The 115343-nt window shown below is 70.9% G+C and carries 96 protein-coding genes (2 of these 96 only partly in view); 53 read left to right on the forward strand and 43 right to left on the reverse strand.

Annotation, left to right across the window (positions count from 1 at the left end):
• The 7 genes from DSC45_RS12915 to DSC45_RS12945 all read right to left on the reverse strand — a co-directional run.
• A protein-coding gene (locus tag DSC45_RS12915; protein WP_119290304.1) for an SPFH domain-containing protein crosses the window boundary here: on the reverse strand, positions 1–384 show its 5' portion. It extends 954 nt beyond the left edge of the window; only the first 384 of its 1338 coding nucleotides appear in the window; its start codon is at positions 382–384; the stop codon falls past the left edge of the window.
• Positions 381–2126 (reverse strand): SPFH domain-containing protein, encoded by a 1746-nt coding sequence (locus DSC45_RS12920; RefSeq protein ID WP_119290306.1) that lies wholly within the window; start codon positions 2124–2126, stop codon positions 381–383. Before DSC45_RS12920 ends, DSC45_RS12915 begins: the two co-directional genes overlap by 4 nt.
• A 323-nt stretch (positions 2127–2449) precedes the next feature.
• Positions 2450–3370 carry an LLM class F420-dependent oxidoreductase gene (locus DSC45_RS12925; RefSeq protein ID WP_119290308.1) on the reverse strand — a complete coding sequence of 307 codons (921 nt, stop codon included), beginning with the start codon at positions 3368–3370 and terminating at the stop codon, positions 2450–2452.
• Positions 3371–3397: 27 nt separating this feature from the next.
• A complete protein-coding gene (locus DSC45_RS12930; RefSeq protein WP_119290310.1) occupies positions 3398–3880 on the reverse strand; it encodes a DUF6099 family protein in 483 nt (160 codons plus the stop codon).
• 218 nt (positions 3881–4098) lie between these two features.
• Positions 4099–4455: a nucleotide pyrophosphohydrolase gene (locus tag DSC45_RS12935; RefSeq protein WP_240434607.1), complete on the reverse strand. Its 357-nt coding sequence runs from the start codon at positions 4453–4455 to the stop codon at positions 4099–4101.
• Entirely contained in the window at positions 4418–5719 is a 1302-nt protein-coding gene (locus DSC45_RS12940) for an AAA family ATPase (RefSeq protein WP_240434608.1), read from the reverse strand. The genes DSC45_RS12935 and DSC45_RS12940 overlap by 38 nt, the downstream gene beginning before the upstream one ends.
• Before the next feature lie 57 nt (positions 5720–5776).
• Positions 5777–6166, reverse strand: coding sequence for a cell division protein SepF (locus tag DSC45_RS12945; protein ID WP_119290314.1), 390 nt, complete (start codon positions 6164–6166; stop codon positions 5777–5779).
• Positions 6167–6379: 213 nt separating this feature from the next.
• On the opposite strand from DSC45_RS12945, the gene DSC45_RS12950 reads away from it, so the two are divergent.
• The 3 genes from DSC45_RS12950 (at position 6380) to DSC45_RS12960 (ending at position 12400) form a co-directional block, all read left to right on the forward strand.
• Positions 6380–9046 (forward strand): discoidin domain-containing protein, encoded by a 2667-nt coding sequence (locus DSC45_RS12950; RefSeq protein ID WP_119290316.1) that lies wholly within the window; start codon positions 6380–6382, stop codon positions 9044–9046.
• An 83-nt stretch (positions 9047–9129) separates the two neighbouring features.
• Positions 9130–10815 (forward strand): PucR family transcriptional regulator, encoded by a 1686-nt coding sequence (locus DSC45_RS12955; RefSeq protein WP_119290318.1) that lies wholly within the window; start codon positions 9130–9132, stop codon positions 10813–10815.
• 184 nt (positions 10816–10999) lie between these two features.
• Entirely contained in the window at positions 11000–12400 is a 1401-nt protein-coding gene (locus DSC45_RS12960; protein ID WP_162929208.1) for a type III PLP-dependent enzyme domain-containing protein, read from the forward strand.
• A 12-nt stretch (positions 12401–12412) separates the two neighbouring features.
• On the opposite strand, the gene DSC45_RS12965 is transcribed toward DSC45_RS12960, so the two are convergent.
• Complete coding sequence (locus DSC45_RS12965; protein ID WP_119290320.1) at positions 12413–13384, reverse strand: TauD/TfdA dioxygenase family protein; 972 nt, start codon at positions 13382–13384, stop codon at positions 12413–12415.
• A gap of 458 nt (positions 13385–13842) precedes the next feature.
• On the opposite strand from DSC45_RS12965, the gene DSC45_RS12970 reads away from it, so the two are divergent.
• The 10 genes from DSC45_RS12970 to DSC45_RS36095 all read left to right on the forward strand — a co-directional run bounded on the left by DSC45_RS12970 (position 13843) and on the right by DSC45_RS36095 (position 25183).
• Complete coding sequence (locus DSC45_RS12970; protein ID WP_119290322.1) at positions 13843–15093, forward strand: ROK family transcriptional regulator; 1251 nt, start codon at positions 13843–13845, stop codon at positions 15091–15093.
• Between the two features lie 415 nt (positions 15094–15508).
• Positions 15509–17107: an ABC transporter substrate-binding protein gene (locus DSC45_RS12975; RefSeq protein ID WP_119290324.1), complete on the forward strand. Its 1599-nt coding sequence runs from the start codon at positions 15509–15511 to the stop codon at positions 17105–17107.
• 2 nt (positions 17108–17109) lie between these two features.
• The gene (locus DSC45_RS12980) at positions 17110–18054 is read left to right on the forward strand and encodes an ABC transporter permease (RefSeq protein WP_119290325.1); all 945 of its coding nucleotides are present in this window, start codon (positions 17110–17112) and stop codon (positions 18052–18054) included.
• Positions 18055–18062: 8 nt separating this feature from the next.
• Positions 18063–18923, forward strand: coding sequence for an ABC transporter permease (locus tag DSC45_RS12985; protein WP_119290581.1), 861 nt, complete (start codon positions 18063–18065; stop codon positions 18921–18923).
• On the forward strand, positions 18920–20818 hold the full coding sequence (locus DSC45_RS12990; protein WP_119290327.1) for a dipeptide ABC transporter ATP-binding protein: 1899 nt from the start codon (positions 18920–18922) through the stop codon (positions 20816–20818). The genes DSC45_RS12985 and DSC45_RS12990 overlap by 4 nt, the downstream gene beginning before the upstream one ends.
• Positions 20819–21706: 888 nt before the next feature.
• The gene (locus DSC45_RS36090) at positions 21707–22036 is read left to right on the forward strand and encodes a hypothetical protein (RefSeq protein WP_205571318.1); all 330 of its coding nucleotides are present in this window, start codon (positions 21707–21709) and stop codon (positions 22034–22036) included.
• A gap of 125 nt (positions 22037–22161) precedes the next feature.
• Complete coding sequence (locus tag DSC45_RS13005) at positions 22162–22878, forward strand: ABC transporter ATP-binding protein (protein ID WP_162929210.1); 717 nt, start codon at positions 22162–22164, stop codon at positions 22876–22878.
• Positions 22875–24407 carry a hypothetical protein gene (locus DSC45_RS13010; RefSeq protein ID WP_119290332.1) on the forward strand — a complete coding sequence of 511 codons (1533 nt, stop codon included), beginning with the start codon at positions 22875–22877 and terminating at the stop codon, positions 24405–24407. Before DSC45_RS13005 ends, DSC45_RS13010 begins: the two co-directional genes overlap by 4 nt.
• Positions 24364–24621, forward strand: a complete 258-nt coding sequence (locus tag DSC45_RS13015; protein ID WP_119290334.1) for a hypothetical protein — start codon at positions 24364–24366, stop codon at positions 24619–24621. The genes DSC45_RS13010 and DSC45_RS13015 overlap by 44 nt, the downstream gene beginning before the upstream one ends.
• 28 nt (positions 24622–24649) lie before the next feature.
• Positions 24650–25183, forward strand: a complete 534-nt coding sequence (locus tag DSC45_RS36095) for a hypothetical protein (RefSeq protein WP_205571319.1) — start codon at positions 24650–24652, stop codon at positions 25181–25183.
• A gap of 9 nt (positions 25184–25192) precedes the next feature.
• Here DSC45_RS36095 and DSC45_RS13025 read toward each other — a convergent pair whose 3' ends face one another.
• Together DSC45_RS13025 and DSC45_RS13030 are read right to left on the reverse strand one after the other, a co-directional pair.
• Positions 25193–25540: a VOC family protein gene (locus tag DSC45_RS13025; RefSeq protein ID WP_119290336.1), complete on the reverse strand. Its 348-nt coding sequence runs from the start codon at positions 25538–25540 to the stop codon at positions 25193–25195.
• Positions 25541–25650: 110 nt separating this feature from the next.
• Positions 25651–29034 carry a glycosylhydrolase-like jelly roll fold domain-containing protein gene (locus DSC45_RS13030; RefSeq protein ID WP_205571320.1) on the reverse strand — a complete coding sequence of 1128 codons (3384 nt, stop codon included), beginning with the start codon at positions 29032–29034 and terminating at the stop codon, positions 25651–25653.
• Between the two features lie 446 nt (positions 29035–29480).
• Here DSC45_RS13030 and DSC45_RS13035 point away from each other — a divergent pair, with 446 nt between their 5' ends.
• The 3 genes from DSC45_RS13035 to DSC45_RS13050 all read left to right on the forward strand — a co-directional run bounded on the left by DSC45_RS13035 (position 29481) and on the right by DSC45_RS13050 (position 34084).
• On the forward strand, positions 29481–30614 hold the full coding sequence (locus DSC45_RS13035) for a LacI family DNA-binding transcriptional regulator (RefSeq protein ID WP_346426658.1): 1134 nt from the start codon (positions 29481–29483) through the stop codon (positions 30612–30614).
• A 531-nt stretch (positions 30615–31145) separates the two neighbouring features.
• The gene (locus tag DSC45_RS13045; protein ID WP_119290338.1) at positions 31146–32483 is read left to right on the forward strand and encodes an MFS transporter; all 1338 of its coding nucleotides are present in this window, start codon (positions 31146–31148) and stop codon (positions 32481–32483) included.
• 149 nt (positions 32484–32632) lie between these two features.
• Positions 32633–34084, forward strand: coding sequence for an L-fucose/L-arabinose isomerase family protein (locus DSC45_RS13050; RefSeq protein WP_119290340.1), 1452 nt, complete (start codon positions 32633–32635; stop codon positions 34082–34084).
• Between the two features lie 97 nt (positions 34085–34181).
• Here the strand turns inward: DSC45_RS13050 and DSC45_RS13055 are convergent, their stop codons facing one another.
• A complete protein-coding gene (locus DSC45_RS13055; protein ID WP_119290342.1) occupies positions 34182–35117 on the reverse strand; it encodes an SDR family oxidoreductase in 936 nt (311 codons plus the stop codon).
• Between the two features lie 175 nt (positions 35118–35292).
• On the opposite strand from DSC45_RS13055, the gene DSC45_RS13060 reads away from it, so the two are divergent.
• From DSC45_RS13060 to DSC45_RS13075, 4 genes are read left to right on the forward strand one after another with little or no spacing between them, the layout of a single operon-like run.
• Complete coding sequence (locus DSC45_RS13060) at positions 35293–36114, forward strand: enoyl-CoA hydratase family protein (RefSeq protein ID WP_119290344.1); 822 nt, start codon at positions 35293–35295, stop codon at positions 36112–36114.
• Positions 36115–36137: 23 nt separating this feature from the next.
• On the forward strand, positions 36138–37007 hold the full coding sequence (locus DSC45_RS13065) for a CoA transferase subunit A (protein WP_119290593.1): 870 nt from the start codon (positions 36138–36140) through the stop codon (positions 37005–37007).
• Positions 37004–37798 carry a CoA-transferase subunit beta gene (locus DSC45_RS13070; RefSeq protein WP_119290346.1) on the forward strand — a complete coding sequence of 265 codons (795 nt, stop codon included), beginning with the start codon at positions 37004–37006 and terminating at the stop codon, positions 37796–37798. The genes DSC45_RS13065 and DSC45_RS13070 overlap by 4 nt, the downstream gene beginning before the upstream one ends.
• A 17-nt stretch (positions 37799–37815) precedes the next feature.
• A complete protein-coding gene (locus DSC45_RS13075; RefSeq protein ID WP_240434624.1) occupies positions 37816–38859 on the forward strand; it encodes an NAD(P)H-dependent flavin oxidoreductase in 1044 nt (347 codons plus the stop codon).
• A 66-nt stretch (positions 38860–38925) separates the two neighbouring features.
• Here DSC45_RS13075 and DSC45_RS13080 read toward each other — a convergent pair whose 3' ends face one another.
• The 4 genes from DSC45_RS13080 to DSC45_RS13095 all read right to left on the reverse strand — a co-directional run bounded on the left by DSC45_RS13080 (position 38926) and on the right by DSC45_RS13095 (position 42729).
• Entirely contained in the window at positions 38926–40083 is a 1158-nt protein-coding gene (locus tag DSC45_RS13080) for an acetyl-CoA C-acetyltransferase (RefSeq protein ID WP_119290349.1), read from the reverse strand.
• A 76-nt stretch (positions 40084–40159) separates the two neighbouring features.
• A complete protein-coding gene (locus DSC45_RS13085; RefSeq protein WP_119290352.1) occupies positions 40160–40747 on the reverse strand; it encodes a TetR/AcrR family transcriptional regulator in 588 nt (195 codons plus the stop codon).
• A gap of 15 nt (positions 40748–40762) precedes the next feature.
• Entirely contained in the window at positions 40763–41551 is a 789-nt protein-coding gene (locus tag DSC45_RS13090) for an SDR family oxidoreductase (RefSeq protein ID WP_119290354.1), read from the reverse strand.
• Complete coding sequence (locus tag DSC45_RS13095) at positions 41548–42729, reverse strand: acyl-CoA dehydrogenase family protein (protein ID WP_119290356.1); 1182 nt, start codon at positions 42727–42729, stop codon at positions 41548–41550. Before DSC45_RS13095 ends, DSC45_RS13090 begins: the two co-directional genes overlap by 4 nt.
• Positions 42730–42960: 231 nt before the next feature.
• On the opposite strand from DSC45_RS13095, the gene DSC45_RS13100 reads away from it, so the two are divergent.
• The 5 genes from DSC45_RS13100 (at position 42961) to DSC45_RS13120 (ending at position 47808) form a co-directional block, all read left to right on the forward strand.
• Positions 42961–44148, forward strand: a complete 1188-nt coding sequence (locus DSC45_RS13100; protein WP_119290358.1) for an acyl-CoA dehydrogenase family protein — start codon at positions 42961–42963, stop codon at positions 44146–44148.
• Positions 44148–45209 (forward strand): acyl-CoA dehydrogenase family protein, encoded by a 1062-nt coding sequence (locus DSC45_RS13105; RefSeq protein ID WP_119290360.1) that lies wholly within the window; start codon positions 44148–44150, stop codon positions 45207–45209. Before DSC45_RS13100 ends, DSC45_RS13105 begins: the two co-directional genes overlap by 1 nt.
• Complete coding sequence (locus DSC45_RS13110; RefSeq protein ID WP_205571321.1) at positions 45206–46342, forward strand: acyl-CoA dehydrogenase family protein; 1137 nt, start codon at positions 45206–45208, stop codon at positions 46340–46342. The genes DSC45_RS13105 and DSC45_RS13110 overlap by 4 nt, the downstream gene beginning before the upstream one ends.
• 106 nt (positions 46343–46448) lie before the next feature.
• Positions 46449–47240 (forward strand): SDR family oxidoreductase, encoded by a 792-nt coding sequence (locus DSC45_RS13115; protein ID WP_119290364.1) that lies wholly within the window; start codon positions 46449–46451, stop codon positions 47238–47240.
• 118 nt (positions 47241–47358) lie between these two features.
• Positions 47359–47808 (forward strand): DUF3592 domain-containing protein, encoded by a 450-nt coding sequence (locus DSC45_RS13120; protein ID WP_119290365.1) that lies wholly within the window; start codon positions 47359–47361, stop codon positions 47806–47808.
• Between the two features lie 200 nt (positions 47809–48008).
• Here the strand turns inward: DSC45_RS13120 and DSC45_RS13125 are convergent, their stop codons facing one another.
• Entirely contained in the window at positions 48009–48548 is a 540-nt protein-coding gene (locus tag DSC45_RS13125) for a DUF4303 domain-containing protein (RefSeq protein ID WP_119290367.1), read from the reverse strand.
• 203 nt (positions 48549–48751) lie between these two features.
• Between DSC45_RS13125 and DSC45_RS13130 the strand changes: the two genes are divergently transcribed.
• The 6 genes from DSC45_RS13130 (at position 48752) to DSC45_RS13155 (ending at position 54362) form a co-directional block, all read left to right on the forward strand.
• Positions 48752–49531 carry a FadR/GntR family transcriptional regulator gene (locus tag DSC45_RS13130; protein WP_119290369.1) on the forward strand — a complete coding sequence of 260 codons (780 nt, stop codon included), beginning with the start codon at positions 48752–48754 and terminating at the stop codon, positions 49529–49531.
• A gap of 88 nt (positions 49532–49619) precedes the next feature.
• Positions 49620–50111 (forward strand): nitroreductase family deazaflavin-dependent oxidoreductase, encoded by a 492-nt coding sequence (locus tag DSC45_RS13135; protein WP_119290370.1) that lies wholly within the window; start codon positions 49620–49622, stop codon positions 50109–50111.
• Positions 50112–50187: 76 nt separating this feature from the next.
• Positions 50188–51024, forward strand: coding sequence for a MerR family transcriptional regulator (locus DSC45_RS13140; protein WP_119290372.1), 837 nt, complete (start codon positions 50188–50190; stop codon positions 51022–51024).
• A gap of 262 nt (positions 51025–51286) precedes the next feature.
• A complete protein-coding gene (locus tag DSC45_RS13145; protein ID WP_119290374.1) occupies positions 51287–52054 on the forward strand; it encodes a (Fe-S)-binding protein in 768 nt (255 codons plus the stop codon).
• The gene (locus DSC45_RS13150; protein ID WP_119290376.1) at positions 52051–53718 is read left to right on the forward strand and encodes a LutB/LldF family L-lactate oxidation iron-sulfur protein; all 1668 of its coding nucleotides are present in this window, start codon (positions 52051–52053) and stop codon (positions 53716–53718) included. The genes DSC45_RS13145 and DSC45_RS13150 overlap by 4 nt, the downstream gene beginning before the upstream one ends.
• Positions 53715–54362 carry a LutC/YkgG family protein gene (locus DSC45_RS13155; RefSeq protein ID WP_119290378.1) on the forward strand — a complete coding sequence of 216 codons (648 nt, stop codon included), beginning with the start codon at positions 53715–53717 and terminating at the stop codon, positions 54360–54362. The genes DSC45_RS13150 and DSC45_RS13155 overlap by 4 nt, the downstream gene beginning before the upstream one ends.
• An 8-nt stretch (positions 54363–54370) precedes the next feature.
• On the opposite strand, the gene DSC45_RS13160 is transcribed toward DSC45_RS13155, so the two are convergent.
• Positions 54371–55282 (reverse strand): LysR family transcriptional regulator, encoded by a 912-nt coding sequence (locus DSC45_RS13160; protein ID WP_119290380.1) that lies wholly within the window; start codon positions 55280–55282, stop codon positions 54371–54373.
• 108 nt (positions 55283–55390) lie between these two features.
• Between DSC45_RS13160 and DSC45_RS13165 the strand changes: the two genes are divergently transcribed.
• Both DSC45_RS13165 and DSC45_RS13170 read left to right on the forward strand, forming a co-directional pair.
• A complete protein-coding gene (locus DSC45_RS13165; RefSeq protein ID WP_119290382.1) occupies positions 55391–56290 on the forward strand; it encodes an alpha/beta fold hydrolase in 900 nt (299 codons plus the stop codon).
• A 112-nt stretch (positions 56291–56402) separates the two neighbouring features.
• Entirely contained in the window at positions 56403–57848 is a 1446-nt protein-coding gene (locus tag DSC45_RS13170; protein ID WP_119290384.1) for a glyceraldehyde-3-phosphate dehydrogenase, read from the forward strand.
• 140 nt (positions 57849–57988) lie between these two features.
• Here DSC45_RS13170 and DSC45_RS13175 read toward each other — a convergent pair whose 3' ends face one another.
• A complete protein-coding gene (locus tag DSC45_RS13175) occupies positions 57989–58621 on the reverse strand; it encodes a TetR/AcrR family transcriptional regulator (RefSeq protein WP_119290595.1) in 633 nt (210 codons plus the stop codon).
• Positions 58622–58741: 120 nt separating this feature from the next.
• On the opposite strand from DSC45_RS13175, the gene DSC45_RS13180 reads away from it, so the two are divergent.
• The 5 genes from DSC45_RS13180 (at position 58742) to DSC45_RS36320 (ending at position 62735) form a co-directional block, all read left to right on the forward strand.
• The gene (locus DSC45_RS13180; protein ID WP_119290385.1) at positions 58742–59686 is read left to right on the forward strand and encodes an alpha/beta fold hydrolase; all 945 of its coding nucleotides are present in this window, start codon (positions 58742–58744) and stop codon (positions 59684–59686) included.
• Positions 59687–59725: 39 nt separating this feature from the next.
• Entirely contained in the window at positions 59726–59872 is a 147-nt protein-coding gene (locus DSC45_RS35710) for a hypothetical protein (RefSeq protein WP_162929211.1), read from the forward strand.
• A 73-nt stretch (positions 59873–59945) separates the two neighbouring features.
• Positions 59946–60539 (forward strand): ArsR/SmtB family transcription factor, encoded by a 594-nt coding sequence (locus DSC45_RS13185; protein WP_119290387.1) that lies wholly within the window; start codon positions 59946–59948, stop codon positions 60537–60539.
• Positions 60540–60554: 15 nt separating this feature from the next.
• Positions 60555–61844, forward strand: a complete 1290-nt coding sequence (locus DSC45_RS13190; RefSeq protein ID WP_119290388.1) for an MFS transporter — start codon at positions 60555–60557, stop codon at positions 61842–61844.
• Between the two features lie 600 nt (positions 61845–62444).
• Entirely contained in the window at positions 62445–62735 is a 291-nt protein-coding gene (locus DSC45_RS36320) for a hypothetical protein (protein ID WP_240434609.1), read from the forward strand.
• 267 nt (positions 62736–63002) lie between these two features.
• Here DSC45_RS36320 and DSC45_RS13200 read toward each other — a convergent pair whose 3' ends face one another.
• The gene (locus DSC45_RS13200) at positions 63003–64037 is read right to left on the reverse strand and encodes a LacI family DNA-binding transcriptional regulator (RefSeq protein ID WP_119290597.1); all 1035 of its coding nucleotides are present in this window, start codon (positions 64035–64037) and stop codon (positions 63003–63005) included.
• Positions 64038–64460: 423 nt separating this feature from the next.
• On the opposite strand from DSC45_RS13200, the gene DSC45_RS13205 reads away from it, so the two are divergent.
• The 5 genes from DSC45_RS13205 to DSC45_RS13225 all read left to right on the forward strand — a co-directional run bounded on the left by DSC45_RS13205 (position 64461) and on the right by DSC45_RS13225 (position 70644).
• The gene (locus tag DSC45_RS13205) at positions 64461–65786 is read left to right on the forward strand and encodes an ABC transporter substrate-binding protein (protein ID WP_119290390.1); all 1326 of its coding nucleotides are present in this window, start codon (positions 64461–64463) and stop codon (positions 65784–65786) included.
• A gap of 87 nt (positions 65787–65873) precedes the next feature.
• On the forward strand, positions 65874–66872 hold the full coding sequence (locus DSC45_RS13210) for a carbohydrate ABC transporter permease (protein ID WP_119290392.1): 999 nt from the start codon (positions 65874–65876) through the stop codon (positions 66870–66872).
• 12 nt (positions 66873–66884) lie between these two features.
• A complete protein-coding gene (locus tag DSC45_RS13215; RefSeq protein ID WP_119290394.1) occupies positions 66885–67805 on the forward strand; it encodes a carbohydrate ABC transporter permease in 921 nt (306 codons plus the stop codon).
• 42 nt (positions 67806–67847) lie between these two features.
• The gene (locus DSC45_RS13220; RefSeq protein WP_119290396.1) at positions 67848–69290 is read left to right on the forward strand and encodes a GH1 family beta-glucosidase; all 1443 of its coding nucleotides are present in this window, start codon (positions 67848–67850) and stop codon (positions 69288–69290) included.
• A gap of 253 nt (positions 69291–69543) precedes the next feature.
• Positions 69544–70644 carry a PLP-dependent cysteine synthase family protein gene (locus DSC45_RS13225; protein ID WP_119290398.1) on the forward strand — a complete coding sequence of 367 codons (1101 nt, stop codon included), beginning with the start codon at positions 69544–69546 and terminating at the stop codon, positions 70642–70644.
• Positions 70645–70650: 6 nt separating this feature from the next.
• Here DSC45_RS13225 and DSC45_RS13230 read toward each other — a convergent pair whose 3' ends face one another.
• The 5 genes from DSC45_RS13230 to DSC45_RS13250 form a co-directional block, all read right to left on the reverse strand.
• Positions 70651–71433, reverse strand: a complete 783-nt coding sequence (locus DSC45_RS13230; RefSeq protein ID WP_119290400.1) for a thioesterase family protein — start codon at positions 71431–71433, stop codon at positions 70651–70653.
• A gap of 143 nt (positions 71434–71576) precedes the next feature.
• Positions 71577–72983, reverse strand: coding sequence for an FAD-dependent oxidoreductase (locus DSC45_RS13235; protein ID WP_240434625.1), 1407 nt, complete (start codon positions 72981–72983; stop codon positions 71577–71579).
• Positions 72984–73190: 207 nt separating this feature from the next.
• Complete coding sequence (locus DSC45_RS13240; RefSeq protein WP_119290401.1) at positions 73191–73988, reverse strand: family 1 encapsulin nanocompartment shell protein; 798 nt, start codon at positions 73986–73988, stop codon at positions 73191–73193.
• Complete coding sequence (locus tag DSC45_RS13245; protein ID WP_119290402.1) at positions 73985–75121, reverse strand: Dyp-type peroxidase; 1137 nt, start codon at positions 75119–75121, stop codon at positions 73985–73987. The genes DSC45_RS13240 and DSC45_RS13245 overlap by 4 nt, the downstream gene beginning before the upstream one ends.
• 111 nt (positions 75122–75232) lie before the next feature.
• Complete coding sequence (locus DSC45_RS13250) at positions 75233–77503, reverse strand: FdhF/YdeP family oxidoreductase (RefSeq protein WP_240434627.1); 2271 nt, start codon at positions 77501–77503, stop codon at positions 75233–75235.
• 423 nt (positions 77504–77926) lie between these two features.
• On the opposite strand from DSC45_RS13250, the gene DSC45_RS13255 reads away from it, so the two are divergent.
• Genes DSC45_RS13255 through DSC45_RS13265 form a run of 3 tightly spaced genes read left to right on the forward strand, consistent with a single transcriptional unit; the run spans position 77927 to position 83408 of the window.
• Positions 77927–78802 carry a hypothetical protein gene (locus DSC45_RS13255; protein ID WP_119290403.1) on the forward strand — a complete coding sequence of 292 codons (876 nt, stop codon included), beginning with the start codon at positions 77927–77929 and terminating at the stop codon, positions 78800–78802.
• Positions 78799–81012: a bifunctional serine/threonine-protein kinase/ABC transporter substrate-binding protein gene (locus DSC45_RS13260; protein ID WP_119290404.1), complete on the forward strand. Its 2214-nt coding sequence runs from the start codon at positions 78799–78801 to the stop codon at positions 81010–81012. Before DSC45_RS13255 ends, DSC45_RS13260 begins: the two co-directional genes overlap by 4 nt.
• Positions 81009–83408 (forward strand): bifunctional serine/threonine-protein kinase/ABC transporter substrate-binding protein, encoded by a 2400-nt coding sequence (locus tag DSC45_RS13265; RefSeq protein ID WP_240434610.1) that lies wholly within the window; start codon positions 81009–81011, stop codon positions 83406–83408. Before DSC45_RS13260 ends, DSC45_RS13265 begins: the two co-directional genes overlap by 4 nt.
• Before the next feature lie 49 nt (positions 83409–83457).
• Here the strand turns inward: DSC45_RS13265 and DSC45_RS13270 are convergent, their stop codons facing one another.
• Positions 83458–84525 carry an alpha/beta hydrolase gene (locus DSC45_RS13270; RefSeq protein ID WP_240434611.1) on the reverse strand — a complete coding sequence of 356 codons (1068 nt, stop codon included), beginning with the start codon at positions 84523–84525 and terminating at the stop codon, positions 83458–83460.
• 1024 nt (positions 84526–85549) lie between these two features.
• Here DSC45_RS13270 and DSC45_RS13280 point away from each other — a divergent pair.
• A complete protein-coding gene (locus DSC45_RS13280) occupies positions 85550–86368 on the forward strand; it encodes an SAM-dependent methyltransferase (protein ID WP_119290406.1) in 819 nt (272 codons plus the stop codon).
• A gap of 8 nt (positions 86369–86376) precedes the next feature.
• Here DSC45_RS13280 and DSC45_RS13285 read toward each other — a convergent pair whose 3' ends face one another.
• Positions 86377–86829, reverse strand: coding sequence for an ATP-binding protein (locus DSC45_RS13285; protein ID WP_240434628.1), 453 nt, complete (start codon positions 86827–86829; stop codon positions 86377–86379).
• A 296-nt stretch (positions 86830–87125) separates the two neighbouring features.
• Between DSC45_RS13285 and DSC45_RS13290 the strand changes: the two genes are divergently transcribed.
• Both DSC45_RS13290 and DSC45_RS13295 read left to right on the forward strand, forming a co-directional pair.
• Positions 87126–88019 (forward strand): helix-turn-helix domain-containing protein, encoded by an 894-nt coding sequence (locus DSC45_RS13290; RefSeq protein ID WP_119290407.1) that lies wholly within the window; start codon positions 87126–87128, stop codon positions 88017–88019.
• Entirely contained in the window at positions 88016–88231 is a 216-nt protein-coding gene (locus DSC45_RS13295) for a DUF397 domain-containing protein (RefSeq protein WP_119290408.1), read from the forward strand. Before DSC45_RS13290 ends, DSC45_RS13295 begins: the two co-directional genes overlap by 4 nt.
• Positions 88232–88282: 51 nt before the next feature.
• On the opposite strand, the gene DSC45_RS13300 is transcribed toward DSC45_RS13295, so the two are convergent.
• The 5 genes from DSC45_RS13300 to DSC45_RS13320 are packed head-to-tail and all read right to left on the reverse strand — an operon-like array spanning position 88283 to position 93716.
• On the reverse strand, positions 88283–89689 hold the full coding sequence (locus DSC45_RS13300) for an MFS transporter (protein ID WP_119290409.1): 1407 nt from the start codon (positions 89687–89689) through the stop codon (positions 88283–88285).
• Between the two features lie 58 nt (positions 89690–89747).
• Complete coding sequence (locus DSC45_RS13305; protein WP_119290411.1) at positions 89748–90689, reverse strand: amidohydrolase family protein; 942 nt, start codon at positions 90687–90689, stop codon at positions 89748–89750.
• A 19-nt stretch (positions 90690–90708) separates the two neighbouring features.
• Positions 90709–91392: a 4-carboxy-4-hydroxy-2-oxoadipate aldolase/oxaloacetate decarboxylase gene (gene ligK, locus DSC45_RS13310; protein WP_119290413.1), complete on the reverse strand. Its 684-nt coding sequence runs from the start codon at positions 91390–91392 to the stop codon at positions 90709–90711.
• 48 nt (positions 91393–91440) lie between these two features.
• Positions 91441–92466 (reverse strand): amidohydrolase family protein, encoded by a 1026-nt coding sequence (locus DSC45_RS13315; RefSeq protein WP_119290415.1) that lies wholly within the window; start codon positions 92464–92466, stop codon positions 91441–91443.
• Positions 92463–93716, reverse strand: a complete 1254-nt coding sequence (locus DSC45_RS13320; protein ID WP_119290417.1) for a 4-oxalomesaconate tautomerase — start codon at positions 93714–93716, stop codon at positions 92463–92465. The genes DSC45_RS13315 and DSC45_RS13320 overlap by 4 nt, the downstream gene beginning before the upstream one ends.
• 297 nt (positions 93717–94013) lie before the next feature.
• On the opposite strand from DSC45_RS13320, the gene DSC45_RS13325 reads away from it, so the two are divergent.
• The gene (locus DSC45_RS13325) at positions 94014–94700 is read left to right on the forward strand and encodes a GntR family transcriptional regulator (RefSeq protein ID WP_119290419.1); all 687 of its coding nucleotides are present in this window, start codon (positions 94014–94016) and stop codon (positions 94698–94700) included.
• A 40-nt stretch (positions 94701–94740) separates the two neighbouring features.
• Here the strand turns inward: DSC45_RS13325 and DSC45_RS13330 are convergent, their stop codons facing one another.
• Positions 94741–95106 carry a hypothetical protein gene (locus tag DSC45_RS13330; protein ID WP_119290421.1) on the reverse strand — a complete coding sequence of 122 codons (366 nt, stop codon included), beginning with the start codon at positions 95104–95106 and terminating at the stop codon, positions 94741–94743.
• Positions 95107–95702: 596 nt separating this feature from the next.
• On the opposite strand from DSC45_RS13330, the gene DSC45_RS13340 reads away from it, so the two are divergent.
• Complete coding sequence (locus DSC45_RS13340; protein ID WP_119290608.1) at positions 95703–96881, forward strand: Cmx/CmrA family chloramphenicol efflux MFS transporter; 1179 nt, start codon at positions 95703–95705, stop codon at positions 96879–96881.
• A 41-nt stretch (positions 96882–96922) separates the two neighbouring features.
• Here the strand turns inward: DSC45_RS13340 and DSC45_RS13345 are convergent, their stop codons facing one another.
• The gene (locus tag DSC45_RS13345) at positions 96923–98887 is read right to left on the reverse strand and encodes a family 20 glycosylhydrolase (protein ID WP_119290423.1); all 1965 of its coding nucleotides are present in this window, start codon (positions 98885–98887) and stop codon (positions 96923–96925) included.
• Positions 98888–99144: 257 nt separating this feature from the next.
• On the opposite strand from DSC45_RS13345, the gene DSC45_RS13350 reads away from it, so the two are divergent.
• Both DSC45_RS13350 and DSC45_RS13355 read left to right on the forward strand, forming a co-directional pair.
• Positions 99145–101145: a glycoside hydrolase family 84 protein gene (locus tag DSC45_RS13350; protein ID WP_119290425.1), complete on the forward strand. Its 2001-nt coding sequence runs from the start codon at positions 99145–99147 to the stop codon at positions 101143–101145.
• 459 nt (positions 101146–101604) lie between these two features.
• Positions 101605–102399 carry a GH25 family lysozyme gene (locus DSC45_RS13355; RefSeq protein ID WP_240434629.1) on the forward strand — a complete coding sequence of 265 codons (795 nt, stop codon included), beginning with the start codon at positions 101605–101607 and terminating at the stop codon, positions 102397–102399.
• 59 nt (positions 102400–102458) lie between these two features.
• On the opposite strand, the gene DSC45_RS13360 is transcribed toward DSC45_RS13355, so the two are convergent.
• The 10 genes from DSC45_RS13360 to DSC45_RS13405 all read right to left on the reverse strand — a co-directional run.
• Entirely contained in the window at positions 102459–103412 is a 954-nt protein-coding gene (locus tag DSC45_RS13360) for a formylglycine-generating enzyme family protein (protein WP_119290427.1), read from the reverse strand.
• 87 nt (positions 103413–103499) lie between these two features.
• Positions 103500–105299, reverse strand: coding sequence for a sulfatase (locus DSC45_RS13365; RefSeq protein WP_119290429.1), 1800 nt, complete (start codon positions 105297–105299; stop codon positions 103500–103502).
• Positions 105300–105313: 14 nt separating this feature from the next.
• Positions 105314–107137: a fumarylacetoacetate hydrolase family protein gene (locus DSC45_RS13370; protein ID WP_119290431.1), complete on the reverse strand. Its 1824-nt coding sequence runs from the start codon at positions 107135–107137 to the stop codon at positions 105314–105316.
• A gap of 21 nt (positions 107138–107158) precedes the next feature.
• Positions 107159–109018 (reverse strand): glycosyl hydrolase family 28-related protein, encoded by a 1860-nt coding sequence (locus DSC45_RS13375; protein ID WP_162929212.1) that lies wholly within the window; start codon positions 109016–109018, stop codon positions 107159–107161.
• Positions 109019–109022: 4 nt separating this feature from the next.
• On the reverse strand, positions 109023–109946 hold the full coding sequence (locus DSC45_RS13380) for a dihydrodipicolinate synthase family protein (RefSeq protein WP_119290435.1): 924 nt from the start codon (positions 109944–109946) through the stop codon (positions 109023–109025).
• Complete coding sequence (locus DSC45_RS13385; protein ID WP_119290612.1) at positions 109946–111541, reverse strand: FAD-dependent oxidoreductase; 1596 nt, start codon at positions 111539–111541, stop codon at positions 109946–109948. The genes DSC45_RS13380 and DSC45_RS13385 overlap by 1 nt, the downstream gene beginning before the upstream one ends.
• Before the next feature lie 14 nt (positions 111542–111555).
• Entirely contained in the window at positions 111556–112443 is an 888-nt protein-coding gene (locus DSC45_RS13390; protein WP_119290437.1) for an ATP-binding cassette domain-containing protein, read from the reverse strand.
• Positions 112440–113471, reverse strand: a complete 1032-nt coding sequence (locus DSC45_RS13395; RefSeq protein WP_119290439.1) for an ABC transporter ATP-binding protein — start codon at positions 113469–113471, stop codon at positions 112440–112442. Before DSC45_RS13395 ends, DSC45_RS13390 begins: the two co-directional genes overlap by 4 nt.
• Complete coding sequence (locus tag DSC45_RS13400) at positions 113464–114978, reverse strand: ABC transporter substrate-binding protein (protein WP_162929213.1); 1515 nt, start codon at positions 114976–114978, stop codon at positions 113464–113466. Before DSC45_RS13400 ends, DSC45_RS13395 begins: the two co-directional genes overlap by 8 nt.
• 92 nt (positions 114979–115070) lie before the next feature.
• Positions 115071–115343: the end of an ABC transporter permease gene (locus DSC45_RS13405; RefSeq protein WP_119290443.1), read on the reverse strand. Its footprint extends 609 nt past the window's final position; only the last 273 of its 882 coding nucleotides appear in the window; its start codon lies off the right edge, out of view; it ends in the stop codon at positions 115071–115073.

A 115343-nucleotide genomic window follows, 5' to 3' on the forward strand; every position in this document is an offset into this window, starting at 1 on the left:
GAGCGTGCGCGTGACCGCGCCGTACCGGGTCAGAACGCCGTTGGTGCCCTGCTCGATCTCGACGATCGAGGAGCGCCACCACCAGAGCGCTCCGATGATCAGGAGCAGGGCTCCGCCGGCGTAGGAGAGGCCGGCGAGTGTGCCGTAGGCGACGTCGGCCGCGCCGTCGGCGTCGGATTCCTTGATCGTCAGCATCACGCCCATGAGCAGGGTGAACAGGCCGAGCCACAGCGGGAGCATCCACCACAGACGGCGGCTGTTGCGCGGGATGATGACCGGGATCAGGGTGCCGGCCTCGCCGCCGCGGAGCAGCTGGGCGATATTGCTCCAGGGCGCCACGGCCTCGGAGATGACCGACCTGCGGTCAGTACGTGCGGCGCTCATTCTCCGGCCTCCTCAGTGTGGTCCTGGCCCTCGGTCAGCCGCTCGCCCGGGAAGGCCACGGATGCGGGCCCGGTCTCGTACGAGCCATCGGGGACGGTCGGTGCGGCCCCGTCGGGCGCCACCACGGGGACTCCCCCGGGTTCGGCGTCCGGGGTGGCGGGCACGGTGGGGCGCTCCGCCTCGCGCAGCTCCTCGATCTCGCCCTGCCGCTCGGCGATCCGCGCGGCCACCTCGTCGAGGCGCGACCGCATGGTGGCCATGTCGGACTCGGTGAACAGCTCGTCGCCGCGCTCGCCCACCAACTCCCGTGCCAGCTGCAGGAAGTCGACACCGGCAGCGCCGCTGCCGTCCGCTCCGCCGATCCGGACCAGCCGCGGCAGGTGGTCGGCGACCTGCTCGAGGGTGTCGAGGATCTGCTGCTGGTAGCGGTACTCGAGGATCTCCGGGGCCTCGGCCGCCGTGACCGCCCGGATGTCCAGCGCCTGCGCCTCGAGCAGCGCCGCGTTGGCCTTCGCCTCCGACTCGGCCTGTACATACCGCTGACGGGCCAGCGCCTGGGCGCGGTTGGTCTCGCGCTCCACCGCGGTGTCCATCTGCGCCTGGTACTGGGCGATGTCGGCCTGGATCGCGGAGAGCGTCTCGTGGCTGGTGGCCAGTTCCTTGCTCAGGTCACCCTCGTCCTGCTCCTTGCGGAGCATGAGCGCGTACTCGTGGGTGTACGCCTCCTTGGCCATCCGCACCATCTCGGGTGCGGCGAGGTCCATGCGGTAGGCGCGGTCGGCGGGCTCCGCGTGCGTGATGTTGGCGTTGGTCAGTTCGACGGCGGGGCGGAACTGCTGGTTCAGCTGCTCCAGGAGCCGGCTGGTGTCCTCGCCGACCATGTCGTAGATGCCGGCGGCCTCCTGCTCGTAGATCAGGCTGCGGATGGTCTCGCTGACCGCGTTGCTCAGCTTCTCCTCGAAGCCGCGGACGGCGCCGAGGGTGTAGACGAACTCGGTCGGGTCGCTGATCCGGAACTGGATGAACAGATCGATCGACGCCTTCACGCCGCCCTTGGTCGGAGCCTCGCGCACGGGGGCGTTGAAGGGGTACTCACGCGTGGTGTTGACGATGTAGGAGACCCGCTTCCACGGGCTGATCAAGGTGACCCTGCCGGGCCCGACGACCTTCTCCAGCTTGCCGAAGCGGGTGATCAGGGCCTGGCAGCCGTCCGGCACCATCACCATGCCCTGGCGCCACCAGATGAAGGCGACGGCGAGCACGGCGATGACCCAGTAGTGGATACCGAAGAGCGGGTTGGTGAGCGGGGAGTCGTCGGCGGCCGAGACCACCGCGGTGCCCACGGCTCCGATGACGAGCAGGCAGAGCACCGGCAGCATGCTGATGAAGGAGCGGCCCTTGGGCAGCACCATGGGGCAGATCGCGTGGACCTTCTCGCCGTCCTCACGCTTCTGCTCACTGCGGTTGAGCGCCTCGCCCGCCTCGTCGAGCGAGACGGTCTTCTGCGCCATCACCGTGGCGATGGAGCCGCCCTGTTCACGGGCCGCCGGGAAGTCGGCGGGGTCCATGCCTTCTTCCCGCGGCTCGTACGACTCCGAGTCGTCGTCACCCATGCCCCGCGACCGTCCGGCCGCATCTCCGGCGCGCCGCCGGACCTCTTCCTCCGCCGCCTGCCGCGGGTCGGACCCGGAGGCTACTGCTCCGACCACCCTGCGCACGCTCTGCGCCTTCGCTCGCGCCACTGCGTCCCCCTTATTCGTTTCCGTCGTTCTGTTGCACCGGACGGCTGCTGCGCCGGGCGCGCGCACCATCTCATCACTGTGGGCGGATCGCGCAGGATAGCGGGGGAACGATCGTGACCACTCCGGTGCCGCAGCAGGCTCACTCACCCCGTCCCGCACGGGCCGCTACCCGCCGGCCGCCCCGTCACACTCCCGAGGCGGTGGCCGTCGACGAAGCCGCCGCCCCTGAAGCGTTGCGGTCCTGTCGTTCGGACCAGCGTGGAAAGGCCCCGGTAGGCGCGACCCCACGCCGGCCGGGAGAGCTGACCGGACCGAGGGGCCTCCTACCCCAACTGTCCGCCCACCTCGTTCGCGATGAGCTCCAGGTGGTCGAGGTCGTCCAGGTCGAGGATCTGGAAGTAGATCCGTTCGGCGCCGATCTCCGCGTATCGGCTGATCCTGTCGACGACCTCGGCGGGCGAGCCGGCGAGGCCGTTGGCCTTCAGTTCGTCCACGTCCCGGCCGATCACCGCCGCCCTGCGGGCCACCTCCGCGTCGTCCTTGCCCACGCAGGCCACCAGGGCGTTGGAATACACCAGTTCCCCGGCGCGGCCCGCGGCCTCGGCAGCCTGCCGCACCCGGCCGAACTGACGCTCACTGTCCTCGATGGACGCGAACGGCATGTTGAACTCGTCCGCGTATCGTGCCGCCAGGCGTGGGGTGCGCTTCGCGCCGTGGCCGCCGATCAGGACGGGCGGCTTCGCCTGCGCGGGCTTGGGCAGCGCGGGCGAATCGGACAGCTGGTAGTGGTTCCCGTCGTAGTCGAAGGTCTTGCCGCTCTCGGTGGCCCACAGGCCCGTGACGATCGCGAGCTGCTCCTCGAGCCGGGGGAATTTCTCCTTCGGGAAGGGGATGCCGTACGCCGTGTGCTCCTGCTCGAACCAGCCTGTTCCGAGGCCGAGTTCGACCCGCCCGCCCGACATCTGGTCGACCTGCGCGACCTGGATCGCCAGTACTCCCGGGAGTCGGAAGGTGCCGGCCGTCATCAGGGTGCCCAGGCGGATCCGGCTGGTCTCCCGGGCCAGGCCGGCCAGGGTGATCCAGGCATCGGTCGGGCCGGGCAGACCGTCCCCGTCGCCCATGCGCAGATAGTGGTCGGAGCGGAAGAAGGCGTCGAAGCCGAGGTCCTCGGTGGCCTTGGCGACGGTGAGCAGTGTGTCGTACGAGGCCCCCTGCTGGGGCTCGGTGAAGATGCGAAGATCCATGTCCTCCATCCTGCACGCTTGGGCCGGTCACGGCGGGCCGGCCAGCGGGTCGGGCGCGACGAGTCCCTGCTCCCGGGTGGCGAGGCGGCGCAGCATCTCGAGCACTCGGTCCCTGGATTCGTCGGCAGCGTCGATCGACTCGATGCACTGCCAGTAGTAGAGGTCGGCGTCCGCGGAACAGGCCACTGCGACCAGGGCGATGCCGACCTCGCCGAGCAGGGTCCCGAGACCGGTCAGCGCCTCGCGGATGTCGGCGACCCGGGAGAGCCGGGCCGCCCGTATCTCCCCGCCGCCTGGAGGCCGGGCGTCGAGCGTGCCGCAGCCGCGACCGCTGACCTCGCTCAGTCCGAGGGCGTCGCCGCGCAGTTCGGGCGGGCCGGTGACCGCGAGTCTGCCGCCCACCGCCTGGGCGAGGGCCTGTGCCTGCCAGGCCTCACTCATGATGCCCGGCACCTGCTGGCTCGCGGCCAGCGCGCTCCTGCACTCCCTGATCAACCGCACCGCGTCCATCACGACTCCCCCGTCCGTCCCGGCGGCACACTCGCCGCCGCACCCGCCCGGCTCACACCGGCTTCTTCAACTCCACTACCCAGAGTGAGTGTTGAGAGACCGAAAGGCCAGAGGAATACGGAAATCTGTGGACAGAAGTTCGACTGTGGACAAGTCCGCCACTCCAGAGAGTGACGATCATGCGTCTATTGACGCCCTCGGCGTGCCCGACGACCGCTTCAGGGCACCGACGGAGGCCGATGCTTGCCGATGACCGGGGCACCGGCCGCGCGGTCCGAACTCACCGGAAACCGCGCCTCGTTACGCTCGATCTTCGCCGCCAGCGCGTCCAGTGGATCGATGCCGAGCACCTCGCAGAACTGCAGCAGGTACGCCAGCACATCGGCGACTTCATCGCGCACCCGGTGCGCTGAGTCCGGCTCGCCCATCACCCGGGCCGACTGCTCGGGCGTCAGCCACTGAAAGATCTCGACGAGTTCGGCCGCCTCGACACTGAGCGCGGCGGCCAGATTCTTCGGCGTGTGGTACTGCCCCCAGTCACGCGCCACCGCGAACTCGGCGAGTCTGCGCTGCAACGCCGCGAGATCCTGCTCCTGCTTCCGGTCCTGCTGCGGGTCCTGCTGCGGCTCCCGCTCCCTGCCCTGTTCCTGTCCGAATTCCGTCACGCTCCAGGTCTACCACCGTCAACCCCTCCACTCCGTCCGCCCAGGAGGCGTCCCCGACGGTGGCCACCAGTCCGATGTGCCCGCGCTGTTCGGCGACACCGGCCGCGAGCCCGGCGAGGAGGCGGGCCTGGCGGCGGTCCAGGCTGCGGTCGAAGCCGTCGGCCAGCACCGTGAGCGTCTGGAACGCGCCGGGCACCTCGGCGACCGGATCGACCTGCAGCACGCCCGGCCCGGTGAGCAGCACGAGCGCGAGCGCGACAAACCTCAACTCCCCGTCGCCGAGCCGCTCCAGCGGAGTACACGCACCACGCGGATCCGAAGTCTCCGCCGACGCCGCACGGTCCAGCACGGCCCGCACCGTCCCGTCACGCAGCACCTCCGCCCGCAGGTCCGCCACCGACCCCGCACAGCCCCTGCCCACCGCGCCGACGAGCGCCGCGTGCCGCCGGCCGCATTCGGTACTGGTACGCCTGAGCACCTCCGCCAGGTTGTCGCAGCCGCGCAGCAGCCGCCCCTCGGCCACCGGCACCGGTGCCCGCATCACGGAGGGCCGCGGGTCGCAGCCGAAGACGGAGCGCAGCGCGACCACGACCTGCTCGGCCGCCGCCAGGACCAGGCGTTCGCCGTCCGTGCGGCCGGCCACCCGTAGCGGAAGCAGCGCGGTGCCGAGCCGGTCGTCGGGCAGCGGCCCCTTGGTGACCTGGGCAGTTCCGCCGGTGTGCCAGGCGGCGTCGACCGTACGGCGGGCCGGATCACGCAGCGCCGAGGCGAGCAGCACCTGCCCGCCCACGGTCAACCGCTCGCCGACGAGCCGCAGTTCAGGTTCGGCCTGCACGGCCAGGTCGAGCCGGACCGGCCCGGCCCCGCCGTCCACCGTGCAGCCGATACGGAAGCCGCGCCGCCGCTGCCGGTCGGGACGCGCGCTCTCCGGGACGCAGTCGTCCACGTCGGGGAACACCTCGTCGAGCGTGCCGCCGGCCGCGAGCCCGGCCAGCGCCTCGTAGGCCCGCAGAGCGGTCGTCTTACCGCTGCCGCTCGGGCCGCACACCAGGGTGCACGGCCCGAGCGCGAGGACCGTTCCCCGGTGCGACGCGAAGGCGGAGAGCCGCAGTTCGCTGAGTGCGGGTCCGGCCGGGCGTACGTCGGCCGCGGGGGCCTCGCAGTGGGCTGTCATGCCTCAGGACGCTATGCGGCCCGCCGACCGGCGAACCGTTTTGCCCCGGTGACCTTCCTACGATCGAGGGATCGTCGTCCCCTCCACGAGCCCTTGCACCTCGGTGCCGGACGGTGCCAGGAGGAAGACGTTCCGGTCGACCCGGTGCATCGCGCAGCCGCGGCCGAGTACGACGCCGCTGCTGAAGTCCAGGACCCTCCTGGCCACTTCGGTCTCGGCGCCCGACAGGTCGAGCAGTACGGGCGTACCGGTCATCAGCGTCTGGGCGACCTCGCGGGCGTCGGCGAACACGTTGACCCGCAGCACCACGAAGCGCCGCCTGGTCTCTGTCTCGGCATCGGGCAGAGCCCGGTGCCCGGGCCACGAGGGCCATTCGTTGCGGCTGCGCAGTGGTACGACCTGGGCGAGCCCCTCCCACTGTTCGTCGGTGACGTCGTGGCTGTTCAAGGCCCCACCCCGTCCGGGTTCGCACTGTCGGTCTGCACGGCTCAATTCTTACGCCATTCACCCGATCGGCCCAACCTCGACACGGCCTTTGCTCGCGCACCGCCCGTATCGCGCCGGCACGGATTACTTCTGTCGCACCTGTAGACCGATCGACAGTCCTCTGCAACTCTGCAACAAATCACTGCAAAATCTGAATAGGAGTGTGGAGAGGTCATGAGACTCCATCGTTGGAGAGGGCGCGCGGGAGCGGCCCTGGTCGCGGGGACGCTGTTGCCACTCGCCATGTCCGCCCCGTCCGCATCGGCCGGCACCCCGGCCCAACTCGCGGACGGACAGCCCGCGTCGGCGAGTTCCGCACGGGACGGACACGGTGCCGCCGAGGTCACCGACGGCGACTCGGGCACGTACTGGGAAAGCACGGCGAAGGCCACCGACGGCGCCCCGCAGTGGATACGCACCGACCTCGGCGCGACGGTCCGCGTCGGCAAGGTGGTCCTGGCCCTCCCGGGCGGCGACAAGGCGCAGAAGCAGACTCTGAAGCTCCAAGGCAGCACCAACGGCCGGGACTTCACCGATCTCACCGACGCGAAGGCCAGGACCTTCCGCGATACGGGCAAGGGCACCGACGCCGAGCGGACGTACACGGCCGACCTCGGTGGCGCCGCCACGCGTCACGTCCGGGTGCTGATCACCGCGGGGCCGGGCAACAAGACCGCGCGTCTGTCCGGCCTCGAGGTGTACGCCGACCGGCACGGCGACGCCACCGCCCCCACCACTCCCGAGAACCTGAAGCAGTCGGCGTCCGAGTCCGGCACCGCCCTCGACTGGACGGCGGCACAGGACGCGAAGGGCGTCACCGCCTACGACGTCTTCGCGGACGGACGGCTGCGCACCAGTGTCGCCGGTGACGTGACCTCGTACACCGACCCGCAGCGGAGCGACGAGCCGGTCAGCTACACCGTGCGGGCCCGCGACGCCATGGGGAACCAGTCGCCGGACAGCAACTCCGTGACCCGTAAGCCGGCGGGCCCCTTCCGCACGTCCGACGCCGCCTCCACGCCGAGCGCGGCCCGTGCGGACCGTGCACCCGTCGCCGCGAAGGGACCCGGCGCCCCCTCTGCGCCGGGCACGTCCGCGGCGGACGACGCGGTGGCCGAGGAGAAGGAGCGGCAGAAGAAGTCCGGCAAGGCGGCGGCCGGTGAGGGCGCCACCATGCCCTACTCGCAGCTCGAGGCGGAGGACGGCGAACTGGGCGGCGAGGCCGCGGTGGTCGGCCCCAACCGGACCATCGGCGACGTCGCCGGTGAGGCCTCCGGCCGCCGCGCGGTCACGCTCGAAGCCACCGGCGATTCCGTGGAGTTCACCACCGACCGGGCCACCAACACCCTCGTCACCCGCTTCTCCGTCCCCGATGCCGAGGGCGGCGGCGGCATCGACACGACACTGAACGTCTACGTCGACGGCGAACTGCACAAGGCGATCGACCTCACCTCCAAGTACGCCTGGCTGTACGGCGCGGAGGCGAGCCCGGGCAACTCGCCCGGCGAGGGCGACCCGCGGCACATCTACGACGAGGCGCAGCTGACGCTCGACGAGACGGTGCCGGCCGGCAGCACGGTCAAGCTGCAGAAGGATGCCGACAACTCCTCCGAGTACGCCATCGACTTCGTGGGCTTCGAGGAGGCCGAGGAGGTCGCCAACCCGGACCCGGACGCGTACGCGGTCCCCGGCGGATTCACCCACCAGGACGTCCAGGACGCCCTGGACGAGGTGCGGATGGACACCACGGGCAAGCTGGTGGGCGTCTACCTGCCGGCCGGTGACTACGAGACGTCCAGCAAGTTCCAGGTGTACGGCGGGGCCGTCGAGGTGGTCGGCGCCGGCCCCTGGTTCACCCGCTTCCACGCGCCCGACGGGCAGGAGAACACCGACATCGGGTTCCGTGCGGACGCGACCGCGCAGGGCTCGTCGTTCACGGACTTCGCCTACTTCGGCAACTACACCTCGCGCATCGACGGCCCCGGCAAGGTCTTCGATTTCGCCTACGTCTCCGACATCACGATCGACAACATCTGGAACGAGCACATGGTGTGCCTCTACTGGGGCGCGAACACCGACAACATCACCATCAAGAACTCCCGGATCCGCAACATGTTCGCCGACGGCATCAACATGACGAACGGCAGCACCGACAACCTGGTGAGCAACAACGAGGCGCGCGCCACCGGCGACGACAGCTTCGCGCTGTTCTCGGCGATCGACGCCGGCGGCGCGGACATGAAGAACAACGTCTACGAGAACCTGACCTCGATCCTCACCTGGCGCGCGGCGGGCCTGGCCGTCTACGGCGGCTACGACAACACCTTCAGCAACATCCGGATCGCCGACACCCTGGTCTACTCCGGGATCACCGTCAGCTCGCTGGACTTCGGCTACCCGATGAACGGCTTCGGGCCCGGGCCGACCACGCTGGAGGACATCAGCATCGAGCGGGCCGGCGGTCATTTCTGGAACGGCCAGACCTTCCCGGGGATCTGGATGTTCTCCGCGTCGAAGGTGTTCCAGAACATCCGCGTCACAGGCGTCGACATCGTCGACCCGACGTACAGCGGCATCATGTTCCAGACCAACTACGTCGGCGGACAGGCCCAGTTCCCGGTCGCGGACACGGTTCTCACCGACGTGAGCATCACCGGTGCGAAGAAGAGCGGTGACGAGTACGACGACAAGTCCGGCTTCGGACTGTGGGCGAACGAGATGCCGGAGCCGGGCCAGGGCCCTGCGGTCGGCGACGTCACCTTCCGCAATCTGCGGATGAGCGGCAACGCGGAGGACATCCGCAACACGACCGACACGTTCACGATCAACGTGGAGGAGTGAGCGCCCCGCACCGATCGGGCAGCAAGCAGCGCTGAGCGGGCGGGTTCCGTACCTCGGAACCCGCCCGTGGTCATGATGGGCGTATGCCCTCGCACGCTCCCGGCCGATCCCGGCCCACCGCAGGCGGACCCGCCCTCGAGCACCTGCTGGCCCTCGTGCCGCCCGGCGTCCTCGATGTCGTGGCGGCGCCCGCGGGACTCGGCGCACCCGTGGCCGACGTGGTGCTGCACGACCCAGGTGAAGCTCCCGGTCCGGACGCGGCCCATCTGGTGCTGCTCGCCATCGGTATGGACACCGCGTCACCGGACGCGGCGGACGTGGTCCGCGGTGCGGGCCGTGCGGGTGCGGCTGCCGTGGTGGTGCGGCACGGCGGCCCGGATACGGATCCGGGGCTGCTCGCCGCGGCCGGCGAGAGCGGTGTGGTGGTGCTCGGGCGCCGGGCCGGCCAGGGCTGGACGGAGACGCTGGGGCAGCTGCGGACGGCGCTCGCCTACAGCGGTTCGTCGGGGCTCGCGGCGGTGGACGGGCTGCGGCTCGGCGATCTGCCGGGACTGGCGAACACGGTGGCCGATCTGGTCGGCGGCGCGATCACCGTCGAGGACCCGCAGTCACGGGTGCTCGCGTACTCCCGGATGGACCATGAGCCGGACGCGCTGCGGAGGCTGACGATCCTGGGGCAGCAGGTGCCGCGTTGGCGGGTGGCCGAGCTGCGGGAGAGCGGATTTCTGCAGGAGTTGTGGAACAGCGGCGACGTGGTGCGGCTGCCCGCGGACGACCGGTTCGCCGAGCGGCTGGCGATCGCGGTGCGGCTCGGGTCCGAGGTGCTCGGCTCGCTGTGGGCGGCCGGTGACGGGCAGCCGCTCGCCGAGGAGGCGGTGGCGGCGCTGCACACCGCGGCGCGGGCGGCCGTCCCGCATCTCGCGCACCACCAGATGTGGGGACGGGCGGCTGCGCGGGCACGGGAGGCAGCGGTGCGTGCGGTGCTCGAAGGCGGTGCGGATGCGGCGCGGTCCGCGCAGGAGGTGGGTGTCGAACCGGACCGGCCGTACACGGTGCTGGTCGTGGAGGCCTACGACGGCCGGAGTTTCGGCGGCGATCCCGGCACCGGCGCCGGGCGGCCGGGGCTGGTGGGGGCCACCGAGCACCGGGTACTGGATGTGCTCGCGCTGCAGGCGACCGCCTACCGGCCGGGTGCGGTCACCGCTCGTTCCGGCCGTCGCCTGCACGTGCTGGTTCCGGGGGCGGCGGACGACGGTGAGCTCGCGCGCCGGCTGGTCGCGACGGCCGGTTCGGTGCCCCGCAGCGTCGTCTTCGCCGGCGCCGGGCCCGCTGCTCCCGATCTGGCGGGTCTGCCCGCGTCCCGCGAGGAGGCGGAACTGGTCGTACGGGTGCTGCGCGAGCGGGCCGCGGCCCGGCCCGCCGGAGAACCGGAGTCCGCGGCGGCGACCTGTTCCGAGGTGACCGCGCCGACCGCGGCGCTGCGGATGCTCGACCTGCTGGCCCCACTGCGGGACTCGCTGCCCGGTCCGGTACACGCTCTGGTCGAGCACGACCGGGCGCACGGTTCCGGCTACGGGGCGTCGGTGGCCGCCTATCTGGACGCCTTCGGCGACGCGAGCCAGGCCGCGGAGCGGCTCGGCGTACACCCCAACACCCTGCGTTACCGGCTGCGACGGGCCCGCGAGCTGTTCGGCGTCGATCTCTCGGACCCCACGATGCGGCTGCTCGCGGACATCGGGCTACGGCTGGCCGGCCGGCGGGCCGACTGACCGTCCGCCTCGACCCGGGGCTCCTCGTCACCCGCCCTGAAGATCGTTTACGTGTCGGGGTGCACAACAGGGCGGGTCAGGCCTGGTCGGGGGCGGAGAAGACACCGCTCACGTACGCCGCGGAGACTGGAGAGGTGGCCGCGTACCCGCACGAACCACGTGCCCGCAGCCGCGACGGAGAGTGATGCAGGTGTCTTCCGGCCGATCATCCGGACAACGCGCCGAGGCCCGCGAGGCCGCGCTCGCGCAGGCTGTCCGACGGGGCCTCCTCGGACCGCAGCACCCGCTGATCGGCCTGCTCGACGTCGACGGAGTGCTGGATGCGGTCGAAGCGCTGAACTCCGCGTTCGACGGACCGGCGACCGTGCAGCACACCTTCGCCGCGAAGGCGTGCGGGCTGGTCCCGGTGCTGAGCCTGCTGGCCGATGCGGGCATGGGCTGTGAGGTCGCCTCGCCCGGCGAGCTGGAGCAGGCGCTCGCGGCCGGGTTCACGCACGACCGGCTGGTTTTCGACAGCCCCGCCAAGACCGTCGAGGAGCTGGAGTACGCCCTCGCCCACGGTGTCGCGTTCAATATCGACAACTTCCAGGAACTCGCCCGCGTCGACGGCCTCCTGGCCGGCAGGCGGCCCGCAGGTCCCGTCGGAATCCGGGTGAACCCACAGGTCGGCGCGGGCGCGATCGGTGCGATGAGTACCGCGACGGACACCTCCAAGTTCGGTGTCGCGCTCCGTGATCCGGGCGCCGAGGAAGCCGTCGTCGAAGCGTTCGCGAGCCGTCCCTGGCTGAACAGGCTGCACGCACACGTGGGTTCGCAGGGCTGCCCGCTGCCGCTGATCGCCGAGGGCATCCGCGTCGCCTACGACCTGGCCGAGCGGATCAACGCCGAGGCCGGCCGGCAGCAGATCACCGGGCTCGACATCGGCGGCGGGCTGCCGGTCAATTTCGACGACGAGGACGACCGTCCGACGTATGCCGACCATGTGGCCGAACTCCGTTCCGCCGCACCCGGGTTGTTCGACGGCCGCTACACCCTGGTCACCGAATTCGGCCGTTCGCTCCTCGCCAAGAGCGGCACCGTGGCCTCCCTGGTGGAGTACACCAAGTCCGCCGGCGGGCGGCGGATCGCCGTCACCCATGCGGGCGCGCAGGTCGCCACGCGTACGGTCTTCATGCCGGATGCCTGGCCGCTGCGGGTCGGCGTCCTCGACGCGAAGGGCCGTCCGAAGAGCGGCCCCACGGAAGTGACCGACGTCGCGGGACCCTGCTGCTTCGCCGGCGACCTCACCGCGCAGGCCCGCGAGCTGCCGCCCGTCGAGCCCGGCGATGTGGTGGCCCTCTACGACACCGGCGCCTACTACTTCTCCTCCCACTTCTCGTACAACTCCCTGCCACGGCCCGCGATCTACGGGTACCGCACGGACACGGCGGGCCGGGTGCGGTTCGCGCTCGTACGTACGGCGCAGACGATCCGTGAGGTGGTCGAGGAGAGCGGACTCGAACTGGCCGGTGCGCTGGTGCAGTTGCGTTCCGGCACCGCCGCGGGCGCCGCCGGAGGGGCCGCGGCAGACCCTTCCGACGGCTGAGGAGTCAGGCCCTTACGCGGCCTCGGCGACGTCCCCGTCCGTGGAGGCGCCGGAGGCGATGCCGTGGCTCGGCTCCGGGACCGACTCGGGTGAGAGCAGCACCGAGCGCCGGCCGTCGACACCCACCGGCACGTCGCCGTCGATGGTGACCCGGCGCAGGGTGCGCTCGTGGTCGTCGGAGTCGTCGACGCCGTAGTGCTGGGTGGCGCGGTTGTCCCAGATGGCGACGTCGCCCGCGCGCCACTGCCAGCGGACGGTGTTCTCGGGGCGCTCCACGTTCGACTGGAGCAGGTCGATCAGGGCACGCGAGTCGGCGGCTCGGAAACCGGCCAGCTTCTGCACGAAGTTGCCCAGGACCAGGGTGCGTTCACCGGTCTCGGGGTGGACGCGCACCACCGGGTGCTCGGTCTGGAACTTGGTGGACGTGAAGACCTTGCGGTGCTGCTCGAGGGCCGCGGGGCGAGCCTCGGGGCGGGCGGCCGCGTAGTCGTAGTCGTTGGTGTGGACGCCACGCAGGCTGTCGGCGAGGACCCGCAGCGGCTCGGGGAGCGAGGCGTAGACGGCGGCCGTGTTGGACCAGAGGGTGTTGCCGCCGTACGGCGGGATGACCTCGGCGCGGAGGATGGAGAACGCGGGGTAGGCGGGGACGAAGGTGACGTCGGTGTGCCACTGGTTGGCGCGGCCGCCGTGGTCGTTGTCGATGCCGAAGGCGTAACGGCCGTCCACGGAGGGCACGGTGGGGTGCGCGACGGGTGTGCCGAGCAGCCGGCCGAACGCCTCGTGGCTGTCCGCGTCGAGGTGCGACTGGTCGCGGAAGAAGACGACCTTGTGCTCCAGGATCGCGGCACGGACGGCGGCCAGGGTGTCGGCGTCGAGGTCACCGCCGAGACGGACGCCCTCGATGACCGCGCCCACGCGGCCACCGACCTTGTGGACGGTGATGGCTTCGGTGGGTGCGGTCTCGGTGACGGGTGCGGAGGTCATGAGGAGTCCCTTCGGTGGGGCGTTGGGTTGTTTTCTCTCGGAGCGGAAAGAAATACGGGCAGGTGAGAGCGTTCCTGTCGCGGCCGTCAGGATCCGGGCGCGATCGCGGAGGCGGCCCTCGGCAGAAGGTGGCGGTCAGAGCGCGGGTCGGGAGCGGCGATCGGGGGCCCGCCCGGCGAGAGCGCGCAGGCGGTGGGGCGGCGGCGTGGCGTCAGCCCGCGGCGCCCGGACACGCCGCCGAGGAGAGGCGGCCGAGATCGAGGTGGCGCCGCTCGACGAGAGAAGTCGCGGTCATGTCCAGGAGCATGTCCGCGCATCCGGCGACGGGTCAAGGCCGACCGCCCCGGCTTCACGACCCTGCAATGCGCCCGACACCCGAGACGTGGCGCAGGCCACAGGCGGTCGCCAAATCCCGTACGGGCAAGGCATGTTGAATGCCCACTCCGGAAGGGACCACGATGCCGCACCTCGCCCCGCCGACCGCCCCACCCGGCTCTCACCCCGGCTCCAGCTCGGGCGACGGCCGCCGCGGCGCGAACGCCGCCGCCGTGCTCCGGGCCGTGCTCGACCACGGACCGGTGGCCCGCAGCCGCATCGCGCGGCTGTCCGGTCTGAGCCCGGCCGCGGTCTCGAGGCAGTGCACCGACCTGACCCGTATCGGCCTGCTGCGGGAGATGCCGGAGCTCGTCGCGTCCGGTTCCGTCGGCAGACCGCAGATCCCGGTCGATCTGCATCCCGGCGCCGCGGGCGGACCGCTGACGGCCGGGGTGCACATCGGGGTGCCGCAGTCCACGTTCTGCGTGGCGGACCTGCGCGGGCGGCTGCTCGCCCGCGGCCGGTTCCTGCACGACGGCATCCCGGCGGTGGCACTGCCCGGCCAAGTGGCGCGCTCGCTGGCCGAGTTCGTCGCCGAGCACACCGCGGGCCGGCGAGTGCTCGGGGTGGGTGCGGCGCTCGGCGGATGGGTGGATCCGGGCAGCGCCACCGTCGTGCGGCACGACGCGCTCGACTGGCACAGGCTGTCGCTTGGGCCCGAGTTGGAGCGGCACACCGGGCTTCCGGTGCGCATGGACAATCACGCTCGGGCGGTCGCCCAGTCGGAGCTGCTGTTCGGCCGGCCCGAGGCCCGGCGTTCCCTGGTGCATCTGTTCGTGGGGAACGTGGTGGACGCGGCCGTGGCCATCGCCGGTGTGGTGCACCGGGGCCCTCGGTCCGGCGCCGGCGACGTGGCGCATCTGCCGGTGCCGGACAGCACGGTGGCCTGTACGTGCGGGCGCACGGGCTGCCTGGGGGCGACCGCGTCCGACACGGCTCTCGCCCGCGAGGCGGTGGCGCGCGGGATCGTGCCGGAGGAGAACGCCGCACTGATCGTGGACGCCGCCGCGGCCGGTGACCGGCGGGCCGATGAGCTGCTGCGGCGGCGCGCTCGCGCGGTGGGTCGTGCCACGGGGCTGCTGCTCGACGTGCTCAACCCCGAGCAGGTGGTGGTCACCGAGCAGTCGAGCCTGCTCGCGGCGGAGTACCTGGCGGAGATCCGTGCCGCGGCGATCGCCCACTCGCACGTCTGCGACGACCCCGAGCGCATCGTGGTCCCACATGCTGGACCGGCGGCACTTCCCGTGGCGGCCGTCACAGTCCTGCTGAATCCCCTGTTCAGAAGCCCTCTGCAAAGCCTGGGCAAGACGGACGCAACACCCGCTTCACAGTGAGGATGTGTTGCGCCGCGAACGCCGTTGACCGCCCGTGGCGCCCGCTGCCATTCTGCTCCGCGTGACCCAGGACCCGCGCCTCGTAGCCCGCTGGCACGTCGACCTCTGTCGGCAGTCCAGCGCACTGTGTGCCGTCTGCCGCTGACGCCTCGCCGCACGCCGCCGCACCGCCGGCTCGGCATCTGAGCGCACGTCCGGCACCCGACCGTGCCGGTACGCCCTCGTGCCCGTACGGCCGGCCGGCTCCGCATCCCGGTGACACGGCCGGCGTCCCGCAGCCCCACTCTCCGCGCCCGGCGCTGCCCGCTCACCCCATGGCCGGGTAGCAGCGAACGCGCCCGTCGCAGCCTCGGTCCCCTCCCCCTCCGCGCCGGCGATTTCTTCCTTCCGCAGCGAAACGAACGGGTCCTCCCCCATGCTCGTACGCCCCTCTCCACCCTCACCACCGCATGCCCAACTCCCCACCAGACGCACCGCCTTGCGCGCCGCGGGCGCCGGCGCACTGGCCCTCGGGGCCTCCGGCGGCCTGGTGGGCTGCCGCTCCGCGGTGTCGGTGGCCGCCGGCCAGGGCGGTGCCCGGCGCGGCGGCTCCCTGACCGTGGGCATCCCGGTCGACTTCACCCCCGCCCTGCTGTTCACCCAGAGCGACCAGGCCCTGCAGCAGCGGCTCATCTACAACACCCTCATCCGCTACGACGACAAGCTCGAGCCACAGCCCGAACTCGCCCGCTCCTGGAAGTACGCCGACGACGGCCGGAGCATCACACTTAAGCTGCGCGACGACGTGACGTTCCACGACGGGCGCGCGTTCACCGCGGACGACGTGATCTTCGCCGTCGAGAACCTCAGGAAGCCCGAGCGTTCCGCTCAACTGGCCGCCACCGCAAAGGCGGTCACCGGTTTCGAGAAGCGCGGCGACCACGAGATCGTGCTCGAGTTCGCGCACCCGGTGGCCAACCTTTTCGACCTCTTCGAATTCATGATCATCACGGATCGGCACACCCTTCAGGACACCCTGAAAGGCAGGAAGCTGAACGGCACAGGCCCCTTCCGCTTCGACGGCTGGCGTCCGGGCACCGGCATTGGACTCAGCCGCAACGACCGCTACTGGATACCCGAGCGCCCCTATCTCGACTCGGTCGAACTCCGCGTCTACAGCCACCCCGACGCCCTGCTCTCCGCGCTCCGATCCGGTCAGGCCCAGCTCTCCTACGGCGTGTCCGGAAAGCACCTGGCACCGCTCAAGGCCGTGGAGAACTTCACCATCAAGCGCTACGACACGGGCAGCGGCGCCGCGTACGTGGGCGCATCGGTCGGCACGGAGCCGGCGGACAACAAGGAGTTCCGGCAGGCCGTCGCCTGGGCCGTCGACCGCGAGCGAGTCGTCCAACAGGCCCTCGGCGGCTACGGGTTGCCCTCCGCCGCACCCTGGCCGAAGTCCTCGCCCGCCCACACCGAGGCCAACCGCACCCACTACACCCACAACCCCGGCAAGGCCCGGGAACTCCTCAAGGCCTCGGGCGTATCGACGAGCCGCCCGGTCCCACTCGGCCACCCGACCCAGCCGCTGCACACCTCGGTCGCCGAGATCGTCCAGTACGACCTCCAACAGGCCGGTATCCGCACGGAGTTGCGCCCCTACGACTCCGCCACCTTCCAGAAGAGGCTGATCTCCGGCACCATGCCCGCCCTCTGGGTCAACCTGCACGCCTTCGCCCAGGTACACCCCGCGACGCTCGCGGTGAGTGCGTACCCGTTCAACGAGGCCAAGAACACCTCCGGTTACCGCGACAAGGAGTACACCGACGCGGTCCGTGCGGCCTGGCAGCACAAGGACGAGGACGGGCCCGAGGCGCATGCGCGCTACCAGCGGATCTCGGATCTGCTCCTCGAGGAGGCGTTCATCATCGATCTCGCCGTGCAGGACCAGGTGGAGGTCGCCGCGGCCCGGCTGCGCGGTGCCACCATCAACAAGTTCAGTTATCTGAACCTCGACCACGCGTACTTGGCGTGATCATGGGACGCTATCTGCTCACACGCATCCCGTCCGCGCTCGTCGTGCTCGCCGTCGCCTCCCTTGTCATCTTCGGCATCCTGCGGCTCGTCCCGGGCGACGCGGCCGTCACGCTCGCGGGGCCGGACGCCAGCCAGGAGTCGGTCGAGGCGATTCGCCGACAGCTCGGTCTCGACCAGCCGTTGGCCGCCCAGTATCTGCACTGGATCGGCGATCTCCTGCGCGGCGACCTCGGCCCGTCGTACGCCGTCGGCGGTGAGGTCGCCGACCTGATCGGTGACGGCCTCGGCGCGACGCTCGAACTCACCCTCGGCGCCCTGATCCTGACCGTCGCCATCGGCCTCGCGCTCGGGGTGCTCGGTGCCACCTCGCGGCGCCGGTCGGTGCGCGGGGCGGTGCAGGCCGTGACCACCGGGGCGCTCGCCGTGCCGCCGTTCGTCACCGGGGTCGTGCTGGTCCTGGTCCTCGCGGTGGGTTTCGCCGTGCTGCCGTCCGGCGGTCGGGTCGGGCTGTTCGAGGCACCGGATCTGGAGCTGCAGTACCTGCTGCTTCCGGCGTTGTGCGTCTCGCTGCCGAGCGCCGCGGTCGTCGGCCGCTATCTGAAGGACAGCCTGCAGCAGGCCCTTTCGGAGGACTACGTCCGTACGGTGACCGCCGCCGGTGTCTCCCGGCGCCGCCTCCTGTGGCGCCACGCCCTGCCCAACGCACTGCCGCCCGTGGTCACGCTGCTCGGCATGCAGACCGGCCAACTCCTGGGCGGGGCAGTCCTGGTGGAGGCGATCTTCGCCTGGCCGGGGCTCGGTCAGCTCGCCGAGACCGGGCTCACCGCCCGTGACTACCCGGTCGTCCAGGACCTGCTGCTGCTCCTGGTGACCGTCTTCGTCCTCGTCCAGTTGCTCACCGATGTGGTGCACGCCTGGCTCGATCCCCGGATCCGGTGGGAGTGATCACCGTCATGACCAGCACACTCGCCGAACCCGCCGCCAAGCGCGGCGCGACCTCCCGCCATCCGTACCTCGCCGCCCTCACGACCACCAGGGCCCGCATCGGCCTCGCCCTGGTCGGCACGGTCGTCCTCGCCGGCCTGCTGGCGCCGCTGCTCAGCAGCCACGCGCCGACCGCCCAGAGCGGCCGCGCCCTGGTCCCACCCGGCACCGGGGGCCATCTGCTCGGCACCGACGACCTGGGCCGTGATCTGCTGAGCCGCCTGCTGTACGGCATCCGCACCGACCTGGAGGTGATCGCGCTCGCCGTGCCGGTCGGCGCCCTGCTCGGCTGTGCGTTCGCACTCCTCGCGGCGGCGCATCCGGTACTCGACACCGTGGTGCAGCGCGCCTTCGACCTGGTGCTCGCCTTCCCGGGTCTGATCCTCGCGCTGGCCATCACGGCGATACTCGGACCGGGCAGGCTGCCGGTGATCGTGGTGATCGCGCTGGCCGAAATCCCGGTGTTCGGGCGGCAGTTGAGAGCCGGGATCCTGGTCCAGCGGGAGCGTGACTACGCGGTCGCCGCCCGGGTCGGCGGCACCCGCAAGGCGCGCGTACTGATCCGCCACATCCTGCCGAACTGCGCCGACCCGCTCGTCGTACAGCTCGCGGTCTCGCTGACCGTGGCCGTCTTCCTCGAGGGCGCCATGAGCTTCCTCGGCGTCGGCGTCCGCCCGCCCGAACCCACCCTCGGCAGTTCACTCAGCCAGGCACTGCCGTATCTCTCCGGGGCGCCGTACTTCGCGGCCGGCCCGCTGCTCACCGTGACCCTGCTCGTACTCGGCCTCTCCCTGCTGTCCGAGGCCCTCAACCGGGAGACCCGCCGTTGACCTCCACACCTGCCCTCCTCGAAGTACGCGGCCTCGGCGTCGACTTCGCCTCGCCCGACGGCTCCGCGGTGCACGCCGTACGCGGAGTGGACCTCACTCTGCGGCGCGGCGAGACCGTCGCCGTGGTGGGCGAATCGGGCTCCGGCAAATCGACCACCGCGCTCGCCCTGATGCAGATGCTGCCCGGGAGCGGACGGATCGTCTCGGGTTCCGTACGCCTCGACGGCAGGGACCTCACGACCCTCGGCGAGGAGGAACTGCGGGCCGTACGGGGCGCCCGGATCGGCATGATCTTCCAGGACCCGATGACGTCCCTGAACCCGGTCCTGGCCATCGGCCGGCAGTTGGACGAGGTGCTCCGCGCCCACGCCCGCGAACGCGGCGACGTGCGCCGCGACCGTCGCACGCGGCGCCGTCGCGCCGAGGAACTCCTGGACCTGGTCGGCATACCCGACCCGGCGCGCCGCATCGACGACTACCCGCACCAGTTCTCCGGCGGCCAGCGCCAGCGCATCCTCATCGCCATGGCCCTGGCCAACGAACCGGACGTACTCGTCGCCGACGAACCCACCACCGCGCTGGACGCCACGGTCCAGGAACAGATCCTGCAACTCCTCGCGGAGCTCAACGAGAAGACCGGCACGGCGCTCGTCCTCATCACCCACAACCTGGGCGTCGTCGCCCGCTCCTGCGAGCGGGTCCTGGTGATGTACGGCGGGACCGTCGTCGAGGACGGGGCCACGGCGGACGTGCTCGGCCGGCCCGGGCACCCGTACACGGCCGGGCTGCTCGCGGCCGTTCCGCGCCTCTCGTCACCCTCCGGCACGCGGCTCGCGGGCATCCCCGGATCGCCGCCGGACCTGTCGCTGCCGGTAGTGGGCTGCGCCTTCGCGCCGCGCTGCGCGCTCGCCGATGCGCAGTGCGGCGAGCGGGCCCCGGACCTGGCCGCGGACTCCGTGAGCGGCGGCCGCGTGGCCTGCCACCACGGAGATGCGGTGCCCTCCCTGCCCTCCGTCCCGCCGGTGTCCGTGACCGCCCTGCCGCGACAGCCGGCCGACGAGAACTCGCCGGAACGCCCCGTGACGACCCCGCTCATCGAGGCCACCGACCTGCGCAAGGTGTTCGCGCGCCGCGGCCGGGCGGGTCGGCGTGATCCGCTCGTCGCCGTGGACGGTGTCTCACTGCGCCTGGACGCGGGGGAAAGCGTCGGGATCGTGGGCGAGTCCGGATCGGGCAAGTCCACGCTCGCCCGGATCCTCGTCCACGCGCACGCGCCGGACGCGGGCGTTCTGAAGCTGCGCGGCGAGGACATCACGCACCCGTCGCGGTCGGCGCTGCGCACTCTGCGCCGCGAGGTCCAGATGGTCTTCCAGGATCCGTACGCCTCGCTCAACCCCCGTATGACGGCGGGCGAGATCGTCGCCGAGCCGCTGCTCGCGCACGGCGGTCACGAGGACCGTGCGGCACGGGCCCGGCGGGTCGGTGAACTCCTGACCCAGGTCGGCCTCGACCCGTCCGCCGCGGATCGCCGGCCTCGTGCCTTCTCCGGTGGTCAGCGGCAGCGGATCGGTATCGCGCGTGCGCTGGCCCCCGAGCCGTCGGTCCTCGTCTGCGACGAACCGGTGGCCGCGCTCGACGTCTCCGTACAGGCGCAGATCATCAATCTGCTCACGGATCTGCAGGCGGAGCTCGGGCTCGCGCTCGTCTTCATCGCCCATGATCTGGCCGTCGTCCGGCAGGTGAGTCATCGCATCGCGGTGATGCGGGACGGCCGGTTCGTCGAGACGGGCGCCGCCGACGAGGTTTGCGAGTCCCCCCGCGAGGAGTACACACGCGCCCTGCTCGCGGCTGCGCCGGAGCCGGTGGCTGTGCCTACGGCGGCGGCCGCGAGCTGAACCGCTGAACGAACGATCAGGTCGGCACACGTACGGGAACGGCATCGTGCCGGGATCGTGTGAGGCGTGCGGCACCGGCACCTGAGGCGTCCCGGCCTGGCGGCTTCATCCTCGAGGAGCGTCCGTTCCTGCGGAGGACGGGTGGCGCGCGGATCACGCACGAACTGCCGTGCTGTACAGATGACTTGGCGTGACTCCGAAACTTCGGGGTTCCGGTGATGCCGTGGCCAGGGAGCGCCCGTCCGCGCCTCCGATGTGCCCGACGGCTCACGGCTCGCCGTGCCCCCGCGGCCTGGACCGACTTCCTGGAGTAGGCCGCCCGTGCCGGCATGTGGCGCACCGCGGTACCGGGTCCACGTACTCCGGGTACCTATTTATCTGACCCCAACAGCGTTTGCCTGTACGGCTGTTGACGCCGCCCATATGGTGACCAGGGCGGCGGGCGGAACCGACCGGGCCGATCCACCGCCGACAGGCGCACTGCAACGGGCGGCCGCGTGCTGCCCACGGGGGATCAGGAACGCCATTGTCCATAGATGCTGAGCACGCCCAGAACCAAGCAGAAGAGGTCCGTTTCTGCGCCGCACCGCAATGGGTGCACGACGCGGACCTCTCGCAGCTCACGGCCAGAGAGCACGAAGTTCTGTCCGCGCTCGGAAGTTGCCTTTCCAACACCGCGATCGCCCGCCGTCTCTGCGTGGCAGAACGCACCGTGAAGAAGCACATCACCAGCGTTTTCGCGAAACTCGACATCTCCACGCGAGCGGAAGCAGCCGTCATCGCGACATTCAAATCCTGTGCGTCAAGGTGCCCAAGAGGACACTAGTCCGGCTCGTAATTCCCGTGACATCTTCACCGAGTCAACATCAACCACAGGGGAGAGCAACTGTGTCCACCACAACTCTGGTGCGCGAAACCGAGACGACCGAGCCCGTAGAGGCAAAGGCCGTCAGCGCGTACACGAACGCTTCCATCGGCGCCTATGTGGCAGCGACCACGGCGCCGGCGCGTGCCATCGCCACGGTTCGGGCGAAGATCGACCGTGGCCTGGTCCGTTACGACGCCTGGTTCCTGATCTTCACCGCGGTCATCCTCGGCCTGGGTGCGACGATCTTCGCCGGCCTCGTGATCTGGTGCGTCGTGAAGCAGAACAAGAAGTTCACCGGCTCGTGGTCGTTCAAGGACTTCGGCCTCAAGGTCAGCGCCGAATGTAAGTAACTGATCGACCGGTAGGCCCGCTGGGCCCAGGAAGTCTTCCCTGCAATGGAATCCGGACTTCCTGGGCACCAGTCCCGAGTAGGGCCCGACCGACCAGACCGCCTCGGCAAAGGATCCACACGATCGTGTCTCTCCTCAGCGTCCGTGACGTCAGCTATTCCTACGACGGAATCGTCAATGTCCTGCTGGACGTGTCCTTCCGAGTCGAGGAAGGCACCATCATCGGTCTCGTCGGACCCAATGGATCCGGAAAATCGACACTCATCAAGAACATTTTCGACCTGGTGAAACTCCAATCCGGGTCGATCCACATCGGCGGGCACGAACACGCCCTTCCCGAGGCCAAACAGCAGGCAATCTACCTCTCCAGCAACGACTACCTTCCCGAGTTTCTCACCGCCCGCGAATACATCACCATGATGGGCCGACTTTTCGGCGTCACGGTGGATCACGGGAAAGCGCTCGCCCTGTTCAGGGAGTTCTCCATGGAGGGCCGTTACGACGACCTGGTGGAGGACTATTCGCACGGCATGCGCAAAAAGACGCAACTGGTGTCCGCACTCGTCATCCGGCCCCCGCTGACCGTTATCGACGAGACGCTCAACGGCATCGACCTGGAGGCCCTGCACCTCGCCGAGAAGGAGTTCCGGCGGGTCCGCGACGAGGGCGGCTCGATCCTGCTCTGCACCCATGACTTCTCGGTGCTGGAGCGCCTCGCGGACCGCACGGTGTTCCTCGACCTCGGACACGTGGTGTATGACGAGCCGACCCGGGATCTGGTCGCCGAGCACGGATCGGTGGCCGAGATGGTCTTCGACTACCTCGAGACGTCGCAGCGATGACCGGCATCAGGCTGAAGCATTCCGCCGTACTGGCCCGGATGCTCCTCGTCTTCTTCCGCCGCCGGGTCCTGCGGGCAGGCGTGTTCAAGTCGGCCTCGGTACGGGCGTTCGCCGCGATGGGTGCCGCGCTGCTGCTCGCCGCGATGTGCGCGGGCTCGTACTTCTTCCTGCGTCCGCTGACCGGCGAGACGGCCGTCTGGCAGTTGCTGTTCAACACCGCGACGGCGTCCCTGGTGCTCTGGGTACAGATCGCGTTCCTGCTGGTGAAGGTGCTGTTCATCAACGCCGAAGGAATGCTCCAGCTCAGCTACCAGCTGCCCGTCACCAACCGGGAACGCTCGGCGGCCTTCCTGATGTACGAGGCGGCGATGACCGCGGTCGTCGCGGCGGCCGGCCTGGTCTCTCTCGCCGTCAGCGCGCTGATCCTGCTCGGCCCGTCCGCGACCGGCTACATCGTCGCCTCGATCGTGCTGCCGGCGGCCCTCACCTATCTGATCCTCTCCGCGGTGTACCAGGTGCTCACGCGGCTGTGGATCCTGGTGGGGCTGAGCCGGATGGCGGGACTGCTCAACGTCCTCGCCCTGTTCGCGCTCCTGGCGTACTACTCGACGCAGATGACGGCGATCGTGCAGGACATCTCCGGCGCGTATCTGCGCAAGGAGACCGCCTACACCTGGGTGACCTCGGTGTCCTGGGCCTGGAACACGCACGGGCCGCTGCTGACACTGATCGCTGCCCCGGCCGCCTGCGCTCTGCTTCTGGTCCTCGCCTTCGCGCTGGCCCCGAACCAGCACATCCGGCAGTCGCGCTTCCTGAAGCTTCCGGGCAGTGTGCGACTGCGCGGTGTACTCGGCCCGTACGACTGGTGTCTGCTGCGCAGTGCGCAGACGGTGGCCGCGGCGGCGATGGCGCTCGCGCTCTTCGGGTACCTGCTCCTCGCCAAGCCGTCGGTCACTCCGCTGTGGGGGCTGGCCGCGCTGTCCTTCGGCGGCCTCTACCAGTTCACCGCCACCCATCAGCTCCGATTGCTGCCGGGCGCGCAGGAGACCGCCTGGCGGGTCTATGTCCGCCTCATCCGGGCGCAGTTGATCCTGCTCGCCGTGTTCGCCGTACCCACCCTGGCGATCGCGACGGCCCTACGACCAGGTCAACTGGCCGCCGGTGGGGTCGCGCTCGCGGCGTGCGCGGGCGGGGCGGTGATGACGACGTGCATCAGCATCGTGTTCCCGGCGGAGAAGGACAACCCGTTCTCCGTGTTCCTGGGGCTCTCGGTGGTCATGATCACCGCGGGCGTGACCGTGATCGGGCTCGGCCTGCTGCGCCTGCCGCCGTGGGCGGTCGTCGTCAGTCTGACCGCGGCGGCCGGGGCGTTCGTCTGGTACGCGATCCAAGGAATCCACAGCAGTGAAGCGAGGAGAAGGAATGTTCAAGGCACGGTCGGTAGTGAAGTGCGCCGTCGCGGCCGCGGTGCTGACGATGGTGAGTGTGGCGGCGACACTGCTCGTGCTCATGTTCTCGACGGACACTGACGAAGTCGTCGAACGCAAGGCGTTCTTCGGGTCGTTGGTCTTCGAGACGGTGAAGAAGAAGGACGGGGCCATGGGCGTCACGACGGGCGTCGACAACCCCGTCCCGATCGTCCTCCTCTTCGTCGTACTGACCCTCGTCCTCGCCATGATCCACGTCATCTACCAAGGGTTGAAGCAGCGCCGTGAGCAACTCCTCAGCCAGTCCGGCAGCTGACCCGAGAGTCCGGCACGTCGCCTGGGCCGTGGCCACGCAGGTGTGGCCACTGCTCCTGTTCGCAGGGGTGCTGACGGGCGCGGCCGTGGTGTGGATGGTGCGCTCGGGCGACGCGGTGCCGGCCAGGATGGCGTGGATGCTGCTCGCCAAACCGGCCCTGCTGGGTCTGGTGGTCCCGTTCGCACTGCACGAGTCGGCGCACGTGCTGGTACTCCGGCGGATTCCCACGGTCACGCACATCGCGCTCGAACGGACCGGGTGGCGTACGTCGGTGGTGCCGGCCGGGACGATGACGGGCCGGCAGATCGCCGTGGTGGCGCTCGCCGGGCCGTTGGTGTGCGCCGCGGTCGGAGCGGTGCTGTGGTTCACCGCCCTCGACCGCGCGCTCGCCTGGTGGTACGTGGCCCATCTCGCGTTCCTGCTGCCCGTGTTCGGTGACGGGCGCGCACTGTGGTTCGGCTCGCGGCAGAGCGGTGCGAGCGGTGCGAGCGGTGCGAGCGGTGCGAGCGGTGCGAGCGGTGCGAGCGGTGCGAGCGGTGCGAGCGGTGCGAGCGGTGCGTGATCCTGGCCGTCAGCGGTGACCGACCACGTTGATCACCTTGCCGTTGGGGTCGCGGACGAAGAAGCGGCGTACGCCCCACTCCTCGTCCTGCAGCGGGTGCACGATCTCGGCGCCGGTCCCGCCCAGCGCCTCGTAGGCCGCGTCCACGTCCTCGACCTCGATGCTGATGTCGGGCACGACGGGCGCGGTCGCGTCGTGCGTCATGAAGGTGACCTGGGCCGTGGGGTTGGACGGCGAGGCGTAGGTGATGACCCAGCCCAGGTCCATCACCTCCTCGAAGCCGAGACGGTTGTAGAAGTCCTTGCTCTCCTGGACGGCCTCGGTCCGGATGTCGGGCATGACCCGGCGGATCGTCATGACCACCGCTCCTCGTCTCTCACGGCACTTCGGACGTGTCCGATTGTGGCCGATCACGTTTGCTCGGGGTGGGCCGAGGCTCCGCCGCTCGGCGTCAGGGCCGGCCGGGCTCACACGCGCTTCAGAAGCACCTCAAGCGCAGCCGAGGGCCGCAGCAGCACCGGCCCGAGCAGACCGGAATCGACCGTCTCGCCCCGCGTATTGGCCCCTGTGTTGACGACCTTGACCCGCACGGTGTTCCGGCCCGCGCGCAGCGCCTCGGTGACATCGATCTCGTACGGCGCCCACAAGCGTGACCCGGCCTGCTTGCCGTTGATCTCGACGTCGGCCACCTCGCGCACCTTGCCCAGGTCCAGGACCCAACTCCTCTCCTTTGCAAGGGACTTGGCGTCCAGATCGAAGGTCTTCTGGTAGACGGCCGCTCCCGAGTACTCGGGGTCGAGTTCCGTCCATGAGCCCAGCGGCCGGGTGAGCCGCTCGGCGCCGTCCCGGTCGAAGCGGAAGTCCCAGTCGCCGTCGAGCGGTACGGCGCCGAGCGGGTCGGCCGCCTCCGCGCCGCCCTCGAAGCGACGGGTCCCGTCGGTCGCGGCCACGGTGACCGCGCCCGGCTCGCTGACTCGTACGGTGGCCCTGGCGCCTCGTCCGTCCCGGCTTACCTGCTGCACCAAGACGTTGGACGCCACGGCGTGGACGGGCTCGCGAGCTGCGGCCTTCACCACCACGAGGAGAGTCGCCTTCGGCTCGACGCGCAGCTCCACGGCGGTGCCCTCGGCGTGTTCGCCCGGGAAGCGGGCGGCGCGCCACACCCCGGCCGGAGTGACCGTGCCGGTGTCCGGGTCCCAGATCTCGGGAACCCCCGAGGCGGGCACGGTGACGGTGGCCTGTACCGCCTCGCCGCGTTCGTTGGTCACCACGAAGGCGGTGTCCCGGCCGTGTTCCAGGCGCAGGAAGCGCAGGTCGGTGGTGTGCGGGGACACCACGGCCGCGGCCATACCGGCGTCGGCCGCCGTCCTCGCGGCGGCCGGGGCGTCGGGCACCCGGTGGGCCGTGCCTTCGGCGAACAGCCGGCGCAGGGCGTGCCGAAGGCCCGCGTCGTCGCCGCCCGCCTCCTGCTCGGGGAGGTCACCGACCGCGATCACCGTGCCACCGCCGGCGGCGAAGCGGCGCAGGGTCTCGGCCGTGCCGAGGGCGAGCACGGGGGTGCGCGGCAGCACCGCCGCCCGGTAGGCCTGCCGGCCGACCACGAGCCGTGCTCCCTGGGGCCGGGCGTTCACCCTGAGCATGGGGTCCTTGTCCAGCGCACCCTCGTCGAGCAGGTCGAAGTCGATCTGGCGGTCCTCGAGTGCGTGGGCGGCGGCGGTGAAATCCTTGTCGAGTCGGTCGGCCCGGTCGGAGTCCTGAAGGCATTCGGCCGCCCGTTGCGGCTGGATGACCGCCGTGTACGCGCGCGCCGGGGCCCGGCAGGCTTCCATCAGCCGTCCGATCCAGTCGTTGAGCGGTCCCGAGGCGTCCCACCACGGGTTCACCTGCTGGAACGGCGGCGGGTAGACGATCTCCTCCTCGTCGCTGAAACTCGCGTGCAGCAGCGCCTGGTTCACGCCGCGGACCGCGAACGCGCCGATGACCTCGCGGGTCAGCGCCGGGGTGACCGACCATCCGGTGCCGCCCATGGCTTCGAGATAGACCCGGTCCTTGCCGAGCTGGTGGGCGGCGCTGGCCGGCCAGCGGGGCAGCATGCGGTGATAGCCGAGCTGGTAGTGGTCGAAGATCAGGTCGGTTCCCGGGTTCTGCGCCCACTGATGGGTGGTGTTCATGTTGCCGGAGTTGCGCAGTTGTTCCGCCGGGCCGTACTCGTCCCACAGAGGGTTGGAGATGAGCCGGAGCCCCTTCTCGTCCATCCACGCCCCCTGCCGCCGGTAGTACGCGGCGGAGAAGCGGTTGGACACCGCACGCCAGAACACCCCGCGCAGCCGCAGGCCTTCGGCCCCCAGGTCGTCGTGCACGGCGCTCAGGACCGGCCCGATGCGTACACCGAGCCGTTCGAGCTCCCCGTCCAGGGACGCCGACCACGGCACGGCGTTGAGTACGCGGCCCGAGGCGAGGTAGGGCTCGTCGTCGGCGAAGCCGCGCAGCACCTCGCCGACGGCCCAGGGGAAGCGGCGGATGTACTCGCCGGGCACGGTGTCGAGGAACAGGTCGACGGCCTTGTCGTCGAGCAGGTCCAGGTAATGGTGCGCCTCGCCGGGCCCCTGTGCCAGTTCCTGCAGCGGGAAGAGGTCGACCTGCCACTCCCCCGCAGGTGCCTTCCACGCGTCGCCCGCTCGGGCCGCTTCGGTGAGGTCGATCAGGTCGTCGGGGGACGTCGAGCCGCGCGGACGGGCTGCCGCGGCGACCAGTGGGGCGGGGTCCGCGAGCGCAAAGCCGTCGAGGGCCTTCGGGTCGTCGAAGGTCTGGCTGTACAGCTCCTTGCCGTCGGGCTCGTGCACGCTCAAGGTGTCCCAGCTGGAACGCTGGCCGGCGGTGGCCCGTACGCCGACCCGCCCGGCGCCCGGGGAAATGTCCTCGACCGGCGCCAACTCCGCACCGTCCAGCGCCAGATGCATCCGTGTGGCACGCAGCTTCACGGTCAGCGCGTGGTCCGTCGCAGGGTCGAAGCCGTCGACCGGCTTCCCCTCGCGTACGAGGTCGAAGTGTGCGTCCCGTTGCCGCCACACGTCGACGGCGCCGTTCGCGCGTAGTTCGACGAGGAGCCCTTCGGACTCGTCGGGGCTGCGCACCACGAGTCCGGCCGTGATCGCGTCGATCCGCAGGGTGGCGCGTACGTCGTAGTCGCTCCAGCCGGAACCGTCGCGCAGCAGGGTGATGCCGTCGTGCGCGGCCGAGTCGACCACCAGGCGACCACCGTTGACCGCGAGGCGCCGGGCGACGAGTGGCACGGTGGAGCCTCCGGGGACGGAGATTCGTGCGCGTCCGACTCCCTTCACGCCGTGTTCGGGCCGCGGCGGGAGTTCGCGGTCGCCCACCCGGCCGCCGCCGACGACGAGGCCCGCCGCCCGGCCGCTGGGGAAGTAGTCGTCGTTGAACAACCACAGGTGCATACCGTGGCGTTGAGCCTCACGGAGAGTGAATCCGATGACCGAGAACCACTCCTCGCTGAAGAACGCCGGCCGCAACTCCTCGGTCTGGAAAGGGAAGACGAGTACCTCCCGTACGCCCTTGTCCCGCATGTCGGCGAGTTGGGTCCGCACGAGCTCGTCGGTGACCGTGCCGTTCCAGAACCACAGGACGGTGGGCCGGCTGTCCGCGCGAGGCTCGGCGAACCGGCCGGCCGGCGAACCCCTGTCGGCGACCGGCACGGCGACGGCCCGCCCTGCCGCGGCCGGCAGGGCGCCGGCGGTGAGAGCCGCGGCGCCCAAGAGCGTGAGCAGCGTGCGCCGGGACGGGGCGGGACCTTGACCGGTGGTGACGATCTGCACAGGCGGGATGTCGTTCAACGTTGCTCCTCGACGGTGAGGGGGCCGGGGCGGGAGGCGCCCTGCGGGCACACACGGGCAGGCGTCGTCCGGGGCCTTCGGGCAGACACGAGAGGGCGGACACGGAGAGCCGGCACGCAGAGCGGCAGCGGGTCACCCACTCGGCTTTGAAACGTTTTACGGGACCATAGGGGCGGAGCGCGACGCCGTCAACGGGAAGGCCGCAGCCCGGGCGATCGGCGTCGGAGGCGGGCTCGTCGCGTCCGGACCGGGCGCCCAATCACCTTCAGGGCTCGCCTATTTGACGACACGTCAAACTCTTGCCGCGCGCCTCGCGACCGACTCGCGAAAGCAGACCACGCCGCGCGCACGAGCAGCTCCGACGACCCGACGGGCGACGGCAAGAGGGCCACGCGTCCCGCCTCCCGGCGGCGGCCGACCGCCGCGTTAGGGTGAGCAGCCGTACGGTGGGCGAGCACCTGGGGCTGACGGAATTGACGAAGACCGGCGACGGAACGGCCGACGGGCAACGCCCCGCACGTATCCAGGACGTCGCCGCGGCGGCAGGTGTCTCGGTGGCGACGGTGTCGAACGTGCTCAACCGTCCCGGACGCGTCACCGCGGAGACATCGGCGCGCGTCCTCACGGCGGTCCGCGAGCTGGACTACGTGGCCCACCCCGGCGCGTCCGGACTGCGCAGCGGCCGGACGCGCTCCCTCGGCCTGGTGGTACCCGACATCGTGAACTCCTTCTACGCCCGTATCGCGGGCGGCGCGGCCGACGCGGCGTACGAACGCGGCTACGCGCTGACGCTGTGCCACAGCGGGGACGATCCGCAGCGCGAGCGGGCCTACTTCGACCTGCTCGCCGACCAGCGGACCACCGGGGTGGTCGTGGTGCCGATGGCCGCCGACCCCGACCGACTCGCCCGGTTGCGCCGACGCGGCATCCCCCTGGTCACCACCGACCGTACGGGCCCGGTCTCGGACGGGTGCTCGGTGGCCGTCGACGACGTGCACGGCGGCCGGGTGGCCGTCGGACAACTCCTGGCCGACCGCACCCAGCAGACGGCCCCTTCGGGCGAGCGGGCCGACCCGGACACCCCGGACGACTCGGCGGCCCCGGTCCGCGAACCATCGGTCGTGGTGGTCAACGGCAGCCGGGACATCCAGCAGTGCGCCGACCGCTACCGCGGCGCCGAAGAAGCCGTCGCAAGCCGACTCGGAGCGCATCTGAGGGAGTTGGTCGTCCCGACGATGACGGTGGCATCCGGAGAGGCAGCGGGACGGGAACTCGCCGCGTCCCCGGCGCTGCCCACCGCGGCGTTCTGCACCAACGACTACCTGGCCGTCGGCCTGATCCGCGGCCTGCAGGCGCACGGCGTACGAGTCCCCGAGGATGTGCGCGTGGCCGGATACGGAGACCTCGAGGTCGCGACTCTGTCGGACCTGCCGCTGACCACGATCCGCCAGCCCGTCGAGGAGTTGGGGCGCACAGCCGTCGATCTGCTCCTGGACGAGGTGGAGGCGGCGCCGGGCGGCCACGCGCACACCTCCCGGGTCTTCTCCCCCACCCTCGTGGTCCGCGATTCGGCCCCCTGAGGCCGCGACACGTAAGCGCCGGCGAACGGCAGTCGACGCACACGGCAGCCGACGCAGTCGCAGTCGCAGTCGCAGTCGCAGTCGCAGTCGCAGTCGCAGTCGACTGAAACGTATCAACCAGTCGTGGATTTCAGCCTCATGGGACCCGAGCCGACCAGCAGTCCCGAGCCGCAACAGCCCACCGATCTGCAACTCACCCCTTGTTTTCCGGCGGTCCACATGGCAGCGTCGCCGATCGCGGATTTGAAACGCTTCATTCGACGCGCCGGAACGCCCGGGCGTGACGTGCCCGCAGCGGCGTAGCGCTACGGCGGCCCCGACGGCCGGGGGGGCCGCTCACCGACGGGGACGCGCGCTCGCCGCCGCGTCACCGCCGCAACCGGACCACCGGACGCCGACCACCGGACGCCGACCACCGATCGCCGACCACCGAGGGCCCCGGACCGACCGACCGGGCAAGCCCCTGATCCACCCACGGCTGGGCAGCCGGCCGGCCCTTCCCACCCGTTCACTGCTGAGAGGGCAGCCACGATGCGATTCGGGAGCAAGGAAACCAAAGGCTGGAAGGCGACCATCTCCGTCGCCATGTCCAACTACATCGAGGCGGGTTCGATCATCGCGATCGCCACCAGCCTCACCCTGTGGCAGGACCGTTTCGGCATCGACGACTTCGCCGTCGGCCTGCTCGCCGCGATCAGCTCCAACGCCTTCGGCGCGGCCGTCGGCGCCGCGATAGGCGGCCCGCTGTGCGACCGCTACGGCCGGAAGTTCATCTACACCTACGACCTCATGCTGTACATGTTCGGCGTTCTCCTCGCCGCCTTCGCGGTGAGCTACGGCATGCTCCTCGTCGCCTTCCTGATCACCGGCGTCGCGGTGGGCGCGGGCGTGCCCGCATCATGGACCTACATCGCCGAGGAAGCCCCGCCCGACCAGCGCGCCAAGCACGTCGGAACGGCCCAACTGGCCTGGTCCATGGGCCCGGTGATCGGATTTCTGCTCGCGGTGCTCCTCACCGGACCGCTCGGGCTGACAGGGAGCCGGATCATCTTCCTGCACTTGTTCGTGGTCGCCTTCGTCGTCTGGTACATCCGCCAGGGTCTGAGCGAATCGGCACGGTGGAAGGCCAGCCGGGCGAACTCGGGAACGGGCCGCAAACGCGGCCTTCGGGAGCTCTTCTCCCGCCGCCCCAACGTCAAGGCCCTGCTGTTCCTCTTCGGCATCTACGGCTTCTGGGGCGTCGTCGCGGGACAGATGGGGATCTTCATGCCCCGGGTGTACGAGTCCGCGGGCGTCGAAAGCGCCGCGGGCCAGAACCTGCTGCAGGTGCTGATGTGGTCCGTCACCGTACTGGCCACCTATTTCGGCTTCATGCAGCTGGGCGACCGCGTCAGCCGGCGGCTGCTGTACGTCGTGGGAGCCGTGCCCGGCATCGTCGCCTGGGTACTGCTGGTGTTCGTGGACGCTTCGCTGCCGGTGCTCCTCCTGTTCGCGGTGTGCTGGGGAGTTTCGGCGGGGCTCGGCTCACAGGCGTTCTACGCGGTGTGGACCAGCGAGCTGTTCGCCACGCCGTACCGCGCCGGTGCCCAAGGCGTGCTGTTCTTCGCCGCGCGGGTGTCCATCGGCCTGCTCAGCTACTACTTCCCGACCATGCTCGACGACCAGGGTGTGTCCGCCGTCGGTCTGGTCATGATCGGCCTGCTCGTGCTCTCCCTGGCCATCGGCGCGGTGTGGGCACCGCGCACCCAGGGGCGGACGCTGGAGGAGATCGAGATCGAGCGCTACGGCGCCGTGCTCTCCGCGCACGCGGCGGAGGACCTCCCCCGGGAACCCCGGACCGCGGACGTCGGCCCGCCGCGCACCCGCTGAGACCGAGCCGTCGGCCGGGCGGCAAGTGCGGGCGTCCCGCGCCTCTTGACGCCCGGTCACGGCCGCCCTACGGTTCCCCGACATCGGCGTAAAACGTTTTACACGCCCGGGTATACACCCCTCACCGGATCCGCGGACGGAGCAGCCCCATGACGACGGAGACCCCCGCACCCGCTCACCCGGGACTGGCCCGCAGGTCTCCACGACCGACCAGGATCGGGCTCGTCGCAGGCGGCCTCGGCGCCTACTGGCCCCAGTTCCCCGGCCTGTTGGAGCAACTGCAGGCATCGTCCCGCGAGGTCGCCGACCGCCTGTCCGGCATGGGATGCGAAGTGGTCGACGTCGGTTTCGTGTCCGACCCCCAGCAGTCCGCCGCAGCCGCAGCGAAGTTGCGGGCAGCCGACTGCGACCTGATCGTCACCTATCTGACGACCTATCTGACCGCCTCCATGGTTCTGCCGATCGCACAGCGCAGCGACGCTCCGGTCCTGCTCATCGATCTGCAGCCGACCGCGTCCATGGAGCACGCCACGTTCGGCACCGGCGACTGGCTCGCCTACTGCGGCCAGTGTCCGCTGCCGGAGATCGCGAACGTCTTCCGCCGCGCGCGGATCCCCTTCCGCTCGGTGTCGGGCCACCTGCACGACGCGAACGCCTGGGCGCGCATCACCCGTTGGATCCGGGCCGCCGACGTGCGCGCCGCGATGCGGCACGGTCGGCACGGCCTGATGGGCCACCTCTACCCCGGCATGCTCGACGTCTCCACCGATCTCACCCTGGTCTCCACCCAGTTGGGCTCGCACGTCGAAGTTCTCGAAATCGACGACCTGCGCGTCCGCGTGACGGAGGTCGGCGAGCGGCAGGTGAACGACCGGGTGGCCGAGGCCCGCGAGGTGTTCACTCTCGATCCGTCCGTCGTGGAGGACGACCTGCGCTGGGGAGCCAAGGTGTCGGTCGGCCTGGACCGTCTGATCGACGACTTCGCTCTCGACTCTCTCGCCTACTACCACCGGGGGCTCGACGGCGAGGTGCACGAACGCCTGGGCGCGGGCATGATCCTCGGTGCCTCGCTGCTCACCGCCCGCGGGGTTCCCGTGGCCGGTGAGTACGAACTGCGCACCAGCCTGGCCATGTTGATGGCCGACAGGCTCGGTGCTGGAGGCTCCTTCACCGAACTTCAGGCACTGAACTTCGACGACAACGTGGTCGAGATGGGCCACGACGGCCCGGCCCACCTCGCCATCAGCAGTGCCGACCCGCTACTGCGCGGCCTCGGCGTGTACCACGGCAAGCGGGGCTGGGGCGTGAGCGTGGAGTTCGACGTGCGGCACGGCCCGGTGACCGCCTTCGGCCTCGGGCAGGAGGCGGACGGCAGCTACACGGTGATCGCCTCGGAGGGGGAAGTCGTCCCCGGCCCGCTGCTGCGCATCGGAAACACCACGTCCCGGGTGGATTTCGGCTGCGATCCCGGCGAGTGGACCGACGCGTGGAGCGCCTCGGGCATCGGCCACCACTGGACCCTGTGTGTCGGCCACCGTGCCAGGGAACTCCGGGCCGTGGCCGACCTCTTGGAGCTGCCGTTCGTCCACGTCACCGCCTGAGGCCCCTGCTGTACGACGACGGAATGTCGCGACCGCGCCCCGCCTCAAGCTCCTCCCGTACGAACGCGAATGTACGGGCACACGCCGGGTGGCACCCTCACCGCGCCCCGTACACCGCCCCCGGCTCCTCGGCCGCGGCGAGCAGTTCGCGCGTCGTTTCGCCCGCCTCCGAAGGGGTCCAGCGGGTGCCCTTGTCCACGCCGGGGCCGGGGCGCCAGCCCTCCATGACGGTGATGCGTCCGGCCTCGGCCTCGAAGACGCGGCCGGTGACGCCGTCGGATGCGGCGGAGCCGAGCCAGACGACGAGGGGGGAGACGTTCTCCGGGGCCATGGCGTCGAATCCGTCGCCGGGCGCGGTCATGGCCCCGGCGAACGTCTGCTCCGTCATACGGGTCCGCGCGGCCGGCGCGATGGCGTTGACCTGGACCCCGTAGCGCCCCATCTCCGCGGCCGAGACCAGGGTCAGGCCGAGGATGCCGGCCTTGGCCGCCGAGTAGTTGCCCTGTCCGACGCTGCCGAGCAGGCCCGCTCCGGAGCTGGTGTTGACCACCCGTGCCGCGTGCTTGCGGCCCGCCTTCGCCTCGGTGCGCCAGTGCGCGGCGGCGTGCTTCAACGGCAGGAAGTGGCCCTTGAGATGGACGCGGACGACGGCGTCCCAGTCGTCCTCGTCGAGGTTGACGAGCATGCGGTCGCGCAGAAATCCGGCGTTGTTGACCAGGGTGTCGAGTCGGCCGAAGGCTTCGAGGGCCGTGGCGATCAGGTCGGCCGCGCCGGCGGTGGTGGCGATGTCGCCGCCGTGCGCCACGGCCTCGCCGCCCGCCGCCCGGATCTCCTCCACCACGGGGGCGGCCGGGCCGTCGGTTCCCGCGCTGCCGTCGAGGCCGACGCCGAGATCGTTGACGACCACCTTGGCGCCCTCCGCCGCGAAGGCCAGGGCGTGAGCACGGCCGAGCCCGCGTCCGGCTCCGGTGACGATCACAACTCGCCCTGCACACAGGCCGGTTGATCCGGCCGTCGCGGTCGATCCGGTCATGAGGCGGTCCTTTCGGTGATTGGCCCTCGATGGTGGGTTCTCGGTGCGGGTCCTCGGTGGCGGGCAGGATGGATCGGGAGCCGTCCGGCGGGTGGCACGCGGGGTCCCGGCTCGCTGGGTTCGCTGCTACCTTCCTACCTAACAAATGTTTGGTGGAAAGGTAGCTGATTTGCTCATGGGTGTCTCCACCTCCGTCCCGGACGACGGCATCACGCTCGTCACGATGGACTTCCCACCGGTCAACGCCCTTCCCGTACAAGCCTGGTACGACCTGGCCGAGGTGCTGCGCACGGCGGGCGCCGACCCGAAGGTGCGGTGCGTGGTACTCGCCGCCGAGGGGCGCGGATTCAATGCGGGCGTCGACATCAAGGAGCTGCAGCGCGACAGCGGCCATCAGGCGCTGATCGGCGCCAACCGCGGCTGCTCCGAGGCGTTCGCGGCGGTCTACGAGTGCGAGGTACCGGTCGTGGCCGCGGTGCACGGCTTCTGCCTCGGTGGCGGTATCGGCCTGGCCGGCAACGCGGACGCGATCGTCGCCTCCGACGACGCCACCTTCGGACTGCCGGAGCTGGACCGCGGAGCACTCGGCGCCGCCACCCACCTCGCCCGCCTGGTGCCGCAGCACCTGATGCGCACCCTGTACTACACCTCGCGCACCGCCACCGCGGCCGACCTGCACCGGCACGGGTCGGTGTGGGAGGTGGTTCCGCGGGTCCAACTGCTGGACACGGCAGTCGAGTTGGCCCGGGAGATCGCGTCGAAGGACGGCACCCTGATCCGGCTCGCCAAGGCCGCCATCAACGGCATCGACCCCGTGGACGTACGCCGCAGCTACCGCTTCGAGCAGGGCTTCACCTTCGAGGCCAATCTCAGCGGCATCGCCGACCGGGTCCGTGACACCTTCGGCGCCGACGAGGCGAGGTCCGGCGACGGCCACGCGCCCCGCGGCGGACAGACACCCGACAAGGGCCACACGAACAAGGAGCCGCAGACGTGACCCAGGACCGGACCACCAAGATCATGACCCCGGACGACGTCGTCGGCCGGATAGAGAGCGGGATGACGGTCGGCATCGGCGGCTGGGGTTCGCGCCGCAAGCCGATGGCGCTGGTGAGAGCGCTGCTGAGGTCCGACGTGACCGACCTGACCGTGGTGTCGTACGGCGGCCCGGACATCGGACTGCTCGCGGCCGCGGGGAAGCTGCGCAAGGTGGTCGCGCCCTTCGCGACCCTCGACTCCGTACCGCTGGAGCCGCACTTCACCGCGGCCCGGCAGCGCGGTGCCTTCGAACTCGTCGAGCTGGACGAGGCGATGTTCATGTGGGGCCTCACGGCCGGGGCGCAGCGACTGCCGTTCATGCCGGTCAGAGCGGGGCTCGGATCCGACGTGATGAAGGTCAACCCCTGGCTGCGGACGGTCAGTTCGCCGTACGAGGACGGCGAGGAGCTGGTGGCGGCGAAGGCGCTGCGGCTCGATGCGGCGCTCGTTCACCTCAATCGCGCCGACCCGTACGGCAACGGCCAGTACCTGGGTCCGGATCCGTACTTCGACGATCTGTTCTGCGAGGCCGCGGACCATGCGTACGTGTGCTGCGAGCAGATCGTCGACACGGCTGATCTGCTCAAGGAGCACGGGCCGCAGACGCTGCTCGTCAAGCGGATCTTCGTGGACGGTGTGGTGCAGACGCCGAACGGCGCGCACTTCACCTCCTGCGTCCCGGACCACGACCGTGACGAGGCCTTCCAGCGCGCCTACGTGGCCGCCGCGCGCGATCCGGAGGCGTGGCCGGCCTTCGCGGCACGGTTCCTGGCCGGGGACGAAGCCGCCTATCAGGCCGCCGTCGCGGCCTTCCACCAGGAGCAGTCCGTGACGAAGGGGCGACACGCATGAGCGCCGAGGGGATCACCACGTCCGCGGTGCGGACGGCGCCGCCCGCGACTCGTGCCGAGTACTGCGTGGTGGCCTGCGCGGAGTCCTGGCGGGCCGCGGGCCAGGTGCTCGCCAGTCCGATGGGGACGGTGCCGACGATCGGGGCCCGTCTGGCACGGCTGACGTTCGCACCGGACCTGCTGCTCACCGATGGCGAGGCGCTGCTGATGGGTGAGGTGGCGGAGGTCGGGGCGGCGCCCGGAATCGTGGAGGGCTGGCTGCCGTTCCGTCAGCATCTGGCGCTGACCGCGACCGGACGGCGGCACGTGATGATGGGCGCGAGCCAGCTGGACCGGCACGGCAACCAGAACATCTCCTGCATCGGCCCCTGGGAACGGCCCACCCGACAGCTGCTCGGGGTACGCGGAGCCCCGGTCAACACCCTGAACAACCCGACCAGTTACTGGGTTCCGAAGCATTCGCCCAGGGTGTTCGTGGAGCGCGTCGACATGGTCAGTGGTGTCGGCCACGACCGCGCCGCGGCGGCCGGGCCGTCCGCGACGCGCTACCACCGCATCCCCGAAGTCATCAGCAATCTGGGCGTGTTCGACTTCGAGACGCCCGACCGCACGATGCGCCTGAGGTCTCTGCACCCGGGGGTGACCGTCCAACAGGTCACCGAGGCAACGGGTTTCACCCTCACCGTGCCGGACCAGGTGCCGTACACGCGGGAGCCCACGGACGCCGAACTCCGCCTGATCCGGGAGGTCGTCGACCCGAAGGGCCTGCGGGACCGCGAGGTGCCCGCGTGAGCGGGCGGCCCGCCACCATCGCGACCGCGCTCACCGAACTGACCGGTGTGCGCTACCCGATCGTGCAGACCGGGATGGGCTGGGTGGCCGGTCCCCGCCTCGTGTCCGCCTCGGCGAACGCCGGCGCGCTCGGCATCCTCGCGTCCGCCACCATGACCGTCGAGCAGCTGCGTACGGCGGTACGGGAGGTCAAGTCCCGTACCGACGCGCCGTTCGGGGTGAATCTCCGGGCGGACGCCGGGGACGCCGGCGACCGGGTGGACGTCATCGTCGAGCAGGGTGTGCGGGTGGCGTCGTTCGCACTGGCCCCTTCGCAGGAGCTGATCGGGCGGCTGAAGGACGCCGGAGTGGTGGTCATCCCGTCCATCGGGGCCCGGCGGCACGCGGAGAAGGTCGCCGCGTGGGGCGCGGATGCGGTGGTGGTGCAGGGCGGGGAGGGTGGCGGGCACACCGGGGATGTCGCCACCACCGTGCTGTTGCCGCAGGTGGTGGACGCCGTGGACATTCCGGTGGTGGCGGCCGGCGGGTTCCACGACGGGCGCGGCCTGGTCGCCGCGCTCGCCTACGGGGCCGCGGGGATCGCCATGGGCACGCGGTTCCTGCTCACCTCGGACAGTACGGTGCCGGCCGCGGTCAAGGAGAAGTACCTGGCTGCGGCGGTGCAGGACGTCACCGTGACCACCGAGGTGGACGGGATGCGGCACCGGATGCTGCGGACCGAGCTGGTCGACGCCCTGGAGCGGTCCGGCCGTACGACCGCGCTCCTGCGGGCGGTCCGGCATGCGGCGGCGTTCAGGAAGGAGTCCGGCGCCACCTGGGCGGGCCTGGTCCGTGACGGGCTCGCCATGAAGCACGGCAAGAACCTGAGTTGGAGCCAGGTACTGCTCGCCGCGAACACCCCGGTGATGCTCAAGGCGTCCATGGTGGAGGGCCGCACGGACCGCGGCGTGATGGCGTCCGGGCAGGTGGCGGGCCTGATCGACGATCTGCCGTCCTGTGCGGAGCTGGTGGACCGGGTGATGGCCGACGCGCACGCCACACTCGAGTCACTGCCTCAATGAGTGCGCGCAGCACGGGAGTTGGGAGGGGGCGGCCGGGTTCCGGCCGCCCCCGACTCCGTTCGCCACTCACAGTCGTTCGATGATCGTCACGTTCGCCTGGCCGCCGCCCTCGCACATGGTCTGCAGACCGAACCGGCCGCCGGTGCGCTCCAGTTCGTGCAGCAGTGTGGTCATCAGGCGGGCTCCGGTGGCGCCGAGCGGGTGACCGAGGGCGATCGCACCACCGTTGACGTTGACCCGCTCCGGGTCGGCGCCGGTCTCCTTGAGCCAGGCCAGGACGACCGGCGCGAAGGCCTCGTTGATCTCCACCAGGTCGATGGCGTCGAGCGACATCGCGGCCTTCTTCAGGGCGTGAGCGGTGGCCGGGATCGGCGCGGAGAGCATGCGGATCGGGTCCTCGCCGCGGGCGGACAGGTGGTGGATGCGGGCGCGGGGGGTGAGGCCGTGTTCGCGTACGGCACGCTCGGAGGCGATCAGCAGGGCCGCGGCGCCGTCGGAGACCTGCGAGGAGCAGGCCGCGGTGATGCTGCCGCCGGGGACCACCGGGTTCAGGCCGGCCATCTTCTCCACAGAGGTGTCGCGGCGCGGCCCTTCGTCGGCCGTGACCTCGCCGTACGGGGCGATCTCGCGGTCGAAGCGTCCCTCGTCGACCGCAGCGAGTGCCCGCCGGTGCGAGCGCAGGGCGAACTCCTCCTGGTCACTGCGGGAGATGCCCCACTTCTCGGCGATCAGCTCGGCGCCGTGGAACTGGTTGACCGGCTGGTCCCCGTAGCGGGCCCGCCATCCCGCGGAGCCGGCGAAGGGGCCTTCGGTCAGTCCGAGCGGCTCGGCGGCCTGCCGGGAGGCGAAGGCGATCGGGATCATCGTCATGTTCTGCGTACCACCCGCGACCACCAGATCCTGGGTGCCGGAGAGCACCCCCTGGGCCGCGAAGTGCACGGCCTGCTGCGACGATCCGCACTGCCGGTCCACGGTCGTGCCCGGCACCTCCTCCGGCAGTCCGGCGGCCAGCCAAGCGGTGCGGGCGATGTCCCCAGCCTGCGGTCCGACGGTGTCCAGGCAGCCGAAGACGACGTCCTCCACGGCGGCCGGGTCCACGCCCGTCCGCTCGACCAGGGCGGCGAGCACATGGGCGCCCAGGTCGGCGGGATGCACGCCGCCGAGCCCACCCTTGCGGCGGCCGACGGGCGTACGGACGGCATCGACGATGTAGGCCTCGGTCATGAGTGCTCCTTGAGGGTGTCGGGACGGTGCGGGGAGTCGGTGAGCGATGTCGGTGGGAGGTTGCCGCGCCGGGACTTCACTGCGGTACGGCGATGCCTTCGAGCACCACCGACAGGTACTGCCGGGCGATCTCGTCGGGGCTGTGCCGTCCACCGGGCCGGTACCAGGAGGCGGCCACCCAGACCGTGTCGCGCACGAAGCGGTAGGTGAGCCGGATGTCGAGGTCGGCGCGGAACTCGCCCTCGGCGACGCCTCGTCGGAGGGTGTCGAGCAGGGCCCCCTCGAACCTGACCCGGCTGTCGGCGAGATAGCGGAAGCGCGGCTGCGCCGCCAACTGCCGGGACTCCTTCTGGTAGATCGCGACGGCCGCCCGGTGCCGGTCGATCTCCCGGAACGACTCGGTGACCAGCGCCTCGATGGTCTCCCGGGGACCGAGCCGCGCCGCGAGCACGCGCTCGTACCCGGCGCGCAGCTCGTCGAGGAAGCCGGAGAGGATCTCGTCGAGCATCGCCTCCTTGGAGTCGAAGTGGTAGTAGAGACTGCCCGCGAGCATCCCGGCCGCATCCGCGATCCGGCGCACGGTCGTCGCGTTGTAGCCCTCGGCGGCGAACACCTCGGCCGCCGCCGACAGCAGTTCGCCGTGCCGCTCCATCGACGGACTCATCGTCGGCCCGGTGCCTCAGGCCCGCCTGCTGCTGACGGAGACGGTCTCGCCCGTCATGTACGAGGAGTACCCGCTGGCGAGGAAGACCACGACGTTGGCGACCTCCCAGGGTTCGGCGTACCGCCCGAAGGCCTCGCGTTCGGTGAGTTCGGCGAGGAGTTCGGGGGTGGTGACCTTCACCAGATGCGGGTGCATGGCGAGGCTGGGGGCGACCGCGTTGACCCGTACGCCGAAGTCCGCGGCCTCCAGGGCCGAACAGCGGGTCAGGGCCATCACTCCGGCCTTGGCGGCGGCGTAGTGGGCCTGGCCGCGCTGGGCGCGCCAGCCGATCACCGAGGCGTTGTTGACGACGACTCCGCCGGAGCCTTGGTCCTTGAGGCGGCGCAGGGCTGCCCGGGTGCAGCGGAAGGTTCCGCCGAGGGTCACGTCCATGACGTCGTCCCACTGCGTGTCGGTCATGTCGACGAGGTCCGAAGTGCCGCCGAGCCCCGCGTTGTTGAAGACGATGTCGAGGCTGCCGTGCCGTTCGGCGGCCAGCGCGAGGAGGGCCTGGACCTGGTCCTCGTCGGTGACGTCGCAGGGCAGGCCGGCAACTCGTTCGGGCCCGAACTCCTCGGCGAGTTCCGCGACGCTCTCCTTCAGGCGCCGGGCGTGCGCGTCGCCGAGAACAACGCTTGCGCCCTCCTCCAGGAACCGGCGTGCGGTCGCACCGCCGATGCCGGCGCCCGCGGCCGCGGTCACGACGGCGCTCCGGCCGTCGAGCAGGGCGTGCCCCGGCACTCGGGGCGGCGGCTTGCTGGTCACGGGCGGGCCTCCTTGGGCAGGCCGAGGACGCGCTCGGCGATGATGGTGCGCTGGATCTCGTTCGATCCGGCGTAGATGGTGTCGGAGCGGGAGAAGAGATAGAGCCGCTGCCAGTCGTCGAGGTCGTACGGTTCGCCGGCGGCGAGCATGCCGTCGGCGCCACACACGTCCATGGCGAGTTCGCCGAGTTCGCGGTGCCAGGTCGCCCAGAAGATCTTGCCGATCGAGGCCTCCGGGCCGGGTGCACCGGCCGCGACGCCGTCGAGCATGCGCAGGGCGTTGCAGCGGATGGTCTCCAGGCCGGTCCAGGCGCGGGCGAGACGGTCGCGGATCAGCGGGTCGCGGGCCGCGCCGTTGCTCCGGGCGAGTGCGACGATCGCCTCCAACTCCTGCCTGAATCCCACCTGTTGACCGAGTGTGGAGACACCTCGTTCGAAGCCGAGGGTGGCCATGGCGACCTTCCAGCCGTCGCCGGGCGCGCCCACGATGTTGCCGGCGCCGGTGCGGGCCCCGTCGAAGAAGACCTCGTTGAACTCGGAGGTCCCGGTCAGCTGGGTGATCGGCCGGATCTCCACTCCCGGCTGGTCGAGCGGCACGAGCAGGTACGAGAGGCCGTGGTGGCGCCGGGAGCCCTGGTCGGTGCGGGCCACCACGAAGCACCAGTCGGACTCGTGGGCGAGCGAGGTCCAGATCTTCTGGCCAGTCACCAGCCAGTCACCGCCGGCCGACCCTTGCCCCTCCCGCTCCGCCCGCGTGCGGATGTTCGCCAGGTCGGAGCCGGCGTCGGGTTCGCTGTAGCCCTGGCACCAGAGTTCGTCGACGGCGACGATCCGGGGCAGGAAACGGGCTCGCTGCTCAGGCGTCCCGAAGGCCACCAGCGTCGGCCCGAGGAGTTGCTCCCCGATGTGGTTCACCCGGGCCGGCGCCCGGGCGAGCGCGTACTCCTCGTGGAAGGCGACCTGCTGCTCCAGGGTCGCTCCCCGGCCGCCGAACTCCTCCGGCCAGCCCACGCAGGTCCAGCCCTCGGCCGCCATGTGCCGTTCCCACGCGCGGCGTTCGGCGAACGCCTCGTGCTCCCTGCCCGGCCCCCCGCGGCCCCGCAGGTCCGCGAACTCGCCGGTGAGATGACCGGCGAGCCAGCCACGGATCTCGGCGCGGAACTCCTCGACGCTGCTCATGCCGGTACGTTAATCTACCAAACACTTGTTAGGGAAGGAGCGGCGAATGCCCACTGCCCACGACGACACGGCGCACCGCGTCCGGCGGCACCCGGCCGTGACGCCCACCAGGATTCGATCGGACCACGCCCTTTCCGGTACGCCTGCGGTGACTTGCCTCGGTGGCCGCGCATTCCGCGGCGGGGCCGTCGGTGGCACGGAGCCGCGCGCACGGAAGCGGGCGGGAGCCTGATGGACCTCGACTTCACCGCGGCCGACGACGCCTTCCGCACCGAGGTGCGCGAGTGGCTGGCCGCCCACGTACCGACCGCGCCCCTGCCGTCCCTGGAGACCGCGGAAGGGTTCGCCGCCCACCGCGAGTGGGAGCGCACCCTGGCGGCGGGCCGCTGGTCGGTGGTCTCCTGGCCGGAGCAGTACGGGGGACGCGACCGCTCTCTCCTGCACTGGCTGATCTTCGAGGAGGAGTACTACGCGGCCGGCGCGCCCGCCCGGGTCAGCCAGAACGGCATCAACCTGCTCGCCCCCACGCTGCTCGAGCACGGCACCGCGGACCAGTGCGCCCGCATCCTGCCCGCGATGGCGAGCGGCGAGGTCATCTGGGCGCAGGCCTGGTCGGAGCCGGAATCCGGTTCGGATCTGGCCTCGCTGCGCTCCAAAGCCGTACGCGTGGACGGTGGTTGGCGCCTGAGCGGGCAGAAGACGTGGTCGTCGCGGGCCGCCTTCGCGGACCGGGCGTTCGGCCTGTTCCGCAGCGATCCGGAGGCCGGCCGGCCGCACCGGGGGCTGACGTATCTGATGTTCCCGCTGGCCGCCGAGGGCGTGACCGTGCGGCCGATCGGGCGTCTGGACGGGAAGCCGGCCTTCGCGGAGCTCTTCCTGGACGAGGTGTTCGTGCCCGACGAGGACGTGATCGGTGAGCCCGGACAGGGCTGGCGGGTCGCGATGAGCACCGCGGGCAACGAACGCGGGCTCACCCTGCGCAGCCCCGGCCGCTTCACCGCCGCCGCGGACCGGCTGGTGGACTTGTGGCGCGACCGCGCGGAGCCGGGCGACACGGCGCTGCGCGACCGCGTCGCCGACGCGGTGATCGGGGCGCGGGCCTATCAGTTGTTCGCGTACGCGGGGGTCTCGCGTCTCGCCGCCGAGGACGGTATCGAGGACGGTCCGGCCGCCGGCGCCGCCTCCAGCCTGAACAAGATCTTCTGGTCCGAGCTGGACATCGCCCTGCACGAGACCGCCCTCGACCTGCTCGGCCCGCTCGGCGAACTCGCCGACCACGCACCGAAAGCCCCGTCCGGCGGTGCCTGGGCCGAGGGCTACACCTTCTCCCTCGCCGGGCCGATCTACGCCGGGACGAACGAGATCCAGCGCGACATCGTCGCCGAGCGGCTGCTCGGCCTGCCGAAGGGACGCCGGTGATGCGGTTCCTGCTCGACGCCGAGACGCGGGAGTTCGCCCGGTCCCTGGACGGCATGCTCGGCTCCACGGACACTCCGGGCGCGGTACGGGCCTGGGCCGGGGGCGAGCACGAGCCCGGGCGGGCACTGTGGGCGCGGCTCGCGGAGGCCGGGGTGTTCGCACTCGCCGTGCCGGAACGGTACGGGGGTCTCGGCCCGTTGCCGGTCGAACTGGCCGTGGCGTTCACGGAGCTGGGCCGACATGCGGTGCCCGGCCCGGCGGTCGAGACGGTCGCCGCGGCGGCGCTGCTGGCGCGGCTCGACGCCGGTGGAGCGCCGACGACCGATGGGCCGGCGGACGGACTGCTGCCGGACATCGCATCCGGGAAGAGGGCCGTCTCGCTGAGCATCACCGCCCCCCACGGCTCCGCTCCGGCGGGAGGGGCGGGGGCGTACGCCCTCGACGCGGATGCCGCCGATGCGGTGCTCGTGGCCGACGGGGACACGCTGCGCCTCTCGCGAAGCTGCGGACCCGTGCAGCACTCCTTCGATCCGGCGCGGCGACTGTCTGAACCGGGCCCGGGAGGAACGGTGTTGGCCCGAGGCCCCGCCGTGACCGCGGCCGCGACCCATGCCGCCGATGTCGCCGCCCTGATGACGGCCGCCCAATCCTTGGGCGTAGGAAAGGCGTTGCTCTCCGCGACGGTCGAATACGCAAAGCAGCGAAGCCAGTTCGGGGTGCCGATCGGTTCGTTCCAGGCGGTCAAGCACCGGCTCGCGGACACCCTGCTCGACCTCGAGTTCGCCACTCCCGTGGTACACGCGGCGGCCCTCGCGCTCGGCCGGTCGGATCCTGCGGCGGGCCGGGAGATCGCGGCGGCCAAGGTGACGGCCGGGGAGGCCGCGTACCGGGCGTCACACACCGCGCTGCATCTGCACGGGGCACTCGGCTACACCGACGAACTCGACCTCTCGCTGTGGATCCGCAAGGCGCGGCCGTTGCGCGACGCCTGGGGAACGCCGGCCGCCTGCCGGGCGCGAATCCTGTCCGGAGTGTCCGCCGGATGGCGGGAGGAACCGTGAGAGCGACGCCGGAGCAGGACGAACTGCGCGCAGCTGTACGGAAGTTGCTCGAGCGTACGGAAGGCGGGGCGGCCTGGGGGCCGTTGACCGGACAGATCGGCGTGGCAGGCCTCGCCGTGCCCGAGGAGTACGGCGGCGCCGGGGGCGGCGCGCGGGACGTGTACGTGGTGATGGAGGAGCTGGGGCGGGCGCTGAGCCCGGTGCCGTTCCTCGGATCGTCGGTCCTGGCGGCAGGCGCGCTGCTCACCTCCGGCGACCGGGGCGCCTGCGGTCGGCTGCTGCCGGCGCTCGCGGATGGCCGGTCGGTGGGGACGCTCGCCTGGGCCGAGCAGGGGTCCTGGGAGCCGGAGGCGATACGTGCCGAGGCGGTGCGGAAGGCGCGTGGCGGGTGGCGGATCTCCGGGGTGAAGGATCATGTGCTGGACGGAGGCGGGGAGTCGGGCACACAGCTGCTCCTGGTGGCGGCTCGCTCGGAGGGCGGGGTCACGCTTTTCGAGGTACCGGTGGGCGGCGCCGGAGTGCAGCGTGAGGCTCTGGTGACGATGGATCAGACTCGTTGCCAGGCACGGTGGTTGTTCGCCGATGCCGAGGCCCGGCCGGTCGGGGCGGACGGTGACGGGGAGCGCGTACTGCGGCACGTGCGGGACCTGTCCTGTGCGGCACTTGCCGCCGAGCAGACCGGCGCGGCCGGCCGGTGCCTTGAGTTGACGGTCCAACACGTGCTGCAGCGCGTGCAGTTCGGGCGGCCGATCGGCTCGTTCCAGGCGGTGAAACACCGTCTGGCCGATGCCTACGTCCTGGTGGAGTCGGCCCGTTCGGCAGCGCTCGGCGCGGCGCGGGCGGCGGACGAGGACCCGGCCGCGCTGCCCCGTCTCGCCGCGGTCGCGGCCTCGGTGTGCGCAGAGGCGTACGCGGTCGTCGCCGGCGAGATGATCCAGCTGCACGGAGGCATCGGCATCACGTGGGAGCACGACGCACACCGCTACTTCAAAAGGGCCCACGGGGCGGGGCAGTTGTTCGGCAGCGCAGCCGTGCATCGCGCTCGACTCGCCGCGGACATCGGGCTGCCGCTGCAGGGCACGGATGCGGTGGGCGAGGTGGGCGACGTGGACACCGCCGATGCGGCCGTATGACGCCTGTGCCGGGACGGCCTCGGCGCCGCCCCACAGCACCTCGAGCGGCATCACAGCACTCCGAGTGACACCTCGCCTCACCTCACCCGAAAGGCGCACTCTCGCCATGGACATCGGCAACCCGCTGGACCTCTCGGGGCGCGTCGCCCTCGTCACCGGCGGCACCAAGGGCATCGGCGCTGCCATCGCCGACGCCTTCCTCACGGCCGGCGCGGAAGTGGTCGTGTGCGGGCGCACGGAGCCGGAGCAACTGCCCGCCGCAGGCGGCCGACAGGCCGTGTTCCGGGCCTGCGACGTGCGCGACGCGGCGCAGGCCGGGGAGCTCGTGGGCTTCGCCGTACAACGATTCGGGCGGCTGGACACCCTGGTGAACAACGCCGGCGGTTCACCGGACGCCGCTGCGGCGACGGCCTCGCCGCGCTTCGTGGAGAAGATCGTCGCGCTCAACCTGCTCGGCCCGTTCTACGTGGCACAGGCGGCGAACAAGGCCATGCGGGAGCAGGAGGAGGGAGGCTCGGTGATCAACATCGGCAGCGTCTCGGGGCACGACCCGCAGCCGGGCACCGCCGCCTATACGGCCGCGAAGGCCGGACTCCTCGCGCTGACCCGCGCGTTGGCCCAGGAGTGGGCGCCGAAGGTTCGGGTCAACCACATCACCGCCGGTCTCATCCGCACCGAGAGCGCGGCATCCGTCTACGGCTCGGCCGACGGCGCCGCGGTCACCCAGGTCATCCCGATGGAGCGGATGGGGGTGCCCGAAGACGTGGCCCGCGCCTGCCTGTACCTGGCCGGAGACCTGTCCCGCTACGTCAACGGTGCGGATCTCGCGGTCCACGGCGGCGGCGAGTTCCCGGCCCGTTTCCTGGCCACGCGAGCGGACCGCACGAGCGCCGGGTGAGTCCCGGTGCACGGGAGGGGCGGGCGCGAAGTCCGGCCGGGAACCGGCTCACGGGTTCGCTCCCCCGTGGGGTAGCGTCACCGCGCTGCGTACGGCGAGGCGGACAGGGGACCACACGGTGAAGACGCGGACCAGTGGACCGAAGGCCTACCGGCGGGCCGTCATCACCATGACGCTGTCCGGGGCGGCGTTGCTGATCGCGGCTCTCGTCACGGGCGGCCACACGGTCGCCGGCCTGACGTCGTCGGAGCGCGCCGAGGGCACGGTCGTGGCGCTCGAACTGGACCGCGGCGCCGAGCCCGTGACGTACCCGGTGATCGAATTCGCCGCGGCGGACGGCACCCGGCACACGTTCCGCGACTCGGTGGGCTCCCAGCCCCCCGCGTACGACAAGGGCGAGCAGGTCGAGGTGCTCTACGACGCCGACTCCCCCGGCGACGCGGAGATCAACAGCTTCGTCTCGCTGTGGCTGTTGCCGCTCATCTTCGCCGGAGCCGGCCTGCTGCTCGTCACCCTGGGGACGGTGATGGCCGTGACGGCGCGGAAGCGGGCTCTCGGCTCGGAATGAGACCGTCGCCCGCGGGCGAACGCGGGAAACACCGTCGGCCTCGTCCCGGCCGGACGACTGCGTCCACGGGCGCCGCGCAGGCGACGGCCCAGCGATCCGGTCGGGACGCGCGACCGCGGACGCGCGACCGCGGACGCACGTCCCGCTCACCGGAGTCCCGTCCCCGCCGCGCACACGCCCTGCCCGTACGCCCCGTCGGGTCAGTGCGCCGCACTCTCCTCCGACGCTTCTTCGAGCCAGGCCGTGAGCAGGGCACCCGGAGGGTTGAGGCGACGCGCGAACTCGGCGTCCGTCTCGTCCGGAGGCATCGTCGTCACCAGCAGCAGCGTCTGCTCGCGTTCGCGTCCGGTGCCGAACACGCCCTCCTCGACGAGGGTGTGGAGTGCGGCCTCCATCGATGCGAGGCGCAGCTCGTACTCGGCCTCTTCGTCCTCCGGCTGCATGTCGAACAGATCCCCACGCGCGGCATAGACCGCGTCCAGCGGGGCGAGGTACTCGTCACCGCAGATCGCGAACGGGCTGTCGGGCAGGTCCCACCGCTGTGGACCATCGAGGGTCACGCTCAGGTAGGGCCGGAGTGCTTCGCCGGTGGTCACGAGGGCGTATACGCAGAAAGGTCCGGCATGCTCGGCACGCAACCGCCCGATCGCCTTCCGAGCGGCTCCGGCGATCGCCTCGGTGAGTACCGGGTCCGCGCCGCCGCCCCCGCCGCCCCCACGTGCTTCGACCGCGTCACCCATACCGCACCACGCTCCTCCCGCCACCCACCGTCACGAACGTCGCACCGAATCCCGGCCGGCCCGTCTCCCCGCGGGGCCTACCGAGATCGGAGTGCGTCACTGTACGGCGGCGCCGAGGCAGCCTTCACCCCCTCCGCTCTATGGTCGGACCATAGTCCAGTTATGACATAGTCGTAGTCCGATGCGGCGAGCGGTCCGGGGAGGTGCCGAAGGTGGCGGAATGGCGTCCCGTCCGACAGTCGCGGACACACGAACTCGTCCTCGAGAGCATCGAGGAACAAGTACTCGCAGGGCACCTCAAGGCCGGTGACCGGCTGCCGCCGGAACGCGAACTGGCCCCCGCACTCGGCGTGAGCCGTTCCGCCCTGCGCGAGGCCCTGCGGGTGATGGAGACGATCGGCGTCCTGGTGGCGAACGCCGGACGCGGCCCCGACGCCGGCGCCCGCATCGTGCAGAACCCCGACGGCGCTCTCGGCCGCCTCCTCCGGCTGCACGTGGCACTCGGCAGCTACAGCCTGCGGGACGTCATGGAGGCCCGGGTGGTCCTGGAGCGCTCCAGTTTCGAGACCGCCGCGCGCTCCGCGTCCGAGGAGGAGCTCGCCGAGGCGGCGGCCGTCGTCGAGCGCATGCAGGATCCGGCGATCTCGGTCGCCGAGTTCAACGACCTGGACACCCGCTTCCACGTCCACATCGCCCGCAGCTCGGGCAACGAGCTGACTTCCACGCTGACTTCGGCGGTCCGCGAGTCCGTACGGTCGCTGATCCTGGAGGCCGAGGAGGCCGCCGGTGATCGGTGGCCCGAGACGGCCCGCGGCCTCAACGCCGAGCACACGGAGCTGATGCGACTCGTCCGGGCCGGCGACGGAGCCCGCGCCGCCGACCTCGTGGAGCAGCACATCCGTGGTTTCCACGGCACCCTCGTCGTGGACGACACCGCGACCGGCCACCGGCGGCAGGCGGACGCGGGCACGCTGCCCGCCTGAACGGACCGGGCACCCGCCCGCGCGGCACCTTCCGGCAGCCACCGCGAGCGCAACAGCCCGGCACAGCGACGAGAGGCGGACCCCGCTCATGCCACGCAAAGTCGCCGCGACCCCCTCCCCGACCGGCTGGCGCCGCCGTCTCGCCCGTGCGCCGATCCACCTGTATCACTGGCGTCTCGGAGCACTTCTGGGCCACCGCGTCCTGCTGCTCACCCACACCGGCCGCACGAGCGGGCGCCCCCGCGAGGTCTGCCTCGAAGTCGCCGGGCGCGACCCGAGCACCGGCGCGTACCTGCTCGCCTCCGGTCTCGGCCCCACCTCGCAGTGGTACCGCAATGTGGTGGCCACGCCGGACGTCACCATCCAGATCGGCCGGCACCGGGCGACCGCGGTCGCCCGCGCCATGACACCCCGGGAGTCCGGTCGCGCCATGGCCGCATACGCGACCCGCAGTCCGCGCGGGGCACGCGCACTGATGCGCGTGTGCGGCATCGAGACGGACGGTTCGCCCGAGGACTACTTCCTGATCGGCCGCGACCACATCCCGTTCGTCGAGGTCGTCCCGACGGCGGGCGCATAGCCTGAAGCCGTGCGCGGACGTGCGCTTCCCCAGGACTTGACCCTCACACGATGTGAGACGGGAGCTTGAGCGAGTCATGTTCTCCATCGGAGATTTCGCCACGATGGGCCGGGTCTCGATCCGGATGCTGCGGCATTACGACGCGATCGGCCTGCTGCGGCCGGCCCGTACCGACGAGTCGAACGGCTATCGGTACTACGAGGCCGACCAGCTGCGCCGGCTCAATCGGCTGGTGGCCCTGAAAGACCTCGGCTTCACGCTCGCCGAGGTGACTCGGATCATCGACGCCGACGTCGACACCGCGGAACTGCGGCAACTGCTGCGGGTACGGCAGGTGGAGGTGGCCGAGCAGATCACGGCCGACCTGGACCGGCTCGGCCGTATCGAGGCGAGGCTCCGGATGATCGAAAGGGAAGGCACCATGAGCACCCGAGCAGTCACCCTGAAGTCCGTCGCCCCGGTCCGTATCGCCTCACTGTCGGGCGTCGCGAGGAGCAACAACCACGCGGACGTGGGGCCCGTCGTCCAGTCGCTGTTCGGCCGGCTCTTCGAGGCGCTGGGCGGGGCCGGAGTGCAGCCCGTCGGTCCGGTCGTCGCCACCTACGCTCCGGAAGAGGGCGAGAAGTTGACGGTCACCGCCGCCTGCCCGATCGGCGACGACGTCACGCTCGACGGCGTCGACATCTCGGTGCTCGACGGCCACGACGAGGTCGCGGTCCACGTCCACCACGGTGCGATGCTCACCATCGGCGAGGCCTACCAGACGCTGGCGACCTGGATCGAGGACAACGGCTACCTCACCGACGGCACGGCCCGCGAGGTGTATCTCCTGGGCCACCCGGAACCCGAGCAGAACTGGCGGACCGAGCTTCAGATGCCGATCACGCGCTCGGCCCGGCCGGACACGGCGTAGGGCGAGAGAGCGGAGAGCGGACGGGGGCAGGGCGGGAAGGCGGGGAGCGAGCAGACGTAGTCGGCGACCCGCGCGGCACCCCAGAGGGCCGCCCCGGCATTCACCGCCGGGGCGGCCCTCGCCGTTCCCAGGGCCCCGTGCGCCGGGTGAGCCCGGATCCTGCGCGCACCCTTGGCAGCTCTTGGCACGACGCTAGTATGGTCGGACCGTAAATCGCCTCGGTGATGCCGGCCGGAGCAACTGGATCGTGGAGGTCCTCCCCATGCGTATCGGACTCTTCGCCACGTGCCTGGGAGACACCCTCTTCCCCGACGCGGTCAAGGCCACCGCCCTCGTACTGAGCCGGCTCGGCCACGAGCTGGTGTTCCCGCCGGAGCAGACCTGCTGCGGGCAGATGCATGTGAACACGGGGTACCAGCGTGAACCGGTGCCACTGGTGCGCAACTTCGCCGAGCAGTTCGGCGACTCCTCCATCGACGCGGTCGTGATGCCCTCCGGCTCCTGCGCCGGATCCGTACGCCACCAGCACGAGATCATCGCCGAACGGTACGGGGACAAGGCCTTGCAGGCCGGTGTCGCGACGGTCAGGGCCAAGACGTACGAGCTGTCCGAACTGCTCGTCGACGTCCTGGACACCGTGGACGTGGGCGCGTACTTCCCGCACCGCGTCACCTACCACCCCACCTGTCACTCGCTGCGGATGCTGCGGGTCGGGGACAAACCGCTGCGGCTGCTGCGGGCCGTGGACGGCATCGATCTGGTCGAGCTGCCGGAGGCGGACGCCTGCTGCGGCTTCGGCGGCACCTTCGCCGTGAAGAACGCCGACACGTCCACCGCGATGCTGGAGGACAAGATCGCCGCGGTGAAGGGAACCAAGGCCGCGGTGTGCACGGCGGGCGACTCGTCCTGCCTGATGCACATCGGCGGCGGGCTCTCCCGCATCAGGTCCGGCACCCGCACCCTGCACCTGGCCCAGATCCTCGCCGCCACCCGCATCACGCCGTACGCCCTGACGGAGGCCGCACGATGAGCAGCACCTTCCTCGGCATGCCCGCCGCCCCGCCCCGCGCACCGTACGGCGAGGGCAATCTGCGCGGTGACGAGAAGTTTCCCGCGGCCGCCCACACGGAGCTGCGCAACGAGCAGTTGCGCAGCAATCTGCACAAGGCCACCCACACCATCCGCGCCAAGCGGCTCAAGGTCACGGCCGAACTGCCGGACTGGGAGGAGCTCAGAGCGGCCGGCGCCGCGATCAAGACCGACACCATGAACCGGCTGCCCGAACTCCTCGAGCAGCTGGAGGAGAAGGTCACCGCCGCCGGCGGCACCGTGCACTGGGCGCGCGACGCGGTCGAGGCGAACGCGATCGTGACCCGGATCGTGGAGGCGACCGGCAGCGAGGAGGTCATCAAGGTCAAGTCGATGGCCACCCAGGAGATCGGGCTCAACGAGCATCTGGAAGAGCACGGCATCAAGGCCCACGAGACCGATCTCGCCGAGCTGATCGTGCAGTTGGCGCACGACAAGCCCTCGCACATCCTGGTCCCGGCGATCCACCGCAACCGCGACGAGATCCGGCAGATCTTCCTCAAGGGCATCCCCGGGGTCGACCCGGGCCTGGACTCCGTACCGGCGCACCTGGCCGCGGCGGCGCGGGCGTATCTGCGCGAGAAGTTCATGACCACCAAGGTCGCGGTGTCCGGGGCCAACTTCGGTATCGCGGAGACCGGCACGCTCTCGGTCGTCGAGTCCGAGGGCAACGGGCGGATGTGCCTGACCCTGCCCGACACTCTGATCACGGTGATGGGCATCGAGAAGGTGCTGCCCCGTTACGCGGACCTGGAGGTGTTCTTCCAGCTGCTCCCCCGCTCCTCGACCGGTGAGCGGATGAACCCGTACACCTCGCTGTGGACGGGCGTCACCGCGGGCGACGGACCCCAGGACTTCCACCTGGTGCTGCTCGACAACGGCCGCACCGCGGCACTCGCCGACTCGGTCGGCCGCGAGGCCCTCAACTGCATCCGCTGCTCGGCCTGTCTGAACGTCTGCCCCGTGTACGAGCGGGCCGGCGGGCATGCGTACGGCTCCACGTACCCCGGTCCGATCGGGGCCGTGCTCACTCCCCAACTGGCCGGTATGCACGAGGCGAAGAACGATCCCAACAGTTCGCTGCCGTACGCCTCGAGCCTCTGCGGTGCCTGCTTCGACGCCTGTCCGGTGAAGATCGACATCCCCTCGCTGCTGGTCGAACTGCGCCACCAGAACACCGAGGAGTCGGGGACGACCGCGGAGAAGCTGGCGATGAAGGCCGCCGCCTCGGTGATGTCACGCCCGAAGCTGTACACGTCCGCACAGAAGGCGGCGGGCCTCGGACGGGTCGTCGCGGGACGGGACCGGAAGATCTCGCATCTGCCGCCGCCGTTCAGCGGCTGGAGCGACAGCCGGGACACCGCGGCGCCGCCGAAGCAGACCTTCCGGTCGTGGCTGGCCTCGGACGAAGGGGTGCGGGCGCTGCGGCAGGCCGCACAGGAGGGGGCTGCGGGTGCCGCGCCAGGTAAGGCGGGTGCCTCGCCCGGGAGTTCGGGCACGCAGGCCGATGCGACCGGGCCCGCCGGCCCCGGCAGCACCGGTCCCGGCACCACCGCATCCGGCACCGCCCCCGACTCCGACTCCGACTCCGAGGAGCAGCGATGACAGCGACGACCCGTGACGGCGCGCGCGAGGCGGTGCTCGGCCGGGTCCGGGACGCCCTGACGCTCGCCCCGAAGCCCGAGTCCGTGGTGGAGCGCAGTTACCGAACCGACCGCACCCTGCCCGACGAACAGCGGCTCGAGCTGCTCGTCGACCGGCTCGTCGACTACAAGGCCCAGGTGCACCCGTGCACGGCGGACACCACGGCCGTCACCATCGCCCGGGTGCTGGCCGAGCGCGGCGTACGCACGGTCGGTGTCCCGGCCGGACTCGACCGCTCCTGGCTGGCCGACTTCGACGGCACGGTGCAGGAGGACACCCCTGACCTGCCCGCGCCTCGACTCGACGCCCTCGACGGGGTGGTGACGTCCTCGGCGGTGAGCTGCGCCGAGACCGGCACGATCTTCCTCGACGGATCGCCCGACCAAGGCCGGCGCGCACTGTCGCTGGTGCCGGATCTGCACGTCTGCGTGGTCGACCTGTCCACGGTCGAGGTCGGTGTACCGGAGGCGCTGGCCCGTCTCGTCCCCGAGCGTCCGACGACGCTCATCAGCGGTCCGTCGGCCACCTCCGACATCGAACTGGAGCGGGTGGAGGGCGTCCACGGCCCTCGCACCCTGGACGTCGTGGTCCGCACGGACGCCTGACCTGCCGGTCAACCGCCCCCGGCGCTCGCGGCCGTCTGCGCCAGGGCGTCGAGCAGGGCGCATAGTGATGCGGGCGGGGACGACGTCTCGCGCAGTGCGGCGCAGATCGACCGGACCGGCGCCGGGCCGCGGATCTCCCGTACGACGACGTCCGTGCGGTCGCCCCGCAGAGCCATGGCCGGAATCAGGGCCACCCCCAGGCCGGCTGTGACGAAGCCGAGCGCCGCGGCGTAATCACCGCTCTGCACCGCGAAGTCGGGGGTGAAGCCGGCGGCCGCGCACGCGGTGAGGACGAGGGCGAGGCACGGGTCTGCGGAGCGTTCGCCGCTGACCCATGGTTCGTCGGCGAGTTCGGCGAGGGCGATGGTCCGCCGGCCCGCCAGCCGGTGCTCAGGGGGCAGGACGAGGCGATACGGATCCTCGAGCAGCGGCACCAGACGCACACCGGCCGGTACGTACGACGGCTCCTGCGGTGCCACGACCAGCGCCAGATCGGCCCGTCCCGCCTTCACCTGCGGCAGCGGGTCGTGCGGATCGCTCACGGCGAGTTCCACGCGGATGCCCGGGTGGTCGCGGCGCATCAGGGCGAGCGTCGGCGCCATCAGCGCGGCACCGGCCGAGCCGAAGTAGCGGACGGCGACTCGGCCGGTGCGCCCCTCGCGCAGATCGGCCAGCGAGCGTTCCGCCTCGGCCGCGGTGCGGCTGAGGGTCTCGGCGTATCCCGTGAGCAGTCGTCCGGCCTCGGTCGGACGCACGCCGCGTCCCGCGCGCTCGAGGAGGGCCGTTCCGGCCTCCTTCTCCAGAGCGGCGATCTGCTGACTGATCGCGGACGGGGTGTAGCCGAGACTCGCGGCTGCGGCGGAGACCGATCCGCTGGTGACGACGGAGCGGAGGACGAGCAGGCGTCTGAGGTCCAGCATGCAGCTGACCTTAACTGTCGGTCCAGATCATTTCACTTGTCCTGTCGGGTGACCTGGCGCACGGTGAGAGCTGAGCACCCACCCGTTCCGTCCCGAAGGAGCTTTCGCATGTCCGTCGACCATCTCTCCGCGCCCGCCGTCACCCACGGCACGGCCGACCTCGCCGACGGGCTGCGGCTGCACTACGTGACGGCCGGCGAGGGCGACAGGACCGTCCTCCTGGTGCACGGCTTCCCGCAGACCTGGTGGGAGTGGCACCGCGTGATCGGCCCACTCGCCGCCGCGGGCTTTCGCGTGGTCGCACCGGACTACCGGGGAGCGGGCAACTCCTCCCGTCCCGCCTCCGGTTACGACAAGTGGACACTCGCGCGCGACCTCCACCAGCTCCTGCACGAGCACCTGGACCTGCGTGGACCGGCCGTCGTCGTCGGCCACGACATCGGCCTGATGGTCGCCTACGCCTACGCGCAGCAGTTCCGTTCCGACGTCTCCGGCCTTGTCGTGGCGGACGCCCCGCTGCCCGGCACGGAGGTGTTCGATCGACTGCGCGGCGATCCGCGGGTGTGGCACTTCGCGTTCCACGGGGCTCGGGACGTGGCGGAGATGCTCGTCGCCGGACGCGAACGCCCTTACCTGCAGGCCTTCTTCGGGGTGCGCACCGGGGACCCTTCGGCCGTCGAGGGTGCGGACTTCGAGCGGTACGTGGCGGCGTACTCGGCGCCCGGCGCGATGCGGGCGGGGTTCGAGCTGTACCGCGCCTTCGACGAGGACGCCGCGGCCAACCGTGCGGCACTCGAGCGCGAGGGCCGGCTCACGGTGCCGGTCCTCGCGGTGGGCGGGGCGCTGAGCACCTCGGGCCTGCTGGTCGAGCAGATGATGCGCGAGGTCGCCGATGACGTGACGGGGCTCGTCGTGCCGGGCGCCGGGCACTGGGTGCCCGAGGAGCGGCCCCGGGAGTTCACCGAGGCGCTGCTGGCGTTCCTCGGCGGGCGGGCAGGCCGCGCGTGATCCGCTCGCGCGCCCGTCGCATCAGGGCCCGACGGGCGCGATGACACCCGTGGACGATCAGGATTTCGAGCGGGTTAGCATATGAGCGCCGCCTAGCTCGAAAGATAAATCTGTGACTGTCAACGAGGACTCGTTCACCAACTGGAAGCACCGCGAGGAGATCGCGGAGTCGATGATCCCGATCATCGGGAAGCTGCACCGCGAGCAGGACGTCACCGTCCTCCTGCACAGCCGCTCCCTGGTGAACAAGTCGGTCGTCAGCATCCTGAAGACCCACCGGTTCGCCCGCCAGATCGCCGGCGAAGAGCTGTCGGTCACCGAGACGATGCCGTTTCTGCAGGCCCTGACCGAGCTCGATCTCGGCCCGTCCCAGATCGACATCGGCATGCTCGCCGCGCTGCACCGCAGCGACGAACGCGGCCTGTCCGTACCGGAGTTCACCGCGGAGGCGGTCGCCGGCGCCACCGGCGCGAACAAGATCGAGTGCCGCGAGGGCCGCGACGTGGTGCTCTACGGCTTCGGCCGGATCGGCCGGCTCATCGCCCGCCTGCTCGTCGAGAAGGCCGGCTCCGGCAACGGTCTGCGCCTGCGTGCCATCGTCGTACGCAGGGGCGGCGACCAGGACATCATCAAGCGCGCCTCACTGCTGCGCCGCGACTCGATCCACGGTCAGTTCCAGGGCACGATCACGGTCGACGAGGAGAACGGCCGGATCGTCGCGAACGGCAACGAGATCCAGATGATCTACGCCGACGACCCCTCGGAGGTCGACTACACGGCGTACGGCATCAAGGACGCCATCCTCATCGACAACACCGGCAAATGGCGCGACCGCGAGGGCCTGTCCCAGCACCTGCGCCCCGGTGTCGACAAGGTCGTCCTGACCGCCCCGGGCAAGGGCGACGTGCCGAACATCGTGCACGGCGTGAACCACGACATGATCAAGCCGGACGAGCAGATCATCTCCTGCGCGTCCTGCACGACCAACGCGATCGTGCCGCCGCTGAAGGCCATGGCCGACGAGTACGGCGTCGAGCGCGGCCACGTGGAGACCATCCACTCGTTCACCAACGACCAGAATCTGCTGGACAATTACCACAAGGGCGACCGCCGCGGCCGTTCCGCGCCGCTCAACATGGTCATCACCGAGACCGGTGCCGCCTCGGCCGTGGCCAAGGCGCTGCCCGACCTCAACGCGACCATCACCGGCAGCTCGATCCGCGTCCCGGTCCCGGACGTCTCGATCGCGATCCTGAGCCTGCGACTCGGCCGCGAGACCACCCGCGAGGACGTGCTCGAGCATCTCCGGGAGGTCTCGCTGACCTCACCGCTGCGGCGCCAGATCGACTTCACGACCGCACCGGACGCCGTCTCCAGCGACTTCATCGGCTCGCGCCACGCGTCGATCGTCGACGCGGGCCCGACGAGGGTCGACGGCGACAACGCGATCCTCTACCTCTGGTACGACAACGAGTTCGGCTACTCGTGCCAGGTCATCCGCGTCGTCCAGCACGTCTCGGGCGTCGAATACCCGACGTTCCCCTCGCCGGCGGTCTGACCGGCTGACTGACTGCCCGTCAACCACCGCTCGATACGGGCGAGTTCGGGACGAACGACAGTGAGTGGGTGCGTGAGGTCCGCCTCGCGCACCCACGCGCGTTCGCGGGCTGCGGTGGACGGCGAGCCCGAGGCGAACGGTCAGGCGCCGTGCGCGGCCGCATCGCCGTCACGGGCGCCGAAGATCCGGTCCAGGTGATGGGTGAGCACCGCCGCCGCCGACTCCGGGGTGCGCTGTCCGACGAGGATGCTGGTGCCGAGCCCCGCGGACATGGCCAGCAGGCCGACCGCCTCCAGCCGCGCGTCCGGACCGGATGCGAGCCGATCCGCCTCGTGCGCCTGCCGGAGCAGTTCGCTCACCACCTCTTCGGCGGCGTCGGGATTCCTGATGAACGGCTGGGCCGCCAGGGTTCGGTCGTTCACGGACAGGACGGCGTACGAGGTGTAGAGGAGGTGGAACGTACGGCTCTCCTCGTCGACCGGCAGCGCCGCCATCAGCAGCGCCTCGACCGTCGCGCGCGGCCCCGGACTCGGTCCGGCGGCGCGGACGCGGGCGGCGACCCGCTCCCCGAACCTCTCCGCCAGATGCTCGAGGCCGAAGAGCAGCAGCTTCTCCTTCGTCTCGAAGTAGTACTGCACCAGGCGCAGTGACACCCCCGCCTCGGCAGCCACATCACGCATCCCCACGGCATGCAGCCCGCGCCGTCCGGCCACCCGGACGAGCGCCTCGGCGATCTCGCTACGCCGTTCCCCGTGATCCACCCGCTTGGGCACCGACTGCCCCTCCACTCTCCGTCGTCGCTGGCACGGCCCCCGTCGGCCGCCTTGATGGTACAGCGGTACCAGCATCATGGTACGTTCGTACCACGAAATCGGCCCACTTCGGAGTTGACCATGCCCAAGACCCCTGCCCACCCACAGGCCGAGGTCGGCCGCTATGTGAGCGACGCCTGGCGTGAGCGCCACTTCGCCGCCTGCGACGCGGCCTACGCCCTGGGCGCACCCGCACTCGAGGAACGCGACGTGGAGACCTCCTTCGGGACCACGCACGTGTACCGCTACGGCCCCACCGACCCGGCGGCCGCGTCCCGCACCCCCGTGGTGCTGGCCCACGGAGCGGGCTCCTGCTCCGCCATGTGGTACCCGAACACCCCCGACCTCAGCGCCGACCGCCCCGTCTACGCCCTGGACACCCCTGGCGACCCGGGCCGCAGCGTCCACACCGCCGCCCTGCACCGGCCCGAACACGCCGCCCAGTGGCTCGACGAGGCGCTCGCCGAGCTCGCTCTCGACCGAGTCCACCTCGTGGGGACCTCCTACGGCGGCTGGCTGGCCCTGAACCAGGCCCACCGCAGCTCGCACCGACTCGCCTCGGTCACCCTCCTCGACCCCGGCGGCCTGGAGAAGGTGGGTCCCCGCTTCTTCGTCTGGATCTTCGTCAGCCTCTTCGCGACGTTCGCACCCAAGTCCCTGCGCCCGCGCCTGGCAGCCTGGCTGGATCAACCGGCCCTCGTCGTACCGGAGTTGCGCACGATGGTCAGGACCGCGGTCCGCGCCTACCGGGTCCGCCGCCCGGCGCCCCGGCCGCTGTCCGACGACGAACTGTCCACCGTGCGCACACCGTTGTACCTGGTACTCGGCAAGCGGAGCCTCCTGCTGCACCCACGCAGGCAAGTGGAGCGCGTGCCGCGCCTGGTACCGGGCGCCCGCGCCGAGATCATCTCCGGCACCGGCCACGGACCGCAGATCGACCACGCGGGAGTGGTCAACCGCCGCATGCTCGACTTCATGACCACGGTCGACTCGTCACCGGCGCACGAGACCTCACCCTCCACCTGAGGGAGTGCTCCCGCCGACGTCCGTGAACCACACCCGGCGGTGTCGGGATGGATCGACCACCCGCCCACGGCCCCGCTCACGGCAGTCGACCGCGGCAAGGCGATCGACCTGTCCCTCGAGACCCTGGATCCCGACGACCCGACCCGCCTGGCGACGTACACCGAGGGGCTGCTGCGGGACCACTGACAGCGCGGCCGAGCACCCGCAGAACTCCGCAATATATGTTGCGCAATTTTTCTTTCGCATCTACGGTCGACGTATGCGACCTCAGCAGCCCCCCGAGCGGATCACCGACCTGTCCCGGCTCAAGGCGTTCACCCACCCGCTGCGGCTCCAGCTGTACCGGCTCCTGTTCACGGCCGGGTCCGCGACCGCGTCCCAGCTGGCCGAGCAGGTCAACGAGGCGCCGTCGCTGGTCAGTTACCACCTGCGCAAGCTCGCCGAGCACGGCTTCGTGACCGAGGCGAGCGAGCGGAACGCGGACGGGCGGGAGCGCTGGTGGGAGCCGGCCAGCGACGAGGGCTGGGGATATCGCACGTCCGACTTCACCGATACGCCCGAAGGGGCTGCGGCGGTCGGCGCGGTGACGCGCTCTCTCGCCGAGACCCGCATGGCGCAGTACCTGGCGTACCTGGACCAGATGGCGGCCTGGGGCAAGGAATGGACCGACGCCGCGTTCACCTCCGAATGGTCCCTCGACCTCACCGCAGCCGAACTGGACCGGATGAGCGACGAGTTGGAGACCGTGATCCGGCGTTGGCGAAAGCACGGCAAGGCCGCGGTGGCCTCAGGTGACACGGAGGGCCGCGAGCACGTGGCCACCCAGTTGTACGGCTTCCCGTTCCGACCCTGACGCCAGGAGTTCCGTGTGACTGCCGCCGAGACCGAGATACCCGGACACCCCGCCGTCGCGGGCAGCGTGCCCGCCTACCGCGACCGGAACGTACTGCGCTGGCTCGCCGCGTACACCGCCTCGCTCGTGGGTGACAGCGTGTACTTCGTCGCGCTCGCCTGGTCGGCCCAGAAGGTCTCGGGACCGGCCGAGGTGGGTCTGGTGATGGCCACCGGCGCGCTGCCCCGGGCGCTGCTGATGCTCGGTGGCGGAGTGGTGGCCGACCGCTTCGGACCGCGGCGGGTGGTGATCGGCAGTGACGCGGTGCGGTGCCTGCTCATCCTCGGTGTCGCCGCCGTGATCGCGCTGACCGCGCCCGCGCTGTGGCTCCTGGTGGCGGTCGCGTTGGTGTTCGGTGCGGTGGACGCGTTGTTCGTTCCCGCCGTCGGGGCGCTGCCGCCGCGGATCACCGCGCCCGACCAGCTCGCACGCGTCACCGGTATGCGGTCGCTCTCGATGCGCCTCAGCCAGATCGCCGGGCCGCCGACCGGCGGACTGGCCATGGGTCTCGGTGGTCCGGCTGCCGCGTTCACCGTGGCCGGCGTGCTCTTCGCCCTCTCGCTGCCGCTCCTGATCACCGTGCGCCTGCGACCGCTGGAGTCGCCCCACGCACCCGCATCCGCCGACACCCCGACGGGCGGCAGCACCGCGCGGCAGGACCTGATCGACGGACTGCGCTACATCCGCCGCCACCGCCTCATCCTGCCCCTCGTCATCTCCGGCGCGATCTGCGAGCTCGGCTTCACCGGCGTGCTCAACGTCGGCATGATCCTGCTCAACGACGCCCGGGGCTGGGGGCCTTCGGGGTACGGCTGGATCATCGGCGCGTTCGGATCGGGAGCGGCCCTCAGTGCGGCGCTGATCACCGTGGTGGGCTGGGTCCCACGCGCCGGACTCCTGCTTCCGGGCACGCTGTACGTGGGCTCCGCGGGCGCGGCCGGCATCGCGCTCGTGCCGACCCTGCCGCTCGCCGCCGCGGTGGCGGCGGTCGTCGGACTGAGCGCAGGCATCTTCGGCAGCCTCAACAACGCGCTGATCCAGACGACCGCGGACCCGGCCTATCTCGGCCGGGTCACCTCCGTGGTGATGCTCGCGACGGTCGGGCTGGCCCCGCTGAGCTTTCCGCTGGTCGGAGCAGCCATCGGGGCCTGGGGCGTCACCGCGGTCTTCGTCGGCTGCGGCGCCTTCGCCGGCCTCGGCGCCACCACCGCACTCGCCTCCGGCGCGGTACGCCGTGCCGGACTGCCGCGCGCCGGGCGGAACTAGGCATGGTCGTTCGGATCTTCCGAGCACGGGTCCGGACGCGTCGTCGTGGACGCGGATCGAGCCGTTACCGCCCGACCGCACTCCGAAGCGGGGCCCGATCACGTACTCCGGCCGCGTACGCACTCGGTCAGACCGAGGTCGTGCGGATCGAGCCGCAACAGCGCTCCCAGCGCGCGGAGTTGGGGAAGCCGGCGCGTGGTGAGGCCCGAGGGAAGACGGCCTCGGAACGGCTACGCCGCGCGAGGGAGCCTGCCTCCGTCGCACGGCGTAGCGGATCGGCCCGCGTAGTGGATTCCCCGGTGCGCCTGCCTGATGACGATGAAGCCATGACCCTGAAGATCCTTCACCGGCCCCCGTCCGTCAGTGACACCGAGCGGCCCGTTCCACGATGGGCGATGCGCCTGGCTCATGCGCTTCCGCTCCTCCTGCTGCCGTCGTGCCTGTGGCGGCTGCCCTTCGCCCTGCACTTCGAAATGGGGCAGATCCACGAGGACGGCATGCCGGCCTACTGGGTGGGCATCCCGTACATCCTCGGGCTCAGTGCGCTGTCGGAAGCGGTCGCGTTCCTGACCATCGGGCTGGTCCGGGGCTGGGGGGGAGGTGGCGCCCGGCTGGATCCCGATCATCGGCGGAAGACGCGTTCGTCCGCCGGCGGCATTCGGCCCCGCCGCCCTCGGCGGCCTGATACTCACGCTGCTGTTCACCGCCGTTCCCGTCGGCGGGGGTCGCGAGCTCACCTTTTACGGCATCGTCGACACCGTCGAATACAGCAATGCCGCCTGGGAGGCGGTGGCGACGGCGTGTGTCACCCCCCTCGCCGCCTGGGGACCCATCACCCTCGTTCTTGCCATCGCCTACTACCGCCGCCGGACCGTCGCCGTCGCCGAGTGAGGGCGCTACCGCCCCGGTGGCTCGGGCCGACGCGGACGACGGCCCCGGTCGGGCCCTCTGCGTGGACTCCGCGATCGTGCGGGTTCACCAGCATGCGGGCGGGGCCCGCAGAAAAGAGCCCCCGGCCGCAGCCGGACGAGCGTGCCACCGGACGGTCGGCCATGTACCCGGCCGAACCCGCATCGCGAGCGTCCTCCTCTGGTCCGCCCGCTGATCCAAGCGGAGCCGCCCGGGCCGGAGGCCTCGCGCGAAGACCGGGATACACCGCTACGTCGACTCCCGCACCACCAGCTCCGTCGGCAACGTCAATTGCTGGCGTTCCGTCAACTGTCCACCGGACAGGGTCACTTCGGATATCTCCTCGAGGAGGATCCGGGCCATCGTGCGGCCGAGTTCCTCGACGGGCTGGCGGACGGTGGTCAGGGGCGGGTTGGTGTGGCGGGCGAGGACGGAGTCCTCGAAACCGACGACAGCCACGTCGGAAGGGACCCGACGCCCCTGGTCCCGAAGCTCGGCCAGGGCGCCGACCGCCATCAGGTCGGAGGCCGCGAAGACGGCATCGAGGGACGGGGCGCGTTCAAGAAGCGAACGCATGGCGCGGCGTCCGCCTTCCTCCGTGAAGTCCCCGCCCTCGACCAGGGACTCGTCGGCCGTGACGCCCGCCTCGCGGTGCGCCGTGCGCCAGCCCTCCAGGCGGCTGCAGCCGACGTCCATGTCGAGCGCACCGGTGATCGTCGCGATGCACCGCCTGCCGCGGTCCAGGAGGTGGCTCACGGCCTGGGTCGCTCCCCCGGAGTTGTCCGAGTCGACGTAGCCGAGGCACTCCTGCGCGTCACGACGACCGGCCAGGACCGTGGGCAGCCCCATCTCCTCCAGTTGCCCGGGCAGCCGGTCGTGCGCGTGCACCGAGACGAGCAGGACACCGTCGACCCGGCGGGTCTGCACGGACGCGGTGAGCTGGTCGCGCTCGGACTGGTCGCGTACGAGCATCAACTGCAGCTGCGTGCCGGTCGCGGCGAGTGCGCCGCTCACGCCGCGGATCAGCGCGGCGAAGAACGGTTCGGAGCCGAGCCGGCTCTCCGACTCGGGGATGACCAGGGCGACCGCGTTGGTGCGGTTGGTGACCAGGCCGCGGGCGACCGAGTTCGGGACGTACTTCAGCTCCTTGATCGCCGCGAGGACCCGGTCGCGGGCGTCCGAACTCACCAGCTCCGAGCCGTTGATGACCCGGGACACCGTCGTCCGGCCCACTCCCGCGCGGGCGGCGACTGTCTTGATCGTAGGACGGCCGTTCCCCGTCATGTGCTCCTCCCCCTGGCTGCCGCAGCGTCCCGCGCCGGCCGCATCGTCGGCCGCGGACGCCTGTGTGACCAGCGGCAATCATGGCAGAAACGGGATCCGTGTCAGCAGCCCTCCCTGCACATGAGACGAACACGGAATAGGGCCCACCGCAAGAAGTTGGTTTCAAGTCATTGACACAGGCGCCAAGTTGGCAGGATTCTTCCAACCGCCGATGGGAACGTTCCCACCCCGAATTGGGAACGTTCCCAACGGCCTGGAGACCTGCTGTCACGGTCGTCGGAGCCTGAGCCGCATGCGTCCGCCGACCGTCCGCGCCACACCCGCACCCGTCACAAGTCGCACCCGTCGCCACGGGCGCGCTTGCTGTCGGCCCGTACTCGTCACTCCGGTGCGTCAGCGCCGCCGCTGGGAGGAACCACAGATATGGCAACTGTTCACAGGTCGTTGCGCACCAGAGCGTCAGCGGCCGTCGCGGCCCTGGGCGCGTTCGCGCTGGTCGTCGGCTGCGGAGGCAGTGACAGCGCCTCGACGGGCGGCGGAAAGAAGGACGGCAAGGTCACCATCACCATGGGCCTGTACGGCGTGATGGGCTTCAAGGAGACGGGCCTGATCGAGCAGTACGAGAAGGAGCACCCCGAGGTCGACATCAAGGCCGAGATAGCCGGCGACGAGCAGACGTACTACACCGCGCTGCAGACCCGGCTGGCCGGCGGCAAGGGCCTCAAGGACATCCAGGGCATCGAGATCCTGCGCGCCAAGGAGATCACCGACACCCAGGCCGCCCGGTTCGCCGACTTCAAGGACGTCAAGAACACCGACCACTTCCTGCCCTGGAAGCAGTCCCAGATCACCACCGGGGACGGCAAGGTCCTCGGCCTCGGCACCGACATCGGTCCGATGGCGGTCTGTTACCGCAAGGACTACTTCGAGAAGGCCGGTCTGCCCACCGACCGCGAGAAGGTCGCCAAGCTGTGGGAGGGCGACTGGCAGAAGTACGTCGATGTCGGCCGTACGTTCAAGAAGGACTTCACGGACGGCGGCGGCTCCGCGAAGGTCGCCTACATGGACGCGTCCAGCGGCCTGTTCAACGCCATGGTGTACGGCCACGAGCAGCAGTTCTACGACGAGAAGGGCGACCTGATCTTCGACAAGAACCCGGCCGTGAAGGAGGCCTGGAACTTGTCGGCCGACGCCGCCGAGGACGGCCTGACCGCCAAACTCCGTCAGTTCCAGCCCGGTTGGGACCCGGGCCTGGCCAACGGCACCTTCGCCACCGCCGTCTGCCCGGCGTGGATGCTCGGCCACATCAGCGAGAAGGCCGGCAAGAAGAACGAGGGCAAGTGGGACGTCGCCAAGGCTCCCAAGGGCGCCAACTGGGGCGGCTCGTTCCTGGGCGTCGTGGAGAACAGCCCGGTGAAGGAGGAGGCCAAGAAGCTGGTCGCCTGGCTCACCGCACCCGAGCAGCAGGCCCACATCTTCGAGAAGCTGGGCAGTGTGCCGTCCTCGAAGACCTCCCTGGACAGCCCCGAGGTCAAGAAGGTCACCTCCGAGTACTTCAGTGACGCGCCGATCGGCCAGATCTTCGGTGACGCCGCCAAGGAGATCCCGGACAAGCAGGTTCTCGGCCGCAAGGACGGCACGATCAAGGACACCTTCTCGCAGGGCCTGACGCTGATCGAACAGCAGGGCACCTCGCGCAAGGAGGCGTGGAAGACCACCGCCGAGCGCATCGACAAGGCCGTCGGCTGACGTAGCGCTCCTACCGGTCCGGGCCCGCCACTCGCGCGGCGCGCCCGGGCCGGCGCACCCACCCCGCTCATGGGAAGGAACCTTGCGGTGGCCACCTCCACCCCCGAGGCCGAGTCGGACAGGGACAGTTCGGGCCCGCCGTCCGAGCCCGGCGACGACACGGCGAGCCGGCGCCGGCGCAGCGCACTGCTGCACCGACTGGACGTCAAGGGCGTGCCCTACGCGTTCGTCGCACCGTTCTTCATCGTCTTCGCCGCCTTCAGCTTCTACCCGCTGATCTACACGTCCTGGATCTCACTGCACCGGGTCGAACTCGCCACGCTCGACATCATGGAGTGGGTGGCGCTCGACAACTACGTCGAGCTCTGGAACGACGAACGGTTCTGGAACGCCCTCGCCAACACCCTCACCATCGGCGTCATCTCCACCGTGCCGCAGCTGCTCATGGCCCTCGGTCTGGCGCACCTGCTCAACTACCGGATGCGCGCCTCGCTGTTCTTCCGCGTCGCCTCGCTCGTGCCGTACGCCACCTCGGTGGGCGCCGCTGCCCTGGTCTTCACCATGCTCTTCGAGCGCGACTTCGGAATGATCAACTGGGCGCTCGGTGTGGTCGGCATCGACCCGGTGAACTGGGAGGCCGACAAGTGGCCCGCCCAGGTCGCCATCTCCACCATCGTCATCTGGCGCTGGACCGGCTACAACGCCCTGCTCTACCTGGCCGCCATGCAGGCCATCCCCGCCGACCGCTACGAGGCCGCGGCCATCGACGGGGCATCGCGCTGGAAGCAGTTCACGCACGTCACCGTGCCCGGGATCCGCTCGACGATCGTCTTCACCATCGTGCTCTCCACGATCGGCGCGACCCAACTCTTCGGCGAGCCACTGATCTTCGGCCAGGGCCCCAACGGAGTGACCGGCGGCGCCGACAACCAGTACCAGACGCTCGGTCTGCTGCTCTACGAGGAGGGCTGGAAGAACTACCAGATGGGCCGCTCCGCGACCGTCGCCTGGGCGATGTTCCTGCTGCTCGTCGTCGCCTTCCTGGCGCAGCGCCTGATCAAGCGGCTGCGCTCCCGTACGTCCTGACCAGGAGTCGCCATGACCACAGACAGTCTCCAGGTCCGGACGGAAAAGCCGGTCCTGGTTCCCGAGACCAAGGCCTCGCCACCCCGCCGCCGCTGGCTGCGACAGCGTGCCGGGCGCCAGCACCACGCGGGCCCGCTCGCCTACACCCTGCTCACCATCGCGGCGATCGTGTCGATCTTCCCGCTGTACTGGACGATGGTGGCGGCCTCGACCGACAACACCCGGGTCAGCCAGTCGCCGCCGCCGTTCCTGCCGGGGCCGAACCTGTTCAGCAATCTGGCCCGCGCCTGGGACGAGGCGGCCATGGGCAAGGCGATGGTCAACAGCCTGATCGTGGCCGGCGTCATCGCCCTGTCGACCGTGCTGTTCGCGACGCTCGCCGGGTTCGCCTTCGCCAAGCTGCGGTTCAAGGGCCGCAACATGCTTCTGATGCTGGTGATCGCGACGATGATGGTGCCGCCGCAGCTCGGCGTCGTACCGCTGTTCATGATGATGTCGGAGCTGGGCTGGCAGCAGCAGTTGCCCGCGGTGATCTTCCCGACCCTGGTGAGTGCGGTCGGAGTGTTCTTCATGCGGCAGTACCTGTCGGAGGCGCTGCCGGACGAACTGGTCGAGGCAGGCCGGGTGGACGGCGCGCACTCGCTGCGGATCTTCTGGTCCATCGTGCTGCCGATCGCGCGGCCACCGATGGCCGTGCTCTTCATGATCACGTTCGTGCACGCCTGGAACGACTTCTTCTGGCCCTTCGTGGTGCTCGACATGACCAATCCGACCGTGCCGGTCGCCCTCACCCAGCTCAGCGCCGGATACATCCGCGACCAGTCGCTGATCATGGCGGGCGCACTGCTCGGCACGCTGCCGCTGCTCGCGATGTTCATCGTCTTCGGCCGGCAGATCGTCAGCGGGATCATGCAGGGCGCCGTCAAGGGCTGACCGCTTCCTCCTCCTCAACCACCCCCTCCTGAAAGGACCTTCGTGGCCACCGCAGCACAACCGCGCCCGTCCGCCGAGGACGCCGCCCTCATCTTCCCCGAGTACTTCCTCTGGGGCACCGCGACCGCGTCGTACCAGATCGAGGGTGCCGCCGCCGAGGACGGCCGCACTCCCTCCATCTGGGACACCTACGCCCGTACGCCAGGACGGGTGCGCAACGGCGACACCGGCGACACCGCCACCGACCACTACCACCGCTGGCGCGAGGACGTGGCGCTGATGGCCGAACTGGGCGTGGGTGCCTACCGGTTCTCGCTCGCCTGGCCTCGGATCCAGCCCACCGGACGCGGGCCCGCGGTGCAGAAGGGGCTCGACTTCTACCGTCGCCTGGTGGACGAGCTCCTCGACAAGGGCATCGAGCCGGTCGCGACGCTCTACCACTGGGACCTGCCGCAGGAGTTGGAGGACGCGGGCGGCTGGCCCGAGCGGGACACCGCGGAGCGGTTCGCGGAGTACGCGAGCTTCGCCGCGGACGCGCTCGGTGACCGGGTCAAGACCTGGACCACGCTCAACGAGCCCTGGTGCAGCGCCTTTCTGGGCTACGGCTCCGGAGTGCACGCCCCTGGACGCACCGATCCTGCGGCCGCCCTGCGCGCCGCGCACCACCTCAATCTGGGTCACGGGCTCGCCGTGCAGGCACTGCGCGACCGGCTGCGCCCCGGCGCCCGGTGCTCGGTGACACTCAACGTCCACCAGGTCAGGCCGCAGACCGGCAGCGAGGAGGACACGAACGCGGCCCGCCGCATCGACGCCCTGGCCAACCGCGTCTTCACCGGTCCGATGCTGCGCGGCGCCTACCCCGAGGACCTCCTGAAGGACACCGCGTCGCTGACCGACTGGTCGTTCGTACGGGACGGGGACCTGGAGCAGATCCGGCGGCCGTTGGACTTCCTCGGCGTGAACTACTACACGCCCACCGTGGTGTCGTACGCCCCCGACCGTGCGGGCCACGGCTCGGACGGTCACGGCGCCAGCACCCACAGCCCGTGGCCCGCTGCCGACGACGTCGCCTTCCACCAGCCGCCGGGCGAACGCACCGCGATGGGCTGGGCGGTGGACGCCACCGGTCTGTACGACCTGCTGATCCGGCTGGCCGCGGACTTCCCGCGGCTGCCGCTGGTCGTCACCGAGAACGGCGCGGCCTTCGACGACTACGCGGACCCGTCCGGCACGGTCAACGACCCGGCCAGGATCGCGTACGTGCGGGACCACCTGGCCGCGGTCCACCGGGCCGTGGAGGACGGGGCGGACGTCCGGGGCTACTTCCTGTGGTCGCTGCTCGACAACTTCGAGTGGGCGCACGGCTACAGCAAGCGTTTCGGTGCGGTGTACGTGGACTATCCGACCGGCACCAGGATCCCGAAGGCCAGTGCCCGCTGGTACGCGGAGGTGGCGCGCACCGGGGTGCTGCCGGCGGTCGGCTGACCTCACTGCGGGGCCGGTCGCATCCGGCCGGTCCGCCTCCGGCCGGTCCACATCCGGCCGGCGACGACCCGGTGCGGCACCACATACCGCCGCCCCGCGCGGTGCCGCATCAGGTCCTGCCCCGGCACCCGGTCATTCCAGGGGCCGGGGCAGGAACCGCACCGCGCACCCCGGGGGTGTGGCCACCGCCCCTCCCCCGGTGCAAGCTGGGACGGCGTACCGGACGGCATCTCGGGAGACGGAGGTTCACCGCGTGCCACGCGAGAACGGGGACAAGCGCCCCGGGGCCTGGGCCCGCCGGGCCGTCGACCGGCTGCTCGCCGACCGGGCGGCCGAACGGCCCACCCCGCTGCACGCGTTCCCGCTCGCCGGGCCGGGCGGGACCGCCCTCTACCTCAAGGACGAGTCCCGGCGCCCCACCGGCAGCCTCAAGCACGGCCCCGCACGAGACCTGTTCATCGACGCGCTGCGCCGCGGGCGCATCGACCGGGACACTCCGCTCTACGAGGCCACCAGCGGCAACATGGCCGTCGCCCAGGCGCACTTCGCCCGACTGCTCGACCTGGAGTACACGGCCGTCGTCCCCGAGCGGACCGGCCCGGCCAAACGCCGCAGGATCGAGTCCCGAGGCGGCCGTGTCCATCCCGTCGACCCGCCTCTCGCGGTGTACGAGCGGGCCGGTGAACTCGCCCGGACGCACGGCGGCCACTACCTCGACCATCTCCAACAGGTGGGCCGGGCGATCGACTTCGCTTCACCGAGCAGTCTCGGAGCGGAGATCCTCGGCGATCTGGAACGGCTCGGCGAGCCGGACCCCGCCTGGATCGTGCTCGGGGCCGGCACCGGCGCCACCTCGGCCGCCGTGGGGCGCGCACTGCGCCGGCGCGGCTCCGGCACGCGGCTCGCGGTGGTCGATCCGGAGAACTCGGCGTACTTCCCGGGCTGGGCCTCGGGCGTCCGCGACTACACCACGGGAATGCCGTCGCGGATCGAGGGCATCGGGCGGCCGCGGATGGAGCCCGCCTTCGATCCGGACCTGGTCGATCTGGTGATCCCGGTGCCGGACGCCGCGAGTGTCGCCGCGATGCGCCATCTGCACGCCGTCACCGGTGTGCTGGCCGGCCCGTCCAGCGGCAGTTGCCTGTGGGGCGCCTGCCAGGTGCTCGACCGCATGCGCCGGGACGGCGCCGGCGGGCCGGTCGTCCTGATCGTCGGCGACGGCGGCGAGGCGTACCACGACACGTACTACGACGACTCCTGGAGCACCGGCCGCGGCCTGGACCTCGCCGGACCGCTGCGCGTGCTCCGGCGGTTCACGGAGACGGGCGACTGGACTCCGGGCGGGCCCTCCTGAACGTGGTCACAGCGGGCGGACGGTCAGGATCTGCTGGGCCTGGCCGATCGGGCCGTCGATGTCGTGCAGAACGCTGCTGGTCAGGCCCTGGCCCGTGGGACCGAAGGTGACCGTGGTGTCGAGTCCCGTCCAGCGGCCGGTCGGCTGCCGGTGGAAGTGCACGGTGAGGTCGACATTGGGGAACATCCACTCCGTGGGCGGCTGCCGCACGGCGATGCCGTTGGCGGTGTCGACGAGTGCGACATACGAGGCGAGAGGGCTGCTCGTCCGTCCGGCGACCAGGTCGAGACCGGTCGACACCCAGGCCGTCGTGCGCCCCGGCCGGGGCGGTGCGACCGGGCGGATGTCGAGGGAGGCGATGTATCCGCCGGGCCACACCTCCTTCAGCGCCCACGGGTCGAGGCCGTCGGGCGGGGTGAGCCGCTCGTCCGCGCCGCCCGCGACGGCGGTGGTGTCGCCGGCACCGAGCAGCCAGGCGCGCGCCCGGACGACGGGACGGTCGGCGATACGTACGACGGCCTCGAGGAGTTCGATGGTGCGGCCGGGGCGGACGGTCTCCACGTGGATCTCGCACTCGTCGAGGGCGAGGCGTCCCAGGATGTCGAAACTGATCCGGGACAGCACCATGCCGCTGTCGGGGCGTTCGGCGAGATGCCGGTCGATGGCGTGCACGATCAGGCCGCCGAGCGGGCTGAAGTGCTGCTCGTCGGTGTCCCAGGCGCCACCGACGTGGGTGGTGGGCTTGTAGCGGTACTCGTCGATGGGCTCGTAGTAGCTGCCGCTGTCCAATGGAGTGCTCACCTCTCGTGCTTCTGGCCGTCCTGCCGGCATCCCGCGTGCTTCGGTCACATATCGGCCCTGGTGAACTGCCGTGCCGGCACGTGGGGTCGACGGTACGGCGGGGGCGTCCGCCGGGTCACTCGGGGGCAGACTCAGGCAGTCCCGCTCTCCCGCTCCTGCGGCGGCCGGTCCGCCCCGGGGCGGACGGCGGTGAACAGCGCGCGCCGGACCACCTCGGGCGCGAACAGGGCGGAGACCGGGCCGTTCAGACTGGACACGGCCCGGAAGGCCCTGCCCACCACCGGATCCGTACCGGCTCGCTCCTGCACGCGCTTCAGGTACCAGCCGGCCGGTCGCGTCGACACGGGAGCGCCGAGCGCATTGCCCCACACCCCTGGCATCCCCCTGTCCGCACCGGCCGAGATGTCCCAGGCGAGGCGCGCGGAGGCGAGCAGCGCCCGCTGCACCGTGCGGGTGCCGGGCGTACGGCGCGGGTCGGTGAGGGTGTCACGCAGCGCCAGGGCGTTCTGCGCGGCGACGGTCATGCCCTGGCCGTAGACCGGGTTGAAGGTGCACAGGGCGTCGCCGGTCGCCAGGAATCCGGCGGGGCGGCGGCCGGGCAGGTCGTAACGGCGGCGGACGTTCGCGGTGCGCCGGAAGCAGGAGACCGGCGACAGCGGCTCGGACGCACGCATCCAGTCGTGCACGAGCGGGTGCGGGAGCCGCTTCGCGTACGCCTCGAAGTCCTCGCCGTCGGTGGGCGGTTCATCACCGCGCAGGCCGGAGAGCGTGGCGAGGTAGGTGCCGTCCTCGATGGGCATCACCACGGCGCCGCGCGTCTGCCGCGGGTTCGCCACCACGTGGTAGCCGCGTACGGATCCGCCGAGCCGGTTCTCCGTGTCCCGGTAGACGCGGGTGGCGTAGGCGAGACCGCTGTCGATGATCTCCTCGTGCGGCGGTTCGGCACCGAGTTCGGTGAGCCATCGCGAGGCCTTGGTGCCGCGCCCTGAGGCATCCACCACCAGGTCCGCCTCCAGCGGGCTCGGCTCGGTCCGCGGTCCTTCGTCCCGACCGCGCACCAGCACGCCCCGTACCCGTCCGGCGTCCCCGAGCAGTCCGACCACCTCGGTCGCCTCCACGGTGTCGATCGCCGAGTGCTCCAACACCCGCTGCCGGACAAGCCGTTCGAGCTGAGAGCGGGTGCCGGTGTGCAGGTGGGTGGTCGCCGCCGTCCGCCGGCACCAGCCGCCGTCCCACTGCACCAGGTCCTCGGGCACACCGACGCGGGGTGCGCCCGCCGCCCGCAACTCGGCCGTGAAGCCCGGCAGTACGGCCTCGAGCGCGCTCTGCCCGCCCTCGAGCAGCACGTGGATGTGGCGGGCGTGCGGTACCCCCGAACGCCTGCGGTCCGCATCGGACGGCCGGTCCCGCTCCACCACCGTCACCCGCTCCGCGTGATCGGCGAGCACCCGTGCGGCGAGCAGCCCCGCGAGGCTCCCACCGACGACGACCGCGTGCCGTTCGCGCGCCCGGCCGCCTCCATCGATGTCCGACACCACGGTTGTCAACGTCTGCCTCCCCGAAGTCCTGCTCGCCGGCCCGGCGGATCCGGTCCTTCCGTGCCCAGTATTCCAAGGCGTGCCGACCCGCCGGACGGTCGGGTCCCCGACCAGGTACGGAGCGGACGGATCGTCAAGTACCTGTTTTGACCCGGGTGTTCGGCGTGGGTCCGCCGGGGCGTGCGGCGCCGGGGGGGCGAGTCGGCGTCAGGTGTTCAGGGTGACGACGGCCTCGTCCGACAGCATCAGGAACGTGAGGGTCTCCTGGAGGTACAGCTCGACCTCCGCGCCGGTGTGCCCCGTGTACCCGATGGACAGGTCCTGGCCCAGGTGCAGTTCGTAGTCGCCGCCGCGGCCGGACAGCATCACGCCCCCGGACAGCGCCGGCGCCCAGATCAGCTCGCCGTCCAGGATCCGGGTCAGGTGCTGGGCCACGGGATAGCCGTGGTCGGAGGTTTCGCTGACCGCGGTGTACGCCTCCGCGCCGAGCAGCAACGAGTACGGTCCGTCGACACCGGCGAGCCGCAGGGCGGTCAGCGCCTGGCTGACCGTGTTGGGGAACTCGCGGACGTCGGCGGGCAGGGTGAGCGCCGGATTGGACGTCCGCTCGCGCACGCCGTCGATGCCGGCATCGCGGTAGCCGTCGAAGACGATGCGGTCCTCGGCGAAGGCGATGCTGCGTGCCGCGTCCTTCACCGGCTGCCAGTCCGAGTCCTGCGAGCCGCGCTCGACGTCGTCCACGGCGTCCCGCGAGACCGTGAACGGCACCCGGAGCTCGGTGACCGGCATGGCCTTCCGCAGCCGCGCCCTGACCCCGTCCGCGGGCGGGGCGATGTCGGTGAGGTGGCCGGTGCCGACCGCGGCCAGCCGCGTACCGTCCGGCCCGGTGACGTCCACGATGCGGCGTCCGGCGATGTTGCGCCGGAAGGTGCGGGTGGCTTCCTCCTCGATCTCGGCCCAGGCGGCGGAGCTGATGGGGGCGAGTTCACGGTGCAGGTTGTTCATGAGCTGCATGCTCCTTTGAGGCTGCCGATGCCGAGCGATCCGCCGGCCGGATCCGTCCCACCGGTCGGCGACTCGACGGCCCTGACGGGCTCTACGGGTTCTGTGGGCTCTGCGGGCGCCGTGTCCTGCTGCGACTCGGCCGCGCCCGGCGGGTCCGGCTGGTCCTCGAAGAATCCGGCCGGGGGCACGAAGAACTGGCTCCCGGTGACGGCGGTCGAGAAGTCGAGGATGCGGTCGTGGGTGGCGCCCGGGGGGCCGCCCTGCTCGGGCGGATCGGAGGGGCCCGGGTCGCTGCCGAGGAACATGTTCCGCAGCATCTGCTCGATGACGGACAGGGTGCGCGCGTACCCGATGAAGTAGGTGCCGAACTCGCCGCGGCCGATGGTGCCGAACGGCATGTTGTCGCGGACGATCTTCTGTTCCTCGCCGTCGTCGTCGGTGACGGTGTTGAGCGCGACGTGCGAGTCGGCGGGTTTGACGTCGTCCGGCATCTCGATGTTGCCGCTCTTGGTGCGGCCGATGATGCGTTCCTGCTCCTCGGTCGGCAGTGCTTCCCAGGCGGCCATGTCGTGCAGGTACTTCTGGACGACGACGTAGGAGCCGCCGGCGAAGTCGGGGTCCTCGTCCGGGCGGATGAGGACCGCCGAGCCGGCTTCCTCGCCCGTCGGGTTCTCGCTGCCGTCGACGAACCCGAGCAGGTCGCGGTCGTCGAAGTACTTGAATCCGTGCGTCTCGTCCACGACGGTGACCGCGTCACCGAGCTGGGCCAGCAGGTGACGGGCCAGCTCGAAGCAGAGGTCCATCCGACGGGCCCTGAGGTGGAACAGCAGGTCGCCCGCGGTGGCCACGGCACGGTGGCGGCTGCCGTTCAGCTCGCGGAACGGGTGCAGCTCGGCCGGTCTCGGCCCTCCGTACAGCCGGTCCCAGGCCTCGGATCCGATGCCGGTGACACCGGTGAGCCGGTCCTCGGGGGCCCGGAAGGCGACGGAGCGCTGCAGGCCGGGCAGATTCTCCAGTACGTCACGGACCTGCTGCTCGGCGCCGTGCCGCACGGTGACGACGAGGAACATGGCGGCGCGGGCGGGTGGTTCGAGTACGGGCTGGGGCTCGGGAGCGGGCTGGGGTTCGGGCACTTGGCTGGGCCTCCCGGTTCCTGGCGGTCGTGGTGGCCGGCCGGTCTTCGCGACCGGTGGCCTTGCTCGTCGTGGCTGTAACGAGTTCCCGGGCAGCTGCCTGACAAACGGTCACCCCTCGGCGGTGATGGTGACCTTGACGTGCTTCATCAGGGGCTGGTCGCTCTGGACGCTGTAGTCGCCGATCGCGCACAGCACGTTCATCTCCGGCATGTATCCGGCCGCACAACCGCGCGGCATGTCGTACGGGATCGCCGAAAAGCCCTCGAGCCTGCGCCGGCTGCCGTCCTTGGCGGTGCTGACGATGGTCACCGGATCGAATTCGGCGAGGCCTAGCTCGCGCATGTCGGCCTGGTTCATGAAGACCAGGGTGCGCAGGTTCTTCACGCCCCGGTACCGGTCGTTGTCCGAGTAGATCGTGGTGTTCCACTGGTCGTGCGAGCGCATCGTGCCGAGCGCCAGGGTTCCCGGCTCGGGCACCACGTCGGGCAGCGGCGCCGCGGAGAACTCGGCGCGGCCGGACGGGGTGCGGAACACCAGCTCGCGGGCCGGCTGCTTGATCCGGAAGCCGAGCGGCAGCCGCACCCGCCGGTTGCAGTCCTCGAACCCGTCCAGGACCTGCGCCATCGTGTCGCGGATCCGGTCGTAGTCCTCGACGTACCACTCCCAGGGGGTGTCGCTGCGGGGCAGCGCGGCCCGGGCCATTCCGGCGATGATGGCGGGTTCCGACAGCAGATGCGGTGACGCGGGGCGTTTCATGCCCACCGACATGTGGACCATGCTCATCGAGTCCTCGACCGAGGTGCTCTGCACACCGCCGCGCTGGTGGTCCTTCTCGGTGCGACCCAGGCACGGCAGGATCAGCGCGCCCCGGCCGTGCACGAGGTGGCTGCGGTTGAGTTTGGTACTCACCTGCACGGTCAGCTCGCAGGTGCGCAGCGCCTCGTACGTGTAGGGGGTGTCGGGCGCCGCGAGGGCGAAGTTGCCGCCCATGCCGACGAACACCTTCACCTCGCCGCGCCGCATCGCCTCGATGGTGCCCACCGTGTCCAGGCCGTGCTCGCGCGGCGGGTCGATGCCGCAGGCGTCGCCGAGCCGGTCGAGGAACTCCGTGGCGGGTCGGTGGTCGATGCCGCAGGTGCGGTTGCCCTGGACGTTGCTGTGCCCGCGCACGGGGGACGGCCCCGCGCCCTCGCGGCCCAGATTTCCGCGCAGCAGCAGGAGGTTGACGATCTCCCGCACGGTGTCCACACCGTGCTCGTGCTGGCTCACGCCGAGACACCAGCTGACGATGCTGCGGTCGGCCTCGCCGTACACCCGGGCCGCCTTGAGGATGTCGTCGCGGCCGAGTCCCGACTGCCGCTCGATCTCCTCCCAGGGCGTGGCCTCGCACAGTTCCCGGTACGCCTCGAAGCCCTCGGTGTGGCGCTCGATGAATTCCGTGTCGACCGCCCTGGGGTCGGCACCGGCCTGCTCCAGGACCGCCTTGGCCATACCCCGCAGCAGGGCCATGTCTCCGCCGATGCGCGGCTGCAGGTTGAGCGTGCTGGTCCGGGTCGTCTTGTTCAGCGCCATGTCCGTGAAGTCGTGCGGCACGATGGTGCGGGTCGCGGCGGCCTCCACCAGCGGATTGATGTGCACGATCTGCGCGCCGCGGCGATAGGCCTCGGCCAGCGCGGTCAGCATGCGCGGTGCGTTGGAGGCGGCGTTGACGCCCATGATGAACAGGGCGTCGGTGGTCTCCCAGTCCTTGAGGTCGACGGTGCCCTTGCCGGTGCCGAGTGACGCCGTCAGTGCTCGCCCGCTGGCCTCGTGGCACATGTTGGAGCAGTCGGGCAGGTTGTTGGTGCCCAGTTCTCTGGCCATCAGCTGGTACAGGAATGTGGCCTCGTTGCCGAGCCGGCCCGAGGTGTAGAACGCCGCCGCGTTCGGGTCGTCGAGTTCGCGCAGGGCTCGGCCGACGGTGTCGAAGGCGTCCCGCCAGCTGATCGGTACGTAGTGGTCCGATTCGGGGTCGTAGACCATCGGCTCGGTCAGCCGGCCCTGGTCCTCCAGGTCGAAATCGCTCCAGCCGGAGAGTTCGGTGACCGAGTGCGCGGCGAAGAACTCACGGCCCACGCGTTTGTTGGTCATCTCCCAGGTGACGTGCTTGATGCCGTTCTCGCAGATGTCCAGGTGGAGGCCCTTGAGGTCGTCGGGCCAGGCGCATCCGGGACAGTCGAAGCCGCCGTTCTCGTGGTTCATCCGGACGAGGGCGCGTGGCCCGTCGACGAGCGCGCGCTCCCGCAGCAGGAAGCGGCTGACCCCCTTCGCCGCGCCCCAGGCGGCCGCGGGATGGTCGTACGGCTTGAATTCCGGTTCACCCTTGGGGGTGGGGCCCACGCGCGCCTCGCGGGGCGCTGAACTCGGGGATTCCTGCGCTTCAGACGGGTTCCCGGACTCGACGACGGGCTCCCGGCGGTCCTCGTTGGCACTCAAGCTGCTCACCTTCCGCATACGGCGCGGGCAGGACGTGGCCCGGAACGGCATGGCGCGGCGGGGCAGGCCGTACCGCGGCGCTGCACTCCGATTCAGGCTATTCCCGGGGGTGGCGGGTCGCCATCCAGGACCGGGACCCGGCCGTGCCCCTCGGCGACCGCGGAACCTACGCTTCCCGGCCGCTCGCCCTCCCCCACGGCACGCATCACGATCCCACGTCCACCCGGTCATCACTCGGTCACAAAGCAACGCAACCTGCAGCGGGAGTTGTTCGGGCAGGCGCACGATGAGCGGTAGGCACGGGTGCCGACACGGGGGCGGAGAAACATGGGACGGCGTGGAACGCTGTGGTCGCGGCGGAGGTGGACCGTCGGCCCGTTCGCCGCGGTACTGCTGGTGGCCGGCTGCAGCGGGGGCGACGACGGCCGACCGGACGAGGACCGCTCGACGGCGTCCGCCGAGGGCCGGCGCGGCACGGGCACGGAGGCGCCGGACCCCGGTGCCAGTGCGGGAACCGGATCGGCGGGAGTCCGCTGGGACCAGGCGGACGGCTCGCCCCCTGATCCGGAGAGCAACAAACTCCCGTTGCCCGACACTGCCGAGGAGGCACGGCGCCTGGCGCGCAAGGTGGTCGCGGGCCCGGCCGCCTGGGGCCCCGACTACGTCAGGGACAAGCCGTACAAGAGCGGTCCGGAGCGTGCTTCGACGCTGGGCGAGGACTGCGTCTGGCGGCAGAGTGCCCTGCGGGACGACCAGTTGGTGCAGGTGACCCGGCGCAGCAGGGTCCCCGCGACGGACGGCCGCAAGCAACTGGAGGTGTCCGCCGTGGTGACCGTGTACCGCAAGGTGAAGGACGCACAGTGGTCGATGGCCCGCACACTCGAGGACGCGCTGCGCTGCCCCGACCAGCAGCTCAGCGGTGCCGAACGGATCACCGGGCTGGCCTCTCAGGCGGCGCCGCGCGGCAGGAGCGGCGCGACGGGGGACGACACGCTCGACGAGAACGGCCTCATCGACCGTACGGGCGACGGGGACGTCCCCCAGCCGTACTCCTGGTCCCAGACGAGGTTCGGCAACATCGTGATGTCCGCCGTGGTCAAGGGGGCCGACGGCCATGAGAAGGACGAGGTCGACCTGGCCGGGCCGACGGCGCTGACGAACATGCTGGTGAAGACGGAGGCGGAGCTGGGGGATGCCCCTTGAGTCCGCCTCTGCTGCCCGGGGACCCCTCGACGATCGGCGGCCATCGCATCCTGGCCCGACTCGGTGCGGGCGGTATGGGAGTGGTGTACCTGGGCCGCGCTCCGGGCGGGACCCTCGCCGCCGTGAAGGTGGTGCACCAGGACCTCGCCGACGAACCCGGTTTCCGGCTGCGGTTCCAGCGGGAGATCGAGGCCGCGCGGCGGGTGGAGAGCGCTTGGGTGTCGCCGGTGACGGCCGCCGGGCCGGACGACGCGCCCGCGCCCTGGCTGGCCACCGCCTTCGTCCCCGGGCCGTCGCTCGGGGAGGCCGTGCAGCGCTTCGGGCCGCTGCCCGAGCGCAGCGTCGGCCGCCTCGGACACCTGCTCGCCGCCGCGCTCGGGCAGGTCCATGCGGCCGGTCTGGTGCACCGTGACGTCAAACCGGCGAATGTCCTGCTCGCGGTCGACGGCCCGCGGCTGATCGACTTCGGTATCGCGCGCTCCCCGGACGCGACCGCGCTGACGACCGCGGGTGCGGTGGCCGGATCGCCCGGCTTCCTGTCTCCGGAACAGGCGCGAGCGGGCGAACTCGGCCCGGCGAGCGATGTGTTCTCGCTCGGCTGCCTGCTGGCGCACGCCCTCACGGGCCGCCCGCCGTTCGGCCATGGCACGCCCGAGGCGATCCTCTACCGGACCGTTCACGAGGAGCCCGACCTCGGCGGGCCGGAACCGGAAGAAGCCCGGTCCCTGCTGGCCGTGGTCCGCGCCTGTCTGGCCAAGGAGCCTGCCGCGCGCCCGGGCACGGTGGAGATCGGGCGGCGGCTCGCCGCCGACCGCACCGGTGGGGAGGACTGGCTGCCGGGACCGGTCCTGCGGCACATCGCCGAGACGACGGCCCGGATGCTGGCGCTCCCCGACATCGAGCCCACCGCGGCCGGAACCCCCGGCCTGCCCGTCACCGACACCGCCGTCGACGGCACGCCGTCGGCTGCCGGGGCCGCACCGCCCGCGACGCCGCCGACGCCCCCGCACCACGGGCGTCGCCGCGCGCTCCTGTCGATCGCAGGCGCGGCGGCCGCCGTCGCCGCGGGCGGTGGCCTGTGGGCGCTGACCCGCGACGACGGTTCCGCCGCCGGAAGCGGCGACACCCGGTGGGCGCTCGGCGTGCATGCCGACCTCAGTGGCCCGGGCAAGGCAGTCGGCCGCGCACTGGAGCAGGGCGCGCGCCTCGCCGTCGAGCAGTACAACGCCCGCGCTTCCAGACCCTTCGAACTGGACCTGCGCACGTCCGACGACCGCGGCTCCGAGGGACGCGCGAAAGCCGCCGCCGAGCGACTGGTGGCGGACCGGGGCGTACTGGCCGTCATCGGTCCCAACACCAGCCAGACGGCGGTGGCATCGCTCGCGACCTACGACGCGGCGATGCTGCCCCTGCTGTTCGTCGTGCCCGGCACGGTGTGGCTCCGCACCGAACACAGCCGGACCGCGGTCCACTGCCGGGCGCCCGATTTCTCGGTGGCCTACGAGATCGCCTACCACCTGGCGATGCGGACGAAAGCCCGGCGCATCGGCCTTCTCCAGGACCGCACGGCGGCCGCGTACGGGTGGGAGGTCAGCGCCATGACGTCCGAGCCACTGCACGACGCCGGTCTCACACTGCACCCCCGGGTGGCCCCGGCCGGGCTCGTCGACTTCCGGCCGCTGATCGACGACCTGATGGACGACGGCATCGACTCCTACATCCACGCCGGGTACGCGGACAGCGCCGCCCGCGCCGCCAGGGATCTCGCGGACGCGGAATTCACCGGCCGCCGGATGGGCACGCAGACACTGCTCGATCCGCGGTTCCTCGACGCCGCGGGGGCGGCGGCCGAAGGATGGCTGATCACCGCGTCCTGCATCGACCCGAGCGCCGTGCCGGCCGCGGCGCCCTTCCGCAAGGCGTACCGCAGGCGTTTCGGCAGGGAGCCGGGCTACTACGCGGCCGAGGCCTACGACACGGCGAACCTCACCATCCGCCGGCTGACCGGGTCCGCCCGCGACGGACGCCCGCCATCGAGGAGGCGCCTCGTCCCCCTGCTGCGCGGCGCCGAGTACCAGGGCATCACCAAGAAGTTCGCCTTCGAGGCGGACACCGGCCACTACTCGCTCGAGGAAGGGGTCTCGCTGTACGAAGTGAAGGACGGAAAGTTCCGCTTCGTTCCGGTGAAGCCGCGGGAAGCGGAGAAGTGAGCCGGGGAGCGAAACGTCTGCGACCGCTGCGCCCCGACGACCCCGAGCGGCTGGGCGGGCACCTGCTCCTCGGCCGGCTCGGGGCGGGCGGGATGGGTGTCGTGTATCTCGGGCGTTCGCCGGGCGGCGCTCTCACCGCACTCAAGGTCGTACGCACCGAGTACGCCGGCGACCCGGGGTTCCTCGCGCGCTTCCGGCGGGAGGCGGCGGCCACCGCTCGTCTCGACAACCGCTGGTTGGCACCCGTACTCGCCTCCGATGTGGCCGGCGACCGGCCGTGGTTGGCCACCGCCTACGTACCGGGTGTCCCGCTCGGCGAAGCGGTCGCCGAGCACGGGCCGCTGCCGGAGCGGACCGTTCGTGACCTGGGTGCCCGGGTCGCCGAGGCGCTGGCCGCGGTGCACGAGGACGGTCTGGTCCACCGTGACGTGAAACCGGCCAACGTCCTGCTCGCATCGGACGGCCCGCGGCTGATCGACTTCGGGATCGTGCGCCCGGACGGGGCGACCGCCATCACCACGACCGGGCTGGTGATCGGCTCGCCCGGGTTCCTCTCCCCCGAGCAGGCGCAGGCGCACTCCGGCGGGGTCGGCCCGGCGAGCGATGTGTTCTCACTCGGCTGCCTGCTCGCGTACGCGTCGACCGGGAGGCTGCCGTTCGGGTCCGGACCCGCAGCGAGCGCGCTCTACCACACGGTGCACGAGGAGCCCGATCTGACCGGCGTGCCCGCATCGCTCCTGGGCGTGGTGCGGGACTGTCTCGCCAAGCTGCCCGCGGCGAGGCCCACGGCGCTCGAGGTCGGCCGACGGCTGGCAGGACGGGACCCGCGCACCCCCCACGAGCCGCCGGCCGCGCCGGTGTCCGGTGGCGGATCCGGTGACGGAGATGCGGCCGAGTCGCGGGACTGGCTGCCGCTGCCCGTACTGCGCACGATCACCGAGCGCTCCGGCGAGGTCCTCGCGCTGACCGAGCCGGTTCGGGAGGCGTCCGCCGGACCCCTTCCGCACGGCTCCGGGCCCGCCGGCCCAGCCTCGACCGGTGCCGGGTCGCCGGCCGACGCCTCGCGCCCGGACCAGCTTGCGACCGTCACCGCCGCCTCCTTCGGCGCACGGCATGCGCCGCGCCTCCCGTCCCGTCGCCCCTCCCGTCGTGCCGTGCTCGGACTCGGTGCGGCGGCTCTCGCGGCGGCCGGCGGCGGTATCGCCGCGCTACGCGCCGGTGCGGCGGGCGGCGACGACGGACGCGCGCTGCCCGAGCGGGTGATCGCGCTCCAGGCCGATCTCTCCGGGGACCTCCGGGCGCTCGGCCGGGCGCAGGAACGCGGGGCGCGGATCGCCGTACGGGACTTCAACGACAACGACGAACGGGCCTTCGACCTGCGGCTCCTGGTCCGCGACGATCGAGGCGATCCGGGCCGGGCAGCCGCCGTCACCGCCGGACTGATCAAGGACAAACGGGTGGTCGCCCTGCTCGGCCCCACCGCCGACGCCGGGCTCGAGACCCTCGCCGCCCGCTGCGGCAAAGCCGATCTGCCGCTCGTCACCGTCTCGGCATCCGCACCGCAGATGGCGACCGATCTGCAGAAGTTCCCCACCTACTTCCCCCTGAGGCCCAACCGGAACGAACTGACCTTCGGGGTCCGGCACTACCTGAGCCGTGTCGAGCCCTGCGAGCACGTCGCCCTGGTCGACGACCGGGCTGCCACGGACGACCAGAGGTGGGCGTTCGTCGAGAGCCTCCAGCAATTCCCGCCCACCGCGGGCGGACGCACCACCCGACACCGGGTCCCGGCCGGGCAGCAGGACTTCGCCCCGGCCGCCAGGGCCGTACGTGCGTCGCGCGCGCAGGCCGTGGTGTATGCCGGGACGTCGCCGCAGCGGGCCGGGCGGTTCGCCCGAGCACTGGACCGCACCGGCTTCGACGGGGTCCGGTTGGCGGCTGAACCGGTCCTCCTCCCGGATCCCCGGGACGGCGCGACGCGGCTGCCGTTCGTCGGGGAGGCGGGCGGGTCGGCGCGGGGCTGGCTCTGCGTCACCACCTACGCAGACCCGAAGGCGCTGCCCGCCGCCGGGGATTTCGTCGCGGCCTACCACGACATGTTCCCCACCGCCCCGGAACCGGGGCCCACCGCCCCGTTCGCCGTCGAGGCCTACGATGCGGTCCGGCTCATCGCCTCGGCGGTGAAACGCCCCACGGACGACGGACCCGATCGCGGCTCCACCGCGACCAGGCTGCGCGGCAGCCGGCACCGGGGCCTGGCCAAGCCGCTCCGGTTCGCCTCCGACACGGGCTACTTCGAGGGTCTGGAGACGCAGTTCATCCACCGCGTCGAACGCTCCGGCACCGTCTTCCTCGGTGACGTACGCGAGATCCGCGCCGCGTCCGGCGGCCGATGAGCGCGCAGCGCGACCCGGGCAGTGCGGGCGCCGGGTCGCGCCGCCTCGCTCACCGCACGTCCATGGCCTCCAGCAGCATCGGCAGCGATGCGTGCAGTTCGCGTTCCCAGTAGGGCCAGGTGTGGCGACCCGGGCCGTAGAAGTTGGTGGTCAGGTGCTTGGCCCCGACGCGCTCCAACTCGGCGGCGAGCGCGTGGTTCTGGCGGTTGAAGTCCGCCTCGAGCGCGTCGTGGGCGGCATCGGGTTCGTCCAGCGGTCCGGGGGTGCCGTCGCCGGACGACAGGTACACGGGCAGGGACTTGAGCCGCTCGGCGAGGTGGAACGGATCGTGCGCCTCCCAGATCCGGCGCTGCGCGACCGGATCGCCCCACACCCGCAGCGGATCATTGCCGTCTTCGGCGAAGAAGCCGAGAAGCCGGTTCACGGACTCGTCGTCGAGAAGCGGATGGGACGAACCGGAGTACGCGGCGGTGGCCTTGAACATGCCGGGATGCCGCGCCGCGTACAGGAGCGCGCCCTGGCCGCCCATCGAAAGGCCTGCCACCGTCCGGTTCGCGGAGGCACCCCAGCCGTGTTCGAGGAGATGACGCAACTCCTTGGTGTGGAAGGTCTCCCAGGCCGGGTCACCGCCCTCCCCGTGGTTCCACCAGTCGCTGTACCAGCCCGTCCTGCCCGCCTCCGGCATCACGACCAGGGCGTCGCGCAGGCTCTCGATCTGCGCGACGTCGGTGGCGCCGGTCCACGAGGTGTAGTCACCGCAGCAGCCGTGCAACAGCCAGAGCGTCGGCCAGTGTTGACGCCGGTCCGTGGGATCCCAGCCGTCCGGCGTGAGGAGCCGCACCTTCACCGTCCGGCCGCCGAGCGCGGTCGACCGTACGGACAGGTCGACCTGGCGGTCGGCGACCTGGGTGACGTCCACGACCTCGGCGCCGCCCCGAGCGGGTCCGGGGTCCCTGGCACGGTCCGCGGCCGGACCGGCCCCGAGGGCGGGCCCGGCCGCTCCCAGGGCGAGCAACAGGGCGAGCAGCGCGCCGAGTACGAACTGTAGGCGGCGAGGACACGCGCTGCGGCGCGCCCTCCCCGTACCGGTTCTGGAGCGGAACGGATCAGCGGTCACGGCGACTCCTGGAGTGAGGGTTGACAGGACGGGGCGAGCGAAGGAAAACGGCCGGAGGGCGAGGAGGATCCGAAGGCGTCGGCGCCGGCGGACGGAGCATCTACTGGTCACAGCACCCGCCGCAGCACATCGGTGTACGCGTCGGCGTAGCGGACCATCCCGAGATCGTTCGGATGCGAGCCGTCGGTCGTCGCCTCGCGGTCGTCACCCAGCAGGTGCTCGCCCCGGCGGCCGGCTTGGTCACGCTCACCCAGCGCTCCCGGCCCCGGGCGTCCTGCGCGTAGCGGTCGAGGCCGCTGACCCCGGTGGCCGGCATGTGCGGCAGGTCCAGACTCGCCGACCGCGGGGTGTAACGGGCGTACACGGACGCGGAGTCGGTGCGGAAACGGGCCGGCATGCCGGAGGAGTTGCGGCTCAGCTCCCGGATCACCGGGCGTACCGACTGCTCGGCCCGGGCGGGCAGCCGGTCGTAGAAGGCAGCGGTCCCAGGCCCTGCCCTCGACGCCCCACTGCGCCACGTCCCGCCGGACCGCGTCCTCGGCGGCCTCGCCGAGCTCCGGCTCCGGTGTGGCGTGGGCGTCGGCCTCGGCGTTCCCGATCAGCCCGTCTCCCGGGCCGAACGCCAACGCGCCCGCTCCGAGGGCGGCCAGGCCCGGTAACTGCTTCCGGTTGAGCCCCTGCTGCTCCAACGAGTCTCCCCTTCCCGCTGTGCTAGGCCCGGCCCACTCGCGTACGTGAGCGCGAACCGGACCTCGCAACGGTGCTGCTGGTCGAGACCAGTCGTCAAGATGCGCGCGAGGGCCGACGGGGAACAGAACGACTCACGGGACGCTTGCTCCTCCCGGTGCCGCCGAGCACACCGAGGTCAGCCGCGTCCGGCCGGGCCCCGAAACCGGATTTGTGTACGAAACCCGACCTTGACCGGCACCAAGTTGCTTATCCTGGCCCGGAGATGATCTCCCGACCGCGGGTTCTCGGCCTTCCTGACGGCTCCCGCGTCCCCCTACCTACCTCGGAGTCCACCATGGCCGGACCGGAGACCGACGAGACCGCACCGCTGATCGACACCAGCCGGCCCCATCCCGCCCGGATGTACGACTGGTTCCTCGGTGGCAAGGACAACTACGAGGTGGACGTGGCGATGGGCCGGCAGATGCTGGCCGTGGAACCCACCATCCCGGTCATGACGAAGGTGAACCGTGCCTTCATGCACCGCGCCACCCGCTGGCTCGCGGAGCGGGGCGGCATCGAGCAGTTCCTCGACATCGGCACCGGCATCCCCACCGAGCCCAACCTCCACCAGGTGGCGCAGGATTCGATACCCGCCGCCCGGATCGTCTACTGCGACAACGACCCGATCGTCCTGGCACACGCCGAGGCACTGCTCAGCGGCACTCCCGCGGGCGCGATCGACTACGTGCAGGCCGATGCCCGCAACGTGGAAGCGATCCTCGAACAGGCGGGCAAGACCCTCGACTTCAGCCGTCCGGTCGCCCTGTCACTGATCTCCCTGCTGCACTTCGTGAGCGACGAGGACGGCGCCTACGAGCTGGTGGGCCGGCTGGTGTCGGCGCTCGCCCCGGGCAGCCATCTGGTGATGTCGCATCTCACGGCCGACTTCCACCCGCAGGAGGCCCAGCGGGTCGACGAGATGTACAAGTCGAACCAGCTCACCCTCGCGCCGCGCAACCGCGAGCAGTTCGCCGCGTTCTTCGCCGGCCTCGAACTGGTCGAGCCGGGCATCACCGCCGCCGAGCAGTGGCACCCCGAGCTGGGCGAACCGGTCCCCGGCCAGGACGACATCATCAGCGCGGGCTACGTCGCGGTGGGGCGCAAGCCTTAGGACATGGCTCAGGGCTTGCAACATTCCGCCCACACGGTCTTGCCGGGCGCTCCCGGACGTGGCGTCCAGCCCCAGCGCGCGGCGAGACCCGCCACCAGGACGAGTCCGCGTCCGCCATCGGACTCCAGGTCCGTGGGGAGGCCCGGCGGCACCACCGGCAGGCTCTCGGACCGTGTGTCCGTGACCTCGACCCGCACGATCTCCGCACCCGCGACCAGACGGAGGCGAAAGTCCCGGCCCGGCACTCGCCCGTGCCGGATCGCGTTCGCCGACAGCTCGGCGACGATCAACACCATCGCGTCGTGAACCTCACTCCCGTACGCCATGCCCCAGGCGTCGAGCCGCACCGCGACGAGTCGGCGCGCGAGCCGTGCGCCGCGCGGTGTGGAGCTGAAGCACATCGCGAAGTCCCGGAGAACGGGATCCAGTTGGGAGCGGTCATCGGCTTTCGCCGCAGGCATGGTCTCGTAGTTCATGGGGCTACGTTTTCGGCGCCCACCGGGCGCCCGCCAGGCGATCGGCGCCGACAGAGCAGCGCTGTACGCGCGCAGGCCGGAGCGCGGTGCGGGGCCTCGCTGCTGCTCTCCACTCCGATCGTCAAAGCAGTTGTCACGTTGCCGCGCCGATCCGCACGCCCGTGGCGTAGCGTGACGAGCGGTGACTCACTGACGATCCGCAGTTGTACGTGTACGGGCGGGCGCTGTATGCGGTGCGCGGCGTGACCACGCCTCCGTGGACGAGTTGAGCCGGGGAGGCGATGCCAGTGAAGCCATACGGCGAAGGTGCGTCGGGAGAGTCCGGCGCAGACGGTCCGGACGGGGGTCAGGTCGGCGGCCGACGGCCCGAGGACGAGCCCGGGACGGGCGTGGTCGCCGCGTTCGGGCGGCAGTTGAAACTGCTGCGGGTGCGGGCCGGCGTGGAGCGCGCGGAGTTCGGTACGAGGACGGGTTACTCGGCGGCGACGATCGCGGCGTTCGAGCAGGGGCGGAGGATTCCTGCACCGAGGTTCATCGACCGGGCGGATGAGGTGTTGGGTGCGGGTGGTGTGCTGCGGGCGTTGAAGGAGGAGGTGGCCCGGGCGCAGTATCCGGCGTTCTTCCGGGATGCGGCGCGGTTGGAGGCGACCGCGGTCGCCCTCTGTGTGTACGCGAACCACGCCGTGCCTGGCCTGCTCCAGACACCGGAGTACGCACGGGCCGTCTTCCAGATGCAGCGTCCGCTCCTCGACGACGAGGTCATCGAGCAGCGTCTCACCGCTCGGCTGGCCCGGCAGGACATCTACACCCGGCGCCCTGCCCCCTTGCTGAGTTTCATCATCGAGGAGATCGCTCTGCGGAGGCCGATCGGCGGACGCTCAACGCTGTACGGCCAGTTGGAGCAGATCCTGCTGGTCGGCCAGAACCGCAACGTCGAAGTCCAGGTGATGCCCGTGGACCGTGAGGACCATGCCGGACTGGGTGGGCCGTTCAATCTGATCGACACCACGCAGGGACAACGCATCGCGTACACCAAGGTTCAGGACGACAGCCGCATGTACACGGGGCAGGAGAAGGTTCACGAGCTCGAATCGCGCTATGGCATCCTCCGGTCACAGGCACTGACTCCCCGAGAGTCGTTGGCTTTCATCGAGAAACTACTGGGAGAGAGATGACCGATCAGCGCGCTGTGCCGGCCGTTCCGGAGACGGCATGGATCAAGAGCAGCTACAGCAGCGGCGGCGGCGGCGAATGCGTGGAGGTCGCCGACGCACAGGACACCGTGCGCATACGGGACTCCAAGAACGCTGCCGGCCCCGTACTGGCCCTGTCCCACGCCGCTTGGGCCGGACTCGTCCGCCTCGCGGTCACGGACCGCACCGTGTGACGAGACTCGGGGCGCGCGCGCTCGTTCCGTCGCGTCCACGGGCCGGTGCGGTCAGCCGGCCTTCGCCGCGGCGCCCTGGGCGTCCTGCTCCACCGCCGCAGCCTCCGCGGCCAGGCGCCTGCGGCGGGTGGCCGGGCCGAAGAGCGCGAGGACGAGGGCGCCGACGGTCCAGCTGCCGGCGATGAAGATGAAGACCGCCTCGTAGCCGATGCCGGTGTAGATGCCGGCGATCATCAGCGGGCCGAACGCGTTCGACAGGCGGCCCAGACCGTAGGCGATGCTGGTGCCGAGCGAGCGGCCGCGGGTGTCGTACAGCTCGGGGGCGTAGGCGTAGGCCAGGGCGGTGTAGCCGCGCTCGAAGAGGTTGACCAGGAAGCCGAAGATGATGATCAGGACCGGGGTGAAGGTCAGGCCGTACATCAGGCCGGTGGCCGCGATGATCAGGCCGAAGACCACCAGGGACCACTTGCGTTCGAAGCGGTCGGTGACCATCGCGGCGAGGTAGGAGCCGAGCGGGGCGCCGATCGTGGTCAGGGCGACGTAGAAGACCGAGTCCTCGACGCTGATGCCCTCGGCGGCGAGCAGGGTGGGTGCCCAGCTGGAGTAGCCGAAGAAGCCGATGGTCTGGGTGATCCACAGGACCGAGAGCAGGATCGTGGGGTACAGGAACTTGCGGTCCTTCAGCATGGACAGGCCGGGCTTGCCCTCCGGTTTGGCCTGCTCCGGCTGCAGTTGCCGCGCGGCGGGCAGTTCACCGTGCTCGGCAGCCACGACCGTCTCTATGCGGGTGAGGATCGCTTCGGCCTCCTGGTGGCGTCCGCGGGACTCGAGCCAGACCGGGGACTCCTCGAGCTTGCGCACGAAGTACAGGAACAGCATGCCGAGCGAGCCCCACAGGTAGACGAGCCGCCACGACCAGTCGGAGAGCGGCACCACACCCGCGGCGATGAGGTTGGTGACGGGCGTTCCGCAGATGCCGATGACGATGGCGTACGCCTGGAACTTGCCGCGCTTGGCCCGTGGGTAGAGCTCGCTGATGTACACCACGGCGACGACGGTCATCGCGGCGAGACCGGCCGAGGTGAGCACCCGGAAGACGCCGAGCGACCACAGGTCCCAGGCGAAGACGCAGGCCAGCGACCAGACCGCGAACCACACCGTGGTCAGGGTGAGGGTGCGCTTGCGGCCCAGGCGGTCGGCCAGGCCGCCGGCCACCACGGCGCCGATGAACATGCCGACGAACGACAGCGAGGTCACATACGCGATGTGGTTGACCTCGGCACTCCACTGTTCGCGGATGACGGGTGCCGTGATGGCGAAGGTGTTGATGTCCGCGAACTCGAAGAAGTACGCGAACGCGACGGCGACGAGGGTCGTCCTGTGGAACTTCGAGATGGGCAGTCGGTCCAGGCGGTTGGCCGAGTTGGTGGCCGCGTTGGTAGCAGGGGGGTGCTGCACTGCACGCTCCAGGGGTGGGGACGCGGCGCCCTGTCGAAGGGGGGCCGGTGGGTTGGCGTCAGCCGGCCGTCTCGGGCCAGTACAGGCGCTGCGGGTTGTCGGCCAGCAGGGCCTGCCGGGCGGCCGCGGTGGTGGCGATGTGCGGGATGTGGTCGACGAGGAGACCGTCGTCGGGCATGTGGTTCTCGAGGTTGGGGTGGGGCCAGTCGGTGCCCCACAGAGCGCGGTCGGTGAATGTGTCGACGACCTTGCGGGCGAACGGCACGACGTCGCGGTAGGCGTGCCGTTCGCCGTCGAGGGCGGGTGGTCCGGTGACGGTCAGGCGCTCGGGGCAGGAGACCTTGACCCACACGTCGCCCGCCTCGACGAAGCGCAGGAAGCGGGCGAACTCCGGTCCGTCCGCGCTGCGGGTGACGTCGGGTCGTCCCATGTGGTCGATGACGAGCGGCACCGGCAGGGACTGGAAGAACGTCTCCAGGTCGGGCAGGTCGGCGGCCTCGAAGTAGAGGACGACGTGCCAGCCGAGCGGGGCGATCCGCCGGGCGACGGTCTCGAGTGCCTCGGTGGGTACGGCGTCGACGAGTCGGCGGACGAAGTTGAATCGCACTCCGCGTACGCCGGCTTCGTGCAGGCGCCGCAGTTCCGCGTCACTCACGTCGGGCCGTACGGTCGCCACGCCGCGGGCGCGGTCGCCCGCCGTGTGCAGGGCGTCCACCAGGGCGCTGTTGTCGGCGCCGTGGCAGGTGGCCTGGACGAGGACGTTGCGCGAGACGCCGAGGTGGTCGCGGAGGGCGAAGAGCTGGTGCTTCGAGGCGTCCACGGGGGTGTACTTGCGCTCGGGGGCGTAGGGGAACTCGGCGCCCGGGCCGAACACGTGGCAGTGGGCGTCGACCGTGCCGGGCGGCAGGACGAAGGCGGGCTTCGCGGGGGCGGGGTGGGGTGCAAGCCAGCCGGGGGTGACGGGGAAGTCGGCGGTTTCATCGGCGGGTCGGTCGTTCATGGGGTGCGCTCCTCGGGCTTCAGTCGACGTAGGTCAGGCCGAGTTCGGCGAGCGGCTCGCGCATCCGGTACATGTCCAGGCCGAGTTCGCCGGACTTGAACCGTGCGCGCTTGCCCTCCTCGTTCGCCTCGCGCGTGGTCGCCGCCTCGGCGACGTCGGCGGCTCTGGCGGCGGGTACGACCACCACGCCGTCGGCGTCCGCGACGATCACATCACCCGGGGTGACCAGGGCGTTGGCGACGACGACGGGGATGTTGACCGAGCCGAGGGTGGCCTTGATGGTTCCCTTGGCGTTGATGGCGCGGGAGAAGACGGGGAAGTCCATCTCGCGCAGTTCGTCGACGTCGCGGCAGCCGCCGTCGATGACGAGGCCACCGGCGCCGCGCGAGCGCATCGAGGTGGCGAGCAGTTCGCCGAAGAAGCCGTCCTCGCTCTCGGTGGTGCAGCCGGCGACGACGATGTCGCCCTCGCGGACCTGTTCGGCGGCCACGTGCAGCATCCAGTTGTCGCCGGGCTGCAGGAGCACGGTGACGGCGGTGCCGCAGAGCTTCGCGCCCTCGTAGACGGGACGGATGTACGGGCGCATCAGGCCGAGCCGGCCCATCGCCTCGTGGACGGTGGCGACGCCGAACCGGGACAGCGCGTGGACGGCCGCGGGGGCGGCGCGGTCGATGGTGCGGTGGACTACTCCGAGTCGGGACATGGGGCGGATCCTTGCTTCGGCGGGACGGTGACGGGGGTGCGCTGTGGCTCAGCGGCCCTGGGCCGTGAGGAGGGCGTCCAGACGCGGGTACACGCGCCGGGCGTTGTGCTCCTCGATCGCCGCGAGCCGGTCCTCGGGCAGCCCGGCCTTCTCGACGTAGCGGCGGGTGTCGTCGAAGTGGTGGCCGGTGCGCGGGTCGACGCCGCGGACGGCGCCGATCATCTCGGAGGCGAAGAGGATGTTGTCGTGCGGGACCACGTCGAGGAGCAGGTCGATGCCGGGTTGGTGGTACACGCAGGTGTCGAAGTAGACGTTGCGCATCAGCGCCTCCACGGCGTCCTCGCGGCCCATCGCCTGCGCGAGGCCACGGAAGCGGCCCCAGTGGTACGGGACGGCTCCGCCGCCGTGCGGCACGATCAGGCGCAGCTCGGGGAAGTCGGCGAACAGGTCGCCGCCGAGCAGTTGCATGAACGCGGTGGTGTCGGCGTTGAGGTAGTGGGCGCCCGTGGTGTGGAAGGCCGGGTTGCAGCTGGTGGAGACGTGGACCATGGCCGGCACTTCCAACTCGACGAGCTTCTCCCACACCGGGTACCAGGAACGGTCGGTGAGGGGCGGCGCGGTCCAGTGGCCGCCGGACGGGTCCGGATTGAGATTGACCGTCACCGCGCCCAGATCGCCTACGGCGCGCTCCAGTTCGGGAATGACGGTGGCCGGTTCGACACCGGGTGACTGCGGCAGCATCGCGCCGACCGCGAAGCGCTCGGGGTAGAGGTCCGCGACCCGGCGGCACAGGTCGTTGCAGATACGGGCCCAGGCCGACGACGTCGCGAAGTCGCCGATGTGGTGGGCCATGAAGGACGCTCGCGGCGAGAACAGGGTGACGTCGATGCCGCGTTCGTCCATCAGCCGCAGCTGGTTGGTCTCGATCGACTCGCGGACCAGGTCGTCGCTGATCGTGGGCCCGGCGGGGTCGGGCGCCCGCAGCGGGTCGGTGAGCGCGGCGGTCTGCGCATCGCGCCACGCACCGAGCGGTGCGGGTGCGGTGGTGTAGTGACCGTGGATGTCGATGATCACGCGGCGTTCTCCTGTGCGGTGCGGGTGGGGCTTGCCGGAGGCGTGGTGCGTACCGGGTCGGAGGCGGCCACCGGGTCCCAGACGGAGCGGGGCACGAGCAGTTCGCCCGCCATCAGCAGTCGGGCGGTGCGCAGCAGGGCGGAGCGGGTGATGCGCCGGGGGTCTGCCGGGTCGAGGCGCAGGGCGACGCTGAACTCGCCGGCCGGGTGCTCGACGGACACGGTGGGTTCGCCTCCCGCGGTCCCGGCGGCGACGTCGCGGGCGACGCTGCCGTCCAGTACGCAGGCGGTGGCGGCGGTGACGGCCGCGAGTACGCCGATGGACTGGTGGCACACGTGCGGGATGAGGCTGCGGGTGGTGAGGGTGCCACCGGCGCGGGGCGGTGCGACCAGCGTCATCTTCGGGTAGTTGCGGGCGGTGACGTCACCCAGTCCCATGACCTCGCCGCAGACCAGGCGCAGCGCCTCGACCCGTGCCTTGAGCCGGTCGTCGCCATCGATCTCGGCCGGCGTCTCGTACCCGGTCGCGCCCAGGCGCTGGGCGGCCACGACGACGAGGGGCTGACCGTTGTCGATGAGGGTGACGTCGACGGTGCCGAGTCCGGGGACGTGCACGGTGTCGCGGGTGCGCCCGGTGGGCAGCAGGGAGCCGGCCACCGAGCCCGCGGTGTCCAGGAAGCCGATCTCGACGGGGGCGGCGGTGCCGGGCACTCCGTCGATACGGGCCGCTCCCGCGTAGTCGACGTACCGCGTGCCGTCCGTGTCCGCCGGGGTGGCGACGGTGATCTCGGCGACCATGCCGGTGTTGCGGGTGAGGACCCGGGCGGTGGTGCGGTCGGCGTCGGGGAGCACCATGCCGGTCTCGACGGCGAAGGGCAGTACGGCGGCGAGCATGTTGCCGCAGTTGGACGAGGTGTCGACGGCGCTGCTGCCGGGCTGCACCTGGGCGAAGGTCCACTCGACGTCGATGCCGGGCGCGGTGCCGGGACGCACCAGGCCGACCTTGCTGGTCAGTGGGTGCGCACCGCCGATGCCGTCGATCTGGCGCGGGTCGGGTGAGCCCGTCGCGGCGAGCAGGACGGCGTCGCGCAGTTCGGTGTCGTCGGGTTCGTCGGTGTTGCCGGGGTCCCCGGGCAGCAGCCGGGCGTCGAAGAACGGACCCCGCGACGTACCGCCCCGCATGAACAGGCAGTCGATCGCGGTCTGGGAGCCGCGGCGGCGGACCCCCTGCGCGGCTGCTTCGGCGGGCATCGGCTCTTCCTTCGTCGGTCTGGAACTTCGGGCTGCGAGCCCTCGGCCCGCGTTCCGAGTGCGTTCCGAGGGCGTGAACAGGAAGCTAAATCATCGACCAGATTGTTGACAAGATATTTGGAGATATAGATTGCGAGATATTCGATCACATCGTCGATGATGTCTTCAGCAGTGAGCCCGGGAGTCCCTGCGCCCCGGACCGCGCACCGCATACGCTTCACCTGCACACGACGCACGACGCAGCGCACAGAGCCGGTCCCGACCAGGACCGGGGCGGACGAGAGAGGCCGATAACGCGTGACGGACAAGCTGACGGGAGCGGCCGCGCGACAGTACGTGGCCGAGGCGATCAGGCACGCACTGCGCTCCGGCGATCTGGCACCCGGCCAGCGGCTGGTCGAGAACGACCTCGCGGAGTCCTACGGATCCACCCGCAGCGCGGTCCGCGAAGCCCTCCAGGACCTGGTCGCCGAGGACGTCGTCGAGATCATCCCGCGCCGCGGAGCCAGGGTCCGGGTGGTGTCCGTCGACGAGGCCGTACAGATCACCGAGTGCCGCTCCGCACTGGAGCAGCTCTGCGCGAGCAAGGCGGCCACCGGGGCGAACGAGGAACAGCGCGCCGAACTGCGCCGCATCGGCGAGGAAATGAAGCAGGCCGTCGAGGCGAACGAGGTGCACACCTACTCGGGCCTCAACCAGCGCCTGCACGAACTCGTGGTCGAGGCCAGCGGCCAGCAGGTCGCCAAACGCCAACTCGAGCGCCTCAACGGCCCGATGGTCCGCTTCCAGTTCCGCCTGGCCCTACGCCCCGGCCGCCCCGGCCAGTCCCTCCCCCAGCACCTGGACATCATCAACGCGGTCGTCGACGCCGACCCGGCCGAGGCGGCCCGAGCCGCAGCGGCTCACCTCGACAGCGTGATCGAGCAGATCCGCTCGACGGCCGCCACATCCCCGGTGCCGGGAGTGCGGGCGCGGACGGCCTGAGGGAGTCCGGGGGCAGCCGGCTCCGCACGGAACCCGGAGGTCACGCCCGGTCCGTCAGTTCCTCCGCGTAGACCTGGGACAGCGGCTGGGGCCCCACGTAGCGCTGGCAGTTGCACTGGCCGGGTTCGTACCTCAGGGGTTTCTTGTTCTCGTCCCAGGCGGTGGGGACCTCCACGCGTTCGTGGCAGAGTCCCTGCTTGTCGTGCTTGGCGAGGTGGTGGGTGCAGCCGCAGACCGGTTCCGGGGTCTTGTGGGCGGCCTCGACGGCCAGGCGTTCCTGCTTCGCCGCCTCGATGCGCTCCATCTTGCGCTCATGGCGATTGCGCAGCGCGGTACGGGCGTTGTCCGCCACCCACGCGAATCCGCCCGTCCAGAAGATGATGAGGATGATCCAGAACCAGTTCATTCACTTCCCCTCCCCCAGGTACCCCCGGTGCCGCTACCGCCAAGGGTATGCCTTGACCGCCCGCTCGGCCTCGAACAGTTCGCGTACCTGCATGCAGCACTGCGTTCAGTAACCGACCGGGCACAGAACGCTCCTGGCGGTGACCGGCCCAGCGCCCCATCGCCCCGACGACTCCGGCTCGCTCCGGTCACGGCGTCCGGGCCGTGCCACTCGACACCCTCGCTTTCCCGGGCCACTTGTCCTCGCGACGGCGGGAAGCGGGAGGCGTGGAGCCCACCCCCGGAGATCGGTGGCCGGTGGCCGGTGGAAGCCGGTCGCCGGTCGCCGGTCGCCGGTCGCCGGTCGCCGGTCGCGGAATGGGAGACCGTGCGGACGTGCAGGAACTCGTGTGCGTCGTCGGACGTGGGTTGTGTAGCGTGCGCAGCATGTCGAGCCCCGAAGCATCCAGGGTGGGGGCTTTCGGTCACGCCGTCAGCCCCCTGAACCGGTAGTTCCGCCGTCCCGCCGCGCTCTGCGGCCGGACGCGGGTGCCCGTGGGCGCTGACCGCGGTGACGAGAACGCCTCCCTCCCGCTTCTCATCGCCTCGGAGCACTCGATGCCTCTCGCGCTGTACCTGCTTGCCATGGCCGTCTTCGCCATGGGCACCTCCGAATTCATGCTCGCCGGCCTCCTGCCCGGCATCGCCTCCGACCTCGACGTGACGGTCGGAACGGCAGGCACGCTCACCTCCGCCTTCGCGGTCGGCATGGTCGTCGGCGCACCACTCATGGCCGGGCTCGCCCGCAACTGGCCCGCCCGATCCGGCCTCCTCGGATTCGTCCTGGTCTTCGCGGCGGCCCACGCGCTCGGCGCCATCACGGACGACTTCCCGGTTATGTTCGCCACCCGGGTGGTGGCAGCGCTCGCGAATGCCGGATTCCTCGCCGTGGCGCTGACCACCGCCGCCCAACTGGTCGCGGCGGACCAGAAGGGACGCGCGCTCGCGGTACTGCTGTCCGGCACGACAGCGGCCACGATCGCCGGCGTCCCGGCGGGATCCGTACTCGGCGCCATGTTCGGCTGGCGCGTCACCTTCTGGGCCGTGGCCGCCCTGTGCCTGCCCGCAGCCATCGGCGTACTCAACGGCATCCCGGCCGGGCCCGTACGGGGAGACCGGTCGCAGGGGCCGGCGTTGCGAGCGGAGCTCGGACAGCTCAGGAGCCGGCGCCTTGCCCTCGTGATGCTGCTCGGCGCCCTGGTGAACGCGGCGACCTTCGCCAGTTTCACCTTCCTCGCTCCCTTCGTGACCGGCACCGCCGGCCTGGGCGAGCTGTGGATCCCAGTCGTTCTGGTGCTCTTCGGCCTCGGCTCCTTCGTCGGTATCACCGTCGCCGGCCGGGTGTCCGACCGCCGTCCCGACCTGGTCATCGCGCTCGGCGGTCCACTGCTTCTCCTCGGCTGGCCGGCCCTGGCCCTGCTGGCCGGCCGGCCGGTCGCGCTGCTGGTCCTCGTGTTCGTGCAAGGCGCTCTGTCGTTCGCGCTGGGCAGCACCCTGATCGCGCGCGTCCTCCACGAGGCGACGGGAGCCCCGACCATGGCCGGCTCGTACGCCACCGCGGCGCTCAATGTCGGCGCCGCGGTCGGTCCGCTCATCGCCGCGAGGTCCCTCGGCACTGCATTCGGGGACCTCGGGCCGCTGGCAGTGAGTGGCGTGCTCGTCGCGATCGCGCTGCTCGTGGCCTTCCCGCTCCGGAAGGTGATCGCGGCCGGCCGTGGCAGCGAGGTGCTGCGGTGACGCATGCGGCGAGCCGGAGTGGCGGTGCCGCTCGCGTGCGCTCACCTCTCGGGCACCGCCCTGACATAGGTCGCCCCCACCCGGTCCGGTGCCGTCTGGGTCGCCGTGCCGTCGCTCGCACGGGACGTCAACTGCAGTTGGGAGATGGCGTTCACGAGCTTCAGCGATCCGTGGTGTGCCGCCACCTGCCAGCGCTGGGTGCGTTTGCCGGCCGCACACGTCTCCTGGGTGATCTCCGCGCCGTCCTCGAGCGGAGCGCCGAGGTACCGCTTGCCCCGGTTCACGTCCAGGCACAGGCCCGTCTCCGCCGAGCGCAGGGTGTAGTAGCCGTCCGGTGTGGTCGTGGCCCGCCACGCGCCGGTGCGGCCGGCCGCGAAGCCCGTGAGAGCGCCCGGCTGCTGCCCTGCGGGCGCGAGTTCGTGGCCGCCGGTGCCGACTCCGACCAGCCGGTAGGTGTCGGCGTCGAGCGGTTCGCGGTCGGTGTCGTCCCAGCCCGGCGCGTGTCCGACACCGCGGGCCAGTTCCTCGAACTCCTGGTAGGTGGCAGCGGGTCGCGGGCCTCCCCAGGTGGCCTGGGCGATGAACCGCAGCGGCATGAAGGCTTTCGCCTCGACCTCGTTCTCGGTCTCCTCGGCGGCGTTGTCCGGCCACAGGGTGATCTTCGCGCCGGTGAGGTTCGCGGGCCGGGAGGTGAGTTCCTCGTCCTCGAAGGCGAGTGGGCTCCAGCCGGACTCGTAGAGGTCCTTGGTCTTCATCGTGAAGCCGCCTCGTACCAGGTAGAGCGAGTACGAGGAGTTCATCACCGGCCAGCCCTCGGCGAGGAGAGAGGACGGTTTCTGCAGGTCGTCGCCGCCCAGCCAGTGCTCCACGGCGATGTCGCGGTCGAGGGGCACCAGGTGGTTGCGCCCGAGGAGGCCGTCGTTCCAGATACGCAGCGGGCGTCCGTCAGCACGTACATGGGCGCCGACACGGTTGACGAAGTCGACGAAGGCGTCGTCGGGGGTGGCCTGTTCGCCGAACTTCTCGGTGGCGTACTCCTGGATGTGCGGGAAGTCCGGGTAGGCGGTGCCGATCATGTACTCGTCCGCGCCCATGTGCCAGGTCCGTGCGTCCCAGACGTCGAGCGCCTCGTCGACGAGTGAGGTGTAGTACGTGAACGCCTCGGACCGGGTGATGTCGAGGCGCGGCGGTGAGGCCTTGCCGTCCTTGTCCTTCAGCTGCAGCTCGGGGTGGTTCTCCAGGTAAGTGTCCATGTGGCCGGGCGAGTTGATCTCCGGGATCAGCTCGATGTGGTACCGCTCGGCCATCTTGACCAGCTGCCGCACCTCGTCCTTGGTGTAGTAGCCCCAGAACGCGGACTTCGGGTCGACGTCGCTCTTGACCTTGGCCTCGATCCACAGCTGGTTGAGCTTCTGCGAGGCCATGTCGCGCATCAGCCGCTCGAAGTACTCCATGGAGATGTGGATGTAGCAGGCGCAGACGCCGACGCCGCGCTCCCGGTACTCCGGCACGTCGGTGGCCGAGCCGCCGGGGGCCGTGCCCTGGCCGCGCAGGAGTTGCAGCACGGTGCGGGTGCCGTAGTAGATGCCGGTGGAGGTGGCGCCGGTGACGGTGAGCCGGTCACCGGAGTCCAGGTGGTAGCCCTCGGACTTCAACTCCCCTTTTCTGTGCGCGCTTCGGCTCAACACGATGTCGCCGTGACGGTCCGGGGAATCGTGGACCACACGGGGCGCGCGTCCGGTCACCTCGCGCAACTCGCCCGCGAGTTCCCGCGCATCGGCTGCCGTACGCGCATCGGCTTCGTCGAGCACGATCCGCGTCCCGGCGCCGAAGCGGTACTCGCCCGAGCCGGCCTTCCATTCCTGAAGTGCGGGGAGTACCTGCGGTGCATCGGGCGCCGGTCCGCGCTCCTGGGCACCGGCGGGGGCCATCGAGAGCGGGGCGGCCGCGACGGCCGCCACCACTGCGAGTACTCCGGCGGTTCTGCACCGTCGTCCGTCTCTCATGGTCGCCTTCCTGCTTCGCATCGGACAGCACCTGTTCCGTCTCGCGCAGACGCTGCTGCTCCACCCCGGCGCAACGACAGCCGGACGAGTAGGCGAAGGCATGCCACCTGCGGCCCCGAACGGCCGAGTTGTTGGCCAGCGTAAATCTCACCCGGAGAGAGGTCTAGACCCCCGACGTCTTACGTCTCGCCCACCGCATGCCTCAATATCGGTCTGACACGGGGCAGTTGATGGTCCAGACCATACGAGGAGACGACGTGGGAAGACGCAGGAATGCAACACTGACCGCAGGCGTGTGCTTCGCATTCGCAAGCAGTCTGGCACTCCAGACTCTGCCGGCCGTCGCCGCGCCCGAAGAAGCCCCACGCGCGAGCGATACGACTCCACCGGTCTCGCCGACCCCGCAGAACCTCAGCCGCGCAGGTGACGACGTCCCCGTGACCGGCAAGGTGTACGTCGTCGCCGACGACGGGACGGACGCGGCCGCCGAGGACCGTCTGATCCGGGAGCTGAGGGAACGCAAGGTCCGCAAGATCGAGGTCGTCACCCCCGAAAACGTTCCGGACGACGCCGACCGCCACCTCACCGTGCGGCTCGGCGCGGTGGACCGGGCCGACATCGCACAGGCGCTCGGCGACACCGAGGTGCCGGACGCCTCCGAGGGCTACGCCCTGCGCGTCGACGGGAAGCAGGGCGCGGGCGACGTCGCACTCGCCGGCAAGGACGCCCCCGGCCAGTACTACGCCGTGCAGACCCTGCGCCAGCTCCTCATCCGCTCCGGCGCCCGGTGGAAGGTGGCGGGCGTGCAGGTCAGCGACCACCCGTCGATGCCTCTGCGCGGCACCATCGAGGGCTTCTACGGCCAGCCGTGGACGCACGAAGAGCGCCTCGACCAGATGGACTTCTACGGCGACGTGAAGGCCAACACCTACATCTACGCGCCCAAGGACGATCCGTACCACCGGGGCAAGTGGCGCGAGCCCTACCCCGAGGACAAGCTGGCCGAGCTGGGCGAACTGGTCGACCGGGCCACCGCGAACCATGTCCGCTTCACCTTCGCCGTGTCCCCCGGGGAGTCGATCTGCTACTCGGACGCCGAGGACCGCAAGCTCCTCAAGGACAAGCTCCAGGCGCTCTACGACCTGGGCACCCGCGCCTTCTCCATCCCGCTCGACGACATCGACTACACGAGCTGGAACTGCGACGGCGACCGCGAGGCGTACGGCGACCCCGGCCAGGAGTCGGCCGCCAAGGCCCAGGTCGACCTGCTCAACGACGTACAGAGCGACTTCATCGCCACTCATGACGGCGCCCAGCCGCTGCAGATGGTGCCCACCGAGTACGGCGACCTGAAGGACAGTCCGTACAAGAAGGAGATGCGGGAGACCCTGGATCCGGACGTCGTGGTGATGTGGACCGGCACTGCCGTGGTCCCGCCGGAGATCACCGACGAACAGGCCGACCAGATATCGGAGCTCTTCGGCCGCAAGGTGTTCGTCTGGGACAACTATCCGGTCAACGACTTCGACAACACCAGCGGACGGCTGCTGCTCGCGCCGTACGACAAGCGCGAAGCCGGCCTCTCGGAGCACCTCTCCGGCATCGTCGCCAACCCCATGAACCAGCCGTACGCCAGCAAGGTCGCCGTGCACGGAGCCGCCGACTTCGCCTGGAACGACCAGGGTTACGACGCGCGGAAGAGCCGGCCGCAGGTCATGTCCTATCTCGCAGGCGGCGACCGTGAGGCGACCGAGGCCCTGCTCGTCTTCGGCGACCTGCAGCACATGGCGCCCACCTTCGGCGAGGAGCCGTGGCAGCCGCAGGCCCCCGAACTCGACCGCCGCGTCGGGGAGTTCTGGAAGGCCTGGGACGAGGGCGGCGACCGCGCCGAGGCGCTGAAGTCGCTGCGCGCGTACGCGAAGACCATCGAGCAGGCACCCGCCACCATCCGCGGCGGAGCAGTCGAGAAGGGCTTCACGGTGGACGCGGCGCCGTGGCTGGACGCCACCGAGCTGTGGGGCGGCGCGATGGTGAAGACCGTCGACGCACTCTCCGCGCGCGACAGCGGTGATACGGAGAGAGCTGAACAACTGCTCTCCGAATCCGCCGAGTTGGAGAAGAAGGCCCGCGCCCTGCTGGTCGATCCGCCGCGCAACTCCTGGGGCAAGGTCATGCCCAAGGTCGGCGACGGAGTGCTCGACACCTTCCTGGCGAAGGCAGCGAAGACGGCGAGGACCGCCGAGCCCGCACCGAAGTAACCCCCCGGCTCCCACCGGACGTTGACCCATGATCCGCCTGCGCGCAGTCGCACACGGGTCAGCGCTCGGCGAGGCGGGAGTGCACACCGGAAGCCGCCACGGGCGGGCCCATGCCCCCCGCAGGCGGCTTCCTGCGTGGCGCCATTCCTGAAGACTTTCCTGGCATCGGGCCATCTCCACAGCTCACCGACCCAGCCATCGGCCTAGACCACTAACGAGCCGAGTGCCTCTTTACCCCGCACTCACCTTGCGTGAAGAATGACGCGTCCACGCCAATTTAGGCGCGTAGACCACCGCTCCATCCGTGTCATCCGCCCGCGCACGTTCCCCACCCATCAGGTCGTGCGCGCACGAGGCCAGGAGGCAGTCTTGTTCTCATCCATCGTTTCCACGAAAGCCCTGCGTCGACGGCTCACCGCGGTCGGCGTCCTCGGCGCCAGCATGGCGCTGACCGCCGGCATGACCTCGGGCAGCGCCGCGGCACTGCCGCTGCCGGACGACAACCCGGTACCGGTGGGCCAGGGCTACATGGGCGTCGGTTACGTCCAGGACAGCAAGGACTTCAAGCCGGACGAGCAGCGGCTGCGCCTCGGGGCGACCCCGGACGTGGACGTCAACGCGAACCCCGCGGGTATCGACATCTCCCACTACCAGGGTTCGATCAACTGGAGTTCGGTCCGGGGAGCCGGTATCGAGTTCGCCTGGATGAAGGCGACCGAGGGCACCACGTACAAGGACCCGACCTTCAGCCGCAACTACACCGGCGCCTACAACGCCAAGGTGATCCGGGGCGCCTACCACTTCGCCCGCCCCGACTCCTCGGGCGGCGCCGCCCAGGCCAACTTCTTCGCCGACAACGGCGGAGCCTGGTCCCGCGACGACCTGACACTGCCCGGCGTCCTCGACATCGAGGGCACCTGCTACGGCAAGTCCCAGTCGGCGATGCGCTCCTGGATCCTCGACTTCTACAACACCTACAAGTCCAGAACCGGCCGCGACGTGGTGATCTACACCAGCCCGAGCTGGTGGAGCACCTGCACCGGCAGCTGGAACGGCATGGCGTCCAAGAGTCCTCTGTGGGTCGCGCACTGGACCTCCGCCGGCAGCCCGACCGTGCCGGGCGGCTTCCCGGCCTGGACCGTCTGGCAGTACACGGCCACCGGCTCGGTGAGCGGCATCTCCGGCGACGTCGACCGTGACCGCTTCAACGGCAGCCGCGCCCGGCTCCTCGCCCTGGCCAACAACACCGGCTGATCCCGGCCCTGTTCAGGGCGGAGTGCCTCACTCCGCCCTGAACAGGCCGTTCCTCGGCGTCAGCCGATGTCCCAGGCCAGACGGAAGCCGAGATTGCCGGCGGAGCTGTCGCTCGTGTTCGAGGTGCGGGCGGCGACCCGGTAGCGGTTGCAGTAGGAGTCGTGGCACAGATAGGAACCGCCGCGCATCACCCGCCGGGTGTCGTCCCCCTGCTGCCACAGGTCGGCCGACCACTCCCACACATTGCCGACGGTGTTGTACAGGCCGAAGCCGTTGGGGGCGTACGTGTCCACCGGGGCGGTCCCCGTGTAGCCGTCCTCCTCGGTGTTGCGGGAGGGGAACTTGCCCTGCCAGATGTTGCACCGGTGCTCGCCTCCCGGCGTCAGCTCGTCGCCCCAGGGATAGCGCCGCTGGTCGAGGCCGCCACGGGCGGCGTACTCCCATTCCTCCTCCTGCGGCAGCCGGCCGCCGGACCAGCGCGCGAAGGCCTCGGCGTCCGTCCAGGTCACATGGGTGACCGGATGGTCCGCGCGACCGTCGAGCCCGCTGCCGGGCCCCTCCGGCGCGTTCCAGGCCGCCCCTTCGACAGCGCACCACCAGGGCGCGGAGGCCGGGCGCTGCGACTGGCCGCGCAGCGGACCGGGCAGGAACTTGGCGAACACGTAGCTCCAGCCGAACTCCTCCGTCTCGGTCCGATAGCCCGTCGCCCGTACGAAGGCGGCGAACCGGGCGTTGGTGACGGCGTAGGCGTCGATGGCGAACGGCGCGACCGTCACGCTGCGCACGGGCCCCTCGCCGTCCGCGACGTGCGCGTCGGTGTCCTCACTGCCCATCCGGAACGACCCGCCGGGGAGTTCGACGCGGTCGGCGTAGGCCGCGTCGAGTTCCCCGGGCGCGGCGGCGGACGGGCGAGGGCCGAGCCCGATGCCGACGGGCGCCGATCGTGCGGGGCCGCTGGGTGCGCAGCAGCTCGGTGCGTCGTCGTTGCTGTTGTCCGAGGTGGGTGCGTGCATCTGTGGGTCCCATCGAGGAGCGAGGAGGCTCGACCAGCTTATGCAGCGGCAGCGGTACGCCGTCAGGGGCGTCCGGTGCCGAGCACGTCACACCACGCTGAGCGCCGCGGCCAGTGCGCGCAGCCGGGCACCGTCCAGGACCGCCGGGGCCAGGGCAGCCAGCTCCCGCAAGGTGACGTGGCCGAGTGTGGCCACCCGCGGATTGCTCAGCAGTCCCGGGACCACCGCCTCGATGGCGTCGGTCGCGGCCGGTACGGCGAGGATCTCGGAGAGCGGACTGCGCAGATCGATCCGGCCGCGGGGCAGCTCGTCCTCGGTCGGGAGCGAAGCGGCCGCCCGCTCCGCCGCCGCGCGTTGCCGGCGCACCAGGAGGTGCTCGGGTCCCACCTGACCCTCGGCCGGCAGTCCCATGCGCTGGAACTGTTCGGCGGGGGCGTCGTTGGAGCGCATGAGGCGGACCGTCAAGTCGGCCATCCGCAGTTCCAACTCGTCGTCCACGAGCGGGTGTTCCTGCCCCGCGTCGGCCTCGAGGTCGAAGAGCAGCGAACCGTGGTGGTGGGCGTTGCGCTGGCCGTGGGCGGGCAGTTGCAGGACAGGGCAGTCCTTGGTGAACGGGAAGGGCGCGGCGAGCCGGGCCTCGCTCAGCTCGGCGGGGGTGAAGCGGCCGCGCATATGGGTCGGCATCAGTGTGTACTCGTAGAGCGGGGCGTTGTCCGGGGATGCGCAGGCGCGCATATACACGTGGCGGCCGTCGGTGACGTTGACGTGGCCGCCGTAGGAGCCGAAGAGGGCGGCCTCGCGCACCGGGGTGTCGGTCGCTGTCGTCTCGCGCAGCGGGAAGCCCTGCATGTCCGGCGGGCGCTCGATGCCGAAGTACTCGAGGAGGGTCGGCGCGAGGTCGACGGTCTGGACGAGGCTGTCGCGGCGTTCGTCGCGGACGCCGCTGCGCGGGTCCCAGACGAACAGCGGGGTGTGGATGTTCTCGTCGTACCAGGGCTGGACGTTCTTGCCCCACCAGCCGTGCTCGCCGAGCAGGAAGCCGTGGTCGGTGCCGACGACGAGCATCGTGTCGTCCCACATGTCGTGGGTGTCCATGGCGTCGAGGACCCGGCCGAGTGAGCGGTCGCACATGCTGAGCAGCGCGGCGTACTCGTAGCGGACGTGCTCGACGGCCTGCGGGCGTTCGGTGGTGCGCTTGTACTCGGGCCAGTCGAGGTGCGGTCCGTCGTAGGTGTGCGGGTAGAGGTCCTTGTACTGCTTGTAGGTGTAGAAGGGCTCGTGCGGGTCGAAGGTCTCGATCTGCAGGAACCAGTCGTCCTGGGCGTGGTTGGTCTCGATGAACTCCAGGCCCGCCTCGAAGGTACGAGTCTGCGGATGGTCCTCCTCGCGCTCGAGGTGGCCACGGTTGACCCAGTCCTGCCGCCACAGGTCGTTGCGCTGCAGCTTGGCCGCTTCGGGGATGTCCGGTTCGGCGAGCCGGCCCTTCCAGGGGTCGCCTTCCTGGCCGCGGAAGAACTCCCAGGTGCTGTAGCGGGTGTGGTACGTCGAGCCGCCGTCCTCGAAGTAGTGCTGGTGGTCGGTGACCAGGTGGGAGTGGATGCGGTGTTCCTTGAGCAGGTGCGGCATCGAGTCGTCGAACGGCTCGAGCGGGCCCCAGCTGCGGTGCAGGAAGTTGTAGCGGCCGGTGTGCAGTTCGCGGCGGGCCGGTATGCAGGGCATCGATCCGGCGTAACAGTTGCCGAAGGTCGCGGTGCGCTCGGCGAGGCGGCGGAAGTTGGGGGCGTGCACCCAGTCGTTGCCGTAGGGCGGCAGGAAGCGGCGGTTCAGGGTGTCGAAGAAGATGAGGATCGCGCGCCGCGGGCGCCGGTTCGGGTCAGTGCCTGGCATGTCGGCGTGGCTCCTCACGACTGCTGGTTACGGGGTGACAGCAGCGCCTGCACCGTACCGAGGCCCTCGATCTCTCCGCCGACCACCAGACCGTGCTCGTACTCCTCGCGGGAGATGCGCAGTCGGGTCGCCGTGGCTCCGAGGGTGATCACGTCGCCGGGGAACAGGGTGATCATGCTGGAGATGGTGGTGACCAGCTCCTCGGGGCCGGCGACGTACTGCGAGGTCGTGCCGTGCACCACCCGGTCACCGATCGTCAGGGTCATGGCCCGCTCGCGCCAGTCGTGGGCGTCGAGCGCCACGAGATGCTCGCCGACGATGTTGAATCCGTCGGCCCAGCGGCCGTACACCGCGGTGATGCCGCGTTCACCGGCGCGCGCGGGTTCGACGACCGCGTCGGCGAAGGAGAGGTCGCAGAGCGCGACGACCGGTGTGTAGCCGAGGACGACGGAGCGACCGTCCTCGACATCGGCCGCCAACTCGGCTACAACAGCGGCGAGTTCGATGCTGACGATGATGTCGCCTGCGCGCGCGGGGACCTCGACCCGTGAACCGCTCGCCGCGAGCGAGCTGGCCGGGCCGTTCAGGAAGCGCGGCACCTCGAGCTCGGCGAGACCCGCGGCCTCCCTGGCCACCCGGTCGTTGCCGAACGACGTGTAGAAGTGGCGGGCGGAGTCCACCGCCCAGTCGTCCGGCGCGTTCACCCTCCTCGCCTCCGATGTCGCCAACTCCCGGATCGCGTACGACGGATGGGACTCCATCGGTACGCGTGGACGCGCCGTGCCGCCGACGATCCTGACCGGGTTGACCAGGGTGCCCACGTGCTCGATCTCCACTTCGAGACGGGTCCCGGGGTCGGCCGAATCGTCCGGGAACACCGGCAGTCCGTCGACACCCATCGTGCCGAAGTGGATGACGTCACCCGGGTACAGGGAGGCGAACGACGTGTACCAGTGGATGACCCGCTCGATGCCCAGCAGGGACGCCGCGGTGTGCGCACGGTCCCGAGTCCGCCCCGACTGCCGGGTGTACATGAGCAGGTTGTACGGGTCCGCCACCTCGTCCTTCGTCACGAGGTAGGGGCCCATCGGGCTCAGGGTGTCGGCCTTCTTGCCGCCCCAGGAGGCGGTGGCCTGGTACAGCCAGTCGTTGTACTGCTCGGGGAGCCCGTAGCCGTTCTCGATGTTGCCGGGGACCGCGCGGTAGTAGTAGCTCCCGGAGGTGTCGTTGACCACGGTGTAGCCGGCGACGTGGTCCATCGCCCGGTCGAGGGGGATGTCGCGGCCGGCCTTGCCGATCACGACGGCGAGTTCGACGTTGTAGGCCATGTGCGGCAGGTGGTGGCCGTGCTTCATCGTCACCGGCTCGCCGGGGCCGATCGCCGCTCCCTGGGGACGCTGATGGCCGAGCGGGAACAGGTTCAGGTTGTTGATGTTCGGCCGGTTCCGTACGAACGACGGGGAATTGGTGACCAGGCCCCAGTACAGGCGGGGCCTGGGAACGGGGGCGAGGAGTTCGACCTCGTCGACCCGGTGCCCGGCCCGCGGCAGCAGCGTGGCATCGGTCTGCTCGACGAACCGCTCGACGTGGGCGACCAGCCGCGACAGCTCGCCGAGGCCCGTGTCCTCGAGCGCCAGGAACTCCGTCAGGGTGCCCGGCCACGCGTCCCCGAGGAACCGGGGACGCGTGGCGACGATGCCCGACGACGGGATCGATGCGTACGTCGTGAGGAAGGCTTCGGCCCGGCCGGGCTCGATCACCCACGCCGTCCCGTCGGAAGGCTCGACGACGAACCCCCACCGCTCGGTGCCTTCGAACAGGTAACTGGCGAGTCTCACGTGGTTCTTCCTTCGGTGTCTCTAGGTGGTGGCGATCGGTTCGCCCAGCGGCAGGTGGCGCCAGGCCTTTCCGTCGGAGATCGCGAGCATCGGGCTGTCGGACGGGCCCTTCACCATGACCACCGCTCCGGGGGCCGGCTCCGGCAGGTCCGCGGCCGCGACGGTCGCAAGGGCGAGGGTGTGGGCGTGGACGGTGCGCACACGGTTCTCCTTCGAGCCGACATCGCGGGCGTTGTCGGCCGTCGGCACGAGTCCGTTGATGTCGACGCGCATCACGGCGACACCGTTGGTGCTGTTCGTCGCGCACAGCAGCTCGACGGCCGAGGCGCCGGACTCGTTGGCGGGGACGACCCGCAGGCCGCCCTTCACTCCGGGGCCGGCTCCCGCCGACTGCTCCGACGCCGCGACAAAGCTGCCGTAGGCGTCGGAGCCGACATCAGGGGCGCCGGTGGCGCTCGACCGGACGACGAGGGCGCCGTTCTTCGCGGCGGTGAGTTCGTGCTGGTTGGCGCCCGCGCTGCGGCGCTCGATGTAGTTCTCGTCGCCGACGGACTCGGCGTGCAGCACACCGCCGGTGTTGTCGAAGAGATTGCCGGTGATCGTGGAGCCGGACAGCTTTCCGACCACGCGTATCGGCGGTGCCTTCGCGACCGGGTTGGCGCCGAAGGCGTTGCCCATGACGGCCACGCCGGTGGCGTCCGCGTTGACCCGGATCGCGCTCCACCGCTCCTCTTCGTCGAGGTTCCAGTGGTCGAACGAGTTGGCGGACACGGTGACTTCGGAGGTGGCTCCGGCGAAGTAGACCGGCGAGCCCTCGATCCAGTTGAAGCTGTTGCCGGTGATCGTGACGTTGCGTGCGGTGGCGTCGGGACGGAACTCGATGGCGTGCTTGGGCCGGCCGCCGCCGCCCGGGTCGCCGCCTCCGAGGACGTTGCCGCTGAACGTGAGGTTCGTGCCGCCGGACGTGACGGCGACGACCGATCCGCTGGAACCGTTCTCCACCACGTTCCCGGAGAACGTCGAGTTGATGATCCCGCCGGAGAACAGCCGCCGGCCGATGTCGAGGACGTTGTTCGCGACGACCGCGCCCCGGAAGTTGTGGGCGTCCGCACCGCTGGTGGCGATGGCCAGGCCCATGCTGTGGAAGTGGTTGCCCTCGATGAGCCACTTGCGCATGCCGTACGGCAGCAGGTGCACACCGTCGCCCGAGACACCTTCGGTCGGCCAGGAGATGTCGAGTCCGACGTCGCCGACCGCGACCAGGTTGTTCGTGAAGACCAGGCCCCGGCCGACGTGCTTCACCGCGGTGAAGAACTCGACGAACGTGCACTCGGTGATCGTCGCGTCCATGTCGTCGGTGTTCGCCGACGTGGCGTCGGGGTCCCGTGCGATGTGCAGCGCCACGGAATTCTTCAGGCTCGCCGCCACGACGAAGCCGAGCCCGCGGAGAGCCGCGAGCGGCGCACGTACCTGGATACCGGTCCCGTCGAAGTCGACGTCGATCACCGAGGTCCGCGAGCCCATGGTCCCGGCGCCGGCCAGGACGGTGCGGTTGAGGTTCGCACCGCCGTCGCCCTCCACGTCGGGGATGACCAGCGTGCGGGTGATCCGGTAGGTGCCGGGCGGAAAATAGACGAACTTGTTCTTCCGGTCGCGCTGCGCGTCGATGGCCTGCTGGACGGCCTCGGTGTCGTCGGCGACGCCGTCGGCGACCGCGCCGAAGTCCTGCGGTGTGGTGGCCTGCGCCGCAGCCGCACCGGTCTGACCGGTCGGATCGGGAGCTGACTGGGCGGGCGAACCGATGGCTCCGACGGTCGCCGTGGCGATACCCGCGACGCCTGCTGTGCGAAGGAGATGACGTCTGTTCACGTTGCTGCGCATGGTGCTATCCCTTCGTCGGGCGGATGAGCTGTTCCTTGTGCGCGGTGATGAACTCCTGGAAGGCATGGCGTTCGTCCGGTTCGCACCGCAGGAGCGGCGGCGCGACGTAGGGCGGGCAGAGCCGCAGTTGCGCCAGGATCTCCTTGACCCCCGGCGTCCCACGGCGGATGGCGTGCAGCTTGGTGAGTTCGGTGACGAGCGCCTGGAGCCGGTGCATCTCGTCGCGGTCACCGGCCCGGTGAGCGGCGGTCAGCTGCAGCGAGAGCGCGGGGCTGATGTTGGCGATGCCGGGGACGATGCCGTGGGCGCCGAGTTCGAGTGCGGCGGCGAGGTGGGTCTCCGCTCCCTGGCTGACCTCGAACCCGGGCCGGGTGCGGGCCCGTTCGACGAGATGGCCGAAGAGGTCGATGTCGCCGGAGCTGTCCTTGATCCCGGCCAGGTGGTCGAGGTCGAGGAGCGCGTCGATCACGTCGTGGGTCAGCGGGTTGCTGTAGCGGGGCGCGTTGTAGGCGATGACCGGAAGTCCGATGGACGCCAACGCCGCGTAGTGGGCGACGATTTCGTCGTCGCGGTGCTGGAAGTAGATCGGCGGGCTCATGACCAGCGCGTCGGCACCGGCCGCTGCTGCCAGCTCCGCACGCTCCAGCGCCTCGAGGGTGCCTCCCGCCGTCACGTTCACCGTCGCCACGCCGCCCGGCGCGAGCGAGCGCCACTGGCGGACCGCACGCTCGAGGAACGGTCCGATCACCGAGGTGGGCAGCAGGGGGCCCTCGCCGTTGCTGCCGAGCAGCATCAGTTTGTCGATTCCCGCGTCGGCCAGGGCGCCGAGCAGGGGTGCCGTCCGGTCGGCCGCGGGCCTGCCGGTCTCGTCCATCGGCGTGATCAGTGGAGTGGTGACTCCGCCGAGGAGAGAGGTGGCGTCGTTCATCAGTAGCCCTTTACTTCCGGCCAGGCGAGCTCGAACCCGTCCCGGGTGAGCGCGCTCTGGAATATTTCGAGATGCCGGGAGTCGGCCCGGACCTGGTCCGGCGTAAGGGAGTTGGTGAGGCAGTGCGCCGCCAGTGCGCCCGCTGCCTCGCCGATGTTCCACTCGACGGGGTGGAGCCGGTAACAGCCGTTGGTGATGTGTGTGGTGCCGATGTTCTTGCCGGCGGCGAGGAAGTTGCTCGTCCGTGCCGGCAGCAGGGCGCCCAGCGGGATCTGGAACGGGCTGCTGGGGACGTCGATGTAGTTGTCGCCACCGGTGGAGGGGTGCAGGTCGATCCGGTACATGCCGACTCCGACCGAGTCCGGGTAGCGCACGGCCCCGGCGTCGCCGCGTACCGCCATCGACAGGTCCTGCTCGCGGACCGTCGTCCGTGCCCGGATCCGGCGGGACTCGCGGATGTACGGCGCCATGGCCAGGCCGTCGGACGTGCCCATCACGTCCGGGCGAAGGCGCAGGCCGGGCCAGCCGGTTCCGCCGTCGGGCCGCGGAGCCTCGGTGCGCAGCCAGTGCAGCATGCTGAGCGAGAGCTGCCGTGCTCCCTCGAGATGCTGGTCCCGCTCCTCGTCGGACACGCCGACCAGCGGCCCCGGCAGGTAGTCGATCATCGGCCAGTTGACGACGGTGATGTCGCTCGCGGCGAAGCCCGGTTCGTACTGCTCACGCGCGAAGATCCGGCGGAACTGCCACAGGTCCCGATCCCCCGGGTCGGTGCTCTGGTCGGCGACGACCGGGCCGGACGGCGCGTGCGGCACGAACGTCCGGGTGAGGGTCTCCAGGGTGCGGGGGTCGGGCGCTGTGAGGCTGAGCATGCGGTCCGGCCAGACGTCCGGCCGGTAGTTCCGCCAGAAGTCGTAACGGTCCGGGGCGTCGGTCGTGTGGTCCTCGCCCTCGCGGTGCTCGATCGCGAACACCCAGGAGAACGCCTGCTGGTTGAGCGGCTGCGCCTCGGCGGGCGCACTCGGTTCACCGGTCTCGGCCGCGGACTCGAAACCGGTGACGTGCTCGATGCCGGCCAGCGGCAGGAGGTCGCCGAGCTCGGTGGCGTCGAGTACGTAGGGCGCCTCGACGGTGACTTCCTCACCGGTCCGGGAGGCGACGGTGACGGCGGTGATCCGGTCGCCGTCGACGTGCGCGTCCACGGCATGGTGCCCGGTCAGGACGCGCAGGGTGCCGGCCGACCGGTACGGCGCCAGCATGCCTTCGAGTACGGCGAGGGCGGCGCGCGGCTCGTGGCAGAGCCGGCTGACCCGGCCGAGCCCCGGATTGAGGTCCGGCTGCCTCAGCGCGGCGGAGGTCAGCGGGTGCCAGGTGCGGTAGTGCGTGCGCACACCCTCGCGGAAGGCGCGGTAGGAGCGGGTGCAGCCGAACTGCTCGATCCACGCGTGCTCGTCCGGCGGGACGGCCTGGCTGGTGAGCTGGCCGCCGAGCCAGTCGTACTGTTCGGTGACGACGACCGAGCGGCCTCGGCGGAGCGCCGCGAGGGCCGCGGCGACACCGCCGACTCCTCCGCCGACGATCAGGATGTCCGTCCGGATGCTGTGAGCGTTACTCAACTGATCTGCTCCTGTTGTTTCTCGACCGGCGCGGTCGGGCTCTCCCCGGTGGGCGGCGCGGCACCGTCCTCGTCCGGTACGTCCGCACCCTCGAGTGCGTAGGCGGCGCCCAGGAGGCTGCTGGTATAGGGGTGGGAAGGGGCCGTGAACAGCTGCTCGGCCGATGTGCACTCGACCAGTTCGCCCTTCCGCATCACCGCGACCCGGTCCGCGATCTGCCGTACCACCGCGAGGTCGTGGGTGATGAACAGGACGGACAGTTCCCGCGTCCGCTGCAGGTCGACGAGCAGGCGCAGGATCTGCGACTGGACGGACACGTCGAGCGCGGACACCGCCTCGTCGCACACCAGGAGCCGCGGCTTCAGGGCGAGTGCCCGCGCGATACTGACGCGCTGGCGCTGTCCCCCGGACAGCGCCGACGGCCGCCGGTCGGCGACACCTTCGTCGAGGCCGACGTCGGCGAGCACATCGCGCAGCGCCTGCCGGCGGTCACCCGTCGGGGCCACCGCCGGATGCACCTTCCAGGCCTCACGGATGATCGCGCCCACTGTCATACGGGGGTTGAGTGACGAGCCGGGGTCCTGGAAGACCATCTGGACGGCGCGCTGCAGTTCGGGCGGACGCTTGTCGACGGGTCCGAGCGTCCGGCCCTCGTAGCTGATCGTGCCTTCCTGGGGGCGGACGAGGCCGAGCACGCACCGCGCGACCGTCGACTTGCCGGATCCGGACTCGCCGACCAGCGCGAGGAGTTCTCTGGCCCGCACGTCCAGACTGACGTCGTCGACGGCCCGGACCATCGTCCGGGGGCTGCGCAGTGACCGCTTGGGGCCCGGGAACGCGACGCGCAGGCCGCGGATCTCGAGAAGGGTGTCCGCGGACGTCATGAGCTCACCTCGGACGCGAAATGGCAGGCGCTGAAGCGGCCGGTTGCGACCTCGCGCAGCTCGGGTGTCTCCGTCCGGCAGCGCTCGCGCGCCATCGGACAGCGGGGATGGAAGGCGCATCCGGACGGCCGGTCGAAGGGGTTCGCCGGCGTCCCCTGCAACGGCTCCGCGATCGCCGTCCTGGTGCTGACCGCGGGCACGTTGTTGGCGAGCGCGCGGGTGTACGGGTGGAGCGGCCGCTCGAGCACCTCGCGCGCCGGGCCGCGCTCGGCCACCCGGCCCGCGTACATGACGGCGACGTCGTCCGCGACGTGCGCCACGACCCGCAGGTCGTGACTGACCAGCAGCATCGCCACGCCCTCCTGCTCCCGCAGATCGGCGAGGAGCCGAAGGATGCGGGCCTGCGTGGTGACGTCCAGCGCGGTCGTCGGCTCGTCGGCGATGATCAGCTGCGGTTCGCCGGCGAGGGCCATCGCGATCATGACGCGCTGGCGCATACCGCCGGACATCTCGTGCGGGTGGACGTCGATGCGGTGCTCGGGGTCGGGGATGCCGACCCGCTCGAGGAGCCGCAGAACCCGTGTCCGTACGTCCGGACGCCGCATGCCGCCGCGACGCCGGATCTCGCCGACCTGACGGCCGATCGTCTGGATCGGGTTCAGGGCGGAGAGGGGGTCCTGGAAGATCACACCGATCTCGTGTCCGCGCACTTCCCGCAGGCGGCGGGAGGAGGCGGCCAGCAGGTCCTCGGACTGCCACTGGATCCGGCCCGAGGTCTTGGCTCCGGCCGGCAGCAGACCGACGATCGACATGGCGCTCATCGTCTTGCCGCTGCCGGACTCCCCGATCAGTCCGGTCGTACGTCCGGCGGCGACCGAGAAGGAAACCGTGTCGATCACCGTGCCGGTGCGGCTGCCTCCGGCGAGGACGACCTCCAGGTCCTGCACCTGGAGCAGGGGTTGTGCCGGGGCGGTCGCCACGCCGCCCGGTCCTGGCTCCGCCGCGACCGGCGGACGGCGATCACTCATCCGAGACCTTCACCTTCTCGAAGGTGGGCATCCCGTCGGGCGAGAGCTCGAATCCCTTGACGCTCTTGCGCCAGGCGTAGGGCTGCTCGACGAACATCGGGTACATGCCGACGGCGTCCGTCCAGATGGTCTTGGTCGCCTGCGCGTAGAGGTCCTTGCGTTCGTCGATGTCCGTGGTGGAGCCCGCCTCGGCCAGGACCTTGTCCAGGTTCTTGTTGCAGTAGCCGGTGCGCTTGGCCGCGCACGGGTAGAGGCGGCCCAGGTTGGTGGCCGCGTCGAAGCCCTGCGAGCCGATCTGCTGGATGTTCATGTCCCACTTCATGGCGAGCAGATCGTCGAGGAACACCGCCTGCTCCTTCTCCAGCGGCTCGACCTTGACGCCGATCTCGGAGAGGTCGGAGGCAACTGCCTCGACGAACTGCCGGAAGTTCGGCTGCGAGAACTGGAAGCGGATCTTCTTGCTGAAGTCGAACCCGCCCTTCTTCAGCGCCGCCTTGGCGGCAGCCTTGTCGTACTTCACGGGCTGCTGCTTCGCGTAGCCGAGTACGGCCGGACTGACCACCGAGTCCGCGGGCGAACCGGTCTCCGGGTACAGCGACTTGATGATCGACTTGAAGTCGACGCCCTGCCACAGTGCGCGCCGGACGGCGGCGTCCTCGAGCGCCGGTGTGGAGCTGTTCATCCACATCGTGTTCACCCCGGGGCTGGGGATGGTGTCGACGTTCAGGTTGGTGTCGGACTTGAGCTGCGCGATCTGGTCGTCGGGCATGCTCCAGGTGACGTCGACCTCGCCGGTCCTGATCGCGGTCATCCGGGCGGACACCTCGGGGACGGACTGGAACTCGAGCTCACTGACATCGGGCTTGCCGTTCCAGTAGCCCGAGTTGGGCTTCAGCTTCAGGCTCTGGCCGGGCTCGAAGGACGTGACCTGGAACGGCCCGGAGCCGACCGGCTTCTGGAAGAAGCCCTTGCCCTTGGCGGCCTTCGGCGTGACGAAGAACGACGTGATCTTGCCGAGGAACGCGGCGTCCGGGGTCTTGGAGGTGAAGACCACCGTCTTCTTGTCCGGCGCCTCGACGCTGTACCCGCCGAAGTTGCCGGCCAGCGGCCCCTTCGCGGCGAGGACGCGCTCGAAGGAGGCCGCGACCTCCTGGGCGGTGACCGGGGTGCCGTCGGTGTACTCGACCCCCGAGCGCAGCGTGAAGGTCCACCGGGTGGCGTCCTCGTTCGGCGCCCACTTGGCCGCCAGGTCGCCCTTGAACTTGCCGGGACCGCTGGCTGTGACGAGCGGGCTGTAGATCGCGCGGGCCGCCAGTTGCGTACCGCCGTCCATGCTCGCCGCGCCGTGCGGATCGAGGTTCTCGATCGGCAGCGGACCGGCGACGGTCAGTGTGCCGTCCCCGGCCGCCGCGTCCGACGAGCCCGACCACGAGCAGGCGGCTGTGCCCATGAGTACGGCCAGGGAGGCGGCGACCGCGGTGAGCGGCCGCCGAGAGCGGATTCTCATGCCGGGTTCCTTTCGATGCGTGGAGTACGGGTCACGGCGCGTTGGTGCTGTCTCGCGGACGGAGACGGAGACGGAGACGGGGCCGGGCATGCTCAGTCCCGGTCACGCGTGTACCGGCGGGTGAGCCGGTCGCCGATCAAGCCGATGCAGATGACGAGAACCGTGAGCGCCAGGCCGGGAAAGACCGTGATCCACCAGGCGGTCGCGAGATAGTCCCGGCCGTTCGCGATGCTCTGTCCCCAGGACACGACGTCGGGCGGGAGGCCCAGGCCGAGGAAGCTGAGGGCGGCTTCGGACAGCACGGCGGAGGCGAGTTCGATGGTGGCGAGCGCGATGACCGATCCGGCCAGGAACGGCACGATGTG

The organism is Streptomyces sp. YIM 130001 (assembly GCF_003574445.1).
Taxonomy (GTDB): Bacteria; Actinomycetota; Actinomycetes; order Streptomycetales; family Streptomycetaceae; genus Streptomyces.

Coding starts and splice junctions, on each gene's coding strand:
- DSC45_RS13105 (WP_119290360.1), top strand. CDS start 44,148: ATGCGGTTCCTGCTCGACGCCGAGACGCGGGAGTTCGCCCGGTCCCTG.
- DSC45_RS13345 (WP_119290423.1), bottom strand. CDS start 98,887: ATGAGAGACGGACGACGGTGCAGAACCGCCGGAGTACTCGCAGTGGTG.
- DSC45_RS13295 (WP_119290408.1), top strand. CDS start 88,016: ATGACCGATCAGCGCGCTGTGCCGGCCGTTCCGGAGACGGCATGGATC.
- DSC45_RS13255 (WP_119290403.1), top strand. CDS start 77,927: ATGGGACGGCGTGGAACGCTGTGGTCGCGGCGGAGGTGGACCGTCGGC.
- DSC45_RS12985 (WP_119290581.1), top strand. CDS start 18,063: ATGACCAGCACACTCGCCGAACCCGCCGCCAAGCGCGGCGCGACCTCC.
- DSC45_RS12930 (WP_119290310.1), bottom strand. CDS start 3,880: ATGGACGCGGTGCGGTTGATCAGGGAGTGCAGGAGCGCGCTGGCCGCG.
- DSC45_RS13065 (WP_119290593.1), top strand. CDS start 36,138: ATGACCCCGGACGACGTCGTCGGCCGGATAGAGAGCGGGATGACGGTC.
- DSC45_RS13390 (WP_119290437.1), bottom strand. CDS start 112,443: ATGACGTCCGCGGACACCCTTCTCGAGATCCGCGGCCTGCGCGTCGCG.
- DSC45_RS13215 (WP_119290394.1), top strand. CDS start 66,885: ATGACCACAGACAGTCTCCAGGTCCGGACGGAAAAGCCGGTCCTGGTT.
- DSC45_RS12950 (WP_119290316.1), top strand. CDS start 6,380: ATGAGACTCCATCGTTGGAGAGGGCGCGCGGGAGCGGCCCTGGTCGCG.
- DSC45_RS13070 (WP_119290346.1), top strand. CDS start 37,004: ATGAGCGCCGAGGGGATCACCACGTCCGCGGTGCGGACGGCGCCGCCC.
- DSC45_RS13205 (WP_119290390.1), top strand. CDS start 64,461: ATGGCAACTGTTCACAGGTCGTTGCGCACCAGAGCGTCAGCGGCCGTC.
- DSC45_RS12980 (WP_119290325.1), top strand. CDS start 17,110: ATGGGACGCTATCTGCTCACACGCATCCCGTCCGCGCTCGTCGTGCTC.
- DSC45_RS12925 (WP_119290308.1), bottom strand. CDS start 3,370: ATGGATCTTCGCATCTTCACCGAGCCCCAGCAGGGGGCCTCGTACGAC.
- ligK (WP_119290413.1), bottom strand. CDS start 91,392: ATGTCCCGACTCGGAGTAGTCCACCGCACCATCGACCGCGCCGCCCCC.
- DSC45_RS12960 (WP_162929208.1), top strand. CDS start 11,000: ATGCAGGTGTCTTCCGGCCGATCATCCGGACAACGCGCCGAGGCCCGC.
- DSC45_RS13330 (WP_119290421.1), bottom strand. CDS start 95,106: ATGAACTGGTTCTGGATCATCCTCATCATCTTCTGGACGGGCGGATTC.
- DSC45_RS13340 (WP_119290608.1), top strand. CDS start 95,703: ATGCCTCTCGCGCTGTACCTGCTTGCCATGGCCGTCTTCGCCATGGGC.
- DSC45_RS12975 (WP_119290324.1), top strand. CDS start 15,509: ATGCTCGTACGCCCCTCTCCACCCTCACCACCGCATGCCCAACTCCCC.
- DSC45_RS13010 (WP_119290332.1), top strand. CDS start 22,875: ATGACCGGCATCAGGCTGAAGCATTCCGCCGTACTGGCCCGGATGCTC.
- DSC45_RS13305 (WP_119290411.1), bottom strand. CDS start 90,689: ATGAACGACCGACCCGCCGATGAAACCGCCGACTTCCCCGTCACCCCC.
- DSC45_RS13160 (WP_119290380.1), bottom strand. CDS start 55,282: ATGCTGGACCTCAGACGCCTGCTCGTCCTCCGCTCCGTCGTCACCAGC.
- DSC45_RS13165 (WP_119290382.1), top strand. CDS start 55,391: ATGTCCGTCGACCATCTCTCCGCGCCCGCCGTCACCCACGGCACGGCC.
- DSC45_RS13180 (WP_119290385.1), top strand. CDS start 58,742: ATGCCCAAGACCCCTGCCCACCCACAGGCCGAGGTCGGCCGCTATGTG.
- DSC45_RS12955 (WP_119290318.1), top strand. CDS start 9,130: ATGCCCTCGCACGCTCCCGGCCGATCCCGGCCCACCGCAGGCGGACCC.
- DSC45_RS13055 (WP_119290342.1), bottom strand. CDS start 35,117: ATGACCGGATCGACCGCGACGGCCGGATCAACCGGCCTGTGTGCAGGG.
- DSC45_RS13290 (WP_119290407.1), top strand. CDS start 87,126: ATGCCAGTGAAGCCATACGGCGAAGGTGCGTCGGGAGAGTCCGGCGCA.
- DSC45_RS13365 (WP_119290429.1), bottom strand. CDS start 105,299: ATGCCAGGCACTGACCCGAACCGGCGCCCGCGGCGCGCGATCCTCATC.
- DSC45_RS13135 (WP_119290370.1), top strand. CDS start 49,620: ATGCCACGCAAAGTCGCCGCGACCCCCTCCCCGACCGGCTGGCGCCGC.
- DSC45_RS13355 (WP_240434629.1), top strand. CDS start 101,605: ATGACCTCGGGCAGCGCCGCGGCACTGCCGCTGCCGGACGACAACCCG.
- DSC45_RS13145 (WP_119290374.1), top strand. CDS start 51,287: ATGCGTATCGGACTCTTCGCCACGTGCCTGGGAGACACCCTCTTCCCC.
- DSC45_RS13320 (WP_119290417.1), bottom strand. CDS start 93,716: ATGCCCGCCGAAGCAGCCGCGCAGGGGGTCCGCCGCCGCGGCTCCCAG.
- DSC45_RS13375 (WP_162929212.1), bottom strand. CDS start 109,018: ATGCGCAGCAACGTGAACAGACGTCATCTCCTTCGCACAGCAGGCGTC.
- DSC45_RS13115 (WP_119290364.1), top strand. CDS start 46,449: ATGGACATCGGCAACCCGCTGGACCTCTCGGGGCGCGTCGCCCTCGTC.
- DSC45_RS13185 (WP_119290387.1), top strand. CDS start 59,946: ATGCGACCTCAGCAGCCCCCCGAGCGGATCACCGACCTGTCCCGGCTC.
- DSC45_RS13150 (WP_119290376.1), top strand. CDS start 52,051: ATGAGCAGCACCTTCCTCGGCATGCCCGCCGCCCCGCCCCGCGCACCG.
- DSC45_RS12940 (WP_240434608.1), bottom strand. CDS start 5,719: ATGACAGCCCACTGCGAGGCCCCCGCGGCCGACGTACGCCCGGCCGGA.
- DSC45_RS13155 (WP_119290378.1), top strand. CDS start 53,715: ATGACAGCGACGACCCGTGACGGCGCGCGCGAGGCGGTGCTCGGCCGG.
- DSC45_RS13140 (WP_119290372.1), top strand. CDS start 50,188: ATGTTCTCCATCGGAGATTTCGCCACGATGGGCCGGGTCTCGATCCGG.
- DSC45_RS13050 (WP_119290340.1), top strand. CDS start 32,633: ATGACGACGGAGACCCCCGCACCCGCTCACCCGGGACTGGCCCGCAGG.
- DSC45_RS13200 (WP_119290597.1), bottom strand. CDS start 64,037: ATGACGGGGAACGGCCGTCCTACGATCAAGACAGTCGCCGCCCGCGCG.
- DSC45_RS13095 (WP_119290356.1), bottom strand. CDS start 42,729: ATGAGCAGCGTCGAGGAGTTCCGCGCCGAGATCCGTGGCTGGCTCGCC.
- DSC45_RS12970 (WP_119290322.1), top strand. CDS start 13,843: ATGCCGCACCTCGCCCCGCCGACCGCCCCACCCGGCTCTCACCCCGGC.
- DSC45_RS13280 (WP_119290406.1), top strand. CDS start 85,550: ATGGCCGGACCGGAGACCGACGAGACCGCACCGCTGATCGACACCAGC.
- DSC45_RS13080 (WP_119290349.1), bottom strand. CDS start 40,083: ATGACCGAGGCCTACATCGTCGATGCCGTCCGTACGCCCGTCGGCCGC.
- DSC45_RS13400 (WP_162929213.1), bottom strand. CDS start 114,978: ATGAGAATCCGCTCTCGGCGGCCGCTCACCGCGGTCGCCGCCTCCCTG.
- DSC45_RS13240 (WP_119290401.1), bottom strand. CDS start 73,988: ATGAACAACCTGCACCGTGAACTCGCCCCCATCAGCTCCGCCGCCTGG.
- DSC45_RS13285 (WP_240434628.1), bottom strand. CDS start 86,829: ATGCCTGCGGCGAAAGCCGATGACCGCTCCCAACTGGATCCCGTTCTC.
- DSC45_RS13100 (WP_119290358.1), top strand. CDS start 42,961: ATGGACCTCGACTTCACCGCGGCCGACGACGCCTTCCGCACCGAGGTG.
- DSC45_RS13125 (WP_119290367.1), bottom strand. CDS start 48,548: ATGGGTGACGCGGTCGAAGCACGTGGGGGCGGCGGGGGCGGCGGCGCG.
- DSC45_RS13060 (WP_119290344.1), top strand. CDS start 35,293: ATGGGTGTCTCCACCTCCGTCCCGGACGACGGCATCACGCTCGTCACG.
- DSC45_RS13395 (WP_119290439.1), bottom strand. CDS start 113,471: ATGAGTGATCGCCGTCCGCCGGTCGCGGCGGAGCCAGGACCGGGCGGC.
- DSC45_RS13380 (WP_119290435.1), bottom strand. CDS start 109,946: ATGAACGACGCCACCTCTCTCCTCGGCGGAGTCACCACTCCACTGATC.
- DSC45_RS13360 (WP_119290427.1), bottom strand. CDS start 103,412: ATGCACGCACCCACCTCGGACAACAGCAACGACGACGCACCGAGCTGC.
- DSC45_RS13085 (WP_119290352.1), bottom strand. CDS start 40,747: ATGAGTCCGTCGATGGAGCGGCACGGCGAACTGCTGTCGGCGGCGGCC.
- DSC45_RS12965 (WP_119290320.1), bottom strand. CDS start 13,384: ATGACCTCCGCACCCGTCACCGAGACCGCACCCACCGAAGCCATCACC.
- DSC45_RS13025 (WP_119290336.1), bottom strand. CDS start 25,540: ATGACGATCCGCCGGGTCATGCCCGACATCCGGACCGAGGCCGTCCAG.
- DSC45_RS13045 (WP_119290338.1), top strand. CDS start 31,146: ATGCGATTCGGGAGCAAGGAAACCAAAGGCTGGAAGGCGACCATCTCC.